At 41.0% G+C, this 115,343-nt stretch carries 102 protein-coding genes, 2 pseudogenes, 1 riboswitch and 1 other annotated feature (2 of these 106 running past the window's edge); of the genes and pseudogenes, 78 read left to right on the top strand and 26 right to left on the bottom strand.

The genetic code is table 11. The features are described 5' to 3' along the window. On the bottom strand, nt 1-498 hold the 5' portion of the coding sequence (locus EHS13_RS26535; RefSeq protein ID WP_162463267.1) for an AraC family transcriptional regulator. The gene continues 381 nt to the left of window position 1, outside the view; the window shows 498 of its 879 coding nt (coding positions 1-498); the start codon lies at nt 496-498; its stop codon lies beyond the left edge, outside the window. Between the two features lie 164 nt (nt 499-662). Here EHS13_RS26535 and EHS13_RS26530 point away from each other — a divergent pair, with 164 nt between their 5' ends. Continuing rightward, nucleotides 663-2,003, top strand: a complete 1,341-nt coding sequence (locus EHS13_RS26530) for a hypothetical protein (protein ID WP_155703274.1) — start codon at nt 663-665, stop codon at nt 2,001-2,003. On the opposite strand, the gene EHS13_RS26525 is transcribed toward EHS13_RS26530, so the two are convergent. Further along, a complete protein-coding gene (locus tag EHS13_RS26525) occupies nt 2,000-2,755 on the bottom strand; it encodes an AraC family transcriptional regulator (protein WP_155703273.1) in 756 nt (251 codons plus the stop codon). The two genes, EHS13_RS26530 and EHS13_RS26525, sit on opposite strands and share 4 nt — an antisense overlap. An 88-nt stretch (nt 2,756-2,843) precedes the next feature. Next, on the bottom strand, nt 2,844-3,740 hold the full coding sequence (locus tag EHS13_RS26520; RefSeq protein WP_155703272.1) for an AraC family transcriptional regulator: 897 nt from the start codon (nt 3,738-3,740) through the stop codon (nt 2,844-2,846). A gap of 112 nt (nt 3,741-3,852) precedes the next feature. On the opposite strand from EHS13_RS26520, the gene EHS13_RS26515 reads away from it, so the two are divergent. From EHS13_RS26515 to EHS13_RS26475, 9 genes are all read left to right on the top strand, one after another. Beyond that, a complete protein-coding gene (locus tag EHS13_RS26515; RefSeq protein ID WP_155703271.1) occupies nt 3,853-4,677 on the top strand; it encodes a phytanoyl-CoA dioxygenase family protein in 825 nt (274 codons plus the stop codon). Nucleotides 4,678-4,786: 109 nt separating this feature from the next. Beyond that, on the top strand, nt 4,787-5,635 hold the full coding sequence (locus EHS13_RS26510) for a phytanoyl-CoA dioxygenase family protein (protein WP_162463266.1): 849 nt from the start codon (nt 4,787-4,789) through the stop codon (nt 5,633-5,635). Next, entirely contained in the window at nt 5,636-5,911 is a 276-nt protein-coding gene (locus tag EHS13_RS26505) for a 2Fe-2S iron-sulfur cluster-binding protein (RefSeq protein ID WP_155703269.1), read from the top strand. Nucleotides 5,912-5,947: 36 nt separating this feature from the next. Next, complete coding sequence (locus EHS13_RS26500) at nt 5,948-6,886, top strand: nucleoside hydrolase (RefSeq protein WP_155703268.1); 939 nt, start codon at nt 5,948-5,950, stop codon at nt 6,884-6,886. A 25-nt stretch (nt 6,887-6,911) separates the two neighbouring features. Then, nucleotides 6,912-8,243, top strand: a complete 1,332-nt coding sequence (locus EHS13_RS26495) for a response regulator (protein WP_155703267.1) — start codon at nt 6,912-6,914, stop codon at nt 8,241-8,243. Between the two features lie 2 nt (nt 8,244-8,245). Next, complete coding sequence (locus EHS13_RS26490) at nt 8,246-11,053, top strand: sensor histidine kinase (protein WP_155703266.1); 2,808 nt, start codon at nt 8,246-8,248, stop codon at nt 11,051-11,053. A gap of 119 nt (nt 11,054-11,172) precedes the next feature. Continuing rightward, nucleotides 11,173-12,597, top strand: a complete 1,425-nt coding sequence (locus tag EHS13_RS26485) for an ABC transporter substrate-binding protein (protein ID WP_155703265.1) — start codon at nt 11,173-11,175, stop codon at nt 12,595-12,597. A 63-nt stretch (nt 12,598-12,660) separates the two neighbouring features. Continuing rightward, on the top strand, nt 12,661-13,566 hold the full coding sequence (locus EHS13_RS26480; protein ID WP_155703264.1) for a carbohydrate ABC transporter permease: 906 nt from the start codon (nt 12,661-12,663) through the stop codon (nt 13,564-13,566). Beyond that, nucleotides 13,566-14,414, top strand: coding sequence for a carbohydrate ABC transporter permease (locus EHS13_RS26475; protein WP_155703263.1), 849 nt, complete (start codon nt 13,566-13,568; stop codon nt 14,412-14,414). Before EHS13_RS26480 ends, EHS13_RS26475 begins: the two co-directional genes overlap by 1 nt. On the opposite strand, the gene EHS13_RS26470 is transcribed toward EHS13_RS26475, so the two are convergent. Further along, entirely contained in the window at nt 14,415-14,606 is a 192-nt protein-coding gene (locus EHS13_RS26470; RefSeq protein ID WP_155703262.1) for a hypothetical protein, read from the bottom strand. Between the two features lie 472 nt (nt 14,607-15,078). On the opposite strand from EHS13_RS26470, the gene EHS13_RS26465 reads away from it, so the two are divergent. Both EHS13_RS26465 and EHS13_RS26460 read left to right on the top strand, forming a co-directional pair. After that, on the top strand, nt 15,079-18,225 hold the full coding sequence (locus EHS13_RS26465) for a beta-xylosidase family glycoside hydrolase (protein ID WP_155703261.1): 3,147 nt from the start codon (nt 15,079-15,081) through the stop codon (nt 18,223-18,225). A 282-nt stretch (nt 18,226-18,507) separates the two neighbouring features. After that, on the top strand, nt 18,508-19,059 hold the full coding sequence (locus EHS13_RS26460; protein ID WP_155703260.1) for a sensor histidine kinase: 552 nt from the start codon (nt 18,508-18,510) through the stop codon (nt 19,057-19,059). Here the strand turns inward: EHS13_RS26460 and EHS13_RS26455 are convergent. Further along, nucleotides 19,041-20,168 (bottom strand): glycoside hydrolase family 88 protein, encoded by a 1,128-nt coding sequence (locus tag EHS13_RS26455; protein ID WP_155703259.1) that lies wholly within the window; start codon nt 20,166-20,168, stop codon nt 19,041-19,043. The two genes, EHS13_RS26460 and EHS13_RS26455, sit on opposite strands and share 19 nt — an antisense overlap. Before the next feature lie 118 nt (nt 20,169-20,286). Here EHS13_RS26455 and EHS13_RS26450 point away from each other — a divergent pair, with 118 nt between their 5' ends. Further along, on the top strand, nt 20,287-21,165 hold the full coding sequence (locus EHS13_RS26450; RefSeq protein WP_155703258.1) for a helix-turn-helix transcriptional regulator: 879 nt from the start codon (nt 20,287-20,289) through the stop codon (nt 21,163-21,165). Between the two features lie 174 nt (nt 21,166-21,339). Here EHS13_RS26450 and EHS13_RS37630 read toward each other — a convergent pair whose 3' ends face one another. The 3 genes and pseudogenes from EHS13_RS37630 to EHS13_RS37625 form a co-directional block, all read right to left on the bottom strand. Then, nucleotides 21,340-21,555 carry a DUF6171 family protein gene (locus EHS13_RS37630; RefSeq protein ID WP_227014063.1) on the bottom strand — a complete coding sequence of 72 codons (216 nt, stop codon included), beginning with the start codon at nt 21,553-21,555 and terminating at the stop codon, nt 21,340-21,342. 117 nt (nt 21,556-21,672) lie between these two features. Then, a complete protein-coding gene (locus tag EHS13_RS36925; RefSeq protein WP_155703257.1) occupies nt 21,673-21,819 on the bottom strand; it encodes a hypothetical protein in 147 nt (48 codons plus the stop codon). Between the two features lie 11 nt (nt 21,820-21,830). Beyond that, nucleotides 21,831-22,379 (bottom strand): annotated as a pseudogene (locus EHS13_RS37625) (substrate-binding domain-containing protein); the annotation flags it as partial. 857 nt (nt 22,380-23,236) lie between these two features. On the opposite strand from EHS13_RS37625, the gene EHS13_RS26435 reads away from it, so the two are divergent. Next, entirely contained in the window at nt 23,237-25,540 is a 2,304-nt protein-coding gene (locus EHS13_RS26435; RefSeq protein WP_155703255.1) for an NTTRR-F1 domain, read from the top strand. Nucleotides 25,541-26,198: 658 nt separating this feature from the next. Beyond that, nucleotides 26,199-26,348: a hypothetical protein gene (locus EHS13_RS26430; RefSeq protein ID WP_155703254.1), complete on the top strand. Its 150-nt coding sequence runs from the start codon at nt 26,199-26,201 to the stop codon at nt 26,346-26,348. Nucleotides 26,349-26,483: 135 nt separating this feature from the next. Here EHS13_RS26430 and EHS13_RS26425 read toward each other — a convergent pair whose 3' ends face one another. After that, nucleotides 26,484-26,804, bottom strand: coding sequence for a hypothetical protein (locus tag EHS13_RS26425; RefSeq protein WP_155703253.1), 321 nt, complete (start codon nt 26,802-26,804; stop codon nt 26,484-26,486). 409 nt (nt 26,805-27,213) lie between these two features. Here EHS13_RS26425 and EHS13_RS26420 point away from each other — a divergent pair. The 5 genes and pseudogenes from EHS13_RS26420 to EHS13_RS26400 form a co-directional block, all read left to right on the top strand. Next, nucleotides 27,214-29,112, top strand: a pseudogene (locus EHS13_RS26420) (collagen-like protein); the annotation flags it as partial. A 790-nt stretch (nt 29,113-29,902) separates the two neighbouring features. Continuing rightward, nucleotides 29,903-30,199, top strand: coding sequence for a hypothetical protein (locus EHS13_RS26415; RefSeq protein ID WP_227013524.1), 297 nt, complete (start codon nt 29,903-29,905; stop codon nt 30,197-30,199). Then, complete coding sequence (locus EHS13_RS26410; RefSeq protein ID WP_155703251.1) at nt 30,196-30,585, top strand: GNAT family N-acetyltransferase; 390 nt, start codon at nt 30,196-30,198, stop codon at nt 30,583-30,585. The genes EHS13_RS26415 and EHS13_RS26410 overlap by 4 nt, the downstream gene beginning before the upstream one ends. Nucleotides 30,586-30,794: 209 nt before the next feature. Beyond that, nucleotides 30,795-32,012, top strand: a complete 1,218-nt coding sequence (locus EHS13_RS26405) for a GNAT family N-acetyltransferase (protein ID WP_155703250.1) — start codon at nt 30,795-30,797, stop codon at nt 32,010-32,012. A gap of 90 nt (nt 32,013-32,102) precedes the next feature. Continuing rightward, the gene (locus EHS13_RS26400) at nt 32,103-32,816 is read left to right on the top strand and encodes a metal-dependent hydrolase (protein WP_155703249.1); all 714 of its coding nucleotides are present in this window, start codon (nt 32,103-32,105) and stop codon (nt 32,814-32,816) included. 40 nt (nt 32,817-32,856) lie between these two features. Here EHS13_RS26400 and EHS13_RS26395 read toward each other — a convergent pair whose 3' ends face one another. After that, complete coding sequence (locus EHS13_RS26395; RefSeq protein WP_155703248.1) at nt 32,857-33,036, bottom strand: H-type small acid-soluble spore protein; 180 nt, start codon at nt 33,034-33,036, stop codon at nt 32,857-32,859. A 153-nt stretch (nt 33,037-33,189) separates the two neighbouring features. Next, nucleotides 33,190-33,618 (bottom strand): VOC family protein, encoded by a 429-nt coding sequence (locus EHS13_RS26390; protein ID WP_155703247.1) that lies wholly within the window; start codon nt 33,616-33,618, stop codon nt 33,190-33,192. Between the two features lie 189 nt (nt 33,619-33,807). Between EHS13_RS26390 and EHS13_RS26385 the strand changes: the two genes are divergently transcribed. The 17 genes from EHS13_RS26385 (at nt 33,808) to EHS13_RS26305 (ending at nt 51,570) form a co-directional block, all read left to right on the top strand. After that, nucleotides 33,808-34,785: an ABC transporter ATP-binding protein gene (locus tag EHS13_RS26385; RefSeq protein WP_227013523.1), complete on the top strand. Its 978-nt coding sequence runs from the start codon at nt 33,808-33,810 to the stop codon at nt 34,783-34,785. Beyond that, a complete protein-coding gene (locus EHS13_RS26380; RefSeq protein WP_155703246.1) occupies nt 34,782-35,585 on the top strand; it encodes an ABC transporter permease in 804 nt (267 codons plus the stop codon). Before EHS13_RS26385 ends, EHS13_RS26380 begins: the two co-directional genes overlap by 4 nt. A gap of 7 nt (nt 35,586-35,592) precedes the next feature. Further along, complete coding sequence (locus tag EHS13_RS26375) at nt 35,593-36,375, top strand: ABC transporter permease (RefSeq protein ID WP_155703245.1); 783 nt, start codon at nt 35,593-35,595, stop codon at nt 36,373-36,375. 32 nt (nt 36,376-36,407) lie between these two features. Continuing rightward, nucleotides 36,408-36,713: a Dabb family protein gene (locus EHS13_RS26370; protein WP_155703244.1), complete on the top strand. Its 306-nt coding sequence runs from the start codon at nt 36,408-36,410 to the stop codon at nt 36,711-36,713. Between the two features lie 189 nt (nt 36,714-36,902). Next, a complete protein-coding gene (locus EHS13_RS26365; protein ID WP_155705511.1) occupies nt 36,903-38,381 on the top strand; it encodes an amidase family protein in 1,479 nt (492 codons plus the stop codon). Between the two features lie 103 nt (nt 38,382-38,484). Beyond that, complete coding sequence (locus tag EHS13_RS26360; protein WP_155703243.1) at nt 38,485-38,646, top strand: hypothetical protein; 162 nt, start codon at nt 38,485-38,487, stop codon at nt 38,644-38,646. A 24-nt stretch (nt 38,647-38,670) separates the two neighbouring features. Continuing rightward, nucleotides 38,671-39,792, top strand: a complete 1,122-nt coding sequence (locus EHS13_RS26355) for a carbon-nitrogen hydrolase family protein (protein WP_155703242.1) — start codon at nt 38,671-38,673, stop codon at nt 39,790-39,792. After that, nucleotides 39,782-41,137, top strand: a complete 1,356-nt coding sequence (locus tag EHS13_RS26350; protein WP_155703241.1) for a heparinase II/III family protein — start codon at nt 39,782-39,784, stop codon at nt 41,135-41,137. Before EHS13_RS26355 ends, EHS13_RS26350 begins: the two co-directional genes overlap by 11 nt. 36 nt (nt 41,138-41,173) lie before the next feature. After that, on the top strand, nt 41,174-41,656 hold the full coding sequence (locus tag EHS13_RS26345) for a hypothetical protein (RefSeq protein WP_155703240.1): 483 nt from the start codon (nt 41,174-41,176) through the stop codon (nt 41,654-41,656). Nucleotides 41,657-41,709: 53 nt separating this feature from the next. Continuing rightward, nucleotides 41,710-42,318 carry an SGNH/GDSL hydrolase family protein gene (locus EHS13_RS26340; protein ID WP_155703239.1) on the top strand — a complete coding sequence of 203 codons (609 nt, stop codon included), beginning with the start codon at nt 41,710-41,712 and terminating at the stop codon, nt 42,316-42,318. A 17-nt stretch (nt 42,319-42,335) separates the two neighbouring features. Next, nucleotides 42,336-43,727 carry a sialate O-acetylesterase gene (locus EHS13_RS26335; RefSeq protein WP_155703238.1) on the top strand — a complete coding sequence of 464 codons (1,392 nt, stop codon included), beginning with the start codon at nt 42,336-42,338 and terminating at the stop codon, nt 43,725-43,727. Nucleotides 43,728-43,817: 90 nt separating this feature from the next. Then, nucleotides 43,818-44,735: an aminoglycoside phosphotransferase family protein gene (locus EHS13_RS26330; protein WP_155703237.1), complete on the top strand. Its 918-nt coding sequence runs from the start codon at nt 43,818-43,820 to the stop codon at nt 44,733-44,735. A gap of 41 nt (nt 44,736-44,776) precedes the next feature. After that, the gene (locus tag EHS13_RS26325) at nt 44,777-45,943 is read left to right on the top strand and encodes an MFS transporter (protein ID WP_155703236.1); all 1,167 of its coding nucleotides are present in this window, start codon (nt 44,777-44,779) and stop codon (nt 45,941-45,943) included. 134 nt (nt 45,944-46,077) lie between these two features. After that, nucleotides 46,078-46,437 carry a Na-translocating system protein MpsC family protein gene (locus EHS13_RS26320; protein ID WP_155703235.1) on the top strand — a complete coding sequence of 120 codons (360 nt, stop codon included), beginning with the start codon at nt 46,078-46,080 and terminating at the stop codon, nt 46,435-46,437. A gap of 127 nt (nt 46,438-46,564) precedes the next feature. Further along, on the top strand, nt 46,565-48,916 hold the full coding sequence (locus EHS13_RS26315; protein ID WP_155703234.1) for an FdhF/YdeP family oxidoreductase: 2,352 nt from the start codon (nt 46,565-46,567) through the stop codon (nt 48,914-48,916). A 35-nt stretch (nt 48,917-48,951) separates the two neighbouring features. Then, nucleotides 48,952-49,713 carry a formate dehydrogenase accessory sulfurtransferase FdhD gene (gene fdhD / locus EHS13_RS26310; protein ID WP_227013522.1) on the top strand — a complete coding sequence of 254 codons (762 nt, stop codon included), beginning with the start codon at nt 48,952-48,954 and terminating at the stop codon, nt 49,711-49,713. A 141-nt stretch (nt 49,714-49,854) separates the two neighbouring features. Further along, nucleotides 49,855-51,570, top strand: coding sequence for a hypothetical protein (locus EHS13_RS26305; RefSeq protein ID WP_155703232.1), 1,716 nt, complete (start codon nt 49,855-49,857; stop codon nt 51,568-51,570). 73 nt (nt 51,571-51,643) lie between these two features. Here the strand turns inward: EHS13_RS26305 and EHS13_RS26300 are convergent, their stop codons facing one another. Then, nucleotides 51,644-52,066 carry an SRPBCC family protein gene (locus tag EHS13_RS26300; protein ID WP_155703231.1) on the bottom strand — a complete coding sequence of 141 codons (423 nt, stop codon included), beginning with the start codon at nt 52,064-52,066 and terminating at the stop codon, nt 51,644-51,646. A 165-nt stretch (nt 52,067-52,231) separates the two neighbouring features. On the opposite strand from EHS13_RS26300, the gene EHS13_RS26295 reads away from it, so the two are divergent. Beyond that, nucleotides 52,232-54,007, top strand: a complete 1,776-nt coding sequence (locus EHS13_RS26295; protein WP_155703230.1) for a B12-binding domain-containing radical SAM protein — start codon at nt 52,232-52,234, stop codon at nt 54,005-54,007. 38 nt (nt 54,008-54,045) lie between these two features. Here EHS13_RS26295 and EHS13_RS26290 read toward each other — a convergent pair whose 3' ends face one another. Then, nucleotides 54,046-54,624: a tRNA 5-(aminomethyl)-2-thiouridylate-methyltransferase MnmM gene (locus tag EHS13_RS26290; RefSeq protein ID WP_155703229.1), complete on the bottom strand. Its 579-nt coding sequence runs from the start codon at nt 54,622-54,624 to the stop codon at nt 54,046-54,048. Then, complete coding sequence (locus EHS13_RS26285; protein ID WP_155703228.1) at nt 54,615-55,607, bottom strand: tRNA modification radical SAM protein MnmL/YtqA; 993 nt, start codon at nt 55,605-55,607, stop codon at nt 54,615-54,617. The genes EHS13_RS26290 and EHS13_RS26285 overlap by 10 nt, the downstream gene beginning before the upstream one ends. Nucleotides 55,608-55,754: 147 nt before the next feature. On the opposite strand from EHS13_RS26285, the gene EHS13_RS26280 reads away from it, so the two are divergent. Continuing rightward, nucleotides 55,755-56,267: a WGxxGxxG family protein gene (locus tag EHS13_RS26280; protein WP_155703227.1), complete on the top strand. Its 513-nt coding sequence runs from the start codon at nt 55,755-55,757 to the stop codon at nt 56,265-56,267. Nucleotides 56,268-56,399: 132 nt separating this feature from the next. Next, nucleotides 56,400-57,146 (top strand): tRNA (guanosine(46)-N7)-methyltransferase TrmB, encoded by a 747-nt coding sequence (trmB, locus tag EHS13_RS26275; protein ID WP_155703226.1) that lies wholly within the window; start codon nt 56,400-56,402, stop codon nt 57,144-57,146. Here trmB and EHS13_RS26270 read toward each other — a convergent pair. Further along, nucleotides 57,074-57,598, bottom strand: coding sequence for a phosphatase PAP2 family protein (locus EHS13_RS26270; RefSeq protein WP_155703225.1), 525 nt, complete (start codon nt 57,596-57,598; stop codon nt 57,074-57,076). The genes trmB and EHS13_RS26270 overlap by 73 nt on opposite strands. A gap of 450 nt (nt 57,599-58,048) precedes the next feature. On the opposite strand from EHS13_RS26270, the gene EHS13_RS26265 reads away from it, so the two are divergent. From EHS13_RS26265 to EHS13_RS26225, 9 genes are all read left to right on the top strand, one after another. Continuing rightward, nucleotides 58,049-59,284 carry a glycosyltransferase family 2 protein gene (locus EHS13_RS26265; protein WP_155703224.1) on the top strand — a complete coding sequence of 412 codons (1,236 nt, stop codon included), beginning with the start codon at nt 58,049-58,051 and terminating at the stop codon, nt 59,282-59,284. Between the two features lie 50 nt (nt 59,285-59,334). Next, nucleotides 59,335-59,466, top strand: a sequence feature (ribosomal protein L20 leader region). Nucleotides 59,467-59,518: 52 nt separating this feature from the next. Continuing rightward, on the top strand, nt 59,519-60,016 hold the full coding sequence (gene infC / locus EHS13_RS26260) for a translation initiation factor IF-3 (protein ID WP_155703223.1): 498 nt from the start codon (nt 59,519-59,521) through the stop codon (nt 60,014-60,016). Nucleotides 60,017-60,040: 24 nt separating this feature from the next. Then, a complete protein-coding gene (gene rpmI / locus EHS13_RS26255; protein ID WP_155703222.1) occupies nt 60,041-60,241 on the top strand; it encodes a 50S ribosomal protein L35 in 201 nt (66 codons plus the stop codon). Nucleotides 60,242-60,279: 38 nt separating this feature from the next. Further along, complete coding sequence (gene rplT, locus EHS13_RS26250) at nt 60,280-60,639, top strand: 50S ribosomal protein L20 (protein ID WP_155703221.1); 360 nt, start codon at nt 60,280-60,282, stop codon at nt 60,637-60,639. Between the two features lie 430 nt (nt 60,640-61,069). Further along, a complete protein-coding gene (ilvB, locus tag EHS13_RS26245; protein WP_155703220.1) occupies nt 61,070-62,812 on the top strand; it encodes a biosynthetic-type acetolactate synthase large subunit in 1,743 nt (580 codons plus the stop codon). Next, entirely contained in the window at nt 62,809-63,300 is a 492-nt protein-coding gene (ilvN, locus tag EHS13_RS26240) for an acetolactate synthase small subunit (protein WP_155703219.1), read from the top strand. Before ilvB ends, ilvN begins: the two co-directional genes overlap by 4 nt. 116 nt (nt 63,301-63,416) lie before the next feature. Beyond that, nucleotides 63,417-64,409, top strand: a complete 993-nt coding sequence (ilvC, locus tag EHS13_RS26235; protein WP_155703218.1) for a ketol-acid reductoisomerase — start codon at nt 63,417-63,419, stop codon at nt 64,407-64,409. 158 nt (nt 64,410-64,567) lie between these two features. Next, entirely contained in the window at nt 64,568-66,118 is a 1,551-nt protein-coding gene (locus EHS13_RS26230; protein ID WP_155703217.1) for a 2-isopropylmalate synthase, read from the top strand. Nucleotides 66,119-66,352: 234 nt separating this feature from the next. Then, entirely contained in the window at nt 66,353-68,389 is a 2,037-nt protein-coding gene (locus EHS13_RS26225; RefSeq protein WP_155703216.1) for an S-layer homology domain-containing protein, read from the top strand. Nucleotides 68,390-68,496: 107 nt separating this feature from the next. On the opposite strand, the gene EHS13_RS26220 is transcribed toward EHS13_RS26225, so the two are convergent. Beyond that, a complete protein-coding gene (locus tag EHS13_RS26220) occupies nt 68,497-69,693 on the bottom strand; it encodes an aminotransferase-like domain-containing protein (RefSeq protein ID WP_155705510.1) in 1,197 nt (398 codons plus the stop codon). Nucleotides 69,694-69,898: 205 nt separating this feature from the next. Between EHS13_RS26220 and leuB the strand changes: the two genes are divergently transcribed. Together leuB and EHS13_RS26210 are read left to right on the top strand one after the other, a co-directional pair. Next, the gene (gene leuB / locus EHS13_RS26215) at nt 69,899-70,975 is read left to right on the top strand and encodes a 3-isopropylmalate dehydrogenase (RefSeq protein ID WP_155705509.1); all 1,077 of its coding nucleotides are present in this window, start codon (nt 69,899-69,901) and stop codon (nt 70,973-70,975) included. A 130-nt stretch (nt 70,976-71,105) separates the two neighbouring features. Next, a complete protein-coding gene (locus tag EHS13_RS26210; protein ID WP_155703215.1) occupies nt 71,106-71,645 on the top strand; it encodes a peroxiredoxin in 540 nt (179 codons plus the stop codon). A gap of 193 nt (nt 71,646-71,838) precedes the next feature. Here EHS13_RS26210 and EHS13_RS26205 read toward each other — a convergent pair whose 3' ends face one another. Next, the gene (locus tag EHS13_RS26205; RefSeq protein WP_155703214.1) at nt 71,839-72,153 is read right to left on the bottom strand and encodes a protein YxiS; all 315 of its coding nucleotides are present in this window, start codon (nt 72,151-72,153) and stop codon (nt 71,839-71,841) included. Between the two features lie 34 nt (nt 72,154-72,187). Continuing rightward, nucleotides 72,188-72,433, bottom strand: a complete 246-nt coding sequence (locus EHS13_RS26200; RefSeq protein ID WP_155703213.1) for a DUF2164 domain-containing protein — start codon at nt 72,431-72,433, stop codon at nt 72,188-72,190. Nucleotides 72,434-72,674: 241 nt separating this feature from the next. Between EHS13_RS26200 and EHS13_RS26195 the strand changes: the two genes are divergently transcribed. The 6 genes from EHS13_RS26195 (at nt 72,675) to EHS13_RS26170 (ending at nt 78,665) form a co-directional block, all read left to right on the top strand. After that, on the top strand, nt 72,675-73,103 hold the full coding sequence (locus EHS13_RS26195) for a hypothetical protein (protein WP_155703212.1): 429 nt from the start codon (nt 72,675-72,677) through the stop codon (nt 73,101-73,103). Nucleotides 73,104-73,146: 43 nt separating this feature from the next. Continuing rightward, on the top strand, nt 73,147-73,428 hold the full coding sequence (locus EHS13_RS26190) for a hypothetical protein (RefSeq protein WP_155703211.1): 282 nt from the start codon (nt 73,147-73,149) through the stop codon (nt 73,426-73,428). A gap of 60 nt (nt 73,429-73,488) precedes the next feature. Then, entirely contained in the window at nt 73,489-74,271 is a 783-nt protein-coding gene (sigI, locus tag EHS13_RS26185; RefSeq protein ID WP_319633392.1) for an RNA polymerase sigma factor SigI, read from the top strand. Nucleotides 74,272-74,289: 18 nt separating this feature from the next. After that, nucleotides 74,290-75,900: an anti-sigma factor domain-containing protein gene (locus EHS13_RS26180; RefSeq protein WP_155703209.1), complete on the top strand. Its 1,611-nt coding sequence runs from the start codon at nt 74,290-74,292 to the stop codon at nt 75,898-75,900. 217 nt (nt 75,901-76,117) lie between these two features. Continuing rightward, a complete protein-coding gene (locus EHS13_RS26175; protein WP_155703208.1) occupies nt 76,118-77,134 on the top strand; it encodes an aldo/keto reductase in 1,017 nt (338 codons plus the stop codon). 16 nt (nt 77,135-77,150) lie between these two features. Then, entirely contained in the window at nt 77,151-78,665 is a 1,515-nt protein-coding gene (locus tag EHS13_RS26170; RefSeq protein WP_155703207.1) for a leucyl aminopeptidase, read from the top strand. On the opposite strand, the gene EHS13_RS26165 is transcribed toward EHS13_RS26170, so the two are convergent. Further along, a complete protein-coding gene (locus EHS13_RS26165) occupies nt 78,662-79,228 on the bottom strand; it encodes a hypothetical protein (protein WP_155703206.1) in 567 nt (188 codons plus the stop codon). The two genes, EHS13_RS26170 and EHS13_RS26165, sit on opposite strands and share 4 nt — an antisense overlap. A 102-nt stretch (nt 79,229-79,330) precedes the next feature. Here EHS13_RS26165 and EHS13_RS26160 point away from each other — a divergent pair, with 102 nt between their 5' ends. Continuing rightward, entirely contained in the window at nt 79,331-80,263 is a 933-nt protein-coding gene (locus EHS13_RS26160) for a Gfo/Idh/MocA family protein (protein WP_155703205.1), read from the top strand. 154 nt (nt 80,264-80,417) lie between these two features. On the opposite strand, the gene EHS13_RS26155 is transcribed toward EHS13_RS26160, so the two are convergent. Together EHS13_RS26155 and EHS13_RS26150 are read right to left on the bottom strand one after the other, a co-directional pair. Further along, complete coding sequence (locus EHS13_RS26155) at nt 80,418-80,714, bottom strand: spore coat protein (RefSeq protein ID WP_155703204.1); 297 nt, start codon at nt 80,712-80,714, stop codon at nt 80,418-80,420. Between the two features lie 13 nt (nt 80,715-80,727). Further along, nucleotides 80,728-80,946 (bottom strand): spore coat protein, encoded by a 219-nt coding sequence (locus EHS13_RS26150; RefSeq protein ID WP_155703203.1) that lies wholly within the window; start codon nt 80,944-80,946, stop codon nt 80,728-80,730. A 164-nt stretch (nt 80,947-81,110) separates the two neighbouring features. On the opposite strand from EHS13_RS26150, the gene EHS13_RS26145 reads away from it, so the two are divergent. The 3 genes from EHS13_RS26145 to EHS13_RS26135 all read left to right on the top strand — a co-directional run bounded on the left by EHS13_RS26145 (nt 81,111) and on the right by EHS13_RS26135 (nt 83,629). Then, nucleotides 81,111-81,686 (top strand): sulfite oxidase-like oxidoreductase, encoded by a 576-nt coding sequence (locus EHS13_RS26145; protein ID WP_155703202.1) that lies wholly within the window; start codon nt 81,111-81,113, stop codon nt 81,684-81,686. Beyond that, nucleotides 81,673-82,539, top strand: a complete 867-nt coding sequence (locus EHS13_RS26140) for an AraC family transcriptional regulator (RefSeq protein ID WP_155703201.1) — start codon at nt 81,673-81,675, stop codon at nt 82,537-82,539. Before EHS13_RS26145 ends, EHS13_RS26140 begins: the two co-directional genes overlap by 14 nt. Nucleotides 82,540-82,636: 97 nt before the next feature. Further along, complete coding sequence (locus EHS13_RS26135; RefSeq protein ID WP_155703200.1) at nt 82,637-83,629, top strand: aldo/keto reductase; 993 nt, start codon at nt 82,637-82,639, stop codon at nt 83,627-83,629. A gap of 80 nt (nt 83,630-83,709) precedes the next feature. Here EHS13_RS26135 and EHS13_RS26130 read toward each other — a convergent pair whose 3' ends face one another. Next, nucleotides 83,710-84,879, bottom strand: coding sequence for a DUF3231 family protein (locus tag EHS13_RS26130; protein WP_155703199.1), 1,170 nt, complete (start codon nt 84,877-84,879; stop codon nt 83,710-83,712). A gap of 19 nt (nt 84,880-84,898) precedes the next feature. On the opposite strand from EHS13_RS26130, the gene EHS13_RS26125 reads away from it, so the two are divergent. From EHS13_RS26125 to EHS13_RS26115, 3 genes are all read left to right on the top strand, one after another. Beyond that, entirely contained in the window at nt 84,899-85,624 is a 726-nt protein-coding gene (locus EHS13_RS26125; protein ID WP_155703198.1) for a class I SAM-dependent methyltransferase, read from the top strand. 107 nt (nt 85,625-85,731) lie between these two features. After that, nucleotides 85,732-85,920, top strand: coding sequence for a hypothetical protein (locus EHS13_RS26120; protein WP_155703197.1), 189 nt, complete (start codon nt 85,732-85,734; stop codon nt 85,918-85,920). Nucleotides 85,921-86,019: 99 nt separating this feature from the next. Continuing rightward, a complete protein-coding gene (locus EHS13_RS26115) occupies nt 86,020-86,337 on the top strand; it encodes a hypothetical protein (protein WP_155703196.1) in 318 nt (105 codons plus the stop codon). Nucleotides 86,338-86,424: 87 nt separating this feature from the next. Here EHS13_RS26115 and EHS13_RS26110 read toward each other — a convergent pair whose 3' ends face one another. Continuing rightward, on the bottom strand, nt 86,425-87,345 hold the full coding sequence (locus tag EHS13_RS26110) for an NAD(P)/FAD-dependent oxidoreductase (protein WP_155703195.1): 921 nt from the start codon (nt 87,343-87,345) through the stop codon (nt 86,425-86,427). Between the two features lie 223 nt (nt 87,346-87,568). Here EHS13_RS26110 and EHS13_RS26105 point away from each other — a divergent pair, with 223 nt between their 5' ends. The 9 genes from EHS13_RS26105 to EHS13_RS26065 all read left to right on the top strand — a co-directional run bounded on the left by EHS13_RS26105 (nt 87,569) and on the right by EHS13_RS26065 (nt 105,604). Next, complete coding sequence (locus tag EHS13_RS26105) at nt 87,569-89,929, top strand: carbohydrate binding domain-containing protein (protein ID WP_155703194.1); 2,361 nt, start codon at nt 87,569-87,571, stop codon at nt 89,927-89,929. A 219-nt stretch (nt 89,930-90,148) separates the two neighbouring features. Beyond that, nucleotides 90,149-96,322, top strand: coding sequence for an S-layer homology domain-containing protein (locus EHS13_RS26100; RefSeq protein WP_155703193.1), 6,174 nt, complete (start codon nt 90,149-90,151; stop codon nt 96,320-96,322). Nucleotides 96,323-96,490: 168 nt separating this feature from the next. Next, entirely contained in the window at nt 96,491-98,101 is a 1,611-nt protein-coding gene (locus EHS13_RS26095) for a response regulator (RefSeq protein WP_155703192.1), read from the top strand. A 32-nt stretch (nt 98,102-98,133) separates the two neighbouring features. Then, the gene (locus EHS13_RS26090; RefSeq protein WP_162463260.1) at nt 98,134-99,879 is read left to right on the top strand and encodes a sensor histidine kinase; all 1,746 of its coding nucleotides are present in this window, start codon (nt 98,134-98,136) and stop codon (nt 99,877-99,879) included. Nucleotides 99,880-99,989: 110 nt separating this feature from the next. Further along, a complete protein-coding gene (locus tag EHS13_RS26085; RefSeq protein WP_155703190.1) occupies nt 99,990-101,381 on the top strand; it encodes a type 2 periplasmic-binding domain-containing protein in 1,392 nt (463 codons plus the stop codon). Between the two features lie 79 nt (nt 101,382-101,460). Then, nucleotides 101,461-102,396, top strand: a complete 936-nt coding sequence (locus EHS13_RS26080) for a carbohydrate ABC transporter permease (RefSeq protein WP_155703189.1) — start codon at nt 101,461-101,463, stop codon at nt 102,394-102,396. 104 nt (nt 102,397-102,500) lie between these two features. Then, entirely contained in the window at nt 102,501-103,220 is a 720-nt protein-coding gene (locus EHS13_RS26075) for a carbohydrate ABC transporter permease (protein WP_162463259.1), read from the top strand. Nucleotides 103,221-103,251: 31 nt separating this feature from the next. Beyond that, nucleotides 103,252-104,475, top strand: coding sequence for a response regulator transcription factor (locus tag EHS13_RS26070; RefSeq protein ID WP_155703187.1), 1,224 nt, complete (start codon nt 103,252-103,254; stop codon nt 104,473-104,475). 148 nt (nt 104,476-104,623) lie between these two features. Next, nucleotides 104,624-105,604, top strand: coding sequence for an aldo/keto reductase (locus EHS13_RS26065; protein WP_155703186.1), 981 nt, complete (start codon nt 104,624-104,626; stop codon nt 105,602-105,604). Nucleotides 105,605-105,679: 75 nt separating this feature from the next. On the opposite strand, the gene EHS13_RS26060 is transcribed toward EHS13_RS26065, so the two are convergent. The 3 genes from EHS13_RS26060 to EHS13_RS26050 form a co-directional block, all read right to left on the bottom strand. Further along, nucleotides 105,680-106,765: a threonine aldolase family protein gene (locus tag EHS13_RS26060; protein WP_155703185.1), complete on the bottom strand. Its 1,086-nt coding sequence runs from the start codon at nt 106,763-106,765 to the stop codon at nt 105,680-105,682. Next, nucleotides 106,752-107,945 (bottom strand): MFS transporter, encoded by a 1,194-nt coding sequence (locus EHS13_RS26055; protein ID WP_155703184.1) that lies wholly within the window; start codon nt 107,943-107,945, stop codon nt 106,752-106,754. The genes EHS13_RS26060 and EHS13_RS26055 overlap by 14 nt, the downstream gene beginning before the upstream one ends. A 125-nt stretch (nt 107,946-108,070) precedes the next feature. Then, on the bottom strand, nt 108,071-108,829 hold the full coding sequence (locus tag EHS13_RS26050) for a sugar phosphate isomerase/epimerase family protein (protein ID WP_155703183.1): 759 nt from the start codon (nt 108,827-108,829) through the stop codon (nt 108,071-108,073). 210 nt (nt 108,830-109,039) lie between these two features. On the opposite strand from EHS13_RS26050, the gene EHS13_RS26045 reads away from it, so the two are divergent. The 5 genes from EHS13_RS26045 to uca all read left to right on the top strand — a co-directional run. Continuing rightward, on the top strand, nt 109,040-110,068 hold the full coding sequence (locus EHS13_RS26045; RefSeq protein WP_405083521.1) for a Gfo/Idh/MocA family protein: 1,029 nt from the start codon (nt 109,040-109,042) through the stop codon (nt 110,066-110,068). Between the two features lie 68 nt (nt 110,069-110,136). Continuing rightward, entirely contained in the window at nt 110,137-111,333 is a 1,197-nt protein-coding gene (locus tag EHS13_RS26040) for an ROK family transcriptional regulator (protein WP_227013521.1), read from the top strand. 123 nt (nt 111,334-111,456) lie between these two features. Then, nucleotides 111,457-111,588: riboswitch (guanidine-I (ykkC/yxkD leader) on the top strand. 47 nt (nt 111,589-111,635) lie between these two features. Next, a complete protein-coding gene (locus EHS13_RS26035; protein WP_155703180.1) occupies nt 111,636-112,367 on the top strand; it encodes an urea amidolyase associated protein UAAP1 in 732 nt (243 codons plus the stop codon). Continuing rightward, entirely contained in the window at nt 112,360-113,010 is a 651-nt protein-coding gene (locus tag EHS13_RS26030) for an urea amidolyase associated protein UAAP2 (protein ID WP_155703179.1), read from the top strand. Before EHS13_RS26035 ends, EHS13_RS26030 begins: the two co-directional genes overlap by 8 nt. A gap of 66 nt (nt 113,011-113,076) precedes the next feature. Further along, nucleotides 113,077-115,343, top strand: the 5' portion of a protein-coding gene (gene uca / locus EHS13_RS26025) for an urea carboxylase (protein WP_155703178.1). The gene runs 1,354 nt beyond the window's last position; only the first 2,267 of its 3,621 coding nucleotides appear in the window; its start codon is at nt 113,077-113,079; its stop codon lies off the right edge, out of view.

Genomic DNA, 115,343 nt, shown 5'->3' with positions numbered 1-115,343 from the left:
GTGCTGAACCTCCAGCAGCTTAAGCGGGTCCTGACTTTGCCAATGCCGAATTAATCGTAAAAGTGTCTCGAGCAGCTGGGAAGAGTCGGTGGAGTGAAACTTTACTGGGATGTGAACATCTGCGAAATCATTAAGCTGAGGCTGAAGCCACTGCCGATAAGGAGTTAAATCAACAAGGCCTGGTGAGGATAGAAAGCTGCCTTCGCGATCAGGATTGAAGAAAAAATCGAGATGCACAAACGGAGTAACTGTATCGGTTACACCTTTTAAAGTGTGATATTGGTCAGGTTGAATGAGGCAGAAATCTCCCTTTTCCAGAACATAATCTGTACCCTCTACATGCGAAATGCATCTTCCCTCCTCGACATAAATCAGTAAATAATCGAGGTTTTTACGGCCGTGAATAAGCCATGGTTTACGAACGGCATAATCAGCCTCACGAATATAAGGGACAATAAGCTGTTCTGAGAGATCAAGTTTGGCTGATTGAACGGACATGGGATTTCCTGCTTTCATCGTCTATTGCAGCTCATTATAAGTCTATTATTATCATCTGGCAATCGTTTTAGATAAAAATAATAAGCTAAACAGACAAAGAAATATAAATAAAAATCCTTTAGACTATGTATTAATGATACATACTGAAGGAGCTGAATTGTGAAATGCCAGTACAAATTGATAATTTAGGGATTCTGCCACTAGCGGGGATTTGCAGCTATGAGGAGGCAAGCAGGCAAGGCTATGATATCGAGACGAATGTGAATTTGTTGAAACGTTATAATTATGTTAAAACCCAGCTCCATCTAATACTTGCTGCTCATTTAGCGAAAACCCCGGAGTGGGAGGTGAAGTGTGCTTTCAGTCTGCATCTATGGTTAGAGGCAGAGCATTCCGCAGCACTACGCAAAAGAATAGCTGAAATGCGTGAACCACCTTTACACTTGGACAAAGTGCCGGATAAACGTTTAAAGCTGGTTTTTGATGAACTGATTCGTTCAGAGAATACAGTGGAGTTATTGATAGGGATCTACAATGTCATTAAACCAGAAATGATTAGAGCCTTAAAGCAGCATATCTCTATAACGAATCCGCTAGCCGATTTTGCGACCTTGCGGATGCTAAAGCAAATGTTGGTTGAGGAAGAGGAAATGGCAGTATGGGGACAACATGCTTCAAGAGCATTGCAGCAAGATCAGGAATTAATTGAGCTTGCCCAGCGCTGGAATAATCATATTACCTTTTATCTAACAGCAGCTGGTGGTGTGGCAAATGATCTAATTGTTCCAGACAGTCAGGATTCACAGGATCTGCCTACCCCTCGTTCGGATGGTACTGTGTATTTAATGGATGCTACACCTCAACGAGATGCTAGATTTATAGATCGGTTTAATCAAGCAGCTAAGATAGATGATTATTATCAGGACGAACAGTTAAGCCCAGAGGAACGTACCTATGCATTGTTATTTAAGCGTGTTCGTGAAATGGATGTACCAGAGTGGATGGCACCGATCCTATATAAAACTAAGGGGAAGAGTTGGGACTATTATCTGGATATGAGCAGGCAGCTATGGGATGAGGCTAGACACGCGATGATGGGTGAAGTTGCGCTAAATAAGCTTGGAGTCCCGTTCTACAAATACCCTATAAGCATTAATGCTTCAACTTTATTGAATGAGAACTTTACACCTATACAGTCGCATTTAATTCTGTGGGGGATTGAGCAAGATCTGATGAAAAAGGATACAGGTAAGCGGTGGGAATGGTTGATTGCCAAATCTTCTAATAATGCATTAGCAGGGATGTATCAGGATTATGACTGGGCCGATGAAGTGCTGCATGCACAAATTGGCCGAAAATGGCTTGCTCCGGAATTTAGTGGATTGGAAGAAATGTTGAGTTTGTCAAAAACATTAATTGCAAGCTGGCATAGCCTGGGACCAACGCTTGCGGGACGCTCCAAGCAAGTAAATTGGTGGTCAGCTTTAATAGCGGACTTGGCTTAATCCTTACTGCCTTTGAGCCGAAACTGAAGTGGAGTTTTAAGGCAAATGCGTTTAAACATTTCAATAAATTGCGAGGTTGTTGAGAACCCGCAGTCCATACCTATTTCACTTACACTGGCGGTTGAGTTGAGCAGCGATCTCTTCGCCGCATCTATTCTTTTGTTTAGGATATAGTTTAGTGGAGATAAGCCGGTTTGTTTCTTGAACAAATGACGGAAATGGTCGTTGCTGTACCCGGAAATTTCAGCAAGCGTATGGAGCTGAATGGATTGGGTATAATTCTCATCTATAAATCTTCTTGCGTAGAACAATTTTTCAGGAAGGTTATCTGAGGCAGGAGCATGACTTTGCCTACCTATAAGGAGAATGATTTCGTTTAACAATAAATTAACTCTAGTTGTATAATGTTGTTTCTGGCCAAGGATTTCCTCCTTCATACAGAGCATAAGTGCGAGGATTTCTTTCTCCGGAGTATCGAGGATGACTGCGTTGGTTAAATGAACAGGGAAGTCGTCATAAAGAAAACCGAAGAAGATGACCTCGGTCGCTTCCTCATGCCGTTCATCATGCATATAATTGGGTCGCGTTAAAGTTACGCTATGTGGCGAATAACGCAGGAGCTCACCATTTAGATTCATCGTTCCTTTGCCTGTAGTATAATAAACCAATTCAAAGCATTCATGTTTATGGAAATCGACATAGGAGCCGGTTTCGTGAGTGCGGTAAGAAAAAAACTCGAGACTGCCGTTCATCTTATGATCCCCTCCACCAAATCCTGTTATTTCCTTATTAGCTTAAGCTAACTTTGTCAACTTGTCATCTTTATTATGCTGAAATATTTTAGAGCTGTGAAAACCTGCGATACTGGAAAGCAGTCATGCTTTCTCTTTGGCGGAATACACGGCTAAAATAATGGATATCTTCGTATCCGACCATCCGGGCTATAGCTTCGATTTGCTCATCTGTTTCACGCAAAAGTAGTTTGGCTGCGGCATGGCGATTACTATTCAAGTACTTAACGGGGCTAATGCCCATCCTATCTTTGAAAAGCTTGGTCATATAATCTTCATGGACATTTAAGTAATTCGCCATTCGGGTAGTTGTCCATTTTTCAGCGTAGCCAATATCCAGAGCTTGCACCAGCTGTATTAAATTTGCTTCGTATTTGGGATGAAGAATGCGCTTATTCTCCGTTTGCAGCCTTATTAGCTGTGCGAATAAATGGAGCAGCAGCCCGCGGCAAGCAAGCTGAAAGCCAAGCTTCTGTTGAGTCCATTCATGAATTATTGCTTCCATAAGGATAAGGCCGGTGGGAGGAAGGGGAAGTGTTTGAAATGTAAACAAGGGCTGAGCGTCGATAATAGGCATGGTGCAAAAGTCATGCTCTAAAGGCTGCTTCTCGTCCACAATAATATCCTCATCCCGTGAAGCTTTAAGCTCACCAAAAAAATCAAAATGAATGCCTAGCATGCTGGCATTGGGCTTGGATATAATTTCAATCTCATGCTGAATACCCGCTGGAAGCAATATAATGATTCCAGCAGATACCACTAAGGACTCTCCACCTAAATTTACTTTTATCACACCTTGACGAACGTATAGCAGCTCATAATCATAAATCCGCCGCTTCCATTCAAATTGAGGAGCACGTTGATGGGACTGAGCCCAATGCACCGATGGTGTGAGATCTTGCCAGGATGCCGCTTGCTGTGATAAGAACGACAATGAAACGGGCATTAGCAGCTACCTCCTTTACGGAAAAGTCCAAATTATGTTCGGTTTTATTGAAATCTATTTTATTTATCCCATGATATCATGAGGAAAGAACCAACTACAAGGAGATGAGGAAATGCAAGGAAATATTCAAATTTCAGAATTAAATCAACCTTACAGCCTGGATAAAGATCAGATCACTCGCTATGGAGATGACGGTCATATCTTGCTTCGTGGTTTAGCAAGTCAATCATTAATTGAGCATTATCGTCCACAAATTGTCGATGAAGTTAAGCGCTTGAATCAAGAAACACGACCCTTGGAGAAGCGGGATACGTATGGCAAGGCTTTCTTGCAAATCATGAATCTTTGGGAGCAAAGCAAGCTGATTGAGCCATTCGTTTTCGCCAAAAGGTTCGCAAAAGTAGCAGCAGAGCTGATGAATGTGACTGGTGTAAGAATTTATCATGACCAAGCTTTGTTCAAAGAACCGGGCGGGGGCTACACTCCTTGGCATCAGGATCAAATTTATTGGCCGGTGGATACGGACAAAGTTATTACATTGTGGATGCCGCTAGTTGATGTTCCAGATGAGGTGGGCTCGATGACCTTTGTCTCCGGCTCACATAAGCATGGTTATATAAGTAAAATGGAAATTTCGGATATGTCGCATCAGACACTCAAATCCTATATAGAGTCTGAGAAGTTGCCACAAGCAAATTATGGGGCTCTTCAAGCAGGAGATGCCACGTTTCACGCTGGCTGGACGCTGCATAGTGCGCCAGGCAACCCTACTGCCCATACACGAGAGGTTATGACAATTATTTATATAGCAGATGAAACCCGTGTATTAGAACCTGATAGTAATGCACGAAAATCTGATTTAGAGAGATGGATGCCAGGACTTAAAGCAGGTGATCCAATCAACAGTCGATTAAATCCGCTGCTTTATCGGATTTGAGTAATCACCGAATCGTGTTATTTTACCCCTAGTTGATTATATCTGGAAGCGGTTTATTGGCTTTATGATAAGAGAGCAAGGTAAACCGAAAATTAGGGGGAGAGTTAACATGCATAATGAGCAGGTAGTGGGTCTAACGGATAGTGAAATTCAAGAATATTGGCAGGATGGTTTTCTCGTGTTTAACGATATAATTTCTCAAGAAGAAGTGGAAGAATTAAGACAAGCTTGTGAAAAACCGCAAATCCTCGCCTTAAGATCGCAACAGGATTATGAGACGAAAACTGTGCATGCCCTAGGGATAACCTCGCTGCACCCGATTTTTCTAAAGCTTGCCAAGCATCCTGCAATTGTTGAGAAGATTAAGCCTTTGTTAGGGCCAGATATTCAGCTGCAGCATTCCAAGCTCGCAACGAAGCCACCTTCACGGGGTGTAGGTGTTTTTCCTTGGCATCAGGATTATGCCTTCTACCCGCACACTAATACGGATCTACTATCCGTGATGATTATGTTGGATGATGCTACGCCAGAAAACGGCTGTATGTCGATGACCAAAGGCAGCCATAAGCTGGGGATTCTGAATCATGAGGTAAATGGACGTTTTGTTGCGGCTTGTCAGGAGAGCAAATATTGGACGAATCCTGCTTATGAGGTTGTCGATATTACTCCGAGGGCTGGGGGAATCAGTATTCATCACGCGTTGACGCTGCATGGCTCTGAAGCTAACTTATCTGGTAAACCAAGAAGAGGCATTGTGTTCTCTTACCGCTCCGATGATGCACAGCAATTAGCAGATAATACGTTTGATGATACTGGATTACTTATATGCGGCAGTAACCACGGTGTTGTGCGCTGTGATGTGGGTCTGGTTAAGCTGCCTAATCGTGGAGGCGATACCCCATTTGGCTCGATCTGGAATCAAATCGGTTCATTTGCTGCTGTTGAGAATAAGAAGTAAATGTCTGGCTATCAAATCAAGCTGCTTCCATCCAACCAAACATTCGAAATTAAAAAGGACGAAATTATCCTAGATGCAGCCATCCGCCAAGGTGTTTATATATCTTATAGCTGTCGCAATGGGACCTGTAGAACGTGTCTCTTCGAAATAAAAGAAGGTGCTATTCAACAGGAATATGCAGATTATTGCCTGATTTCTGATCAGGAGTTAGCTGTCGGAAAGCGGCTGATTTGTATGAGCACCTGTCAAAGTGACGTTATTATGGAGAAGGCATAGCAGAATAGGAAATTAAATTAGAGGAGAAGGCGGCTAATGAATCGCGAGAATATTATTATCGATACAGACATTGGTGACGATATTGATGATGCCTTGGCTCTTGCATTTGCCTTGCATTCCCCAGAGATTCATATACTTGGCGTGACCACTGTACTTGGTAATACGCAGGCAAGGGCGAGAATTGCAGTGAATTTGCTGCAAACTGCTGGCTTTGGACAGATACCGGTTTATGCAGGCTGTGGCCAGCCTATGAATCAGCCTGTAGATGAAACAATTATTCCCTGTCAATATAGCGAGGAAACGATGGGGACGCTTGAAATCAGCTCCGTTCATGCAGTTGATTATCTGATTGATTGTATTATGAATGCGCCCGAAGCGGTTACTTTAGTCACGATCGGTCCATTAACCAACGTAGCTGTTGCCTTGTTGAAGGAACCACGATTAAAACAGAAATTAAAACGAATAGTCATGATGGGCGGCGCCTATTATTTTCATTATGTAGAGTGGAATATTTATTGCGATCCGGAAGCGGCGAACATAGTATTTCAATCGGGGATTCCAATCGACGCTGTGGGTCTGGATGTTACTAAGCAGTGTCTAATGAATGGGGAGCAGCTAGAGCGGCTAAAAACAGAATTGAACTCTCCGCTTATCCGTTTGCTATGGCAGCTAATCGAGCAATGGCAAATAAATAATAAGGGGCGAAAATACCCGATTTTGCATGATGCTTTAGCTGTTTATGGTATTTTTGGTCGCGAGCTTTTACAATTTGAGCGTGAGGCTGTATCGATTGAACTGGCCGGAACAGCTACACGAGGCCTGACCTTCAATCGAACAGATCGAAATCGCGAAGACCAATTAATTGCGGGTGCGGAGATGCAAGCAGAACGCTCTGTTATACAGGTGGCTAAAGCTGTAGACAGCCAATCTTTTATAGATTTCTTCCTCAATAGACTGCTTTCTGTTAAGCTATAATTAGGCTATTAGTGAGGTGAAAGCTATGTATAAAGTACTCATTGTCGATGATGAGAAAGAAATCCGTGATGGATTAATCGCTTGGCCGTGGGAGTCTTTAAGTTTACAGGTTGTCGGGTGCTGTGCACATGGATTGGAAGCGCTTCAGTTTGTTGCTGAGCAGCCTGTAGATATTATTATGACGGATATTCGCATGCCGTTTATGAGCGGAATTGAATTGATTGAAATATTGAAACGACAGTATCCGTTCATCCATGTGATCATTCTATCTGGTCATAGCGATTTTGAATTTGCTCAGAAAGCCATTCAATATGGGGCAACGGATTATTTGCTGAAGCCTGTTCATTTCCCTTCACTTTCCCAGTCATTGGGATTATTAGTTAACAAGCTAGATGAGAAGAAACAAGTTGAATATCGGACAGCCGTGCTGAAGCGCAAGGAAGAGCAGCTGACCCAAGTGCTGCGCGATGACTTTATCCGCCAGCTTATTCATGCTGAGGTTTCAGCTTATGATATGGAACAAATGAGTTCAGAAGCCGAGGTATTGCTTGATAGTAATTGTTATACAGTAGCCCTATTTCGCTTAGACCGCCTTTCCTTGCAAGAACAGAGGATCTCGGAACGTGAATTAAGGCTTTTGGTATTTTCACTGGATAATATACTCCATGATATCTGGGATAGCTCAGGGCTGGGATACCATTTAGTTAATAAAGCTACCGCTGAATTTTACCTTCTTTCTACAAAGCATGATTCACATGATAATTTTAGAAACACACTCTCTCAGTGGCTTAAATATATGGGTTTGTTCAAATCTACCTTTTCTATAGGAATTGGACGCACCGTGGAGCAGCCGACAGATATTCGTTTATCTGCGCGATCGGCTGAACGTACCTTGAACGGCAATAAACAGGAGTCTTCCATCTGTTATTTCCAGTCAGATGACGATTCCGCGTTAAATCAGAAAACACCAAATACAATAATCAAACAGAATATCCAGCCGCTTAATGAAATGGGTATTGAGCAGAATAGCATGATTTTGGTACTAGCTAAGCAATTTATAGTCGACCACTATCATCGCAGTATTACTCTTAAGGAAGTCGCGGAGCATGTTTATATATCACAAAGTCATCTATCTGCGTTATTTAAAGAGACTGGGGTGACTTATTTAAAGTTTCTAACCTCTCTGCGTATGAGCAAAGCTGTTGATTTATTAAAAGAAGCCAATGTGAAGGTTTATGAAATCGTAGAGATGGTTGGTTATTCCGACCCGGCATATTTCTCAGAAGTATTCAAAAAATTCACCGGAAAAACGCCAAATGAATACAGGGGCAAATTTAAACAGATTCAGGGGGGCTAGCATTGAAGAAAAAGCTAAGCAAGCTTAGTCCAACTCTGAATCGAATTGTTATGCTATCTGTTATGCTGACCCTTGTCGCGCAGATTGTTCTAGTTTATATCGGTATATCTTATGCTAGCTCTATTGATAACAGTATGAATAAGAAACGAGCAGCTGAGGTGCTGAATCAATTTCAGCAAAGCCTGCTTTATCAATTAAATGACGTTAACAATTTATTGCTGCTGCTGCAAACACCTGAATTCAGTGATTTCTTTAAAGATCTGATGAACCTGCGTGAAGATGAGATAGTAAATCAGGAAAAACAAAAGCTCTTGAGGAAACTCGATACATTAAATTTGTCTACAGAAATCATTAGCTCCATCTATTTTATCGGCAAAGATGTTAATCAGAAGTCGTTTCGCAAAGTGACCGAATCCTCGCAGTTTGAGGAATTGACTGACATTCAAATGGACGTCCTCGGCTATTCAAAGCTGGACAGTCTTTTTATCGCAGATCATGATCAATTTACATACTATCAGGAAGATGACTTCACAAAGCTTTATCGAACAGATTACCCGCTGCTGAACAAAGCCAACTTGGATCAACTGAATTCATTCATTTCCAACTTGAAGAACCATTTAATACTAACTAACGGTAATGAAAACGGAGTTTTTATTGTCATTGTTTTGAAAGATAATTTTTTTCAACAGGCTATGCCACATTCTAAAAACGATAGTGAATCGCTTTTTTCTGTCGTCAATGCTCAGAACAATATTCTATGGTCAAACATCAAGGATGAAGCCATTCTTCAGGATATTGGCAAAGAAAGCAGCAGCACAGCCGCTTCTAATCTTTTGTACACTAACACGGTTAAAGAGCTTTCGCCGTTTCAGCTTAGAGCCATTCATACAGAGGTGCAAAACTCATCCTATCTAGTTCGCTATACCCTGCTGTTCAAAATGGTGGGGTTATCTTTGTTAACCCTGTTAGTAACCTTATTTATCAGCTTGTTCTATCTAAGAAAGGTATTTAAACCGTTCAGGATTATTTCTAAAAAACTTAAAAATCAGTCGATTACTAATGAAATGGTGCTGCGTTCGTTACCTGAGAATTTGATCAAAAAGGGCTTTCATTCTATCTCCATGCGTAATAAATTAATTCTGGTTTTATTGACTGCGGTAAGTATACCTGCGATTTCAGATGGAATTCTCTATTCCCGCTTTCTGACACAGGATGTGCAAAAAGAGATGAAAAATTCAATGGAAACAATCGGTCAATATACAGTAGCAAGCATTCAAAATGGAGTAAGATCTATGGAGAATATCTTGAACGGAATTTCAGTAAGCAAGCAGTTTCAGAATTATATAACCGATATGAATTCCTATCAGCCAGGCTCGAATGCTCCGAAAGCGATCAACCTTTCGATATTCCCCGGACTAAATGATGTCTCTTATTTTGTGCTGCTGGATGAAAGGGGAATTTGTATTTACTCCTCTATCTTTTCGAATAATAAGGACATTTTTAATACGAACCCCGGATACCTGCAAAATAGGGAAGACTCCTACTGGGTCTCGAATTATAAAGATATATTCAACCATACTTCAGCAGCGCTCGTGAAACGGATAGAGCCTAATAGTGATACCAATGTAGTAACCTATTTGCTGTTAGTTCCAAAACAATCGATTTTTCAGAATGTTGAGTCAGGGCTGATCAACGCTTCCTATTATATTTCTGACACTACCGGTAAAATAATTTATCAGTCGCGGGTTTTAACTGAATCAAATCCGGCGAAGCAGTATCGATTTACGCAAGTCATTCCAAACACAAATTGGCGAATTTCGATCAGTTATATTAACAATGAAATCATTGAAAAAAATCGGGTTTATCAAGAGCAGTTTCTGTTAATCATGTTCATCGTATTTCTGTTATCCATGGCGGCTGCATTCATAATCGCGGAAATTCTAGTAAAGCCGGTAAAGCAATTGAAGGATACGATGCTGGCGGTAGGAGCGGGTGACTTCGCACAAAGGGTCGCTTACAACGAGGATAATGAGATAGGCGGCATTATTAAAAGCTATAACGGCATGATCGAACAGCTCGATCAAACCATCCGGCAGAACATGAGCATCATGGAGGAAAACGCTAATAACAAAATGAGGGAAAACGATTTGATTTCAATGAAAACGCGAGCCGAGCTGCAGATGCTGCAAGCGCAGATTAATCCACACTTTCTATACAATACCTTGGAAGCTATTAACATGCGAAGTATGAAGAGTGGCAATCACGAAATCAGTACACTTGTCAGCGCACTAGCAGATTTATTCCGTTACAGCATTTCCAAAGGTTCTAATGTGGTTGAATTGGACAAGGAATTGATGCATGCCATAAACTATATCACGATTCAACAAATTCGTTTCGGCAATAGCTTCCTTGCGGAAATTAACGTTCCACAGGAATTAAGAGGAATTCCAACCTTGAAGTTTATTATTCAGCCGATTATCGAAAATTCAATTAAACATGGTTTTGTTGGATGGGAGTCAGGTGGAATTATTCGTATTTCAGCTGCTATTCAGGGCGATCGGATTCAAATTCTATTGAGTGATAATGGAATTGGGATGAACGACGAGACCTTACAAAGATTGAGAGCCGAGATGGAACGAGAGCTTGGCGACTTAAGCGGGGAAGACAGCGGAATAGGCTTGAAAAATGTCTATCATCGTTTGAAGTTATTCTATAAAGATCAAATGTCGATGGTGGTGAGCAGCCAATTAATGAAAGGGACCGTAATTAAATTGGAATTTCCGCTAGCTATCGAAAAGGAATCCTTCTAGATAAACACCGTAGAAATACCATACAAATTAGAGCTTTACCCCATACAAACGCTTACATATTGGCTGTATTCTTAAAGACAGGAAGTGATTGGCTTCTAATTATTTGAGGGGGAAAAAGAATGAAAAAAACAGTTTCTTTAATGACAATTACAGCTTTAGTGTTCGTCTTGCTGGCAGGCTGCGGAGGTAATTCCAATTCTTCAAGCTCGGCTGCACCTGAGACTGCTGCTGCAACAGCTGCGGCAACTACAGCAGCAACCGCCGAACCAACTGCGACTGAAGCTCCAACAGCAGAGCCAGCAGCTCCCGCTGAGATCGTTACAATCAAGACCAGTATTACAAACGGGGAATTGTCCAAGGATCAAATCGCAGAATTTGAGCAGGCAAACCCTAATATAAAAATAGAAATTGTAGAGCTGGATGCGACGAAATTAGCTGCCCAATTAGCAACTGGCGACGCGCCGGATGTCTTACGGATTTCAGGGGCTTTCGAAACGGGAGGCTACGTAATTAAGGGAATCGCAATGGATCTTACAGAACAAATTAACGCAAGCACGGTTATCAATAAAGATGATTTAATGGATATAGATAATGTATTCCGTTTTGATGGCCAAACCATTGGAAAAGGCCCGATCTATGGGTTACCCAAGGATTGGAGCAGCGATTACACCATCTGGTATAACAAAAAAGTATTCGAAGCAGCAGGAGTTGCGCTTCCAGATCCGACAATTCCTTTAACATGGCCAGAGATCATGGCATTAGCTAAGAAATTGACGATTAAAGGCAAGCAATATGGGCTGGCTGCTACCGAGTGGGGTAAAACAGAGCCTAACTTTAATATCATGCTGGATTATTTAGCAAGTGCAGGTGTTGCGATTAACGCACCAGATAATTCTTCTATGGATTTTAACAATCAAGCAGTCAAAGATTTTATCGCCATGTGGGTGGATGCGGTTAAAAGCAATATTGGTCCAAACTCAGTAAACGGAGATAAAATTTCAGGCGGCGATCTCTTTACACAGAATAAATTAGGGATGTTGATTAATGGTTATTGGTATAGTGGTGCGCTTCGTTCTAATGATAACTCCAAAACACATTTAAGTGATTTCGGGATGATGCCTGCTCCATTGGCACCAGGAGGCAAAAGGGTTTCTCCAACAGGAGGGGCAACTGGAGCCATCATTAACAAAGCATCTAAACATCCTAAAGAAGCATGGACATTCTTTGAATGGTTTTTCGCAGGGAAGCCTGCAGATGATCGGGCTAAAACAGGTTGGGGTTTGCCAGCATTCACAAGCAAGATGAGCCTATTGCCGCAAGAAACCGATTTTGATAAAGCAGTATACGCGGTGCTTCAAGATGAGCTTAAATATTCAGGTGATTTCTTACCCGTTAATCCTTATCTTTCAGGCGGTGGCTGGGGAATATTCGATAAATATGTCAACCCGCTCTATTTTGGAAAATCAAACATTGATGATGCTGTCAAAGGAATGACCAAAGACGCTAATGTTGCCATTACAGAAGCTAAAAATGCAATGAATTAATTAAATAGATGATGGGGGAGAGTTTATCATAGAACTCTCCCCTTTACTTAAGGAGTGGCCTGCATGAAAGAAAAAACTCGCAAAATAATTGCCTTTTATCTGATGATTTCCCCTTGGTTTATTGTATTTATCCTATTAAGTTTGATCCCGCTGCTTTATGGACTGTATCTTAGCTTTACGAATTATTACGGTTTCAATATGAACAATTTGAAATTCATGGGCTGGCATAATTACAAGCTGGTGTTTACCGATTCCGATGCCTTACATGCGATGGGAAGAACACTTAAGATTACCGCAATTGGTGTTCCTTTAGGTACAGCAATCGCGTTTCTGCTAGCTTTACTATTAAATCGAAAGCTCCGTGGAGGCGGAATCTATCGGACGATTTTTTATCTTCCTTCCGTTGTTCCTGCTATATCCACTGTATTAATGTTTAAGTTTATTTTTGCAGGGAACGATGGGATCTTGAATTCCATTTTCACGAGCTTGCATATCCCGACGATCAATTGGTTGGATTATGACCATGCGACGTTCACCTTAATCGTTTTGCTGCTCTGGGGATGCGGGAATGGAATCATAATTAATTTGGCAGGTCTAAAAGGAATTCCAAACGAAATGTATGAGGCCGCTTCGATCGATGGAGCATCTGCCTTTCAGCGCCTAACTCGCATTACCGTTCCGTTAATGACACCGGTTATATTCTTCAATATAATTACAGGAATTATTGGCTCTTTACAGGTCTTTATACAACCTATTCTCTTAACTAGCGACCAGCTGCTGGTTCGCCCTATTGAGCCGCTATATCTGTATGCGGTTCATGCTGTTCAGGTTATTATGGCAACACAACGGTATGCCTATGGAATGGCATTATTATGGGTGATGTTTGTCGTTATCTTAGTTTTATCGATTATTGTATTTACTACGAGCCGATATTGGGTTCACTATGAAACCGATCAGGAGGGCAAGTGATGAGAGCAACAACAGCGAACAAAGCTCCTTCTGGATTCATTTACTTGATAGTCATTTTCTGTGCTCTGCTTTTTATATTTCCGGTTTACCTATCTTTAATAAATTCATTAAATTCTTGGAATGCGATACCGGGACTTATACCGAGAGGCTTCAACTGGGAAAACTATAAATTTGCAACTACGATGATCGATTTTTGGTTGTATACTAAAAATTCTATTATTTTATGCGCTATTGTAGTCTTCACCGCAACGTTTACCAGTGGGTTGGTAGGATATGCTTTTGCTAGAATTCAAGTACCTGGGCGAAATTTCTTGTTCCTATTGGTTTTATCTACATTAATGGTACCTGGTATTATTACGCAGATCCCAACCTATATCTTATTTCATAAATTACATTTATTAAATAGCTTTTTGCCTTGGCTGATTTGGGGAATTGGCGGCGGGGTTGGTAATGGTTCGGCATACTTTGTCTTCTTCTATCGGCAATTTTTTTCTACTATTCCCAAGGAGCTGGAGGAAGCTGCTCGAATCGATGGCTGCTCGATATTTCGTACGTATTGGAGTATCTTTTTGCCGCTTTCATTACCTGTTGTTGCTACCGTTGCGATCATTACCTTCCAATGGAATTGGAGCGATAATTTCACTCCCTTCTTATTTATGAGTCAGGAGCACTATAATCTCGCGACAGCCCTAGGTTCAATTGGTTACTTTGTAGCTGATACCAAGCTTATCATTCAGCCTGTTTCTGTAGCAGCAGGACTAATGTTTATTCTTCCGGTTTTGCTTACATTCTTTATTGGACAACGCTTTATAGTGGAGGGGATTGTAACGACGGGTATAAAAGGGTGATCATGAGGTAGAAGTATGCCATTGCTGCGTCAGGAATATCTGATTAAACTTTCTCGCATAGAAGAGCCTCTCCAGTCGATTTTCTGCGACTGGAGCTTCACCCTGCCGACGCAGCCAAAGAATGATTTCATTTAACATTAAATTAGCTCTAACCGGATAGTGTTGTTTTTGGCCAAGAATTTCCTCCTTCATACCTAGTATGAGTGTGAGGATTTTTAGATTTGCAGAATCGTGAAAAACGAAATTAGTTAGGCACTTAATGCAAGGTCCCGCCGTTTAAATTCATCATTCCGTTGCCAAATATGAGATAAACCAATTCATAGCATTTGTGCTTGTGATAGTCAATATAGGAACCGGTCTCATGAGATCTGTAATAGAAAAACTCCAGTTTTCCGTTCTTTGGCATACTCCATCCGCCGAATCCTGATATTTATTCTCTAGTTTATTATATCTGTAACCGATTATCATCCTTATTATAAAGGAGTGAGCTTCACGGTGAAGCATAATGAAACCATCTATGCTCATTAGGAGATATGTATTCTCAGGTGTCAGGGTGATTTTGTATTAACTAGAGGAAAGGGGGCAAAAAGACTTATTTATTGAATAAAATGTACACGCTTTCAAAAAAGCCGAATAAACCAACTATCCAAAGGAGGCATTATTAATGAAATCTAAAAGAAAGCAATATCTATCCATTGTTTTGTCATTCATTATGGCTTTTTCCGTTTTGACCTTCAGCTTTGTTCCGGGCTCGATAACCTCTGCAACAGGGCATACAGATGATTTTACTACCGGCAGCCTAGATTCCGGCTGGAGCTGGACCAGACAGGATAGTACGAATTGGAGCTTGTCTGCAAGAAGCGGATATATGAGGCTTAATACGCAAGGTCAGGATTTATACGGGGCATCTAATAATACCGAGAATATCCTCACCCGACCTGCACCTTCGGCAGATTGGACAATCAAGACGAAGATGGAATTTAACCCAAGCGCTCAATATCAGATGGGCGGGCTTGTCGTCTATAAGGATGATGATAATTATCTGCGGCTGGTCAACTATTACAACGGAGCTGGTGATATCAATGTTTCTTTTGATAAGGAAATTGCCCAGACCTTTGATTTTCATCCGATAGACACCTCTAATGCCACAACCTATTATCTGAAAATAGTGAAGTCCGGCACAACCTACACAGGTTACTACAGCACAGATGACAGCAGCTATACACAGGTATATGAATTCACGAGCCTAAGTCTCGGTTCTGGAGTTAGGGTCGGGCTTATCACACAGGGCACCTCGGGTGTGAGTGCGGATTATGACTGGTATGACGAAATATCAGCCAGTGCAACGCCAACTCCGACACCAACCCCGACACCATCTGGCTTCATCGATGATTTCAGTACAAGCACGCTTAATGCAGCCTGGAGCTGGATTCGGCAGGATAGCGCAAACTGGAGCCTGACGGCAAGAAGTGGTTATATGCGCTTAAATCTGCAAGGACAGGATTTGTATGGAGGCTCTAATAATACGGAGAACATTCTGTTGAAAACTCCCTCGACATCGGATTGGACAATCAAAACCAAGCTTGATTTTAATCCCAATACGACCTACCAGATGGCTGGTTTGGTTGTTTATAAAGATGATGATAATTATTTAAGATTTATTAAATATTACAATGGTCCGGGTGATGTCAATATCTCTTTTGATAAGGAAATAGCAGGTTCATTGGAGTTCCATCCAACGGATACGGTCGGCTCCACCGTTGGTTATCTTAAAATCGTCAAGGTTGGGACTACGTATACGGGATGCTATAGCACGGATGATATTACCTATACTCGAATATGGCAGTATACAAGCTTGACATTATCAAGCTTGAAGGTTGGCCTTATTGCTCAAAGCACAGCAGGAGTCAGTGCAGATTTCGATTATTTCAATGAGAATACATCGACTTCAACTCCGCCGCCAACAACGCTGCCAACTTTAACACCAACGCCGACAGCATCTTTGCCGCCTACACCAACGCCAACGGCTACACCAACACCAACGGCAACACCAACACCGACGGCAACTCCATCCGGCTCGCCAAGTCCTACTCCGACCCCGCCGCCAGGCACTCATACAGATGAATTCACAAGCAGCACCCTTAATGGGGCATGGAGCTGGATCAGGCAGGATAGCGCGAACTGGAGCCTGACAGAAAGATCCGGGTACATGCGTATCAAGGTACAGGATCAGGATTTATATGGAGCCTATAACAGCACCGAGAACATTCTGCTCAGGACGCCACCTTCTTCGGACTGGACGATGAAAACAAAGCTTAGCTTTAATCCCAACGGAGGCAATCAGATGGCAGGGCTAGTAGTCTACAAGGATGATGACAATTACCTCAGGCTTCTGGAATACTATAACGGGCCTGGAGATTTCAATGCTTCCTTTGACAAGGAAATCAATCAAGCCTTTGAGTTTCATCCTAACGATACGCCAAACGGGACAACAATTTATTTTAAAATGACCAAGGTGGGTCTTAATTACCGCGGTTATTACAGTACAGACGATGTGAATTATGTCTTTATTAATGAATATACCAATCTCGATTTGGGTTCAAGCTTAAAGGTTGGTTTAATCGGCCAGAACTGGGGCGGAGTGAATGCGGATTTTGATTGGTTTGATATCGGCAGTCCGGTTGCGGAATCTATCATTAAGGTATCTTCACCCGCTTACCGAGCTAATGTATCAGGTACGACGACAATAAATTTCAGTGCGCCTGGGATAACAGGGGTAACAGCAAGCAGCTGGCATGCACCGGATATCGCACATCCTGCAGCGCAGGGATATGAAGATACTTTTGCAACGGTATCTATAGTCGGTGGTGCAGGCTCGGTTTCATTTCCGGCGAATAATTATCCGCATGGGCCAATAACAGTTGTATTAAAATCGACTGGCGGTGCCTCCGATATCTGTTATCTGCAGCTGTTCAATACAGGGGGGACGGCTTGGAATCAGGGAATGCCATCTGCTCCTGCTCAGGCCTCCGGCATGTCGGTTGTTTTCTCGGATGATTTTACCGCTTCCAGCCTATCTGTCTCACGCACGGGGATTGGTCAGACTTATGGATCGCAGAAGCCAGATGGGCAGCAATTCGGTATGGCTTATTATGCGGATGCAGAATCTGCATATAATCCGTTTGCGCTTATTGACAGCAATTATTTGCGTATTCGCTTATCTAAAGCTCCGGCAGGATTTACAGATCCATTCGGCTGGGGCCGGACCTACACCAGTGGAATCCTGACTAATGGACATTCTGACGGTACCGTAACGGGAGCGGCTACCTTGGGATATTTTGAAGCACGAATTGCCACTGCTGCCGGACATGTTGTTTGGCCGGGCTTCTGGACTTTATCACAGCCGGGTATTACGGCTCATAACACCTACGGTACTGGTGAAATTGATATAATGGAAGGCTATGGTGTTTACCCGGATGGACCTAAGTACATCCATGAAGTAAATCATGATTGGGCACCTCCTGGACAAACGGACGCCGTGCACAACGACCACATGACCAAGTATAGCGATTTTGGCATCAATGCCGATATGTCCCAAGCCTTTCATGTCTATGGAGCGAAAGTCACCAATAGCGATACCATTTATTACATGGACAATATTGAAGTATGGCGAACACCTACAACAGAGAGAAATAAGTCGCCCCTATACTTTCTGCTGCAGCTCAGTATCTCGCCTGCTTGGCCAAGCGATCTTGCGCGTTATAATGATGGCGGAGACTTTTATGTGGATTACGTAAGAGTGTTTCAATAATTATCAAGGATTCAATAAAAGACAGCTTATCCCCATCACGGGATAGGTTGTCTTTCCTTTAACAAAAACCACTGAAAGCTTCCGGTTCAGGACGAGCCTTTCCTTAACTGGGGGCTTTTTTTGCATTGGTTTAAGGCAGTAGGATTTCCGTCTTTGATAATAGGATTACTCCTTATTTAAGCCTATGTATGGTCTGCAGATTGCATTCAAGGATTACAGCATCTGGCAGGGAATTCAAGGCAGCAAGTGGGCAGGGCTGGGTAATTTTGGGGCGATAACGATATGTCGGTGAGGTTTGAGAGTACATATAAGGATGAGGTAGCTCAGGTGGGAGACCACTTCAATACAATGCTTGAAAAAATAGAAGTATTAATTCTCAATGTAAGGGCAGCGGAGCATCAAAAAAGGCTATCGGAGATGAAAGCTCTACAGTCACAAATTAATCCGCATTTTCTGTATAATACGCTGAATACAATTCTCTGGAAGACAGAATCCCGCAAGCAGGAGGATGTAAAAGAGATGATAGTTTCGCTTTCTCTACTGTTTCGCCTTGGGCTCAATAATGGTCATGAGCTGACAACAGTTCGAAAGGAAATCGAGCATGTAACTCAATACTTGATTCTTCAGCAGCAATGTTATGAAGAGCTGTTCGAATTCCGCATTGATGCTGATGAAATCTATCTGCTGAATCATGCCAGCTTGAAGCTGCTGCAGCCCCTGGTGGAGAATTCTATTCTCCATGGCTTTATGAATGGGGATTTTGCAATTAAACCTGCCAGGAGATCTGGCAGGTTTTTAGGATTGGGTGGGTTAGCTTATCTTTCATACCAATAGCCGGGTATATTTTTCTCAAGTCGCATTAAAGCCTCGAGATAGAAATAATCACCCCAAATCATATAATCATCTGGAGAAAAGTTTCCTCGTACAGAATAAGAGCCCCGGTTAAGGAATCCTTCTGCATCCTCCTCCGCAGCTGTGGAATAGTTATGCGACAATGAGACCATTGATCTTGTTACTGCGTCAAGAAAATAAGCGCGCTCGGGATCTTGCTCATCTAGAAAGCCGATTAATTCTAAGATGCCAGCTGCAGCAATAGCTGAGGCTGAGCTGTCGCGCTTGGTTTCTGCGGTTTGCGGAGCGCTAAAATCCCAAAAAACAACGTCATCGCTAGGGAAATGCTCGATAAAATAACGTGCCAGACGTTTTGATGTTTCCAGCAGCTCCGGTTTTTTCAGATATCTATAAGCAAGTGCAAAGCCATAAATCCCCCATGCTTGTCCGCGAGTCCAGGTAGAGCCGTCTTGATAGCCCTGTGCAGTTCCACCTCTTAGTGCATCACCCGTTTCTTGATTAAAGTAAAACGTATGATAGGAGGAATCATCGCCTCGAACCAGAAATCTTCTACTCTGCTCGGTATGAATAGCGGCGACCTCTGCATAGAAGTCATCTCCGGTTTGTTGACAAGCCCAATGCAGCAAGGGAAGATTCATCAGGCAATCGATGATAATTCGTCCGCCATTTTCTAGGTCGTCTTTGGCTCCCCATGCTTGGAGTATCTGCGATTTCTCTCGCCAACGCAGCATTAATACATCGGCAGCTTCAAGTGCAGTTGTTTTGGCTAAGCTATCCTTCTCGAGAATCCATTGGGCCATTGCTGAAGGCGTGTAGAGAAATCCGATATCATGATGATCTAAATTAATATTCTCTGCTAATCGTTGACGAAAGCTTTCCACCGTACGGTTTGCTGCTTCACGAAACACCGCTTCTCCGGAATACTCGTAGCTTAACCAGAGAATGCCTGACCAGAAGCCTTCGGTCCAGTCTGTATTATTCATTAATTGATATTTGCGATCACCACGGCTTACGTGAGGGAATTGCTCTCCAACTCTTTCAATATTGGCTTTCGTGATGCGTAGAGTATCTTCGATTGCTTTTTTCCACATCTCTTATTTCCTCCTAAAAATTAATTTCCTAGTCTCTATTATATATCCTGTTTCCTATTGTTTGATTGTGATAAAATGTAGCTGTGTTGCGAATTATCGTTAAGGAGCTGAGCATGAAATGAATCTGATCGAGCAGATGAATCTAGGTCCGAATTCATTTGCAATGAGCTACCAAAATGAGACTAAAGATACGTATTGGAGAATGCTGCATGCTCATCAGGGCATTGAGTTACTATACATTCACGAGGGCTTTGGCAGTGTTACTTTGGAGCATGAAACTTTTCCATTACGCGCGGGAACGCTTTTCTGCTTTCAGCCTTATCAGCTCCATAAAGTAGAGGTTCCCGTTCAGTCGGGAGCCTCTTATATACGCAGCAATATTACGTTTGACCCTCGTATTATGGATCCTTATTTGTCGCCATTTCCGAATCTGCAAGCTTTTCTGCGACTATTATGGAAGGGGAGTTTACCTCAGCAGGTTTTTACACTCGCACCCAGTCACTTGTATACAGACATCCTTCACGGCTATTCATTAAATCACATTGAGGATTCTGCTCAGCAAGCAGAAGATCACACGCTTTTTCTAATTTCGGTGCTTCATTATTTACAAACTCATGTATTTCCCAAAAATAAATTTCCCGCAAAAGGAAGCGAAAGAACCTACCAGCACATTGAAGGAATGATGGATTGGGTGGAAGGCAATTACAGCAAATATTTTGACTTGAGTAAGATGGCATCCGAGCTGCATCTATCGCCTTATCACATTTCACATATGTTCAAAACCTACACAGGTACTACATTGTCCGACTACATCACAGCGCGCCGTATCCGCGAGGCATGCACCTTGCTTGCCAATACAGCAAAATCGATTCAAGATATCGGCCTTGAGATTGGAGGGTTCGGCACCCCGTATTTCTGCCAGCTATTCAAAAAACATAAAGGGATGACACCCAAAGCCTTCCGTAATGTAGTGAGAGAAGTTTATTTAAAATCCTAAATAAAAAAAGCAGACCTGGTTACAGGATCTGCTTTTTTGCTGTTTAAATGCTTCAAAATAGGAAAAGGTGTTTATTAGTAAGTAACAGCTTCAAAACAGAAAACAGAGGAGGAGCCCATATGCAAAAAATGCAGAAGGAATTTCCATTAACAGCGTATTTATCATTTTTGATCCTTATGTTTGCTTTGGTAGTCTTGTTTCTAGAGCTACAATCGTAGGCCATTTAGGTTCGTAAGGAAATGGACATTTAGAAGCTCGTACTTTAGCTTTTAAGTGCACCAAGCACCCGCAATATTGGCAGGTTGATCCAGATTGCAGTGCAGGACAAGCCATGCATGCCTCGATGCGGAGCGCATACTCCGCTTCCGTAACGACCTTTACAGATTTAATTCTCAGATTATGATTAAACAGGGCTGCTATTTCTTCTGGTGAGATTTGTACACTAGCGAGCAGCCCTTGCTGTTGTTGTCAGGTTCTACATTTTCATTCATGATAACACCTCGTGGTTTATTCCAGAGTTAGTACGACTACAGATGTGGGATGTAATGTTAAACTAAGCAAGCCATCCGCAAATGTTGAGCCTGTAAATGCAATGGGTTGAATAGGATTAGCCTGCTCAAAAGTATTATGTGCATTAAGAATGGTATCGCTCAAAATCGTACTTGATGATGTGAATCTGCAAAACAACCTCCTGGCCATCTCAATACAGGGCTTTGCTGCTCCTTCAATGCCGATTGGACATCATTGCGCATGCCATCGGTATTGGGAATGTGTGAATCCTCGCCTACCCAAATCCCTTCATAAATACATCTGCCTAATGATTCGCGGGGAATAAAGGTTGCGGGCAGCAGGATTTTTTTGTTGGAATGAGAACTTTGATTTAACACCGCTAGCAGTTCTGAAATTAGCAGCTTTATATCCAAATTAAAGGTAGATGATGTAGGTGAGAACTCAGCTGCAAGCGGAATAGGGATGCTTATTCCACGTTCTTTTAACTTCTGAATCATACCGATTGCCATCCAATCATTGGCGACAAAAATAGCGGTTGGCGGAGAATCCTCTTGGAGGAATTCCATTAGGGTATCGCCTGCTTGATAACCTCCCAACCAGTTCATTTTGTCAGTGTGAATTTTCAGCTTGATCTTTGTGTCTTTTAGAGCATCAACAAAACCTTTTTTGCGATTAAAAGCAGATGGGTATTTGTGTGGTGTCATAATTAATGAGAAAGTTTTCAGAATTATTGAGACTGGATTTTCAGAATTTATGAGAGATGTATAATCATGCATTAATTTACAAGTAAACCAGCTCGGTGAATCTAGGTTTCAAGTCGATGAATTACATTTTTTTGATTAAATTAAGATTATGATGCCTTATGGTATAAGGAGTTTCACGAAAATGTATCTCGCTTTACATTGATTTGCTACCAAACATGGAGATGTTCAACTCATCTTAGACTATCTCGCTTTTGTCGCGACGTAACGCGGAAAAGTTTGGTGAGGCTGATGAGTCGAGGATAACTCGAAAGTGAAAAAGAGTAAAGTATACAATTTTATATCATTTTTTACTTGCCAGTGTGGAGGAATGGAAGACGCGTTCGACTCAAAATCTAAAGTGAAACCGTGGGGGTTCAAGTCCCTTCACCTGCATCAAAATATAGCAAAAGTCCTTGAAATCATTGATTTATTGGACTTTTTTATTTTCAAAATAATAAAGATATGCATTCTAATCGCGCTAGAGTAATGAAAAATCTGAGACAGCCGTTGAAGGATTTGCACAAATGCTTCAGAATCCGTTTTTAGTCCATCAAATGTAGGAACATTCAAAAAATCGCTTCATCCCATGACTTCATTTCACCACAATCAGTTATTATAATAACTTTAAAAGTAAGACACTAAATCTGCAGATTTTTCTGCTTGTTTGGTGTCTTTTTTTGTTTTTGGGTGAATTTAAGAGATTCGGATTTTTATTATTAAAATTAATATAACGGACCAGAACGATTTATTTTGAGATACATAGAATAGAGAGACTTTACTATAAAAGGTCGACTTAGTAAGAAAGGAGAAAAAATGATATGAGCATTCAAAATTTAATCGTTAATGGTGGTTTTGAAACAGGTACCCTAGCACCTTGGATTCCAGCTAATACAACAATTACCAGTCTATTTTCACATTCAGGTACATTTTCAGCAAGGCTACAAGGTGGTCCAGTAACCTCATATATTGGGCAATTTGTTCCGGTAACTCAAGGAGATAGTTTTGAAATTCTTATTTCGTTAGCCAAAGTAGGATTTCTGCCAGCTGCGCCTGTCATAATACAAGTTTTTTATTTTGATAGTATATTTAATTTGTTGGGACAAGGACTTTTTACAAATGTTCCAATTGATCGGATTCCTACTGCTGATAATCACACATGGCTTGAAATCTACCAAACTACTACTCCAGCTCCTTTAGGAAGCACACAAGCATTTGTTTTAATAGACAATCTTCCGCAAGCAGGAACGGCAGACATTTTAGTTGATGATGTAGCTTTATTAGCAGCAGGAGGATCTGGATCAACAGGACCGACTGGAGCCACTGGCGCTACTGGAGATACTGGAGCTATGGGTGTGACTGGAGCCACTGGAGCTATGGGTGTGGCTGGAGCCACTGGAGCTATGGGTGTGACTGGAGTCACTGGAGCTATGGGTGTGACTGGAGTCACTGGAGTTACAGGTGCGACTGGCGATACTGGCGCTACTGGAACTACGGGAGCCACTGGAGCTATGGGTGTGACTGGAGTCACTGGAGCTATGGGTGTGACTGGAGTCACTGGAGTTACAGGTGCGACTGGCGATACTGGCGCTACTGGAACTACGGGAGCCACTGGCGCTATGGGTGTGACTGGCGTTACTGGAGCTATGGGTGTGACTGGCGTTACTGGAGTTACAGGTGCGACTGGCGATACTGGAGCTACTGGCGATACTGGAGATACTGGAGCTATGGGTGCGACTGGCGTTACTGGAGTTACAGGTGCGACTGGCGCTACTGGAGTTACAGGTGCGACTGGCGATACTGGAGTTACAGGTGCGACTGGCGATACTGGAGTTACAGGTGCGACTGGCGATACTGGAGCTACTGGCGCTACTGGAGATACTGGAGCTATGGGTGCGACTGGCGTTACTGGAGTTACAGGTGCGACTGGCGATACTGGAGTTACAGGTGCGACTGGCGATACTGGAGTTACAGGTGCGACTGGCGATACTGGAGTTACAGGTGCGACTGGCGATACTGGAGTTACAGGTGCGACTGGCGCTACTGGAGATACTGGAGCTATGGGCGTGACTGGAGCCACTGGAGCTATGGGCGTGACTGGAGCCACTGGAGCTATTGGAGTGACTGGAGCTACTGGAACTACGGGAGCCACTGGAGTTGCTGGCGATATTGGAGCTACGGGTGCGACTGGCGACACTGGAGCTACTGGAGCTACTGGATCCATTGGCGCTACTGGAGTTACTGGCGTTACTGGAACTACTGGAACTACGGGAGCCACTGGAATTACTGGTGCGACTGGCGTTAATGGAGTTACAGGTGCGATTGGCGACACTGGAGCTACTGGCGATACTGGAGCTACTGGCGCTACTGGAACTACGGGAGCCACTGGCGCTACTGGAGCTATGGGTGTGACTGGTGCTACTGGAGTTACAGGTGCGACTGGCGACACTGGAGTTACGGGAGCTACTGGAGCTACTGGAGCTACTGGCGTTACTGGAACTACTGGAACTACTGGTGTTACTGGTGTTACGGGAGCAACTGGTGTTACGGGAGCAACTGGCGCTACTGGAACTACGGGTACGACTGGTGCAACTGGTGTTACTGGTGTTACGGGTGCTACTGGAGCTACTGGAGCCACGGGTACCACAGGAGCAACAGGAGTAACTGGAATTAGGGGGGTAACAGGCCCAACAGGCCCAGCACCTACGTTTGTAGACGCATTCTTTAACGGTAATATTCAACCTCAGACAATTGCTTCGGGATTAAATATTTTAAATATTACTCCAAACCAATTTACTGCAGTTACTTATAACGCAGTAACAAGTGTTTTCACAATACAAAATGCGGGTTTGTACAACATTACTGTTGTAATAAATCTTGCAGCTGCCACACTACCAGGAGCAACAATCGGGTTATCGCTAAATAATTCTACAGCATTTCTCGCTCCTGCTGTAACCACATCAACAAGTGGTCAATTGGTTTTAGTTCAAGTTGAGGCCTTAGCTGTTGGAGATACACTTCAATTTAGGAATATATCTGGGTTTCCTATTTCCATTGCTAATTCACTAGTAATTGCTAACAGCGCAGGTCATGTAGCTATTTCAAGATTCTCAGCATTCTTCTAAACTGTACTTAATATAGTTGACAAGGCGCAGCTCAAATTCAAGAGATCTGGTTGAAAATGCCATTCAGCATGAAAAGCCAATCGTCTTCATGGGTGGAAGAGGCAAGGCGTACAATTGCTAACGGTGCCTGGGGTTAAATGCAGAATCGCTTAGTCCCAGTGGGCAAGTAGAAGTTTGGAGAAAATCTAATAGATGCATAAATAGAGAGATTAAAGAAGTAAGCGCCAAACACCCCTCAACTTGATTACAAGGTGGGGGCTTTATTTCGAAGATTTTATTATCCCGATATTTTTAAAGTCGATGTTAAGAATCCTATAAGTTACCCTCAAAAATATCGGGATAATATTCTTTTGAAAATTAGGGTTTTAAGCCAGCAGATGCACTTCGTACCCCTTTTATCAATGCTACCTTATTTTTCGCTTTCTATATGCTCACCGATCCTCCTACTTCATTAGCGAAGGTGAAGATCCAAATCGTTTTTGGCACCCTCACTGCAATCGTTGGAGCTTCCGTTTATGTACTCTTTGGAGGACTAATGTACTTGTTTATAGGCTTACTTATCGGGAAGCTGTATCAATTAATCTCTATACTATTTTCTTAATGCTGTTAGTAATAGACTTAGTGCAAGTAGATAATAGATAAGAAGGAGTTGTTGAGAATGCAAGCTGTTTTTTATGAAGGAAACAAATCACTACGTGTTGGTGAATGCAAACCGCTGTTACCCTTAAAAGGGGAAGTCCAGATCGCTGTATCAAATGCTGGAATTTGTGTTACTGATTCTGCATATGTACAACGCTCATATGGATAAACGGATCTCCTTTGCGTCTTTGAACAACTGCTTGAACTCATCCTTATAAGTGATTGCCTTGTCACTAACATTCCTTACATTGCATTTTAATGAATAAATACACCATACAGTATTTGGTCGGTTCTGCCAGTAGAATTACATCTCGTGCTTAAATTCGAATAGTATTTTTGCTGCGTGCTTGCCTATCAGATAATCGTCAAAATACAGCAAGGTTGCAGCATTAGAAGTGAATTCTTCCTGAAATGTGATGATGGTGGAATACAAAGTGGTGAGTCTGTCGAATAACTTGTGCTCCAGCAAACCAATTACAATAAGCGGAGCTTGCTCATGTGGAGCAGTCAATTGATCAGAACAGAGGATGTGCAGAGAGTGCACGACCATTCTCGGTGTAATAAAGGTACCTCTTCCCTGTTCCTGAGAAAGCAAGCCTTCCTTTGCTAAAGGTGTGCCTTTCATAAACTTAATCCTTCCTTGTTAGAATCAATTTAATACCATATATATCGAGTAAAAGGATAGAGTAGGCAGTTGTTACTGAAAATCAAAAAAAGAATAGGACAAATTTTAAAACCCTGTTTATTAGCCGTTCCGACATTTTTTTCTTGTTCATATTGTACAAGAAAAGGAGGAACAAATGATGCAGAAAACAATAGTCAATGAGTCAGAATGTCCGGAAAAAGTAGGGAGACTACCTAAAAAAAAGCGTCGTAAATGTTCCACTCACAAGCATTGCCATAAGGCAAAGAAGCATTGTCACAAGGCTAAAAAGCCTTGCCAGAAAAGAAAGAAACGATGTGGTAAATGTAAGCGGAGAACATGTAAGTGTGTTTCAAAACAAAAAGTAGTAGTCAATGTGAAAGCAGAACGAGGACGAAAAGGATCTAAGGGTTCAAAAGGATCTAAGGGTTCTTCAGGATCTAAAGGATCTAAAGGATCTAAAGGATCTAAAGGATCGAGAGGTTCGAGAGGGCCACGAGGACATGAAGGACCACAAGGAGACGAAGGACAACAAGGAGATCAGGGACCTCAAGGGAATCAAGGACCTCGAGGAGAGCAAGGACCACAAGGATTACGAGGACCAGCGGGTCCTCAAGGGATTCAAGGTGTTACTGGAACTTCGGGCACAACTGGAGCTACGGGAGTAGGAACTACTGGTGCGACAGGAGTAACGGGTACAACAGGTGTAACCGGAGTAACTGGAGTAGGAACTACCGGGGCAACGGGAGCAAGCGGTGTAGCAGGAGCAACAGGAGCAACAGGTGTGGGAGTTACCGGTGCAACAGGAGTGGGAACTACCGGTGCAACGGGAGCAAGCGGTGTAGCAGGAGCAACTGGAGCAACAGGTGTAGGAGTTACGGGTGCAACAGGAGTGGGAACTACCGGTGCAACGGGAGCAAGCGGTGTAGCAGGAGCAACAGGAGCAACAGGTGTGGGAGTTACCGGTGCAACAGGAGTGGGAACTACCGGTGCAACGGGAGCAAGCGGTGTAGCAGGAGCAACTGGAGCAACAGGTGTAGGAGTTACTGGTGCAACGGGAGTAGGAACTACCGGTGCAACGGGAGCAAGCGGTGTAGCAGGAGCAACTGGAGCAACAGGTGTAGGAGTTACTGGTGCAACAGGAGCAGGAACTACCGGTGCAACAGGTGCAAGTGGTGAGACGGGAGCAACAGGAGCAACAGGTGTAGGAGTTACGGGTGCAACGGGAGTAGGAACTACCGGTGCAACGGGAGCAAGCGGTGTAGCAGGAGCAACTGGAGCAACAGGTGTAGGTGTTACTGGTGCAACAGGAGCAGGAACTACCGGTGCAACAGGTGCAAGTGGTGAGACGGGAGCAACAGGAGCAACAGGTATAGGAGTTACGGGTGCAACGGGAGTAGGAACTACCGGTGCAACGGGAGCAAGCGGTGTAGCAGGAGCAACTGGAGCAACAGGTGTAGGAGTTACTGGTGCAACAGGAGCAGGAACTACCGGTGCAACAGGTGCAAGTGGTGAGACGGGAGCAACAGGAGCAACAGGTATAGGAGTTACGGGTGCAACGGGAGTAGGAACTACCGGTGCAACGGGAGCAAGCGGTGTAGCAGGAGCAACTGGAGCAACAGGTGTAGGAGTTACGGGTGCAACAGGAGCAGGTACAACGGGAGCAACAGGAGCAACTGGCGATACAGGTGCTGCTGGAGCAACGGGTGCCGCAGGAGCAACAGGTGCAACTGGCGCACCAGGGAATGGAGGATTAATTCCATTTTGTACGGGTGTTATCATCAGTGGTGCTACAGTAGTATCAGCTGCTCCAATATTAATGGGTATGGGTAACCACACGGTTGAAGTTATTGATGGTTCTGGAGAATCGACTATGCCACCAGAAGCAGGTGGGTTTGCTTTCCCAATTCCTTTTGCCGGAACAGTTCAAAATTTGCAAATAAGCGCAGATTTATTGGTTGCTTCAGTTGTTTCTATAAATACTCTAGGTCTACAATATGATTTTACAGTTTTCGTCGCACCTTCAGTTCCTAATAATGGCATTGATCATCTTGCTTCATCTTATGTGACAACTCCGCTGACTAGTTCGCTTAGATTCGGATTCCCAAATAATACAATTACTGCCGGCACTTTCCGTGCTGCAACGAATCTTAATGTGGCCGTATCATTAATAGTCGCTGCGGGTGATCGTGTTGGAATTCGTATAAGGACACTTGCGTTGACCGATCCATCAGCAGCCGATATCACTCAACTATCATTTAGCGCTAGTCTGTCTTATACTCCTTCTTAAGAATAGCGTGCCCCCCAAAAAAAAGGGCTCTTTAATCATCAACCTCTAAAGAAACCGTTTATTATATGAGCATCTGAGAAGGATCTGTCGTGGCAGATCCTTTTTTTGTATTTACTACTCCTCAACAAGTATTTCTCGAGGCGCTATTCACCTTTTCAAGGGATAGCATGAAAACTCAAACATTATTTGATTTCGAAATATATTTTCACCAATATCTTCTATGCGGAGAGCTCTTTTTTTGCAGTCAGCTCCCTCTACAAAATCAATATGTTACATTATAGTATAACTGGTACAGTTAAATGTTAATGGTACACTGTGGCGGTGGGGTGGGAAAGTTGGAGTCACATACGGCTAAACAAGTGACTGAAATTCTGCAAAAGGAAGACCCGCACATCAATTTAAGTTGGAAATAAGCGGGTATATACAGATACTCATATTCATTATTTTCGAGCGATTCTTACTCTTTCCTAGAGTGGGAAACCTTATCTTTCATCCAAGAGAAATTAAATTCACTTACCATTGAGGAGATTATCAAAATCGGCGACAGTCTTCATCTCTACCAATCCAAACAAATAATTAGCAATGAAAACTACGTTATCAACGAAGATGTAATTATTTCGATGAGTCCGCGAAAATCAACCGAACTCCGTGGAAAAATGATTGAAACAATATCCCAAATGATGAAGGGAGAAACAAATCCATGATGAGAATGAAGCTAATGAAATTCAGATTCCAGATCCGTCAATTGTAAATGATATTATCTTTGAATTATTTACACGTTGAACTGGTTATGATTGGGGGAAAAACGATTATCATCACTATAACTTATCGCGAAAACAGCGGTAAATTTAATCGAATAGAGCATTTTATTCCATTGCAGATTTTGCCTGAAGCTGAATTGAAAGATATGCAGGTGGACGAAGCTGTGTTACAAAAAGTAAAAGAGCTTAAACAGAAACAAATTATTGAACAGGATAGGGAGTTCTTGGTCTATTCACCGACTAATATACTGAGAATTGATCCAAATAAGTTATCCGATTTAGAGAAAAAGTACCGTATTGATTTTAATAAGGAGAAAATCATATGACTCAAAATATCATACGCTGGGCGCAGATGGATGATATCCACGATCTTGCCTATGTCTATTCAGAATCATATCGCAAAGCATATGTAGGGATAATTCCAGATGAATTTTTAGATCAGGTTTCTTTGAATGAAAGAGATCAATATTTTCGAAAATCCTTAAGTGAAGATAAGCAAAAAATAGCGATTATGTCATTGGATGAGAAGGCTATCGGTCTATTGATATTCGATTTCCAAGGAGAAGCGGATTTACCTGAAAATAGCGCTGAAATCTTAGCGATTTATTTGATGAAGGATTACTGGGGGAGTGGGTTTGGTAAGCTCTTTCTGAATTGGGGTATGGACAGAATTAATGAGCTTGGTTATGCCAATGTATTTCTAGGGTTCTGAAAGAAAATGTAAAAGCAATAAAATTTTATAAAAACGAAGGTTTTATTTTTGATGGCACAGAAAGAGAAATCATTAGGGGCAAGAGCTTAGCTCAATTGAAATTTCAAAAGCCGCTATAAAAGATGTCGTAATAATTTTTTACTATAACTGATGTTGGAATATTATTACATAGGTAAGTCTGAAATGATTTCGGTTGGAGGCTGATAAAAATGACTGAAATCGTCAGGAAATTAACCAAGCAAGATTTAAATGACTTTTGGGAGATTGTTGTAACTGCGTCTGGTGAGGGCCATTCGAGAGATTATAAAGCAGGCAGAGTTCAATGGTTTGAAACAATCTTGGATGAATATAACGATTTTGGTTATTATGGTCTTTTTAGAGATGAGATTCTTCTAGGTGGCATGGCTATTATCGATTTTCGAATGAACCTATTGTGCTCATCTCTCATTGAAGTAGGCGGAGTAGGGATGATCCATGTCGATTTGCTCCACAAGAAGGAAAAGGTTTGTAGAAATATGATGCTTTATTTCATGGAGCTGATCTTGGGGAAAGGCAAGAATATGGTCGTTTTATCTCCCTTTAACGTTGATTTTTATAAGAAAATGGGCTTTGGTTATGGTACTAAAATACATGAATTTAGAGTATTGCCTGCAAGCTTTCCAAAAGGTTCTTCAAGAGAGAATTTGGTCCATCTAAATGTGGAGGATAAACAGCTATTCATAGATTGTTATAAGAGATTTCAAGCGAAAACACATGGTTTTCTGAATCAAACGTGGTTTGGATTGCAAGATATATTCGGCTCACAGAAACGGATTGTAGCATACAAAAAAGACGACGTAATTCATGGATATATCGTTTTTGATTTCCAAGCGAAGGACCTGATCGTTGAGGAGATTATCTTTGAAACAAGAGAGGCGCTCTCAGAATTGTGCACCTTTCTAAATGCTCAGTCCGATCAAATCAATCGAATAATCTTTCGAAGCCATTTGGAGCAAGCTCATTTTTTATTTACAGACCCGACCAACGGATTGAACTCCCTCCCACTTGAAACCAATGTAGATGGAATTGGCATGATGTACAGAATCATTAATGTTCAAGGTATTTTTGAGGATCTCAGCAACCATAACTTTAATGATCAAAGCTGTATAGTAAAGATATCGATTAGAGATACGCTTCTACCTTCTAACAATGGAAGCACGATTATACAGTTTCAGAATGGTCGAAGTACTCGCGCAGAATATGATAGTTTCCAGGTCGAGATTAATTTAGATATCTCCGACGGATTTCTGAAAATATATATAAGATCGCATTCCATAAGCCATTTTGGCCAAGTGGAGTGCGATTTTTTTATGATGAGTCAGTATCTTCAGTCACAAAAAGTTCATTTGGGGGTGGTTGATTTTGCAGATTTTATCCGAGTTAAATAAACGACATTAGAACATTATGATATAGTGGAAGACCAAAAGAAAGAGATACAGAATAATATCCCCACTACATCAAGATAGGAGTTGGCCACTATGATGGGGAAAACACATTTGATAATTAGCACGGGAATTACACTGAGTGTTGTAAGCTTGGCTGATGAAAAGATTACACTACCGATAGTTGCTATTACGGCTATTAGTGCGCTACTTCCAGATATTGACGAGCCCAATGCTCTGCTTTTATCCCGTACTCTTCCGACTCGCATCCTTCGATTACTCCAGCTTGCCCTTTTTTGTCTAGGTGTGCTTTTGTACTTCTTCGTTCAAGCGATCGCCCCTTGGAATACGGTGCTTGCAGTGCTTGTAGGTGTTGTATCATTCATGCCAACACGTTCTCTTCGTAAATTGGTGATGGTGCTAATCGGTGTAGGTCTTATAATTTTTGGCGACACTTTCACTCCGTGGAATTACATTATTGGAAGTTTGTTAATCATTTGTGCGGTACTGCCACACCGTGGGTTGACCCATACGTTATACGGAGTTATTGGTTGGTCTGGATTACTTTACTTCTCAACTTCAGGCTACGAAAGTACTCTATGGATTGCCGGAGGCCTTTCTTATTTACTTCATCTGCTTGCAGATTCGCTAACAAATCGAGGGATTCGACCGCTTCCTCCGTTCAAATGGCGTTTAAAGTTAAATCTTATGAGTACGGGGACTTGGATGGGTTCTATCGTTGAAGGTGGGTTTATTTTGCTTACTTTCGTCCTTGTTTTTTATGTATTCATTCGTCACTTCTTGATCTAGATGTAAAAAAGGCTACCTAAAAGGCAGCCAATGTGTGTTTTTAATCTTCACTTAAGCTGTCTAAAGAAACCTGATGTTCATTCTGTGGTTGATCAATTGGATAGATTCTAGCTGTTTCTTGCATTTCATCTACATGCTGGATGTAGACGGGGATTCCATTGTAGGTCACATTAATCATAACGGGAGAGTTTGTAATTTCTATAGCTCGTTGTTTATTCATTTTCAATAACCTCCATGTTTTATGTATTCGCTCTAATATTTCCTTTTACAATCTAAATTATTAGTTTCTGCAGTCAAAAAAAAGATATAGAGTCTTTTCTTTAATAAGAAAAGTTCTATATCCTTTTATATTTTAGAAAGTTTTTAAGAGAAATTACATTACCGTTGAACCATCATCGTAACTAAACTGCCAAATAATCCCAAACTTATCTGTTAAGCTACCGTAGCATTTGGACCAAAAGGTTTCTTGAAGCTCCATGACTACAGTGCCGCCTTCTTTAAGTTTATCGAATGCAGCTTTCATTCCATCCATGTCAGCATTAACTATGGAAAGGCTTATATTATTTCCGGCAATAAATGGCGAACCAGGAAAAACATCAGAGAACATTACATTGCTTCCATCAATATTAAGTCTTGTGTGCATAACTAAATTTTTGGCTTCCTCTGGTAGTGCGTAATCTGGATGGGGTGGCGCTTCTCCAAAGGTCATAAAATTGGTTTTTTCTGCCCCAAAAACCTCTGCGTAAAACTCAACGGCTTCACGAGTATTTCCATTAAAATTAAGATAAACATCTACTGACATGAGTTTCACTCCTTAGATTTTTATATAGAATTTATTGAAAATGACGCTAATTAATATTGTATCATTTTACTATAATTAATCAATACAAGCCCTTTGGGTTTACAATAATCGCGAAATCTCTTGACTGGAATAGTTTGGATATGATACATTATTTCTCCTGCAATTCGATTGATAATGGGAGGGTAACAATTGATATCATTGAACAGTATTAGTAAAAGCTTCAAGGTGGCTAAGCGATCGGCAGGCATGGGGCAAGCAATGAAAGCGCTTTTTCGTCGGGAGTACACACATGTGGAGGCACTTCAGGATATTTCGTTTCATATCAACGAAGGAGAGATTGTCGGTTATATTGGTCCCAACGGGGCTGGCAAATCGACCACGATTAAAGTAATGAGCGGGATATTGGTTCCGGATCATGGAAGCTGCTTGATAATGGGGTTTAATCCTTGGAAAGAAAGAGTGGAGTACGTTAAGAACATTGGGGTGGTTTTTGGCCAAAGATCTCAGCTATGGTGGGATGTTCCAGTAATGGATTCGTTCGAGTTACTGCGGGATATTTATAACATTCCAAACGCGCAGTATAAAGCCAATCTTAGTTTACTTGTAGAAACCCTCGATTTAAACAGTATCATTTACACACCTGTTCGCCAGCTGAGCTTGGGGCAGCGGATGCGCTGTGAGATTGCAGCATCTCTCTTGCACGATCCCAAGATTCTCTTTTTGGATGAACCGACGATTGGATTGGATGCTGTCAGTAAAATAGCTGTTCGTCAATTCATTAAAACGATTAATAAAGAAAAAGGCGTCACTGTTATTCTCACCACGCATGATATGAATGATATAGAGGCATTAGCTAACCGAATTCTCTTAATCGGTAATGGTAGATTGCTCTATCAGGGAAATCTAAACGAGCTTCGCAACCGCTTTGGCACCTCACGAACCATCACCGCTGATTACCGCGAACATCTACATCCCTTTGAAATACCAGGCGCATCCATGCTATCTTGGTCACCAGAACGAGCCATTTTAAGTGTTAATACCGAGCAAATAACAATATCTGATGTGATTGCTAGTTTGTCAGCTGAGGTTGAATTAATAGATCTTTCCATTGAAGCAAGAGCGATAGAAGAAGTGATTGTGCAATTATACAAGGAGTATCAAATATGAAAGCCTATCTCTCCGTTGGGAAACTACAGTTCACGATTGGTTTGCAGTATAGGGTAGCCGCATTAGCAGGTTTATCTACACAGTTTTTCTTTGGGTTTGTTTATATCATGATTTTTGTAGCCTTTTATAGTCAGAGCAGTGATGCTCAACCGATTTCCTTGCAGAACTTGGTTGCCTACATGTGGATGCAGCAGGCTTTTCTCTCCTTTATCGCTTTGTGGTTTCGAGATAACACTATTTTTCAAATGATAACAACCGGCAATATCGCCTATGAGATGTGCAGACCGTGCAACATTTATGAATTATGGTATGCCAAGCTGCTAGCTCAACGGGTATCAAGCGCATTATTGCGTTGCTTCCCGATTATCATTGTTGCCTTTTTCCTTCCCCAGCCGTTTCGCTTGATTCTACCGCCCTCCCCAGTAAATTTTCTGCTCTTTCTTGTAACAATGACGCTTGGAGTATTTGTTATTGTTAGTATCTCCATGCTGATCTACATTTCCGTGTTCTGGACAATGTCACCGATTGGATCGATATTAATGATTGCAGTTGCTGGAGAGTTTTTCTCTGGAATGATTATACCGATACCGCTAATGCCAACATGGCTGCAAAATATAGTGTACATACTTCCTTTCCGACTGACAGCTGATTTTCCATTTCGTGTCTACTCTGGACAAATACCAGTAGATAAAGCTTTATGGGGAATTCTCATTCAGCTCGTTTGGCTCGCTGCTCTCCTAGTGATCGGTAAGCTGAGTATGCGTAAAGCTTTGCAGCAAGTTGTTGTACAAGGAGGGTAAACGATAAATGAAACTTTACTTCAAATATATTTTGATTATTTTCAAATCCCAGCTGCAGTATCGAACTTCTTTTTTCTTGATGATGTTTGGTCAGTTCTTTATCCCGTTTTTTGTCTTTGCAGGCTTGTATTTCATGTTCGAGCGGTTCGGCCAAATTCAAGGCTGGAGTTTTTTTGAGGTAGCGCTTTGTTTTGGCATTACTCATATGGCTTTCTCTTTTAGCGAATGCTTTGCGCGCGGATTTGATGCCTTTTCCACGTTAGTCGCTGGAGGTGATTTTGATCGGTTGTTAGTACGGCCAAGAAGTACAGTTATCCAAGTCCTAGGCTCTAAATTCGAGTTTTCGCGGTTCGGACGGTTAGCTCAGAGCTTGCTTGTATTGACTTGGGCTTTGTATAATCTAGATATAACTTGGAGCGCTGTAAAAGTGATTACCATTTTACTGATGATTGGTGGAGGCGTAATGATTTTCACAGGGATTTTTATCCTATTTGCCACCATGAGCTTTTGGACGATTCAAGGGCTTGAAGTAGCTAATGTTTTTACCGATGGGGGCAGGGAAATGGCACAGTACCCGCTCAATATCTATCAAAAAGGGGTACGGATTTTCTTCACGTTTATCATCCCATTTGGTTGTGTAAACTATCTGCCGCTGCTATTTATATTGGACAAAGCACATGGGAATCCGATTGGATACATGCTGACTCCGCTCGCAGGCGTATTGTTCTTCCTGCCTTGCTTGTTGGTTTGGCAATTCGGTGTTAGGCATTATCGCTCTACAGGTTCTTAAATAATTTTAAATAGTGGGAGGAAAGTTTAGCTATGTATGAGCATTTGGTTTCTTTTAAATTTAATGAAAAGATGAATCCGCAAAAAGCAAAGGAACTGATTGAAGTCCTATTAGACTTCAAAACGCAAATTCCCGGCATTATTGAATTGACGGCAGGTATAAATGAGACAGCTGAAGTTGACAATATCCATGGTTATTCATTGGGATTGCGAGTAACATTTCAAGATAAAGCGGCATTGTTGCAATACGGTCCGCATCCGGCACACCAGCAATTTGTAAAATTATTGGATGGACTTGTTGAGAATGTTGTGGTTATCGATTATCCGATTGGAAAATGAATAGACTGTTCTCACAAAATAAAGGCAGAGTGGACTTAATAGTAAAGTTCCAGTTTGCCTTTATTTTTTGTTGCAATAGTATTCCCTTAAATACAACTATAGTTAAACTCTCCATGTCCTTCTGTTAGGAAGTTGTGTTAAGTTGATTGGATAGTAAAACTACGATTTTCTGTAAGGGGAGTACTCATGATGAGAGTTAAATTGGAAGAATGGATTATAGAAGCAGATATAATAAGTATGCAAGCTGCGATGGAAGCTGGCACTATAACCTCGGAAGATCTGGTTCAGGTTTATTTGGAGCGAATAAGCAAGTATGATTCAATAACTAATTCGATTTTGGAGATAAATCCCGACGCTCTTGAGATAGCACGGGCTTTGGATAGAGAGCGCAAAGAGACAGGAAGTAGGGGGGAGCTGCACGGCATTCCCATCCTATTAAAGGATAATATAGATACAGGGGATCGAATGCATACAAGTGCCGGTTCGGTTGCTTTAGCTAATTCGTTCGCAGCAGCTGACTCGTTCGTGGCAGCAAAGCTTCGATTGGCAGGAGCAGTTTTACTGGGCAAAACGAATATGTCAGAGTGGTCTAATTTTATCTCTAGCTCGATGCCAGCGGGATATAGCTCAAGAGGTGGACTTGTGCTGAATCCATATGGACCGGGAGAATTTTTCATCAGTGGCTCCAGTTCCGGTTCGGCAGCTGCGATAGCCGCGAATCTGGGAGCAGCAGCGATTGGGACGGAAACAGCTGGATCGATTGTGGGGCCAGCTTGTCAGAATCTCCTTGTAGGGATCAAGCCGACTGTAGGCTTAATTAGTCGAGCTGGGATTATTCCGATTTCTAGCAGTCAAGATACTCCAGGGCCAATTGCTAGAACGGTTTCAGATGCAGCAATCATTCTTGGGGCTTTAACGGGTATTGACGATAAAGATTCAGCTACATTAACGAGCGGAAATCGTTTTTCAACAGACTACACGCCATTTCTAGATGAGAGCTTTTTAGCTCAAGCAAGATTAGGTATTCCTAGACATTATTATCAGAATTTAGACGAAGGTAGACTAGCGATTATGGAGGCAGCTATTGCAACTCTAAGAAATAAAGGCGTTACGATCATAGATCCTGTTGAGCTTCATATAGAGAGCAATAATTGGAATAATGATGTCATTACCTACGAATTTAAAAAAGGACTCGATGCTTATTTGTCGCAGCTTGCTGATACTGTCCCGATTCATTCCTTGCAAGAATTAATTGAATATAATGAAATTCATGCTGAGGTTGCTTTAAAATATGGACAGGATACTCTGCTAAGATCCGCAGCAACAACACTAAACGAACAAACTTACCTTCAAAAGAAGCAAGAATACTCTGAATTAGCACTAAGTCAGGGAATTGATTATGTTCTGGATCAGCATAATTTAGACGCATTAATGCTGCCGGGAGACGTGGATGGCTTGTATATTGCGGCAAGACTGGGATACCCATTGATTACAGTTCCAGCTGGATATTCGGTAAAAGAAGTTAAGGATTCTAATGGTGACAGTACTGCAGGACCTTTTGGAGTTGTTTTCTCAGGTAGAGCATTTAGTGAACCTACCTTGATCAAAATAGCTTACGGCTTTGAACAAGCAACTCATTACCGCTTCGCCCCTCAATTGGATGAATAAAGCTATGAAAAGGCAATTAAAAGCGAAATTTTCCTATTTAATTGTTCACTTCTATCCTGCATAATTAATCTAGGAAATTATGTAGGATAGGAGACTTGAGAACATGCTGCCTGAAAATAACCTAGTTCCGCATTTCTTAGAGGATGATTGGATAATGTGGACACCACGGGAAGAGCTTCGGCCCCTATTCGCTAAAGTGCAAGCGGAGGACGAGGTTTATTTGCAGATTAAATCTAATGGAAATGTTCATACCTATGGGAGTTAGGCGTGTGAAATTCCAATCCAAGCAATGAACGTTACTTATCACATGAGTGTCGATTATTTGCCTGAGCGTGTGAAGAGCGAGACGGTTAGCATAAGCGTAATTTATACATGGATCGATACCCAGGGGAATTGGCTAAATAGGGGATATGTCGATGAGCTTAAAGAAATTGCGCACGACTGGAGAAAATTAGGCTTACAGATGGATGCACCAGAAGCAGCAGTTAAGCTGAAAATAGAGCTTGAATTTCGTTGGTCGGAGAATGGTTTGGTGCAGTGGAGGAATCCAAGGCTCGTAATCACAAATCGAGCTGTATCACGAAAAGTGAAGCTGGCCACGACCTACTATATGCCTGAAAGAGGCACGGCTGACGCATTGGCTCATAATTTATGCGAAATTTTATTAAGAATAGATGCTGCTGGGCAAGCTGGTGCCGATCTAATCTGCATCTCGGAAGCACAATGCAGCCGTTGTACGGATTTTAATGATTTATTCAGAGATACCCCTGAAGTGATCCCAGGTCATTTATCAGCAGCTATTTCCTCAAAAGCCAAAGAATATGGCACTTATATTGTTTTTAACCTGGATGAACGCGATGGAGTTTGCGTATATAATACGAGCTTGTTGTTTGATCGCCAAGGTCAAATAGCTGGCAAATATCGCAAGGTGCACCTGCCAATGGCAGAGGCTCAGTTAGGATTTACACCAGGAAATGACTATCCTGTCTTCGATACAGATTTCGGTAGAGTCGGCATGCTGATTTGCTGGGATCAAGTATTCTCTGAGCCAGCTCGAATCATGCGGCTGCAGGGTGCCGAGATTCTCTGCATCTCAACGGCTGGTGAAGCTCCCATTCAGACAGCGGCACGAGCAGTCGATAATGGTGTTTATGTTGTTGTCGCAGGCACGAATGGTGAGCAGCCAAGCCGGATTATTAATCCGCTGGGGGAAATTCTCTGCGAATTTGGCAGAGAAAACACATTGGGGATGAGCTGTGTGGAGATAGATTTAAATGAGAAATTTAATCGTTACTGGGAATCTGTAGGTCCTGCTTATGGAGAAATGAGAAGCTTATATATAAAGGAACGACGACCTGATACCTATAAGACATTTAAATATGAACTAAAGGGTGATAGCCATGCTTATTGACCAATATGGACATCTGGATTTAAATGAACTGCTCCTCCCGCTAGCCGAGCTAGATCTATTCCCTTCAGCAGAAGAACGAGTAGAATGGGCTGGAGCATCAGATGCTTTAAGCCCACAGTGGGTAGCTCAAGCAGAACAGTATTTGTCGTTTACTTGGCCAGCTTTAACGGTTGAGCGTTACTTGAACTATAATCGCAAGGGTGATAATTTAAGCTTTCTTTTTCCATTCTTTGAGCGCCGAAGTGTACTCGGTGCTTTTGTTTTGGCTGAGTGTATAGAAGGAAAAGGGCGATTTCTCGATCAAATTCTCAACGGGATTTTCTGTATTTGTGAAGAAACAACATGGATGACTCCCTTTGATCTAGCTAATTTTAAAGAAGTGGTGCCTTCGCCAACAGATCGTATCGTAGATTTGAGCTGCTCGGAAACAGGAGCACTGCTGGCTTGGGTCCATAATTTGTTGAAAAAGCAGCTGGATGCAATTTCTCCCCGTGTTTGTGCACGGATAGAAACTGAAATTAGCCAGCGTTTAATGGAGCCTTACATGGAGCATGACGATTATTGGTGGATGGGATTCGTCGAAACACCTGTCGTCAATAATTGGAATCCTTGGTGCAACAGCAATATGCTAGTTTGTTTCTTGCTGCTGGAGAGCAACAGCGAAGCTCGTTGTGCTGCAATCCTCAAAATCATGCGCAGTCTGGATGTATTCATTCGCAAATACCCGCCTGATGGATGCTGTCAGGAGGGACCGATGTATTGGGGAGCAGCAGGTGGTGGATTACATACATGCTTGTGGCTTTTGAAAGAGGCTTCAGCAGGTGAAATCGACATCTTCTCAGAGCCAGTTGTACAGCTTATAGGCCAATACATTTATAAGGTTCATATACATGATGATTATTTTGTTGATTTTGCTGATGGAGATGCACGTGTAGCGATTGGGATGCAAGCTTATAATTATGGATTAAGTATTGGCGATCAGCGTTTGGTTCAACTGGGGGCAAATGTCGAGAAAACAATACCACGTAAATTAAACTGGTTCAACATGTATAATTGCCTGCAGGATTTATTCATAGAGTGTGAATCGACGGAATTCAAAGCGCCTTACATTCGTGAGGCTTGGATGGAGCATTCGCAGGTAATGACAGCAAGGGAAAGCGAAGGAAGTGAGCAGGGTCTTTATCTAGCTGCAAAAGGTGGGACGAATAACGAGCCGCACAATCATAATGATGTTGGTAATTTTATTGTGTATGCTGATGGACTCCCTGTTTTTATAGACTTGGGAACCGAGGAATATACAGCAAAAACCTTCAGCGCTGAGCGTTACGAAATATGGTATTTGTAATCTCAATATCACAATTGTCCGACTATTAACGGTATTTTGCAGAAAAATGGTCCAGCCTATTATGCGGCAAAAGCAGAATGCCAGTTGAGTGAAAGCTGTGCAGAGCTGCTGCTTAATATTGAGGATGCTTATCCGTCAGAAGCAGGAGTTGTTTTCTGGCAGCGGACTTGCAGACTGAATAGGGGAGCTGACGCTTCGATTCAAATAATAGACGATTATGTGTTGGACTCGGAGGCTTCAGCATCCGTTTCATTTAGCTTGATGACCCTATGCGAGCCGCTTAATATTGCACCCGGAATGTTTGAACTAGAATATGCAATGGGAAAACGTGTAACGGTCAGCTATGATTCCGAGCAGCTTTTAATAAACTTTGAGAGAATTGAACTAACCGAAAGCCGATTGCGCAAAAATTGGGGTGATACGGTTTATCGGGTATTACTTACAACAATTAGATCAGAACAAATAGGGACTCGAAAGCTTTTAATAAAGCAATCTTTTATAGAAGAAATGTCTGGTTAAAGCAGCTATTATTAATTATAATATTAAATGAGTTAGTAAAGGGAGGTTACATATTGGTACAGCTTGAGCAGTATGAATGGTGTGATTTTTGGTGGCAGGAAGCACCACAGCAAGGTATTAAAAGAGTGCTGCTAGTTGGAGATTCGATTTCGCGAGCTTATCGTCCTTATGTGAATGAACAGCTCAAAGGTGAGATTTATGCAGACCAGTTGTCATCCTCACGAGCGTTAGACAATCCTATCTTCATCATTGAATTGGATCATATGCTTAAGCTTAATAATGCGAAGTACGATGCGATTCATTTTAACAATGGGCTGCATGGCTTTCATTTGACCACAGAGCAATATGAGCTTCATTTGGAAAAAACAATTCTACATATTTTAGATTATTTGGACGCTTCTAAAGTTATTTTAGCTCTATCGACACCTGTAACTAAACAAAACCTTCCGACAGAATTGCTAGACGAAGTGAATAATCAGGTGTTGAATCGGAACGAGGTTATGGAGCGTTTAGCACTTAAATACAAGATTAAGGTAAACGATCTATATACAGAAATGCTTGGTAAAAGCGAGTATCGCGTAGATGACGGCTTTCATTATAATGCAATGGGCGAACAAGCGCAGGCTGTAATTGTTGCGAAAATTATTCAAACTACTATATAAAAGGTTGTGAAATCCAGATGCGTCAAGTTGGAGCTATTATTCAAAAAGGTCCTCAGCATTGGGCAATAATTCAGCAAGAAAATGGTTTTGGCAGTGTAACGTTATCGGGTAATTGGTCTGCCGACGGTTTGGGTATTTTCAAAAGTGCACAGGTATATGCGCGGGTAGTTAGCGAAGAGGATGCAAGGGAGATAGTATCTTGGCACCCAGCTAGTATGTTGGCTGAGCAAGCATGGGAAATCACGCTCGATTCTATACCTGCGGGAGGTCTCTATCGTTTAGAAACCTGCTTGCAGCTGGATGATAATCCGGCAATGGAATGGGCAAATCGCGGAGATATGATCAATCATATCGGGATTGGAGATCTTTGGGTAATTGCAGGGCAGAGCAACGCTGCAGGTTACGGCAAAGGTCCTTTTCAGGATTCTCCACAATTAGGTATCCACCTTCTTCGCAATAGCGGACAATGGGATCTCGCTACGCATCCCTTTAATGAATCAACGGCTTCGATTCACTTTGAAAATCGTGAAGCTGCTAATCCAGGTCATTCTCCCTTTCTAGCATTTGGCAAAATGATTCAAAAAGCAGCGGGTATCCCTATTGGTTTAGTGCAAACCTCATTGGGTGGATCTCCTCTTAAGGCTTGGAATCCAGATGAGGATGGCGTACTGCATCGCAATATGATCAATATTATTCAATCTGTGGGTGGCAAGGTGCGGGGAATTCTCTGGTATCAGGGCTGCTCCGACTGCTCACCGGCTGATTCAGTTAGTTACTTGGAACGCTTTAGTAACACCGTTCAGCATTGGCGTCGTGAATTGAAGGATGCTAGCCTGCCTATTTTGACTGTTCAGCTCAATCGTTGCACAGATGTTGCTTCAATAGAAGCCAATCATTCATGGGGGCGAGTGCGTGAAGCACAACGCCAAGCTGCGCTAACAATCCCTGAGGTATATGTGATCCCGGCATTGGACTGTTCATTATCAGACGGGATCCATAATAGCCCTGCGGGGAATATGATTATTGGTGAACGTATGGGCAAGGTAGCTTTAGCTCATGTTTATAAGCGAGAGGGGATATATGCAGAAGCACCTTGTCTCACATCCGCTGCTTTAATTGAAGAGGATGCACTTCCGAGCATTCGTTTGGAATTTGCCAACGTAAATGGTTATCTCTTGGCGATTGGACCTATCTCAAAGGTATTCACAGTTGAGGATGCGAGAGGCGAAGTTGAAATTAGCAGCTGGCAAATCACCGCGCGCAACGAGATTACTTTGAAGCTAGCTAGAGCAGTAGAAGGAGATGCTTTCGTACATGGTGCATATGAAATGAATCCTTCGAGCTTTCTGCCATTGGATTCGGGATCGTATATGCCGACGTTAGCATTCTATGGTCAACAAGTTATTTAAATGTTTGCAATATAAATGACACTTCAAACTGACATCCGTTTGGAGTGTTATTTTAAATTGTGATGTGAAGAATCGAGGTAAATCCAAAGGATGAACAAATCTTACCGTTTCACGGAAAATGAAATTGAAAATATAATTAATCGGTTTGGTAGGTCATTTTATGGAAAAGTACTGAGGGATATTGAAGTATTTGCGGATAAGTGGACTTTAACCTCTCTTCAATTTATTCCTTCCTATTCCGCAAACTTAGTTTTTAGATGCCATTCAGAGAATTATGGAAGCGCAGTTCTAAAAATAGGTAATTCTTCTTCCGGTGAAACATTTAAAGAATTTAATACTTTGTCCGAATATAACGGCAGACGATTTTGCAGAGTTTTTGACGCTGATATTGAAAACGGGGTGATGCTTGAAGAGTGTGTGCAGCCGGGGAATCCTTTAAGGGATGAGAGTTCGCTTGATATAAGACTATCTGTTTTTTGTTCCCTATTTAATGGGTTGCATATAATGCCCACTAAAGCAGAAATATATCCGACGTACATAGAGTGGGTCGGTAGGATAACAGAATACATGAGCAAGCGGCAAGATTGTAAAGAATTATATTTGTATATGAAAAAGGCAAAAGATATATGTTTATCGGTTTCTGCTTTGTATTCACAAAAAATGCTGCTTCATGGCGACTTTCATCACGATAATATCTTACTTGGTAAGGATGGAGAGTATATAATTATCGACCCTAAAGGCGTAATAGGCGATCCTGTGTTTGATGTTCCACGTTTTATATTAAATGAATTTGGTGATGAAATAACTCCTGAATTATATAAGAAAATAAACTATATTATAGGCATCTTAGAACAAAACCTTACTATTCCAAACACTATATTAAGGCAATGCCTCTATGTGGAAACTGCAATGGGAATTTGCTGGAGTGTAGAAGATGGAGCAACCCCTGAAGCATATCAGAGTCTATTAAAAGAAGTAGCTTTCGCAGATGCAATTTTGAATACTTGATTGCTCAATAATTTTATTTACCAACGAGAGAAGGTCTGAAAGTGAAAGTTAGCCAAGAAGTTCGTGGGATACTACTCATGAATGCATCCTCTAACATCATCTTTAACTTTATTGGAATTTTCGTCAATTTATATATTTGGGAGCATGGGAGAAGCATCTTCGATGTTACTTGGTTTAATTTGATTCTATTCTGTACGTGGAGCTTTAGCTTTGCTTTTGGAGCTAAATTATTGACGCGCTATTCTACGAAGCTATTGATTCGTATCATTGCCATTTGCGGAGCAATTACTTTCCTGCTGCTGACTTTTCTGCAGCTGGATAATCGACTGCTGTGGATCGCCATTATTGCCATTCCCATTGGAATCATGTGGGGCTTCTATGCCATTGCGCAGAATACGTCCTTGTCCTATTTGGGCAAAGGTGAGGATTTTGCTGCTTATTTCTCTTTAGCAAGTCTTATCGGACAAGCCGTTTCAATCCTCAATCCGATCTTTTTTGCTGTGGTAATTAAATTAATTGGCTATTCAGGGTCGTTTTTACTGATGTTTTTGTTTGTGACGCTTTTGATGATTGTCTCATTCTACATTCCCAACATAACCATATCCGGAGAGAAAGAGCCTTTGTTTACTAAGTTCAGGATTGGACAGGTGTTCACCTATTCACAAATCCGCTGGATTCTGCCCTCTTGTCTAGCCGCAGGAATATTTCTCCAATTTCAAGGTTTATTTGCCTTATTGTTTACTTTCTCTGTGTCTGAGAACAAATTGATAATTGCTTTGTTGAATGTAGGATATGCTTGCGTCACGATTTGTGCCATGCTGCTGAAACGGAAATTACAGGCATCTGACAGCAAGGTGCTGACATATGGAATGATTTTTATTTCGGTCGGTTTTTTGATTACTTTATATCCCATTGCACCTATTCTGGTGTTCTCCAATTTATTGACGACGATTGGCATGTATTATTTTGCTACGATTTGGAATACAAGACAATTTAGCCTGATTGTTAAACATACGAAGATGGAGCAAGTACGGATTCTGATCTGGCGTGAGTGGTTTTTGAACATTGCCCGTATTGCTATGCTGCTCTTAATTCTCACGGTAAAAGATTTCCATGGCGTGATATTTATTATTCTGATGGCCTTTGCTTTATTCTGTGCGCTGATCATTCCTTATTTCTCCAATCGCAGTGAGACTCGTGTGGAATAAGGTGGATCATATTAAATCTATTAGAAATCAGATATAAGTTACCTTGAAATGTTACCGCTTTCTTGTTAAGATGAACTTACCTTGATAAGGATCAGCGTTCCTGTTACCTGTTAAGCGAAGTGAGGTTGCATTCTTTGAATAAAGTAGAAGCAGAATTCAGCAATTTAGTTAAAGCCTTTCGAAAACGGCATATGGGCAAAGGTCCTCGCGAAGTGAAAACAACCTTCTGCAAATGCTGGGCAATCTGCGAAATGAGTGGGAATCTGTCTCCAGTGGAGAAGTTTATTGCTCAAGCAGCAGATGGCAGACATTTATTGCGTGACGCACGAACTCAAATGGTCAAGGAGCTATATCGGACACATCGTCCAATTGAGATGGAAGCTTTACTTGGGGCCAATTATTTGGATTTATTCGTAGATATTGATATTGAGAAAGATTTAGGCATGTCGATCTTTGTCTTCGACCAAGATATTGAACATAAATTTTCAAGCTAATTAATCATCCTATATTCAGCATTTGGTGCTAGGCAGCGTTCCTGCTACAGACTATCGCTGTGGACCTACTCTTCTTCGAATGAGAAAGAGCAGGTTCACAGCCTTTTTATTTAAAGGGGGAGTAAAAATGGGGAAAACCAAGCATACAGGGCCAATTAAGCTATCGCAAAAGCCTGATCCAAAGCTATGGGTCAGCAAGATTCCATTCGGCTTAGGCAAAGTAAAGCCGCATCATATTATAGATACGATGAAGGTGGCGTGGGACAATCGTGACAATTTACCCTATGCCTATCGGATATTGACCCAAGGGGTTTGCGATGGCTGTGCGCTTGGGGTTTCAGGCCTTTATGACCAAACCTTGCAGGGACCTCATCTATGTACGACGAGGCTGAACGTTCTGCGTTTGAATACCATGTCAGCAATCCCTGAACGGATATTGCTGCAGGATATTGATGAACTGAGAAAGCTGGATAGTACGGCTTTACGCAAGCTTGGACGAATTCCATACCCGCTAATTAGGGAAAAAGGCGAGCGCAGCTTTCGACGCCTTTCATGGGACGAAGCAATGAACAAGATTGTTGCTAAAATTCAAGAGATTGATCCCAAGCAGCTTGCTTTTTATATGACAGCACGCGGCATTACCAATGAATCCTATTACGTTGGATCCAAGGTTGCTCGTTTTCTCGGCACCAACAATATTGACAATGCCTCACGAATTTGTCATTCACCATCGAAAACTGCGCTTAAGCGCTCATTAGGCATCGGCTGCTCTAGCTGCAGCTACAAAGATTGGATAGGGACGGATGTATTGGTTTTCTGGGGCAGTGTAGCAGCGAATAATCAGCCTGTTTCCACTAAGTATATGTATGCTGCTAAACGTAAAGGCACGAAAATTATAGTGATCAACCCTTATCATGAACCCGCAATGGATCATTATTGGGTACCATCCATTCCCGAATCAGCCTTGTTTGGTACGAAAATTGCCGATGATTTCTATAAAGTTAATATTGGTGGAGATATCGCCTTAATGAATGGAATCATGAAGGTTTGGTTTGAGATGGAGCGGATGCTGCCTGGCTCAGCGCTTGATCATGATTTTATTCAACAACACACACACGGACTTGAACAATTAATACCGCATATGGAGCAATGTGAATGGCCGCTTATAGAGAAATCCTCCGGCTTATCCGAAGCAAGAATACGTGAGCTAGCGGAGCTATTAGCTGGCGCCAAGTCGGCTGTATTCATCTGGAGCATGGGACTGACTCAGCATCGCTTTGGTACCGACAATATATCGCAGGTGGCAAATTTGGCTATGCTGCGAGGTTTTATTGGACGCGAGTTCTGCGGTGTTATGCCCATTCGAGGCCATAGTGGTGTTCAAGGGTCTGGTGAAATGGGAGCAGATCCGTTCAGCATGCCAGGTGGCGATTTCAAATCGGATGATATTAATCGGGTAGAGAAAGTATGGAACTTTCCAATCCCAGATTGGCAAGGTGATATTGTCGGCGTAACACTCGAGAATGCGATGCTCCCAGCTGAACATGAACGTAAGCTAAAGCTTTTCTATACCTCAGGTGGAAATTTTATCGAAACGATGCCTGAGCCTGATTTTGTGCGCCAATGCTTAGAAAGTATAGATTTAAGAGTTCATCAAGATATCATTCTTAATACCTCGACCTTAGTTGATGCCGCAGAAACCGTGATTGTTTTACCGGCTATGACCAGATATGAGCAACCAGGCGGAGGGACTTCGACTTCTACAGAGCGAATGGTTTATTTTTCACCAGAAATTCAAGGCCCTCGTATCGAAGAAGCGCGTGCAGAGTGGCAAATTTACTGTGATTTAGCTGCAAGAGTTTTCCCAGAACGCAAAGCACAAATCCATTTCAATAATGCTCAGGAGATTCGTGATGAAATTGCATTAGCAGCCCCGATGTATGACGGCATTCAGCATTTGAAACAAAAAGGTGATGTCTTTCAATATGGCGGTGCATGGCTTTGTGAGGATGGAATATGTCCGACTAAAGATGGTAAAGGTACTTTATTGCCAATTGAGCTGCCAGAGCGGCGAAAGCCTGAAGGTCATTATTATATTACAACAAGACGCGGCAAGCAGTTCAACTCGATGATTTATAGTGATAAAGATCCATTTAATGCAGCCAATCGGTTCGCTGTCTTAATGAATGCAGATGATGCAAAAGGCAATCAAATTAAGGATGGAGAATCCGTCGTAGTTCATAATGGTGTAGGCATTTTTTATGGTCATGCTCAATTTGTGAATATCCGACGCGGTAATATTGAGCTTTACTGGCCAGAGGCTAATGTGTTGATGCCGAAAGGCGTTTATGAGCCATTTGCTGGAATACCGGAATATAATACGACCGTCGCTATAGAGAAAGCCGAGACTTATCTAGCTCATAAGGATATAGGATATTTGGAAAAGCGGGTCGAAGATCTGGAAGTTGGAATGGAGTGAATGAAGTGGAGCATTCAATCACAACCCCTTGGCAAATGATAAAATTCGATGGTTCTACTTTTAATGAGCAAGAGGATGAAATAGTAACGGAGACCCCATTAACCATCCGAGTTAATGGCGAGGAGCTGGCTACTGTTGTTTGCAGTCCAGATGCATTGGAGGATTTAACAGTTGGATTTCTTGCGGCAGAAGGTTTGATTCGATCCATTACTGATATTGAGCAGCTTAATGTCAATGAAGACCGTGGCTTTGCAGATGTGGAGCTTAAGGTTAAGAAGTCAATTAGTCATGATTATTACGCAAAGCGATTCATCAGCTCCTGCTGCGGTAAAAGTCGGCAGTTTTATTTTCATAATGATATGAGGACCGCTAAAACGATCATGAGTCAAACGCGGATTACTCCGGAGCAATGCATCCATCTAATGAAGGAGCTTTTTCAAAGCTCAACGGAATTCCAGAAAACAGGCGGCGTGCATAATGCAGCATTATGTACTACAGATGGCATCCTCGTTAGTAGAGCGGACATTGGCAGACATAATGCCTTAGATAAAATCTATGGACATTGCTTACGCGAGAAGCTTAATATGTCCGATAAAATTATAGCCTTTAGTGGTCGGATGTCCTCGGAAATTGTCTTGAAAGCTGCGAAAATGGGAGTAGGTATTCTATTATCTAAGTCAGCACCCTCTGATTTAGCGTTAAAGCTGGCGAATGACTTAAAGATCACGGCTGTCGGCTTTATCCGTGGAGGGCAGATGAATATATATACTCATCCGGAACGATTAATTATGCAATAGAAAGCAACGTGCAAACGACAAAAAATGATATACTTCACTAAAGAAAGGACTAAAGGTTCCCTCTTTTTATTTTATTTGGTAAATTAGACAGAGGGTTTTCTGGATAATAAGCCCAATAAGTAAAAAAGAAGGGATAACGCAATGAACATAGAAACGGATCATTCTGAAATAGAAGCTATTAATCACAGAGGAACTCTGGGCGATTATTTTCGTCGTATTTGGAAATATAAGTTTCACTATGTTTTAATTATTCCGGCGATGCTACTGATTTTCGTTTTCAAGCTGTTTCCATTTATAAAAGCTATTTATTTACCGTTTGTGGATTTTAAAATTTTCCAAGGAGTTTTTGAGAGTGATTGGGTAGGGTTAGCTAATTTTAAAGCATTATTTGCAGATCCCAATTTTCGCAATGCGCTTACCAACACTCTCGTTATTAAAATCGAATATATTTTAGTATGCGGGATTCTAGCATTAATTCTAGCACTTGCATTAAGCAGTATTAAATCTCTTAAACTGCGAGGTTTGTTTTCAACGTTATTTTTAATTCCTTATTTCATACCATCGGTTATTGTCGCGTATTTGGTCATGCTGCTTTTGTCCCAGAATAATAATCCTTTTTTTCAAATCGATGAGTTGGTATTAGCTAACCCGGATTTGTTCCAACCTTTATTGGTTGGATTAGAGGTTGTCAAAACCTGTGGAATTCCTATAATGATGGCTTTGGCTGCTATAGGTTTTAAACAGAAGGGTCATACAGACTTTTATAAAATGAATTTGATTCCAGCTATGAGGGCGATAGCTGCTTTTATGCTCCTGCAATTATCCACAATCCTAACTACGGATTTTGAGCTTGTGCGAACATTACTCAACCCTATTGTTACTCAAACAGGAGAAACAATGGATACCTATAGCTATAGAACCGTCTTTATAAGTGCAAGCTATAATACTGCAGGAGCATTGTGGATTTTTCAATTTATGGTTCAGCTCATGTTCACAATATTAGCTTATCTATTAATTAGGGGGATTTTTACTAGAGATATTTTTGGACAATCAGAGGCCACTGTAATTAAAACAACGGGTAAAGGGACCAATGGCATAATGGGTTGGATAATAACTCTCCTCTATTCTATAGCTGTCCTTATACCGATATTTTTATTGTTTATTTATCCTTTTTTTGCTCATAGTGAATCCGCATCAAGTTTAAGTGATTTATTTTCAACTAGCCGATTCTTTACTTATGTATGTATTAACATTGCTGCAGTTGTTATTTTTCTCTTAATCACTCTAACGCTCGCCTATTCACTAACAGTGAAAGATTTGCCGGGTCGCAATCTATATAAAGTCCTTTTGATAATTGTGATGGGGATGGGTGGGGTCTCTTTACATGAATATTTGTTTGCTAAAGATCTAGGGATGGTTACTACAATATTTCCACAAATGTTCTATGGCTTCTTCTCCATAATAAGTGTGTTGGTACTGAAGAGTATTTTTAATAGCAAGTATTCTGTACTTAAGTTAAAGGCCAGTTCTGAGGGGAAAGGGGAACTACACAGCTTTTTCTATCTCTTCATTCCAAAAATCTGGAAGCCTTTGCTAGCATTAGGTGTCCTGCAGTTTGTGGCTTTGTGGAATTCCTATTATCCTTCTCTCTTGTACATTTCAGGGCAAGAGCATTATTCTCCGATTATGCACTTCTATGCATTTACAATGGGGATGCAAGGAATGGGTGGAGAATTCTCTGATCTTATTGTTTTGCAATATGGTGCACTGATAAGCTTGCCTCCAGTTCTATTGCTTCTGATATTTAGAAAATGGATTACGTCTGAGGTATTGCTCGGTCAAATTAGAAAGTTGTAGTGTGTTTATGAAAACAGCTCGTCTCGTATAAATCGAGATGAGCTGTGTTTAATTAAACAAGATTTAGTTTCAATCAAGCGAACAAAGAAACCAGCTTAGCTTCTAAACCAACCCAGCCTCCGCTCATCATTTTACGAACTTCCTCATGAGATTGTCCGAATTCAGTAACTTTATTAGCATCCCAGCCTGAATGTGTAAGTGTAAATTCAGTTTTATTGTCTATGTCTTTTAGTTCAAATGTAAGCATCCAATCTTTTCCCCACTCAAAAGAAAGCTTATTAGGCGGGTCAATTGTTGTTACTTTACAAGGTGACATTCCAAATGGACCTGCATTTATTTCAAATTGATGGCCAACTTCAGCTTTGAAGTTATTCGGCATAAACCATGAAGCAATACCTTCTGAGGTTGATACTACATCCCATACTTTTTCTATTGGTGCATTTAGCATAAAAGTATTCCTTATTGCGGGTAAAGTGTCTTGAGTGTTGTTGTCCATTAAAATGCCTCCATAATTGTTATTGGATAAACGAAACCAAATGGTTTCATGAATAATATACGATACCATTTGGTTACATGTCAATCCTAATTCTCAGGTCATCTTTTTATTTGAACCTCTTTAAGATAGAATAGGAGGACAAACTAAAGTGAGAAGGTTCTAACTATGAATGTTGTATTGTCTACCTTGAATGCCAAATATATTCATACCTCATTAGCTTTGCGCTATTTGAAATCCTTTTGCGAGAAAGACTTTCCAATCGACATAGCTGAATATACCATCAAAGATCCTGTAATGAACATTGTGGGGGATTTGTATAATCGCAAGCCTACTGTTTTGGGATTCTCTTGCTACATCTGGAACATTGAAGAGACGATTCAAGTGATCAGTATGATCAAAAAAATTATGCCTGAGCTGATAATTCTTCTAGGTGGACCTGAGGTTTCGTATGATACGGAATACTGGATGAAGCGAATTCCAGAGATTGATTTTATTGTCATGGGTGAAGGCGAAGAAACCTTTCACCATCTTTTACAGGAGATTGAAGGGACTCGTAAGTATCATTTTGTTTATGGAGTTGCTTATCGCAAGGGCGAGGAAATTATTCTCAATCCGGGTCGTCCTAAATTGAATTTAAATGATATTCCAACCCCTTACCGTTTCGCTGAAGATGTGCCTCACTTGGCGAATCGTGTAGTTTATTTTGAAACAAGCCGTGGCTGTCCGTTTAGCTGTCAATTCTGTTTGTCGAGTATTGAAGTGGGGGTGCGATACTTCGATATGGAGCGGACGAAGTCGGAAATCCTCTATTTGATTGCTTCCGGTGCTAAATTAATTAAATTTGTCGATCGTACCTTTAATATTAAGCGCGAGTATGCAATGGAGGTTTTTGAATTTCTGATTGCCAACCATCAGGGCTGCGTCTTCCAATTTGAAATTACAGCGGATATTATGCGGCCTGAAGTACTGGATTATTTATCAGAAAATGCGCCTCCAGGTGTATTCCGCTTCGAGATCGGCGTGCAATCGACAAACGATAAAACCAATGAACTGGTACAGAGACGCCAAAATTTCAGTAAACTATCACGGACCGTGGAGAAGATCAAAAGCAGCGGCAAAATTGCTCAGCATTTGGACTTGATCGCTGGCTTGCCTGAAGAGAATTACGATTCCTTCCGCAAAACCTTTAATGATGTTTTTGCATTGGGGCCTGAGGAGCTGCAATTGGGCTTTTTGAAAATGCTGCGCGGTACAGGTATGCGGAATGATGCGGATAAATATGGCTACATCTATATGGATCATGCCCCTTATGAGATATTGGGCAATGACATTCTGCCATTCTCGGATTTGATCAAAATTAAACGGGTAGAGGATGTTTTAGAGAAGTATTGGAATGCCCATCGCATGGATCATACAGTCAAATATTTAATTAAATATGAATTTGCCTCACCGTTTGATTTCTTCCAGCAGTTTGGAGATTATTGGGAAGAGCGAGGCTGGCAAAAAATTGGGCATCAGCTCGAAGATTTATTCAGTCGGCTGCAGCAATTTCTAGAGCATCGCGGTACAGGCGAGAAGTCATTAATTGAAGGTTTAATGAAGCTGGACTACTTCCTCAACCATAAATATAAGCCGCGTAAAATCTGGTGGGAATTTACATTGGAGAAGAAGCAGCTTAACAGTTATATGAAGCGGTTAGCGGATTATCCGCAGGAGATATCTCTTGCTTTTGCAGAGCTACAGTTGAATGAAAAGGATATGCATAAGCATGTGCTTGTTGAGGAGCTGCCTTTTCATCTAGAGAGCTATTTGAGTGAAGGTGTCATTGATTACAACCAGATAACCCGCTTAATTGTATATTTCAATCCTGAAGCGGGCTTAATGAAACCGCAATTTTATCTGCAGACCCTGCAACAAGAAAAAGAAGCACTCTTTTTATAGAGTAGCTTCTTTTTTTTGTTAACATAATGATTGCTCGACTAAGTTCTTTTCTCCACAACGAGTAAATACGGAGGATGGTTAGCTTGGTTAATAAATTTATAGGTTAATACATTAAATTGCTTCTGTGGTAGCTGTGCAGCCCATTTTTCAATGGCATCCGCTTCTTCTTGGGCACCTTCATGACCGGTATATGCGACAATGGTTATCACCCCGCCAGTTTGCAAAAGCTGAACTGCAGCGTCTAGACCCGCTAAAGTCGATTTATAATTAGTTGTAATCTTATGATCATACCCCGGCAAATAACCAAGATTAAACATAACAGCACTTACTTGGCCTTGCCATTCCGCAGGAAGATCCTGCAGCATGAATTCGTGTGAGCCATGTACCCAGTTTACAGAGTGGTTTGAGCCTAATTTAGCATGGATGCGATCACGAGCAATCGCTATTGCCGCCTCTTGGATATCAAAGCCAAACACTTTCCCATCGTCACCAACTAACTCAGCTAGTAGAAGCGTGTCATGCCCTTGTCCTACAGTTGCATCAATCGCTAAATCTCCTGCTTTTACCTTAGTCTCAACAACATGACGTGCAAATTCCAAAACGGATGCTAAACCCATACAGAAGACTCCGTTGCTGAATCAGAAAGTACCCCGCGCCACAGCTTGCCCTGCCAGCTATTTCTACTTTTCAGCTCATCATCTAAAGCATTCAGCACTTCCCATTTCTTCTGACTCCACATCGGACCGATCAATAAGTCGCGTGGAGCATCGCCAGTCAGTCGATGGATGATCATTTCAGGTGGCAGCAGCTCAAGAGTATCAATAACAAGCTTCACATACTGATCCATTTCGAGGAATTGTAACAGCCCAGCCTCATATTGCTTAACCATCGGTGTTTTCTTCATTAGATGAAGCAAGTGAATTTTGATCCCTTGTACATCCATGGCGCCAACGGCACGGCCTGTCTCCAGCATCATCTCATTAGTCTCTCCGGGTAGTCCATAAATAATGTGTGCACAGGTCCGTATTTTATGTTTACGCAGCTTTGCAACCCCATCCAGAAAGCATTGGGTATCATGCGCGCGATTTATTAATTGCGATGTGGTTTCATGAACTGTTTGTAGTCCCATTTCCACCCAAAGATACGTTCGTTCATTCAACTCAGCTAAATATTCAACAACATCATCCGGCAAACAATCTGGACGCGTTGCAATTGACAAACCAACTACACCAGGCTGCTGCAAAACAAGCTCAAAGTACTCGCGCAGCTCAGAAACAGGTGCATAAGTATTTGTATAAGCTTGAAAATAACCAATGTAGCTAGCTTCTGGCCATTTTTTATGCTGCAGATCTCGAATGGTGTTGAATTGGGTAACTAAATCATCTCGACGACTACCTGCAAAATCACCTGAACCACGAGCGCTGCAAAATGTACATCCGCCTGCTGCTATAGAGCCATCACGGTTTGGGCAAGTGAAGCCTGCATCTAACATAACTTTAAACACTTTACAATTGAATTGCTCCCGCATCTCATAATTCCATGTATGAAATCGCTTGTTCGCCCATAGTAAAGGGGATTGTTGCGATATATGTTGTTCCATTTAACTAAAACCTCCGCTACAATGATTCCTTTATTTTATCCCATTCCGTTGGTAAATGCACTCCCATTAAAATCTAGGCTAAATTTCTTAGAAATTGCGGAAAATATAATTGTACCAGATCACCAATACAAAGAAGGAGGTTATGAATTGAAGAAGCTTACAATAGCCATGGTCGTGCTCGTATTTTCACTGGTATTCGCAGCGCAAGGTTTTGCGGCAGGAATGCTTGGTGCAAACAACGGGATGGGAGTGAGCTCAACCACTTCAACGGATAATACCGGGAGTGGCAGCATATTAGGCGGCAACAGAGGCGTAGGAGCAGGAAACATGGGAACAACAGGCGTTTCTGGGACAGGTATGACCGGTACTGGAGTATACGGAATCACACCGACCACTTCGCCAACGTATGGAAGTTATGGCAGTTATGGCACCAACGGAACAACGTCACGAATTATGTCGACACCAGGATATGGTGGCACTAGCTCGACAAGCTACAATACCAACGGCACTATGAGAGGCTACAACTATCGGGCTACTGCAGCAACAGACAACGACAATAACAATTGGGGTTGGATGGGACTGCTTGGGCTGTTAGGATTAATTGGTTTACGTAACAATAACAGCAATAGGGATCGCGAGCATTCCGATGGCAAGCATTAAACAATAATAAACTGCAAAGCTTCCTTTGATGGGAGTTTTGCGGTTTTTTGTATACATAGCTAAGCCGTTTAATCTTGATTTCTCGCCAGCAATCGACTATCATTTTGTAAAAAGCTTGTTGGGGGAAAAGAAATGCGATTGCGTGGGGTAAAAGGAATTCGAGAAGCATTGGAGCAGCAGCCAGAGTTGGTTGTACTAAATCCAAAAGATTATAAAGGAAGCTGGGCTTCTAAATTTTTTAAGAATAATAATCCGATTCATGTCGAATTAGGGATGGGTAAAGGCCAGTTTATTAGTGAGCTTAGTTTATTGAATCCGGAAATTAATTATATAGGCGTAGACATGTATGATGAATTAATTCGCAAGGCGAGCATTAAAGCAAGACGCTCGCGTGAGACTAATGATCAGATAAGCTTAGCTAATTTAGCTCTTGTGCTTTTAAATATTGAACAGATCAGCGAGGCATTTGCTGAAGGTGAAATTGCAGTCATTTATTTAAATTTCAGTGATCCATGGCCGAAAGCTCGTCATGCACGCAGGAGATTAACGCATGCAGGATTTGTGAATCAATATACAAAACTGTTACACAAAGATGGCCAAATTCAACTTAAAACCGATTCGATGTCTTTATTTGAGTTTTCACTAAATTCATTCGCTGATTTAGGTTTGCGAATGCGTAATATTTCGCTCAATTTACACGGAGAAGGGTTGCGCACAGATTTAGTCATGACTGAATATGAAACCAAGTTTTCAGGTCAAGGGATGCCGATCTACCGTTGTGAGGTTATTCTGGGTGAGCAGAAGCTTCAAACGAATACGGAAGCTAGTATTGCTGAAGAAGTGCCTAGCATAGCACCAACTGCACAATCAGAAGGGTAATGCAGCCCTAAGTACACGCGTGAATAAGCGACAGTAAATGCCACAGGAAGAAGTGCTAAAGCTAGAAATGGTGAATGCAGGGCAAAAGGGACAATACTTGCGAAAATCGCAGTGGTATGACCGGAGGGAAAAGAGTGGTCTGCCAACGGGTTTTTGCATGTTCTTGTTTGTGGCAATACTAGATAAGGACGCAAACGTGGATACTTCTTCTTGAAAATGGCAACAGGGATATGACTAACTGCAAGTGCAATTAGTGCTTGTATGGCAAGCATTCGCCAAAAATCGTGAGCAAACAGGGATAAACATAAAGTAACGGCTATTGTGGCGGATGCTCCGCCAAGATGTGTAATGCGCTGCATAAAGATATCGATGAAAGTGATCTGTTTGCGTTGATTGACCCACAGAAAAACCTGATTTTCATGCTGCTGTAACCAATCCATGACTCGAGCCATGCAACTCACCCTCTCCAAGCTTTTCTTCCGTACTCCCTCTATAGTAATCCCTTCATGTTAACTGAGTATTAAAACAATCGTGTAATCATTGTAAATATCTTAAGAGATGAATAGAAAAAGTCAAAGCTGGGAAATCTGATTGAAGGTGTTATGTTACAGTTATATTACAGAAAAGTTACAATATTGTTACGGAAATGTGGCTGGAAAACCGTAAATGGCTGTAAACGGGACCTTTCGGGATGGATTTGGAGAACATCACCTGCTACGGGGACAGTTTCCCGTATTTGGCATCTATCTGACTTATAAGGGCTATTAGAGCCTTTTGACAAAAAGTTTGAATCAGAGGAAAATCTTATACAGGAACAAATATGGAAACTCACCTGATTCAATGCTAGTTAAAAAGTTTAAACACAGAGAGAAAATTAAAACCTTAAAAGGGGGACGTTAGGAATGTTTGACCATTTGTTATTTGGCTTGCAGATTATCCTTGCAATAGTGGGAGGGTATCAATTATTTCTCAGTATTTTTGGATGGTATCGCAACAAGAAGAAAGAGCAATTCACACCACAGAAAACCTTCGCTATATTCGTTGCCGCTCATAATGAAGAGCAGGTCGTTGGAGCGTTAATTGAAAACTTGAAGAACTTAAATTACCCAAAAGATATGTACGATATTATGGTGATTTGTGATAACTGTACCGATAAAACAGCAGAGATTGTTAGGCAACATGGTGTATATGCATTTGAAAGACATAACGCTAAACTTCGTGGCAAAGGCTTTGCAATTGAATGGATGCTTAAAGAATTATGGAAGCAGCCGAAAGCTTACGATGCGATTGTTATGTTCGATGCTGACAATTTAGTTAGTCCTGATTATTTAATTCATATGAATAATGATTTGTGTTCAGGCTCCAAAGTGATCCAAGCTTACTTGGATACTAAGAATCCACATGATTCTTGGGTTACAGCAGCCTATGCCATTACTTACTGGTATTGCAACCGTTTGTGGCAGCTTCCGCGTCAAAATCTAAAGATGGCTAACTTCTTAGGTGGTACAGGAATGTGCTTTGACACAGCTTTAATTAAAGAAATGGGCTGGGGAGCAACAAGCTTGGTAGAGGATCTTGAATTCACCATGCGTTGTGTACAAAGAGGAATTAACCCGACATTTAATTATGATGCCAAAGTATATGATGAGAAACCACTTACCTATAAAGCTTCAGCTACACAACGTTTGAGATGGATGCAAGGTCATTTTGATGTGGCACGTAGATATTCGCTTCCACTTCTTTGGCAGGGCTTGAAAGAAGCCAATTGGGCTAAAATAGATACTGCGGTTTATGCGATGAACGTGTATACGTTAATGATAAGCTCTATATTGACCGTCTTCCTATGGGCAGATAAATTACTGCCAGGGCATGCGCATTTCACATCGACCTATGATATTTCACCGTTTTGGTTTACTTTACTCACAGTTGGTGCGTATATACAGTTCCCACTTGCTCTAATTTTGGAAAAAGCACCATTACGCATGTTCAAGATGTTCCCAGGATTTATCGTGTTCTTGATTTCATGGTGGCCAATCACTATCCATGCATTCTTTACACAAAACAACAAGCAATGGAGCCACACCTTGCACACTCGTGTTATTCGTTTGGAAGAAGTTCGTAAAAAACAAGCAAGCTAATAGATTGACAACTATATGTTTATCAAGTATATTATAGATATTGTGTTTATAACCCAAAGCAGAAGCGCCCGCTTCTCACCTGACCGACATACGTTGGCTGGTTCATGCTAAAGTATTTTTCCTACTTATGAGTGGATCGTTTAAGATGTGGGCTGCGTATGCCTACATCTTTTTTTATGTTTGGTGAGTAAACGTTATTAATGGAGGTGGCCGATTATTAGTAAAGATCATCAAGTGAACGACGAGATTCGTACCAAAGAGGTTCGTCTAATTGGTGCTGAAGGCGAGCAATTAGGCATTAAGCCTTTTCGTGAAGCAATGCAAATGGCAACAGATGCTAACCTAGATCTAGTCAATGTAGCGCCTACTGCTAAACCGCCTGTATGTCGCATTATGGATTACGGGAAATATCGTTACGAATTGCAGAAGAAAGACAAGGAAGCTCGTAAGAACCAAAAAATCATCGATATCAAGGAAGTTCGCTTTAGCGCGACGATTGAAGAACATGATTTTCAAACGAAGCTTCGCAACGTAAGTAAATTTTTAACAGATGGAGATAAAGTGAAATGCTCCGTTCGTTTTCGCGGTCGGGAAATCACACATGCTCAAATCGGTAAAAAAGTACTGGATCGCGTTGCAGTGGAAGTAGAGCTATTATCGACCATTGAGCGTCATCCTAAGCTTGAAGGCCGCAGCATGATTATGATCTTGCAGCCCAAGCAGCAATCTTAAAAACTCCAAGGAGGATATCATCCCATGCCAAAAATGAAAACACACCGTGGCGCAGCAAAGCGGTTTAGAAAAACAGGTACAGGTAAAATCGTCAGAATGCACTCCGGCGCGCGTCATATGCTTGAAGGAAAATCACCGAAACAAAAAGCACGCTTAGGCAAGTCAGCTATCATGGCTAAGGGCGATGTTAAACGTATTAAATCACTACTTGTTTACATGAAATAATCAGAATTCTTTTCGATAAAACTTAGGAGGTCTACACTATGGCAAGAGTCAAAGGCGGATTTGTAACCCGTCGTCGTCATAAAAAAGTATTGAAATTAGCAAGAGGATATTTTGGTTCAAAGCATAGATTATTTAGAACAGCTAACCAGCAGGTTATGAAGTCCCTGCTTTATGCATATCGTGACCGTCGTCGTAAAAAACGTGATTTCCGTAGACTATGGGTTACGCGTATTAACGCAGCAGCTCGTATCAATGGTTTGAGTTATAGCAAGTTCATGTTTGGTTTGAAATTAGCAGGTATTGATGTTAACCGTAAAATGTTGGCTGATCTTGCTGTTACCGATGCTAAAGCCTTTTCTGATTTGGCCCTAGCCGCCAAACAAAAAATTACTGTATAGAGATTGACTATTGCTACGGCAATGTCCTATAATTAATTAACAAAGTAATCGGCCATGAAGAGGACGAAGTGATAAGGGCTCTTATGTAACAGAGAGCAGAGGATTAGCTGGAACCAATGCCTTAATCCCTTATTGACGAGCTCACCTCGGAGCTGTTTTCCTGAAAAGTAAGCAAGATTGCTGCTTAGCTATTAGGGAAAATCGGAATCAGCACACGTTACTGTGCTTACGGTGTCTATAGCAACAGTTATTTGTTTATACTGTTATTATGATTCCTTCAAAGGTTATGTATCGCAAGATACATAGCAAATTTGGGTGGTACCACGGAAGAACTTACCCCTTTCGTCCCGTCAAATGCTTATTAGCGTTTGGGATGAAAGGGTTTTTTGTATTCTTTTGCAGCTTGAATTAAAATCGGGGAGGGTTAAGGATGAGTATTCAAAGTCCAACCAAAGTGTTAAAAGAAGATTTGAAGGCGAAGCTATTGCAGCCGGATTACATTTCCGGTTCTGATATTTTGCTGCGCTGTCTGCTTTTGGAGGGTGTGGATTGCGTGTTTGGCTACCCCGGCGGAGCTGTTCTAAACATTTATAACGCGATGCACGGTAATCCGGATTTTAATCATTTATTAACAAGGCATGAACAAGGTGCGATTCACGCGGCTGATGGTTATGCGCGTACTACAGGTAAAGTCGGAATATGTTTAGCAACCTCAGGTCCTGGAGCAACAAATTTAGTCACAGGAATTGCTACTGCCTATATGGACTCTGTTCCCTTAGTTGTAATCACTGGGAATGTCGCTTCGAATTTTATTGGGACAGACGCCTTCCAAGAAGCGGATATTACGGGGATTACGATGCCAATTACCAAGCATAGCTACTTAGTGCGTAATGTTGAAGATTTACCCCGCATTATTCATGAAGCTTTCCATATAGCGAATACAGGTCGCAAAGGTCCTGTGCTTATCGATATACCCAAGGATATATCCGCTGATAAAACGATATTCAAGTACGTAGATACCGTTAATATTCGTGGTTATCATCCGACAATGGATCCGAATAAGCTGCAGGTTGATAAAATTGTTAAAGCGATTATTGCAGCTGAGCGTCCTGTGATCTTAGCAGGCGGCGGGGTGGTTTATGCCAATGCTTCCAAAGAGTTAATTGAGTTTGTTAATCTAACCCAAATTCCGATTACTACTACTTTGCTTGGATTGAGTGGTTTTCCAAGCTCACACGAGTTATGGATGGGAATGCCGGGGATGCATGGAACCTACACTGCTAATATGGCCATTCAGAATGCGGATTTATTGATTTCCATTGGAGCGCGCTTTGATGATCGTGTGACGATGAAATTGGACGGATTTGCCCCTAAGGCCAAGATCATTCATATTGATGTAGACCCTGCGGAAATTGGCAAAAACGTTAAAACAGAAATCCCATGTGTTGGAGATGTTAAGGTTGTTCTGGAGTATGCGAATACTAAGGTGAAGTCAGCTAATTCAGCAGATTGGATCGCAAAAATCAAGCAGATGAAACTAGATTTTCCACTTAAGTACATTGATTCAGAAACAGAATTGAAGCCGCAATTTGTTATTGAGGTAATTAACGAAACAACCAAGGGCGAAGCTATTATCACTACAGACGTTGGGCAGCATCAAATGTGGACTGCGCAATATTATAAATTTAATCACCCGCGTTCATGGGTAACTTCAGGTGGATTAGGCACGATGGGCTTTGGTTTTCCATCCGCTATCGGCGCTCAAATGGGTAATCCGGGTCGCCTTGTTGTTTCAATCAATGGAGATGGCGGTATGCAAATGTGCTCGCAAGAGTTAGCCATTTGTTCCATTAACAAAATTCCGGTTAAGATTGTCGTCATTAACAACCAAGTGTTGGGAATGGTTCGCCAATGGCAGGAAATTCTTTATAATAATCGCGAAAGTCATATAGATCTAGCGGGAAGCCCAGACTTCGTCAAATTGGCGGAAGCTTATGGGGTTAAGGGTTTAAGAGCAACCAATAAGGCGGAAGCTCGCCAGGTTTGGCAAGAAGCGTTGGATCATGATGGTCCTGTATTGATCGACTTTGTTGTTCGCAAGGAAGAGAACGTTTATCCTATGGTTACAGCAGGCAGTACGATCAGTGAAATGTTAATGGGGGATTCCGAATGAGCATAACCAAACATACGATTTCTGTACTAGTCAATAATCAGCCTGGTGTTCTGCAACGTGTTTCTGGCTTGTTCGGACGTCGCGGTTTTAATATCGAGAGCATTACGATAGCCGAGTCCGAGGAAAGTGGATTATCACGGATGGTTATAGTAACAAGCGGTGATGACAAAACCTTAGAGCAGGTTCAGAAGCAATTATATAAGATTATAGATGTTATTAAAGTCATCGATCTAAGCTCTAACCCAATGGTAGCACGCGAGCTTGCTTTAATTAAGATAAGCTCGGAGCCGTCAGTTAGACACGAGATTATCGGAATTGTCGAAACATTCCGTGCTGGAGTAGTCGATATTGGCCCAAGCTCGTTGATCGTGCAAGTTGTCGGAGATAGTGATAAAATTGATGCAATGACAGAATTGCTGAGACCTTATGGGATTCGTGAGATCTCCCGCACAGGTGTAACGGCCATGATTCGCGGTTCGGTAAAATAAGCTGATCTAACTCGTTTTGAGTGGGGGTTTAAGCGGATAAGCTATCTAAAGCCTATAAGTCTATCCGTTCAAACACCCACTCAAAAGGGTTTTAAATTAAAGGAGGATATTATTCAATGGCAGTTAAATTGTATCATGAAAAAGACGCAGACATCAGTTTCTTACAAGGTAAAACAATCGCGGTAATCGGTTACGGTTCCCAAGGACATGCTCAAGCTCAGAACTTACGCGACAGCGGTCTTAAAGTTATTATTGGTCTACGCGAAGGTAAATCATTCGACAAAGCGAAGAATGATGGCTTTGAAGTATTCTCCGTTGCTGAAGCAGCTAAACAAGCAGATGTTGTTCAAATCCTTATGCCTGATGAAACTCAAGCAAGAGTTTATAACGAAGATATCGCAGCTAACTTGAAAAAAGGCGCAGCTTTATTATTCTCCCATGGCTTTAACGTTCATTTCGGTCAAATCGTGGCTTCCAAAGATACAGATGTTCTTCTAGTAGCTCCAAAATCACCTGGACATATGGTACGTCGTACATATGTAGAAGGCTTTGGTGTTCCTGGACTAATCGCAGTTGAGCAAGATGCTACTGGTAATGCACATGCAATCGGTATGGCTTATGCTAAAGGCATTGGTTGTACACGCGCTGGCGTTATTGAAACTACTTTCAAAGAAGAAACCGAAACAGATCTATTCGGGGAGCAAGCTGTATTATGCGGCGGGACTACTGCCCTTGTTAAAGCAGGCTTTGAAACTTTGGTTGAAGCTGGTTATGCTCCAGAAATGGCATACTTCGAATGTTTGCATGAATTGAAGCTTATCGTTGATATGATGTATGAAGGTGGAATTTCCTCCATGCGTGATTCCATCTCGAATACAGCTGAATATGGTGACTATGTAACTGGTCCTCGTATCATTACGGATGTAGTTAAAAAAGCAATGAAAGACGTGCTTACCGATATCCAACAAGGTAAATTTGCTCGTGATTTCATTCTTGAAAACCAATCAGGCCGTGCTTTCTTGACATCAATTCGTCGTATTGAGTCCGAGCACCCAATCGAAGTTGTAGGTAAAGAGCTTCGTGGCTTGATGCACTGGATCAAAAAGTAATTATTATTCTTGAGTTCAATTAATAATATAAGCATTAACAGGGAATGTGCCCAGTTCGAATAACTGCTGGTACATTCCCTGCTAGGCATTTGGGGTTAGAGTTTTGCTGATGCTTACGAAGATAGTTTTCTTACGAAAACTTTAGGGAGGTGCCTACTGTGAGAAAAATTTATATTTTTGATACGACGTTGCGGGATGGCGAGCAATCACCAGGGGTCAATCTCAACACACAGGAAAAAGTCGAAATCGCCTTGCAATTAGAGAAGCTGAATGTCGATCGGATGGAGGCTGGGTTTCCAGCAGCATCACCAGGCGACTTAGCAGCGGTTAACGCAGTTGCTAAGGCTGTGCGGAATGCGACTGTTATTGGTCTCGCTCGCTCAAGAGAGCAAGACATTGATGCGGTTCGCCAAGCATTAATCGGTGCTCAGGATCCATGTTTGCATCTTTTCTTGGCAACATCACCAATTCATCGCAAGCATAAGCTGCGAATGGAGAAGCAACAGGTTTTGGAAACAGCAGAAGCTGCAATCAAGTACGCTAAGAAATATTTTAGCAAAGTTGAATTCTCGCCTGAGGATGCAGGACGGACCGAGCTGGATTTTCTATGTGAGGTTGTAGCAATGGCTATTCGTGCAGGAGCTACTGTCGTGAATATTCCGGATACCGTTGGTTATATGAATCCTAGCGAGTTCGGGAATATTTTCAAAGTATTGCGTGAGAATGTACCAGGTATCGAGAAAATTCAATTAAGCGCGCATTGTCATGATGATTTAGGGATGGCAACCGCTAATGCATTGGCAGCTGTATTAAACGGTGCTGATCAAATTGAAGGCACGATTAATGGGATTGGCGAGCGTGCAGGCAATACTTCATTAGAAGAAGTTGTTATGGCGTTGGAAACACGCAAGGAATTCTTCCAAGCGAAAACCGATATCGTTCTTAGCGAAATTTATCGCACCAGCCGTTTAGTTAGCAAGCTCACAGGTATGGTCGTCCCAGGAAACAAGGCGATTGTTGGTGCAAATGCATTCGCACATGAATCGGGTATTCATCAGGATGGAATGCTTAAAGAGAAAACCACCTATGAAATCATGTCACCTGAAACAATAGGATTAAAAGATAGTAAGCTTGTATTAGGCAAACATTCAGGACGCCATGCTTTCCGTGAAAAGCTGATTGACTTGGGTTATACGTTAAACGATGATCAAGTTAATGCTGCTTTTGCTAAGTTTAAGGATTTAGCGGATAAGAAAAAAGATGTATCTGACGAGGATATTCGCGCGTTAATTGAAGAGAAGCTGATTGTTACAACTGAGCATTTTGCATTGGAAACGATGCAGCTGTCTTATAGTAATCAATCCGTACCAACAGCTACCGTAAGAATTCGGACGATTGCAGGAGAAGTCTTAGACGAAGTAGCTTTAGGTAATGGCTCAGTAGACGCTATCTACAAGGCGATTGATAAGGTTACTAAGGAAGAAGTCGAGCTTGCGGATTATTCGATTAAGTCTGTTACACAAGGGAAAGACGCATTAGGAGAAGTGCATGTCGTGCTTAGGCAGAACGACTCAAACGCTCAAGGCCGCGGAGTTAGTACAGATATTCTGGAAGCTAGCGCTAAAGCTTACATTGATGCGATTAATCGACTTATCGACAAACGCAGTGTGCCAGGTCCAGCTAATCGCGGAAATATGTCTTTGATTTAACTGAAAAATTACATTAATTATCTTAAGCACTCTTTGGCAATTTAAATTGCTAAAGGGTGTTTTTTGTTGGTTTATATCAAATGCTGCAACAAAATGGTGATTCAATCCGTTAATAAATGGGTATCTAGTAAGATGTTCACATTAGAATGTTCCAATTGTAAGCTACATAGAAAGAGGTGAAGCGTGTTTAATCTATTGTGTGAACTAGATAAATATATAAAATGGAGGCATACTATGAAGAATAAATTTATAAAGTTAATCGTTTCAAAGTTATTAATTGCATGTTTGGTATTTTCATCTGTAGGCATGGCTTTTGCAGCTACAGCAGCAACAACGACAGATATTAAAGGGCATTGGGCTGAACCACAAATTACATCATGGATTGAAAAAGGATTTATCAAAGGCTATGAGGATAATAGCTTCAAGCCAAACAATTCTATTACTAGAGCCGAATTCGTAGCTTTGGTCAACCGTTCGTTCGCATTCACGGAGCAAGCAACAATTTCATTTAAAGATGTGAAAGCTAGCAACTGGGCTTACATCGAAATTGCAAAAGGCGTTAAAGCTGGATACATTAAGGGTTATGCCGATGGAACCATTGGTGCTAGTAAGACAATTAGTAGACAAGAGGTTGCCGTTATCGTAGATAGATTGCTAGATTTATCTGCAGCAGCTTCACCTTCCGCTTTTAAAGATGGAAGTAAAATTGGTACATGGGCTATAGACGCAGTTGATTCTGCGGTTGCTGCTGGTATCCTTAAAGGATATGCAGAGGACAATACATTTAAGCCCGCTAATCCAATCACTCGCGCAGAAGCAGTAGTTACATTGGATCGTGCAATCGCACCAAGTAATGTAGTATATAATACGGCTGGAACTTATGGACCGGCTACAGGAAACGAAGTCGTTAATAAAGATGTTGTGATTAATACAACAGGCGTTATTTTACAGAATATGACTTTAAACGGTAAATTAACTTTTGCGTCAGGGATTGCTCAAGGTGATGCAACCTTGAAGAATGTAACAGTTAAAGGCGATACTACCGTGCAAGGCGGCGGTGTAAACAGTATTCATTTAGCAGATTCTGTTCTTGCAACAATTATCGTCGATAAAGATCCTTCACAAGGAGCTGTTCGTATTGTAGCAGAAGGTACAACTACAGTCGGACAAGTTAACGTGAACTCTCCAGTGACACTTCAAGAAACCAATTTAACAGGTACTGGATTTGGTAATGTTACATTAACTGATAAATTACCTGCTGGATCAGAGGTTATTTTGAAAGGTTCTTTCGATTCAGTTGTTGTGTTAGCAGACGGAATTAAACTGTCTCTTGCAGAAGGTAGTATTAAATCATTAACAGTAAGTGCTACTGCAACAGGTACGACATTAGATGTTGCTGCTGGAACAACTATTACTGCCTTGAATTTAGATGCAGTAACAACAGTAACAGGTAAAGGTACAATTACAATGGCAACATTGAGTGCAGCAGTAAATGCAACTGGTTTGCAAAAGTTTGAAACAGCACCTGGAACAATTGTAGTTGGAACAGCTACACCAGTGCCAACAGCAACTCCAACACCAGGAAATGGTGGCGGTGATCCAGGTAATGGTGGTGGTGGCTGTACTAGCAACTGTGGTACGACTCCACAGAATGGTACAGTTACAGGATTTGTATATGATAGCAATGACACAGCTCAAAGTGGTGCAGTAGTCAGTGCTACAATTACAGGTGCAACTTATTACAGCGCTACTACCGGAAATGACGGATCTTTTCTGATTAGTGGAATACCTGTTGGTTCAATATCCTCATTAACTGTTACACAAAACGCGTATCAATCAGTGACTTATAATACTTATTCAGTAGCTGCTGGCACAAATACTCCAATTGGGATCGTTCGTTTAATACCGAATATGACACTCGCAGCAGCCTCTGTAACAAGTAATACTTATTTAGATATTACTGTTAATCAAGGTGTTTATGGAACTAGTGCGCATAATTCACCAGTGACAGTGAACTCTTTTAAATTAACATTATCTGATGGGACTGCTTCAATACCAATTATTCAATCTGTTACCAAGGTTGACGGCACACCGTTAGCTGTAACTGGTGGAGATACAACTATTCGTGTATATTTTACGGTTACAGGAACACCAGGCAATGCTCAAAAACTTACGGTTACACCTTCTAGTAGTACATCTATTTATAACAGTTCAGGAAGTCCCACATCAGTCAAAGAGACTCTTATCACAAATATAGTACCATCTAACTGACTTGTTTATCATTAGTTAGTTATTAATCAAAAAACAGTCAAAGCTAGTAGTAAATTAGCTTCGACTGTTTTTTGCATTCACATAGTACTCTGAAAAATAACTTAAAATTACAGCCGAGCCTCACACTGCTCCAAAGCTTTAGCAAAATATTGCATGCCCAATTCAATTTGTTTTTCGTTGGAATGGGTAAAGTTTAGTCGAAGGGTATTCAGCTTTGGAGATTCTGCGTAAAAACTAGCGCCGGGAACGAAGGCAACTCCTTCTTGCACAGCAGCTTTTAAAAGCTCTTCAGCTACCAAACCTTCGGGTAATTCCAACCAGAGGAACATACCGCCTTTTGGCTCACTCCACTTGATATCGCTGCGGTTTAAACCAGTCAACAGAGTCGCCATTTTTTTCATCCGCCGTTCGTACTCGGATCGAATTGTGTCAACATGCTTGTCCAAGTCAAAGTGGCAGAGCAATTGATACAAAGCCATTTGGTCCATAGTACTAGAATGTAAGTCAGCGGCTTGCTTAGCACGGGTCATATTCGTAATGATTTGCGGATCGCCTACAATCCAGCCTGTCCGCAGTGCCGGAGCTACTGTTTTGGAGAAGGTGCTGGTATAAACGACTGCCGAACCATGTGGATGCTGGTCCAAGGAAAAAATCGAAGGGAAATGCTCACTGCCACCATACTGCAGCTCCCCGTAAGGATCATCCTCGAGAATAAGCACATGATGCTGACGACAAACCTGAAGAATTCCAAGACGTCTTTCTAAGCTCCATACATAGCCAGTTGGATTTGAGAAGGTAGGGTTGATATAGACTAGCTTAGGCTTATGAATAAGGATGAGGCGCTCAGCGTCCTCCAGATCCATTCCTAGCTCATCCCCCTTAACTGAGATAATACGTGCACCACGCGATTGAAACACCTGTAAAGCAGCCAGATAGGTCGGCTCTTGGACAAGCACAACATCACCTGGATCTATATAGACACGGGACATAAGATCAATAGCTTGCTGAGAGCCTGTAGTTAGTAGCATTTCATCTTTAGTAACATGAATATTGCGTTTGCTTAGTCTCTCTGCAAGTGCTTCCCGCAAGAGGGTGTATCCTTCGGTTAATCCATATTGGAGCGCGCTATTATCGTGAGTGAAAACACGATCAAAGGCTGAGCGTATGGCTTCAACGGGGAATAATTCTTCAGCTGGCAAGCCGCCGGCAAAGGAGATTATTGATTTCCCTTGGGTAAGCTTGAGGATGTCACGTACTGCACTGGATTTAAAATGCTGCATAGAGCTTGAAAAGGTATATTCCACGACTAGATCCCCTAACGAAAAAAACATATTTTAATCTATTTTATGCCATATGAGATGTGCTTTCAATCTATTTTTCAAATCCTACTTATAGTTGTAGCCTATGAAGTCCATAGCTTTTATATCTTTGTAAAATGAGGCGATTTATGTTACAACAAGGGTAGTTCAATTGAACGAAAATGAGTCTAGAATTAGGAGTGAATGAATGATGGCAGAAGTCAAAAAAATAGCGGTAATTGCTGGGGATGGAATCGGTCCAGAGGTAGTTGCTGAGGCAGAAAAAGTACTAAAGAGAACGGAAGAGGTTTTTGGGCTGCGCTTTGAATTGGAGCATGGGCTTTTTGGCGGGATTGCTATTGATCAAAAAGGCACTCCATTGCCACAGGAAACTTTGGAAATTTGTCAAAAAGCAGATGCAGTATTGCTTGGAGCCGTTGGCGGTCCTAAATGGGATAATAACTCTGCAGCACTTCGTCCTGAAACGGGATTGTTGGGGATACGTAAGGCGTTAGGGTTATTTTCAAATATTCGTCCAGCTACTGTGTTTGATTGCTTGAAGGATGCATCTACTCTGAAACCTGAGGTTTTGGATGGTACGGATCTTATTGTGGTTCGTGAATTAACGGGCGGTATCTATTTCGGTGAGAAATTCCGTCGTGAAACCGAAAATGGAACAGAAGCTGTCGATACATGCGTATATAATGTAAAAGAAATTGAGCGCATTGCTCGTCAAGGCTTTGAAATTGCAATGACGCGGAGCAAAAGATTGGCTTCCGTAGATAAGGCAAATGTGCTTGAAACCTCCCGTCTATGGCGCGAAACGGTTATTAAGCTTCACGCTGAATATCCTGAAGTAGAACTAGAACACATCTTGGTAGATAACTGCGCTATGCAATTGCTGCGTCGTCCGTCTAGCTTTGATGTTATTGTTACTGAAAATATGTTTGGTGATATTCTAAGTGATGAGGCAGCAATGCTAACTGGATCAATTGGAATGCTTTCATCCGCATCATTGGGCGAAGGTGCTTTTGGTTTATATGAACCGGTACATGGTTCAGCTCCTGATATTGCAGGGCAAGGCATTTCCAATCCAATTGCTACCATTCTTTCTGTAGCATTGATGTTCCGTCTTACTTTTGGATATCATAAAGAAGCTGAAGCGATCGAGCGTGCGGTTAAAGAAGTTTTGGATGCTGGCCACCGTACAGGCGATATAGCCGTAGATAAATCAAAAGCTATTGGGACTACAGCAATGGGCGATTTAATTGTTGCTGCGATTCGCTAATTAGACACTTAATTAGAATAATTATTATTAAGTATTGATTGTTATCTTGACTTTCCTAGTACTGAATGATAGGATCTAAATGAGAACCGTTATCGGTATTGATAGATAAACAAACATAGGAGGAATTAAAATGGCAGAACGTTTAGTTGGTAAACAAGCGCCTGATTTTACTTTAGAAACAGCGCTAGGTAATGGTGTTGATTTTGGAACTACTTCATTGTCTGATTACAAAGGAAAATGGTTAGTATTATTCTTCTATCCACTTGATTTCACATTTGTATGTCCGACAGAAATTACATCTTTAAGTGCTGCAACAGTTGAATTTTCAAAGCTTAACACTGAGGTTCTTGGTGTGAGCACAGATAGCAAGTTCTCTCACCGTGCATGGATCAACACAGCCATCAATGATGGTGGCCTTGGTAAATTGCAATTCCCATTGGGAGCAGATTTGACTCAAAGCGTTTCTCGCAATTATGGCGTTCTTATTGAAGAAGAAGGTATCGCGCTTCGCGGTTTGTTCATCATCAGCCCAGACGGCGAATTGAAATATTCCGTAGTTAACCACAATGATATCGGTCGCAGCGTTGACGAAACACTTCGTGTGCTTCAAGCTTTGCAATCAGGTGGATTGTGCGCAGCTAACTGGAAACCAGGCGACAAAAACCTATAAGATGCTCAAATAATGGACAAGCCCTTTCTGGACTGCCTTTTGGCGGTCTGGAGAGGGCTTTTTGCTGTAGCTAGACTCAAATTTACTGAAACCCTGAAAAACCGTCTAACAGCAGGTTACACTAACAAACTAAGTCACGATACGCTGAAATTCAGCGTATGGAAGCCCAATTCTGAGCTCCATCCAAATATGCTTACTTAGCTTCCTTGCCCATCCGGTCAATTTCTTGGCTGATTACATAAGCTAGCTCATCATTGTCAAACATAGAGAGGACGCCCAGCAAGGTGGAATCGTCGATATCTCCAGCTTCTTCCTTAGAAACGGTGAGGTCTAAAGTTTGCTGCAAAACGGCATTGTTGATTTGATCCGGATATGCTTTGCGATAAAGCACAAGCGGGTCTAGATCATGATTGACACACCACTGGGCGAAAACGAGGATCATCATTTGCTCATCGCGCTGATAGTTCTGAATAACCTGCTGCTCAATATTTTGCTCATCTTCATCCATGGAAAGCTGCCTCCGATTTTGGTGTTAGAATTTATTAAAGCTTCAAAGGCTTCTCTAAAGTATAAAGCTCGTCCTCAAGGGAAAGGATCCGTTCGTTAACGACAGACCGCGCATCCTGTAAGGCTTCATTATAAACCAAGGGACCGAGGGTTTGCAGCATAAAGTTAATTATATTTTCAGTTGCAATGTCACCTAAAGTTTTACCAACCTCATCTTCAAAATAGTCCTGAATCTTTGCAATTAAAATCTTTTTTTGATCAAAGGGAAGTTTTTTTAGCATAAGGGTCACCTTTCACTGGGATTAGCCTTTTCAGATACATCGGCTTGGCATTTACCGTAAGTCTTAGTATAATTACAGTATACCTTTTGTGGCTAAGATTAATTGTGAATTTTTGTTTGGAAAAAAGGGATTTTTGATACAAAGAGAGAATAAGTTAAAACAGACTACACTGGAAAAAACGTTATTTTATATTCGTATAATTTCGTTTGGTCTGTAATTTGACCTTATGGGGGCGATGTCCATGAGCTTTTGCTGCGGAGCAAGTATGATCGGCACGAAAGGAACATTGAAGTATATTCGAACGCATATTCACAATGTACCGATTCTATTCTGCCCGGTATGTCATCGCGTTGAAGTACACCATTTGGCACAAAATGAATATGAGATTTTGGCTGAGTATGCGCATGGTGATGGTGCTTATGAAGTTGATTTTATTGAATATGTGGATGCCAAGAAGAATGCTGAGCTTTTCGAGAATTGTGTGAATCATGAAGGTGAAGAGCCTTTGGATGTAGTATTAAATCAAATTGACATGGCGCTGGATTTACTTACTTTCTCGAAGCAGTTGGGTGATGCGGAGTGGGAAGGGCAATTGAAAACCAGGCTGCTTACATTGAGTCGACGTCGGAATAAGCTAAGGCAAAAAAATGCAACGGGCGGTACCAAATAACGTCTCCTCGGAGACGTTTTATTATTTTCTGGGAGGGCTTAACATGCCGATTGTATTGAAACAGAAGCTAACAGAAGAAATCTTAAGCTGTGCGCTAATCAACAATTATGATTTTAAATATCATGGGGTTAAAGCCTGGAATAGCCGCGCTACAGCTGAAGCGGAATATGCTTCTTTTATATTAGAGCAAGGGATGGACGAGCTGTGGAATTGGGAATTGTTTGAACTAGACGAGAATCAGGTTAAGATAGGTAATGTGAAGCTAAATAACAATCCAAACAAACATTTATTCTTAACTCCTGAGGGAAAGTTACAATCGCGATAAGTACCCCCTTATCCAGATGAGCATCAACGAAACCTATTGTGTGAGGTGGAGATTTTGGTATTGGTTCTTTTTAAACGCTTTTTAGGCAAGGACCGTTCTAATCAACCCAATCAAACGAAATCTGAAACTCCTGAGCAATGGGTATCTCACATTCAGCAGGGTGATTTACGCATGCGCAATCAGTTCATTACAGATTATCAGCCGTATGTGGCTAAGGTGGTTAGTCGATTCTGCAAAAGATATATTGATCCTGCGGTAGATGATGAATTCAGCATTGGATTGTCAGCTTTTAATGAGGCAATTAGCCAATTCTCTACAACTGGAGGAAGCTCTTTTCTTGGTTTTGCTGAAACGGTTATGCGTCGGCGCTTGATTGATCATGTGCGCAAAGAGCAGCGACATAACCAACAGGTACCACTGAGTTCTTTTGATTCGGAAGATGATGAACAGAATATAATAAATCCGGTAGAAACCCAGCAGGCTATTGATGTTTATGAGAAGCAAGCGGGAATTGTAGAGCGCCAGAGTGAAATTAAGGAATTGAATCAAGCATTAAGCGAATATGGGATTCGATTCATGGATTTGGTTGAAGCCTCGCCTAGTCATGCAGATTCAAGAGAAGCTTTATTCAAAATCGGTAAGCTTTTAACAGAAAATGATGAATGGATGCAGGTGCTGTTGAGTAAACGCACTCTGCCCATTAAAGAGCTTTTAAGCGAAGTCCAGGTATCGCGGAAAACGTTAGAACGCAACCGGAAGTTCATTATTGCAGTAGCACTCATCCATTATGGTACCTATCCGTTTTTACGTGAATATTTACATAGCACCAATATCCCTAGTTAGAAAGGAGAAGTGGCAAACATGAACAGAGGCATCGTTATGGAAATTGAGAATTCCGAAATTATTTTAATGACAGCTGAAGGCAGATTTACAAAAATTCCATTAGCTCAACGTAGCTGTCAAATTGGCGAAGAGATTTATTTTACAGAAGTAAAGCCTTATCGACGTAAGCCTTGGATCATTGCTAGCTCATTTATTGCTGTGGCTGCAGCAGTGCTACTTCTTCTTTTTAACTTGAGTCCAGGGTCAGTTGTGGTAGCTAATAAACAAATCGTGGCTTATGTATCTATTGATATCAATCCAAGTGTCGAAATGGGCATAGACGAGAATAATATTGTCTTGGAAATTCGTGGTGTAAACGCCGATGGGGCGGAACTAATCAAGAATATTGCTTATGCTGGCAAAGATATAGATACACTCACGGAGGATTTGCTTCAGGAGGCAGAGAAGAAATACCTGAGCAAAGGTGAAGGCGATATAATTATTTCAAGCACTATGCAGGAGAATGGAAACGATAAGAGTCAAGTCAATGATGTTGCAGTCATTACTAAGCTTAAAAAGGTCGTTGTTCAGCATATTGAAAAATCTCACCCTGAGCAAGCGGCAAATTATCAGGTGACGGCATTTGCAGCCGATAAGGAAGTTCGAAAAGCCGCAGAAAGCAAAGGCTTATCTGCTGGTAAATACACGATATACTTAAATGCTAAGGATAAAGGGCAGGCAACATCCATTGATGATTTGAAAAAAGAGTCTGTACATGCGATTGTCAAAAAATCCGGTGGATTGGGTAAGATAGTGCCACCTGATAATCTATCTAAAGAAAAAACCAAGCAGCTGCTAAAAGATGACGAAAGTGGTGCTCTTGACCGTAAGCTGAAGAATTGGAGAGAGACTCAAAAAGAGGAAAACAAGAAGGCAGAAGATGCCAAGAAGCAGGCAGAAAAACAGAATAATAAAAATGATGATAGGAAAAACAGTGGGAAAGATAACAGTAAAAACAATGAGGAAAACGATAGTAAAAACAATGGCAAAAACGATGGGAAAAACAATGATAAAAACAATGATAAAAACAATGATAAAAACAATAATAACAGTGGAAGAAACAATAGTAAAAACGATGGTAAAAACAATGGTGACAAACAAGGTTCTTCTCCAGCAGTAAGTCCAGCATATTTCAGAGCAACAGAGAAGCCAAATGGTTTTAGTAATGATGGGAATAATTCAATAAATAAAGGCAGCCCTTGGGGCAAATTTAGTGATAAGTGGAGCAATAAGCAAGGAAACAACAAAACTGACAACAAGAGTGACAACAACAAAAGCGATAATAAAACGATAAGAGAAACGCCATCACCAACTGATAAACCAACAGAGAAGCCAACTACTAAACCAACTAAGAAACCAAGTAGGTCAGAGCGAGAGAGAAGAACAAGTAAACCAACCCCAAAAACAACACCGTATTTTGAACTAAAGGCAGGTTCTGAAGAGAAGCATAAAGCGGAGCTTGAAGAAAAATTAAAGGAGAAACTCCAAGAAAAAGAGAAAGAAAAAGAAAAAGAAAAAGAAAAAACTTCAAAAAACCGCAACGGAAAAAAGCAGGATGATCAGGATAATAACAAGTTAAGAGAAGGTTAGGTATAGTGTTACAAACGGTTGGCGGGTACAGCGCTAGCTTTATTCTGGATTTGAATGGTTTACTCTAATACTGTCAACGACTTTAAGTTTCGTAGTCGTTGGCAGTATTTTTGTTTGGATTTTTATTCTGAGTTATGGACAAAGGGACATAGTATTCAACTGCTCATCTAAATAAGCTATACTAATAACTAGACTTATGGTTTGGAAAGGAGAATACATGCGTTATAAAACATTTGGTAAGATAGATTTTGAGGTTTCATCGTTGGGATTTGGTGCAATGAATTTGCCTGGTGTACCTTTTGAGCAAGCTAAAGATGCTTTGAATTATGCTTTGGATCAAGGTATTAATTATATAGATACTGCAGCCGCATATCGCAATAGTGAGGAAATTATTGGTGATTCTATCTCACATCGTAGAGATGAATTTTTCTTAGCGACCAAAACAGGGCAACGCAGCTATGCTGGCGCTAAGGAAGAAATTGAGCGAAGCTTAGTAAGAATGAAGACGGACCATATCGATCTTCTCCAGCTGCATTATGTGAATTATGTTCATGAATTTAAACAAATTGTCGGCGAAGACGGAGCTTATATTGCTGCTCTAGAAGCCCAACAAGCGGGTAAGGTTCGACATATTGGTATTACTGGACACAGACCTGAATTATTAGCCAAGTGGGTACGGAAATATAAATTTGATCAGGTTTTATTTCATTTGAATTTGGCGCAGCCCTTTGCCTTAGATGAGCTTATTCCGACTATGGCTGAGCTCAATATGGGCAGGGTGTCGATGAAGCCATTATCTGGCGGGTTTATTCAACCTGTAGAAAAAGCCATTCGTTATCCTTACAGCCAAGACGTGCATGTCATTATCTCAGGTATGGTCAGTGTAGCTGAGGTAAAAGAGAATATAGCTGCTATGGAGCAAGAGGTTGGTGGTGCGGAACGCTTAGAGCTGGAAAATCTGGCAATCGAGCTTGGTGAGCATAACTGCCGTCGTTGTAATTATTGTGAGTGTCCGATAGGAATTAATATTCCCGAAATTATGATTTCAAGTAAAATTCGAGAAAAATTGGGGCTTTTGCCTAAAGGCGATGGATTTTATCAGAAGCAAAAGGAAAAGCTATTCTCCTGTGCGGATTATGAGCCTTGCAAAGTAACCCCATTATGTGAGCAAAAATGTCCTTATCATTTACCCATGCAGCAGGTTGTCCAAGAATCCGTTTCTTATTTCTCTTAGGTGGTGCGAAATTCTCATGAAGCATAATGAAACTATATTTTCAGTTAAACAAACTGACCTCAGCGGATATGACGGCTGGGTTTTATTCTTACGGCAACAGGAATTGGAGCATTTAGTTTGGCTAGAGCCTAAGCTTGGTGAGACCATTCGGCGCCTAAAGGAACGCAAGCTGTTTACCGGAGCTTTGCACCAAGTGGAGGTAATTCCCACACATGGCCTGTTTCCAACACCTTATTTATTATTGATTGGCCTTGGAGATAGTTCCCCTACTCCGTTACAGGCTTGGCGAGAAGCAGCGGCTGCTGCTGCCAAAGCAGCCTTGAAATCACATCTATCACGACTTGCAGTAAGACTTATTGGAGTTAATGCAGGGGATGATCTGAATATTTCGACTAAAACACAAATTGCTGGCGCATTAACGGAAGGTTTTCTGCTCGGCAGCTATCGGATTAAATCTTATCAACGTGATCCTGAGTTAAGTGCTTCGCTGCTCGAGGTTGCTTATTATGATGATAGTGAACGAGTTGGAACGGAAGAGCTTAAGCTAGAAGCTGCGATCACAAAAGCAAAGATTTATGCGAAAGCTACTAATTATGCAAGAGATTTAACTAACCTCCCAAGTAATTTGCTTGTGCCCGAGAATATGGCCGTTGAGGCTCAGAAGCTCGCAGCAATATTCGGTTTTGAATGTATCGTTCATGATGAATTAGAGATTGAAAAGCTTGGAATGAGCGGCTTACACCATGTAGGTAAAGGAAGTATTCATCCACCTAGGATGATTGTCTTGAAGTACCAAGGCACGGAGCAGTGGACGAATGTGCTGGGATTAGTGGGTAAAGGGATTACTTTTGATACGGGAGGAATTTCTCTAAAAGATCCTGAGGGTATGGAAGAAATGATTAGTGACATGGGTGGAGCAGCTGTTTTATTAGGAGTCATGCAAGCCATTGGTACATTAAAACCTAAAATGAATATAGTTGTAGTCATCCCAGCAGCAGAGAATATGCCATCAGGCAGTGCTTTTAAGCCAGGAGATGTTATTCCGACCCTGAGTGGTAGAACGGTTGAAGTTCTGAATACAGATGCAGAAGGCAGAATTGTTCTGGCCGACGGTGTAACTTATGCTAAACAGCTAGGTGCTGCAAGAATCGTCGATATAGCGACTTTAACTGGAGCGGTATTAGTCGCTTTAGGGGATGTAGCTACTGCGGCTATAACCAATGATGAAAGCTTCTTAAAGCAAATGTTAAAAGCTGCGGAGCAAAGTGGAGAGAAAATATGGCAGCTTCCTGTCTATCCAGAATATAAAGAGATGCTGAAAAGCGAAATCGCGGATGTGAAGAATTCGACTACAAATCGTTGGGCAGGAGCTATTACAGGCGGATTATTTGTTGGAATTTTTGCTGAGGAAACACCGTGGATTCATTTGGATACAGGCGGTACTGCGTGGCTCTGGCATGAACGCGGTCTTGATCCCAAGGGCGGGACAGGTGCAATGGTTCGCACCCTTGTCTCGATGATAGTGGGTTAGGCTTGCAATTGCTTACTTTTTTTAATGCTTCTTTTATGAGCTGGGGATGCTTCTTTGAACAATTCTTTAATATCCTGAATGGAGACAACCAAGCGATTGACTTGTTTTAGCTTAAAAGAAAATTTGCTGGAGCGTTCTGTCATCCCTTTGAGTTTAATGCCAACCCACCGATGCTTGCCTTTTTTGATTATTAAATCGCTTTTGTAGATGGGCAACGCAATTGCATTAGATTTAAGACTAGAAGTTGGAGCCATAGCTACATGATCTGCAGAAAAATAAAGCGCGTGTTTACTCCAAATTATTCTGCCAGGCTTGAATTCGATGACTACATAACTGGCTTGATTCTCACCTGAAGTAATTCCGTATACTTGTATGGATTTATTTTTGGACAACGGGTTAATTTCTTGATTGGTACGAATATCAGGCATGTAAGGCAGAATAAGTAACGGCAGCACACAGGCTGCAAACAATAGATAAGCCGATTGCAGAACATAAGCAAGGACTAAACATATCACAATGCCCAATAAACCGATGGCGAAAAATTTAAAGCTTGTTTTTTTCATGATAAAACAGTTCCTCCAATTATAGTGATCGTTTTATTCTATCATAGTTGCTGCTTTGTTAGAAGGTGTCGAAATATGGGGATTATGAAGGGATAGAGAACTATGAGAAAGCGGATTGGGATTATTGGACTAGGCGATATTGCCCAGAAAGTGTATTTGCCGATATTATCCAAGCATGAGCAAGTTGAAATTGTCGGCTTAATGAGCCGTTCTGAGACTACCGTTCAAAGGTTTTCCAGCCTTTATAGAATTGAAAATGCCTTTACAGAGCTTAATGACTTATTCAACCAAGAACCGCAAGCAGTTTTCGTACATACCCCCACGGAAACCCACGCAGAAATTGTCAAACAATGCTTGCAGCAAGGAATCGATGTTTATGTGGATAAACCACTCTCCTATGAAATTAGCGAGTCTGTAGATATGGTTGAGACCGCAGAGCGATATGGCCGCCTGCTAGCAGTGGGCTTTAATCGGCGGTTTGCTCCACGCTATGTGGAGGCGAAGGCTTGGCTGGAGGAGGCTGGGGGCTTTAACAGCTGTGTGGTGCAGAAACATCGAACAAAGCTGCAAAAGCATAGCTCCAAACATACGTTATACGATGATTTAATTCATATGTTGGATTTGCAGGTATATCTCAATAATGGGATATTCGATGTGGAGACCTATAAACAGAAATCAGATGAGCAAGATAGATTGCTTCATGCTTCTGGAGTTTTGAGCTTGGGTGAAGCAAGTGGGTTTTTCAGTATGGATCGTAATGCGGGGGGAGATCTGGAAAAGCTTGAGCTTCATGGTAACGGTCGTACTATTGAAGTGACGAATATGGAACATGCGGTGCTTTATGATAAAATCCAAGGTGAGCGCGTGATTAGTTTTGGCAGCTGGGATGATATTCTTTATCGGCGTGGTTTTGTAGGTGTTGTTGAGCACTTTTTGCAAGCGATAGAAGATCCTTCCGGGTGCCAAATTCGGGCAGATCAAGTGCTTTCTTCTCATGATTTGGTAGAACAATTGTTGCTGCGTGTTAATGGATAAGGAATATTTTCAACTTTATTTAGAAGTAATCCACAGCTAGGCAGCTAGTTGGATTACTTCTTTTTGTATATTTCGAAGCTTGGCTTGAGCTGCATAATAGAAATAATAAATGGATAAAATTATTTTGAGGATGTGTGGGCATGAATAATCAAGATCATTCGATAGCTAATGCATCTTTAGCATTATCCATATCGAGTTGTAATTGTTCGTTGATGTCAAATGGTTTATACCAACATTTTTCGATCATGAATTTGCTTATATTTTCGTGTGCACATATGGCAACCTTCAACTGATCTTTCAGTAATGATCTTATTTCTTCTGTTGTTGATTCCGTTAAAGCAGCAGCACACATTTTAACCGCTGTTTTTGCTGAATTTAGTAAATCAACTGCCATAATTTGATCGGTAAGAATATTCTTTTTCCCTGTAGCATTTTCGATAATTATATTCATCCTGAACGCTCCTTTATTGTTGTTCTTCTTCGGAAAATAAATTTTGGATATCTTTGATGGCCTTTGTTGATTGTTTAATATCTTCTTTAAATATCTCACTTAGTTCAGAATCTGAAACCAATGCATGCATAATTTTCGATTTAGATAGACAAAGCGTTTTAAACGAGATAATTTCATGCAATTCTAATGTTTCGTGTACGGCATATCCTTGATCTTGGTCTTGTTGTTCCACCCCAACACCTCCTGTCGATTGCTTCTTCTATTTTTCACATAGTAAATCAGAAATATTCTAAGCACCTTTTAAGCAGCTGTTGCGTTTCTAATCAAAGTGATCTATAAGGTGATACTGTGGTAATATAAGTATGGCTATAATAAAAAAATAAGGTGGTATAAATTATGAGTTCTATTAAAAATAGAGTACCCGCTGGCCAAAAAGTGACAGAAAGCTTCCCAGTTCTTCATCATGGAGAGGTACCTTATTATATTAATATGGGCAATTGGGATTTGAAAATTTTTGGTCTTGTTGATGAAGAATATACTTTTACATATAAAGAATTTATGCAATTACCAAGAACACAGTTCGGAAATGACATCCATTGTGTAACAACGTGGTCTAAATTGGATAATGTTTGGGAAGGAATCGCAATAAGTGATCTATTAAAGTTCTTTCATATAAAAGAAACAGCGAAATTCGTCATGCTACACGCCGAACACGGTTGGTCAACGAATTTACCGATTGAAGATTTCTTGAAAGAAACCTCCTTTTTAGCAATTAAGCATAATGGAGAATTACTATCACCTGATCATGGATATCCAGTACGCATGGTTGTACCACACTTGTATTTTTGGAAAAGCGCTAAATGGCTTCGAGGAATTGAGTTTTTAGAGAAAGACAAGCCTGGTTTCTGGGAGAAAAATGGCTATCATATGTACGGTGATCCTTGGAAAGAGCAAAGATATGATTGGGATTGATACGCCAGTAACGTTAAGACAATTAGTTCAATATAACCCAGAGCGACCTTACCGTGAGGCAAACGATCTCTATGTTTCTTATTGGGGCAAAGAGGATTGTAATCCAGGGCATGCTGTTGGACCGGGGATTCGTGAATTCTATAAAGTGCATTTTATTCATAAAGGCAAAGGGATAGTCCGGATCGGGAAGGAAACATTTTCTTTGCGGGCTGGCCAAGCTTTTATGATCTATCCTCAGGTCATTACTTATTATGAAGCAGATGCGGAGGAGCCATGGTCCTATTCGTGGATTGCTTTTCAAGGCAGTCAAATCGCACATGCCCTTAGTCGGACTAGTGTGACGCCAGAGCATCCTGTTTTCCCGATGGATATGCGAATTATGCCCCGTATTTACGAGCAATTATCTGAAGCAGTGGCATTTATTCCTAGCGCAAATCTGCGTTTATCAGCCATTTTAATGCAGTTCTTAGCTGAACTCACAGATGTTGCTCCTGCTGCATCTCTTGAAACTATTCATCCTCAGAAACACGATGTATATGTACATAAGTGTATCGAGTTTTTCAAAACGCATTACAGTGAGAAAATATCCGTGGAGCAGGTTGCAGCATCCTTACAGCTGGATCGTAAATATTTGTCAGCGCTGTTCAAAAAGGCGCTTGGCCTGCCGCCTCAGCAGTATTTGCTCCAATATCGCATGGAACGGGCAGAAGAGCTGCTCATAAAAGGGATTTATTCAATTGGCGAGGTAGCAAGGTCAGTGGGTTATCAAGATGCTTTGCTCTTCTCCAAAATGTTTAAGAAAGTAAAAGGCTCTGCGCCTAAGCACTTTTTGCTTAATTCCCCTGGTGACTAAACAGACATTAATCCATAAATGACATCCATTCTGATATAGGCGGTTTTAGGTGGATCTGATACTATTAACATAGTGTTTAATTATGGGAGGTTATCAAATGGGCTATCAAGCAGCAACAGAAAGATATGATACTATGCTATACAACCGTTCTGGGAAGAGTGGGTTGAAATTGCCGGCTATTTCCTTGGGACTCTGGCATAACTTTGGAGGCATTAACGTTCTTGAGAATGATAGGGCGATGCTGCATAGAGCTTTTGATTTAGGGATTACCCATTTTGATTTGGCTAACAATTATGGACCGCCTGCTGGATCTGCGGAAGAGACCTTTGGCCAAATTATGAAAAAGGATTTGCTCGCCTATCGCGATGAAATGATTATCTCGACTAAGGCGGGTTATTACATGTGGCCCGGACCTTATGGTGAGTGGGGTTCTAAGAAAAACCTGATCGCAAGCTTAGATCAGAGCTTGAAGCGACTACAAATGGATTATGTAGATATTTATTATCACCATCGTCCAGATCCGAACACGCCTTTGGAAGAGACGATGGCTGCGCTTGATCTAATCGTCCGTCAAGGTAAGGCGCTTTATGTCGGTTTATCCAATTATAAGCCAGCAGAAACACGCGATGCTTCAAAAATCCTTAAGCGCTTAGGTACTCCTTGCTTGATTCATCAGCCGAATTATTCCATGATGTCTCGTTGGATTGAGGATGGGCTTCAGGATGTGCTGGAGGAAGAAGGAATCGGCTCGATTGTATTCAGCCCACTTCAAGGCGGTATTCTGACAGATCGTTATTTGAATGGCATAACAGCAGATTCCCGTGCTGGAGGACCAAGCCATTTTCTCAATCCGGATCAAATTACAGAAGAGAAACTGAACAAGGTCAAGCAATTGAATCAAATGGCTGCGGATCGCGGGCAAAAGCTTTCCCAAATGGCGTTAGCCTGGGTGCTTCGTGGTGGGAAAGTGACTTCGGCATTGATTGGCGCAAGCAAGGTAAGCCAAATTGAAGATGCCGTTAATTCGCTTAAGAAGCTTTCGTTTACTGAAGAGGAATTATCGCGAATTGATACCATTCTTAATGGATAAATAAGTTTTAATTGGAATAACCGCTCCCCAAAAAGGAGCGGTTATTTTAGTTTTTTTGGATTGAATCACAGAGGGGGAGCCTAAACCCTTGCTAGTTCCTTGCGATTGTCTGCGAGTGGCGGTTGCTCCATCCATTCGTTTTCAATCATGATGTTCGATCCATCGTCTCCAAAAAGCCCAAATTCCATGGTTAGACGGGCATACATGACCGTAATATCATGCCTACTGCTTGCTGCGATACTTGTTCCATAATTGGCTATACTGGCTAAACTCAATACTCGGGTATGATACATCATTAATTTATCGGAAAATGGAGAAACTGTAGAATTCGTTACCTCTGAATCCCATGTCGCAGGTGAGGAAAGATTGTCCTTTTGCAGAAGCGAACCAAAAACCTCGATGTGCTTTTGGGCAATTCTTGTCCCTCTATACATAAATTCTCTAACTTCTTTTAACTTTGCAACCTGGCTAAAACCAGTTAGCAAAATCTTACCTAAAACATTGGTCATAGTGCACACAAATATCGCGGTTATTTCAATCACGTCTAGCGGTCGAGTGTCCCCAAACTTAAAAAAACCTTCTAAATAATTTTGTTTCTTAATAAATTCGACTTTATCTGGGATTGAAGTATATGGAGCCCTAGAATAAATTCCCTTGGACAACATAACTTTACTTGCGTTGATGTTAAGTTCCATTGACGAAGTCAGACATGCGGAGTAAAAATCAAGCACATCTGAACGAGCCATTAAGGGTACAGCCAAACTGTACGCAATTAAACCGGCTCTGGACATATTTTGGAGATAAATAAGGTAAAAAGTATCCGAATATAAAGGAGGAGCCGTTACATTCACATCTTCCTCTTTGAAACCTTCGGGGATAGGAAAGTTTTCTTTGTTAAAGATTTTTGTAACCCTTTCAACGTGGTTAGTAGATAATTTAAGGGCATATTCAATTATAGGACGAACCTCAGTATCTTGAACCTTTGCCAAAAAATATTTAAGAACGCATATCGCCATGCTGTCATTCGAATAGGACAGCCAAAGGTTAGTTATTTCTACCGATGTAAGTCTAATGTTGTGTTCATTTTCGTTAGGCATTGGATTGTTTAATCCTCCTTTAAAGTAATTTAATTTATTATGCACAAATATGGGTATGTTATTACTAAGATCGATAATAGGCCTGATTCTATCCAAAATAATCTGGGTAACTAAAAAGAAGACTATATTTCCTATCGCAGCAATCGCAATCATATTAGAGGAGGAAATGGATATGAATTCAAATCAATTAAACTATATCCGTACGGAAGAAAAGAAGTATCATGAGCAATACTTTGAGGAAAACAGTTTATTTGAGAAAGGTACTTGGTTGGAAAAACCCTCACCTATTGTGCTTGATTTCTTATCGATTCTAAATAGCCTGAAGCCTTTGCAAATACTGGATTTAGGCTGTGGAGTAGGCAGGAACAGCATTCCAATAGCTAGAAAAGTAAAGGACAGTGGAGGTCACGTAGTATGTGTGGATTTGCTTGAAAAGGCTTTGGAAAAACTTGCGGTATATGCGGAAGAATATAAGGTGGATTCTGCTATTACAGTTCAATGTGCGGATATAAGTGATTATACTATTGAAGCTGCGACTTTTGATTACATCGTAGCGGCCTCCAGCCTTGAACATGTAAAGTCCAAGTCGAATCTAAATAAAGTGTTGAGAGCTTTGGTCAAAGGTACTAAAGCCTCTGGCATTAATCTCATATGCATGAATACTAATATTAAGGAATTCACCCTACCCTCTGGAGATGAACGCCAACCACTGTTTGAAATCCTTATTGCTAAGGATGATATGCTTTCGATTCTTCGCGATGCTTATCGGGGATGGGAGGAGCTTCATGTGGGCGAAGGACTGCTTAACCTGGAAGTCAATAGGAATGAAATACCCGTAATGCTGAAGGCAGATCACCTTATATATGTTGCTCGTAAACCATCCGGTTCCTTTTTGTAGTTCTATAAGCTAGTTCAATAGAACATTAAATTTGTTTCAAAAAACATATAAGAGGGTAAAAAAGAAAGGTTAACATAATTAAATAGAAAGCAAAAGGAGGAAGTCGAATGAAAAAACATCTACTAATTCTAGTCTTTATTATTGCGTTATTTTCCATGTTGGCTGCTTGTAATGACAAAGATGATGATCCAGTAATGTCTTCAGATCCAGCAGCATCCTTGTCACCAAGCATGTCATCGTCCATGGCGCCATCGATAGCTCCATCTATGACACCTGAAGCAACTGTAGCACCTTAATTTTACAATTTAGATTAGAAGGCTTTGTTCCTTTGAACAGAGCCTTTTGTAACAGCTATTAAGGTAATAATAGAATCATAAACTGAAAGGATGATTACGATGAATAAAACAACCGATTTACATAAAACAAATGAAGCTGTTGAGGAAGCTGGTAAATATATTTGTGCTTCTGGAGAGACTAAAGATTTTCAAAAGGGTGAGAAGTTCCCGAATTGCCCTATAACAAACGAGAGCACTACTTGGAGACATGCCGAGCATGTTCATAAATCGGGAGAGAAAGTGACTGAGCAAGGACATTACGAAGACATTGATGGAGAGCATAGGGATTTTAATGAAGGAGACACGTTTCCGAATTGTCCCAAATCAGATCAACCCACAACATGGAAACATACAGGGAAGCTAAAAACGGAGCACTAAAACTGTTAGTTATTGATATGAAGACAGACCTTACAGAAAAAGCACGATGCAGCTTCTATTAAAGAAGTGCATCGTGCTTTTTATTTATTATAGGCTTAAATTTTCCATTTCCTGCAAGGCTTTGTGTATCCAGATGGCCGACTGTGAGCCTTCACCCATAGCAACGCTTACTAGTTCGGAATGAACCGCATTATCTCCCGCAGCCCAAACATTCCTTACAGAAGTCATTTTACTGCGGGGATCCGTGACAATATGTTTATTTTCCAAGCGTTCTATGCCTAGCTGTTTCGCAAGGGCGGTGTTCACTTGATTTCCGCCAAAAGCTATAAAAGCCCGCTCTCCATGAATTTCTTGTCCAGTGATTAACGTAACGCCTATAAATTGACCTTCTCCTGCTGTTAGTAGAGTTTCAATGGGCTCTGCAATATAAATAATGCCTTTGGCCAGCAGTTTATCCATAGTTTTCGGTTGTAGTGGTCGCTTGTCATGGTTAATATATGTAATTGCGTCCGTACGACTCAATAACGTTATCGCCATTGCTGCTCCCACCTCACCTGAGCCCATAACGATTGTTTTTCGATTAATTATTTCAAAACTATCGCAATCGGGGCATGTATATACGGTTAATCCCAAGCATGGTACCAAGCCAGAAAAGGGAGGGAATTGCTCCATCACCCCAGTAGCCAGCAATAGCGTTCGGCAAGTATGTTCCTGGGATATATCCTGCATGACTTTAACGACAAAACCATTTGCTGTTTTTTCAACTATGTCAACTTCAGCTTCTACAAAATTAACACCATATTTAGCTGCATGCTCCCTGCCTAATCTTCGCAGCTCCATACCTGATATTCCATCTGGCCAGCCCAATAAATTATGATAGCATTGACAAACTGTGGACCGTCCATAACCTTTATCAATAATTAGAACATGATGCTCATATCTCCCTAGCTGAATAGCTGCCTGTAAGCCCGCAATCCCTCCGCCGATAATGATACATTCATAATCCAAGTGGGATCAGCTCCATTCCATTTATTTTGTAGAGTTTGTTCACCTTACCTTCTTAACCTTTTATATTAGAAATGAACCAATTACTAGATAGCAATGCTGTTTAACTGGATTAAAATACCATCAATTTCGTATTGGTGTCAGATTGTGAGCTTAGTTTTGCCAAGGTATAATTTAACATGTAATCAGGATTGGATACTCGAAATTATTTTGGGAGGAAATTATTATGAAAAAGCGTGGTCTGAATTTTTTGGTAACGGTTACATTATGTGTGTTAATGATTTTTTCATCTTTACAGATTCATACACAGTCGGCTAGCGCAGCAGATACATTGGTCACTTATACAGCACCTGCTGGAGTTGTCGCAAACCCTGATTTTACTGTGAAAGCTCGTACACCGGGAGGAGCATGGGTTGATTTATTTGAGTACAATACAAAAGTTGACATGACTACAAATTCGAATGCATCCATGGTTAATTTCTCAATGAGTGGTACTGTAGAAGTCTCCGTAACTTATAACGGTGGAACCGTTAATTCACGGCAGGTTCGTCCAGTCAGTTATGGCATAGCTCCAACGGCAAGCGGCAACACAACAACATTTACTCTTAACCAACCGCGAAATCTATCCTTTGAAGTGAACGGAGATCGATTACACAACCTGCATATTTTTGCGAATCCTCTTGAAACGAATGTACCTATTCAAGGGGCAGCCGGAGTCATTTGGTTTGGGCCAGGAATCACAAATCTGCCAGGTGGCATTCTTAATGTTGCAAGCAACCAAAAGGTATATCTTGCAGGCGGCGCAGTTGTCCGCGGAAAGCTTGTTTTTACAGATGTCAGCAACTCTAGTGTTTCAGGTCGGGGGATTCTGGATTTCTCCACATTTAATCAAGCTGATAAGCAATGGCGAGGTATTGATCTCATGAGAACATCGAATATTAGCATAGAAGGGATCACTATTCTTGATGCGACCAGTTATGGAGTTTTTGGCGGTAAAGCGTATGGATTAACAGTCAATAATCTTAAAGTAATCAACCGAAGCCAATGGGGGGATGGCATTGATTGTATGGCTTGCGTAAACGTAACCATCGATAATTCATTTCTTCGCACATCTGACGACAGCATTGCAGTCTATGCAACACGGTGGGAATTTGCAGGAGGCAGCCGCTATTTTACCGTGCAAAACTCGACTTTATGGGCAGATGTAGCCCATCCAATCAATATTGGTACGCATGCACAACCCAATGGAACAGATATCATCGAAGATTTAACATTTAAGAATATTGACGTATTGGAGCATGATGAGCAATCTACACAGTATCAAGGAGTCATGTCAATTATGGCTGGCGATAGTGCAACTGTAAGGAACTCTTTATTTGAAAATATAAGGGTAGAGCATTTTACAAAAGGTAAATTATTCTATATCAAAACGGTTTATAACACGGACTATAATCTAGCTCCAGGGAAGAAAATAGAGAATATCACATTTAGAAACATCACTTATAACGGCACAGGGGCAAATCCTTCGGAAATTGCCGGATATAGTGCCACCAATAATGTGGACGGAATTAAATTTGATAATGTCAGAATAAACGGTATCTTAGTTACGAATGCCAGCAGCGGGAATATCACTGTAGGGGCAAATGTACTTAATGTACAATATCTAAATACGGGAACAACGGCAACGCCGACACCTGTGCCAACACCAAGTCCGACACCTCCACCACCAACACCGACACCTGGAGTCATGAATGGGGGCTTGGAAACAGGAGTATTAACGCCATGGACCAATTGGCAAACAGCAAGTGTGGTTAATAATAATGCAAGAACTGGAACTTATGCAATACAACTGACAGGTGGGCCTGGTTCGGCTGAGCAGATCGTTACCGGTTTGCAAGCTAATAAAACTTACACTTTAAGCGGATATGCGAAGACACCAAACGGCGAAGCGGTAAGAATTGGTGTGAAAAACTATAATGCTACGATGGACATTTTTACAGCTATTACCTCATCTGCCTATACACTTGGCAATTTGGCATTTACAACAGGTGCAACGAATACAGCAGCCACTATTTACTTTTATAAACCATCAGGTTCAGGATTGACATATGGCGATGATTTCGCAATTGTTCCAGGTACGCCTGCACCGACTGCGACACCAACACCGACACCTGTTCCTACTCCAGGTCCAAATAAGGTAGTAAATCCTGGCTTTGAATCGGGTGCATTAACGCCATGGGCTAATTGGCAAACAGCAAGCGTAGTAGCCAGTAATGCGAGAACGGGTACGAAGGCTGTGCAATTAAATGGGGGACCTGGTTCAGCAGAACAAATAATCACAGGCTTGCAAGCCAATACAACCTATACACTAACCGGATATTTAAAAACGCCTACTGGCCAAGAAGTGAGATTAGGTGTGAAAAACTATAATGGCGTGATGGATTTATCTACACCTATCACCGCAATTGCCTATACATTAAGCACGCTGACTTTTACCACAGGGGGATCGAATACGTCAGCAACCATTTACGTTTACAAACCGTCAGGCACGGGATTGGCATATGGAGATGATTTCTCTGTGAATTGAAAAGATCAATTAATTTTTATACAAAAGGATACGGCCCGGAAAGTAGATGCGAGATCTACTTTCCGGGCTGTTTATATGCTCGGATTCTCAAATTAATTAAGCGAATAATTACAAAAAAGTAAAAAGTATAAATTTTGAATAATAAATGAATTTTAGATGGTCTTGCTATTAAATATACTTGTTAAGTAAAGCTGAGATATAAAAAATGGAGGTTACAAGATGTCTATTAAAAGCTTTAAACGATTAAATATTTATTTGCTAATTTTAGTAATGGTTTTTCCTGCTGTCTCATTCTTAAATCTCAAAACTACAATTGCTGCAGAAGCACATTCAATTGTGGATGATATGAACGATTTTTCTAAAATGTATCAATATACTACATCTCCCCCTCTACCGGCACCTGTTTCAACAACGGTAGCTATAGCAAATGCCGGTTTTGAATCAGGCGAATTAACACCATGGAGCAATTGGAATACAGCGAGCGTGGTTAACAATAATGCTAGAACTGGAACGTATGCGCTTCAATTGGCAAGCGGACAAGGAGCAGCAGAGCAATCAATTACCGTACAGCCCAATACAACCTATGTGGTAAGCGGATTTATAAAGACGGAAAATGATGAAACAGTAACAATGGGGGTGAAGAATCATAATGGTGTCATGGATCAATCGATCCCTTTTACCTCAGCAGATTATACGGAGGGCGCGATTACATTTACTACAGGTTCCTCCAATACTTCAGCGACGATTTATGTATATAAAGCATCAGGGTCTGGTTTAGCTTTTGGAGACGATTTTACAATTACAACCTTAACATCTCCACCCCCTGCAATAGATCAAGGTGAGAACTTAGTTATAAACCCTGATTTTGAATCAGGTGATCTCCATCCATGGAGCAATTGGAATGCAGCAAGTGTGGTAAACAATAACGCCAGAACCGGAACTCATGCGTTGCAATTAGCCAGTGGCCCTGTTGCAGTTGAACAAACAATAGCCGTCCTACCAAATACAACATATACGTTAAGCGGATATGTCAAAACCGCCAATAACGAAGGTGTCACGATTAATGTTAAAAATTACAATGGTGAAGTGCCGGATATATCATCAGCATCCTTAACTTCATCTTCGTATACACAGGGTACAATTACATTTACAACAGGTCTTTCAAATGCAACAGCAACTATATATATGCTTAAAGGAGAAGGCACAAATTCTGCTTATCTGGATGATGTTAAATTGACTACCAACTTTATGAGAAACGATGCCAATGTGTTTGGCAATGATTCTTCAAGACTTGTAAATACAGACCTAGGATCATTTAATGCCATTTATCATACTCCAAAGAACATGACTTACTTCAAGCTAGATTCGTATGAGAAGAAAAACCAAGCTTCAGATACGTTGAAGTTTTATACATCTATGGATGGGTTAACATATGAGGATATCATAACTACCAAATCAGGAGGGACATCATGCATTTCCTGTAAATATAGTTTTGAAAACGGTATAGCGGGCTGGGATACCTGGTTTCAGATTGGTAATGGCCAGCAAGTGGCTAGCTCATCTAGTGAGGCTCAAGATGGATCGAAATCGGTTCAGCTAAATAACAGCGTTCAAGGCCAAATATCAATGTGGCATGATATATTAACGACCGGTGCCAACAACCCGGCTCCAAATGATCATGTTAAGCTAACAGGATGGATCAAGCTCGCTGCTGGAGCAAGTGTACAAGCGGGGCAAAATCTCAGAATAATAATGGATTACTTTGATGCAGACAATGTGAAGCATCAAGCATTTATTACGACACCCCCCCTTTCACAACAAACTCAAAGCGAACAATGGATCAAGCTCGAGTCGAATACAGATCAGCTTCCGGCTGACACGACTAAAATTACTATTGCTGTTGAAAGTACTATTCTCGGTAGTGTGTTTTTAGACAATATTGAATTAACTTCAGTCAGCAGTCTTGATGATGTTGATTTGGAATGGAAGCAAGAATTATACAGCTCAGGACCGATTCCCGCGAATACGAAGTTTCTCAAAGTGCAGCTCACTAAATCGCATGGGTCTGAACCAGGTATCCAAATAGGACGAATAGAAACAGGTTATTTAGTTGAGCCGCCTGTAGCAAAAGATGCTAATAAGAACACGTTTATCAACGTACCCGTGGAAGGAACCATAAATGCCACAGACCCCAATGAGCAGCTTTTAAGCTTCTATGTAAGTAAAGCACCTGAGCATGGAACTGTGAATGTAGCTGCAAGTTCAGGCCATTGGTCCTATACGCCTGAAACCGATTATTTGGGAGAGGATAGCTTTCAAGTAAGAGTTACTAATGAAGACGGATTTGAAACGACAGCAAAGATAAAGATTGATGTGTTAGATGCCTTCACGTTTCAAAGCATAGATTTTACAGATTCGTCGGGAAATTCTGTCTCTGAATTAAAGCCATCTTCCTCCATCCATGCCAGTATGGAGCTGAAAAACAATACCAGCAGTCCCAAAAACGCCATTTTGGTCCTTGCGCTTTTTGCTGCTAATCATTCGGTAGAAAAACATGTTTATATGGACGTTACGCTTCAAGCAGATGAGGTGAAAATGTTTAACGGCGGATTTGATTTGCCTGCAAATGTAGATGGCTATTATGTAAAAGCTTTTGTGCTAAACGATACGCCATCCGACATCCAAAACAGTTCAGAATTGAAGTATTTATCTAATATTTACAGATTTCCTTTTGATATGGATTTTGAATCAGGGATTCCAGAGAACTTTATTGCAAAAAATGGATTCTCTTTTACAGAGGCTGCAGATTACGTTATCGATGGGGAAAGCTCAATGCTGGGAGATACAACAGAGAGTTTAATTGAATGGAATGAATACTTTCATTCGGCTAAAGGTGTATTAAAGCCCAATACGAACTATAATATCTCCTTCGATTATAAAATATTGGACAAGCCTGCAAATACAGAAATTTATTATCTATTTCGTTCCAAAAGCTTGCAGGATGCTATCAAGTTTACCTTGATGACGGCAGAACCAGGAGTAGTCAAGCATATTGATCAAAAGGTTTCGATCGGGGATAAAACCGACTATTCCTTATTATTCGGTATCCACAATAAGGGGATAGTTGCCGTCGACAATATCCACATCATGGAAACCAATCAGGCGGGCTACACTGCCGCTGCGATTGGAGCCTCTTCGGTACAAAAAAATCTAACATTACCTGAAGGTCCAGGAGAAATCATCATAGATTCACCCCATGTAACTAATGGAATCGTCGTCAATGCCTCGGAGTTTGGAGTTAGTGAAGCTAACAATGACAATTATCAAGCATTTACCGATGCAATAACTTACAGTAAGGAGCATAATGCTTCCAAAATGATTGTGCCTAAAGGCATTTATCATATTCGTACGAATACCTTAGATTTTGGTGACTTGACAGATTTTGAGTTCGACGGACAAGGCTCCGAGTTGATATTTGGTAAATTTACTAATCCTACAACCCGATTAATCTATGTGCATGATTCATTGAGAGTCGTTTTTAAAAACGTATTCGTAGATTGGAATGAAGATGAGGATCCCACTTCTAGCCGAGCTCAGGTTGTTGCAGTTGAGCCATCGGGAGAATATGTCGATTTTAAGTTTCCAAATTACAATACAGCTGTAAGAACGTCCAATTTCCGGGATTTTCTTCCCCTTGATCCTCAGAGATTAACGATAGGCGTTGATGGAGCTAAAGAGCTTCCGATTTCCTTATTTGCATCCGAAAGAGAATGGATTGCTGAAGATACGGTCCGCTTAAGAGTGAATAATCCAGAGGCTATATTGGATTTTGCAAAGGTGGGGAATGAATACGTTCTGCGGCATTACACTTATGATATGCACGGTATTGTGATGAATAACAATGCTCATCTAATGTTAGACAACGTTGTGCTTTACTCCATTCCTGGACAGGGCTTCCTGGTGGAAAACGGACAGCATCACTGGCAACTGCTTAATTGCAAAGTGACTCGCAGGCCCGGCACTAATCGAATGATGTCATCGACTGCTGACCACTATCTTGCCTATAATACAAAAGGTTATTTTATCATTCAAGGCTGTGATTTCGGATTTGGCGGAGACGATGGGATTAATACTCATGACAATATAAGTATGGGTATAACTGTAATCAATGATCACAAATTTATCGTTAATAATGAAAAGTGGAGAACGCCTTACAAGGCGGGGGATTTGCTTGAATTCAGGAACTCCGATCTGTCTCCCACTGGATTTACTTCGGAGATTGTAACAGCGGTTTGGAATGGAGCCGAGAATCAAGGCACCATCACGATAGCGGATGCACTTTCTACAGATTTGCAGGAATCCAGCAATGGCATAATTTTATTTAACAGAGCTTACGATAGTGGGAATTATATCATTCGAAATAACTATATTCATGATAACCGGGCAAGATCAATTCTAGTTCAGACACCAAATGGTCTGATCGAGAATAATCATTTTTACAGGAATGAGCAGCCCGGCATGCAGATTGAAACCGGTTATGATTCGGCAACCTGGGCAGAAGGGTTTGGAGTGAATAACGTAATTATTAGAAATAATATATTTGATTCTACTAATGTGAATACCAGCTTCAGAGAGAAAAAGCCTGCTCTTTATATGAGTGTTTACTTGCCTAGCGGGCGAAGCGCTTATCCGATTTTTAATAATATCTTGATCGAGAACAATACGTTTAAGAATTTCCCAGGTGTATCGATGTTTATATCCTCAGGCAAAGATATTATCGTAAAGGGTAATTCATTCATAAATGACGCGAGGCCAGAAGCGGTGGATAAAATTCGCGGTGGAATATATACCGAACAAAGCTCGGACTTAACCATTATTAATAACAAATGGATTCAATCCGATCAAATGAAAAGCTATGGTTTATATTATGATAAGGAAACAACCAGTAATATTGTTTTTGAAGGAAACAGCATAATTTCGAATAGCAATAGTGAAGATTCGGGAGCACATCCCGTAGAACCTACACCAATACCAGCTCCAATTTCTACATTGAAACCTTCGCCAATACCTACACTAGAACCCAACAAGGCAGCTGAAATACTAAAAAAGGTTGAGGCTGAGCTAATAGATTTATTTGCGAAAAAACCAACAAATGAGGATTCGCAAACAACGAGCAGGAGAGCGACTAAAGCTATTCAAAGTGCAATTGAAAAACAATCTGAGCTAAACGTATCAAATTCAGTTAAGGTGACTGGGGAAGTAGCTACTCTTAATATTGAGCTAAGTCAGTTTACGGATTTGTTTAAAACAATTCAGGAAAATGCCAGAATACTCAATGATAAATTAAAAGCTATGGATGAAAGTGCTGAAGCAGCAAAAGTAACCGTCACATTCGATTTGGGTGAGCAAGCATCGAAAGAATTTAAGATTCCAATTAATTTCAGTTTAATTCAAAAAGCAAAAGAAGCTGGGATTGATGTCGTCTCGATAAAAGTAAATGGTGTTTCTTTATCGGTTGATGTGGATCAATTACAAGGTGATACAACATTAAATATAGCCAAGCAGCCTTCGTCTATTGCAATGAATGCTACAGAATTAAAGCTTGCTTCAGACGTTTATGAATTTGAATTCTTAGATAGCGGCAAAAATCAGATTGTGTTTACCAAGCCCGTCTTGATTAAATTGCCGATTGCAGATATAACAAGTCTTAATACGGATATTCTGACACTTGCCAAAATAGTTGATGGTAGCCTAGAATTTTATGGAGGTCAATACAACGAGGAAAATCATTATTTTGAAGGTACTCGTAAATCATTCTCAACCTATGTCATTGTAGAAAACAAGGTCGTATTTAACGATATTTCAGGCGTGCAGGCTTGGGCAGGCAGAGATATTGAGATCGCTGCTGCCAAAGGTATTCTGCAAGGACGTACAGCTGGGATATATGCTCCCAATGATTCCGTCACCCGGGCTGAATTTGCTGCAATGCTGGTGAGGGCATTCAACTTGGAAGATAGCACTGCCGTTTCCACATTCTCAGACGTCAATGACAATGATTGGTTTAAATCATCCGTAGCCGCAGCAGCAAAAGCTGGATTACTAAATGGGCGTTCATCGGATTTGTTTGCACCAAACGAGAAGATTAGTCGAGCAGAAATGGCTGCTATTGCGGCAAGAGCGCTCAAAGCTGTGAAAGGCTTTAAGAATGTAGACTCTGAAAAGGCGCTTGCTAAGTTTCAAGATGCCCTGTCGATTCCAATGTCTTTAAGAGATGAGGTTGCCTTAGCAGCAAGTTTGGGAATTGTTGTCGGTACGGATCACCAATTTAGTCCACTTGGTTTATCTACACGTGCTCAAGCTGCCGTTGTGATTTCAAGACTATTAAACCAATAGCTCAACTCCATTTTTATATAAAACAAGCTGGAAATGGTGTATAGTTATGTCAATAATATCTCCTGTTATTAGGGGCTGGCTAGGATTTTCCTGCTACCCTAATTACGGAGATTTTTATTGTATATTTGATGATCATGCATCTTAGGAACATTCTTGGAGGGTGAATTTATGTATAAAGTACTACTTGTAGATGATGAAATGCTGGCAAGAGTGGGGATTAAGCTGATTATTCCTTGGGAAGAGTATGGGTTCGAGATTATTGCAGAGGCTGAGAATGGGCAAAAAGCAATCGAGGCATATCAACAAGTAAAACCTGATTTAATTCTAACGGATATCAAGATGCCCGTATCGGATGGAATCGACTTGATTAAAAGGCTTAAAGGTGAAGGTGAAATTTTTAAATTTGTCGTGTTAAGCTCTTATGAGGATTTTTCTTATGTTAAGGAAATGTTAAGGCTGGGAGCAGAGGACTATATCTTGAAATTAGAATTGAACCCGGATGCAATTATTGAAATCTTAAAAGTAATTAAACAGAAATTAGACCAGGAAAAAAAGGAGGTTGAAGAGCGGATAGGCAGTGAGAAACAAATTTATTCCAATCGTTCTGTGATGAAAGAAAAATTCTTAAAGGATTTAATTTTGGGTTGGATGTATGACGACAGAGAAATTGCCGAGAAGCTGAAGTTCTTAAATTTAAAGCTGTCTCCAAAACACTTAATGTGTATTATTCTCAATATCGATAATTTGGAGGTTTATAACAAATACAAAGGAAATGATGTGTATTTGCTTAATTTCTCGGTTGTTAACATTGTCGAGGAGATTTTGCACAATTTCACTTGGGGATATATCTTTTGTATGAATTCCAATGAATTTGTGATTATTTATTCTTCGCAATCCACAATAAGCAGGCTGGAAGAGCAAGAGAAAATCCTCCAGTTGACTGATCGAATTAAGGGGACACTAATCAAGTTTCTGGGAACATCCGTTACTATTGGGATCAGCAACCCGCATGCCCATTTTAATAATCTTAATAAATGTTATATAGAAGCTCAGAAAGCGATTAAATCTAGCTTCAATTCCAGACACGGCTCAACGATCTTCTATCATGAGCTGACTGAAGCTCAATACTTAAAGAATCTAGCTTCTGAAGACCTGTCTATTAAAATACAAGAAGAATTAAGAAGCCTTCAAGATGCTATAGATAATTTGGATGCAATAAAAGTAAATCTTTTCTTTGATGGAATGGACCGAATTACTCAGGGGAGTCAGATACCGAAAGAAATGATTAAAGGAGTTTGTTTAACTCTGATTATCGTTCTAAAACCATCCTTTCCTGACTTATGGGAAAATGATCCCTATGAACAAATTGATCAATTCTCTTTAAAGCTGCAATTTATCACATGGCTGCAAAATCTAAGAAAAGCTTTAATGCATTATCTAAGCGCTGATGTGATAGAAACGAGGCTTATTAGAAGAGCCAAGCAATACATTAGAGATCATTATCGAGATGTGGTTTCCTTAGAGATTGTGGCTGAACAGCTAACTATCACGGCAAATTATCTAAGTGTTTTATTTAAGAAACAGACAGGTAAGAATTTTATATATTATGTATCTCATGTAAGAATTGAAAAAGCGAAAGAGCTCTTAAAATCAAACCAGCTGAAAAACAGTGAAATTGCTAGATTGATTGGATATGAGAATGAGTTTTATTTCAGCCGTGTATTTAAGAAGATTACGGGAAGTACTCCTCAAGACTTTAAAAACAACGCTAAATATTAATAAATATGTTTGTACGGACAGGGGAGAGCCAAATGAGAGGACTATCCAAATTAAATATCAAAAGAAGCATTCATGCAAAGCTGCTAATCTCTTTTATTGTTGTTATTATTTTTTCGACGTTGGCCACCAGTCTGTGGTTTTACAATATTTCAGTGAATGTTGTGGAAGAAAAAGTGAGTACCTCCTTTGTTGATAATCTTACTTTTGTCGGTGGTGGGGTTGAGGATCAATTGACCAGTATTTATGAATTGTCTGAATATATCTATGTGAATCATGATGTTAATAAGGTTTTGACATCCAGCTATAGCAATGATTTCGATTATTTCAGCGATGCCTCTAGAGTGCAGCAAGTCTTGCAAGACTATTCTTTACACCGCCATATTTTTTCGCAGCTATCTTCGATTATTATTACAGGGAATAACGGGAAAAATATTAATTTTGGTGAAAATTCTGGCAGAATAGATCTTGAAAAATTGAGGAGTAAACCCTGGTTTGAAGCGACTAAGAAACTAGATGGCAAGGTTTTATCCTTAGGATTAACTGAAAATGATGCAGGATATGCAACTTTTGGTAATAAATATGTCTTTTCAATTGCAAGATTGCTAAAGAACAGTGAATTGGAGAAATCGGGAATCGTATATATAAGCTTTTATGCGTCTTTCTTGGGTGACTTATTAAAAACATCAAGTATTAACTCCAAATCAGCCATTACAATCGTTGATAATAACGGAAAGGTTGCCTACGATACTCAATCCCTTATACCAATGAACTCCGAATATCCAGCTTTGAGTCAAATTAAACAAGAAAAAGGCTCGTACATATCTACTATTTCTGGAAAAAAATATTTAACCGCTTATTTTCATATTGCTAAGTTTAATTGGTGGGCTTTTCAAACAATTCCTTATAAAGAGCTTACTATTGATAATAATGCCATTTTCACAGTGGTGGCTATGATCTTTTTTATATCCATTATCTTCACAAGCTTAATTTGGTTCTTCATTTCCTCTAGTATAGTTAGACCAATTAAAAACCTGACATCGGTCATCAAGCAGTATAGTACACATAATACCTTAACTAAAATAAAAGTATCTACTTATGATGAAATCGGCTTGCTTGGCGCAAATTTTAATCATATGATCGATCGAATTCAAACTTTATTCGAGGATTGGACAGATGAGCATACCAAAAAGAAAGAAGCAGAGTTTCAAGCACTGCAAGCTCAAATAAATCCTCATTTTATTTATAACACTTTAAATACAATCCGTTGGATTGCCATTATTCAAAAATCGGATAGCATCAAAGAAATAGTAGATAGGTTAGGCAGCATATTGCGTAACACCTTTAAGAATACGAACCCAACCGTAACGATTGGCGAAGAAATCGATTTTATACAAGATTATATTACCATTCAAAAGTTTAGGTATAATGATAAGTTTGATATGGTTGTAAAGGTTGATAGCGAAATATTGGATTATCAATGTCTTAAATTCATTCTGCAGCCATTTATTGAAAATGCGATTTTTCATGGTATTGAACCCAAGGATGGTTATGGGCGAATAGTGTTAAGTATTCAGTATCAAGAGGATGATCTGGTCATTTTCATTGAAGATAATGGAGTGGGGATGAATGTGGAGGAAACTCAAAAAGCCAGGGGTATCGGTATGCGAAATGTGCATCAAAGAATTCAATTAACGTACGGACTAAATTATGGCGTTCAGATTGAAAGTGTAATTAATGAATATACACAGATAAAAATTACCTTTCCTGCGCTGAAATAACTAAGCATAAGTAAAAAGTATAAAGGATGAATAATAAGTGAATTTTAGGTGGTTTATGTATTAGATATACTAGATTTGTAAGCAACTATATATTAGAGGAGTTCAGAAAAATGAAAAATTATTTATCACGCAGCTTCATACTTTTTACGGTTTTTGCTTTAGTTCTTGTGGCATCGGGCTGCGGTACAAAGAAAACACCAGAAGCGTCAACTGCCGCAACGAATGCATCGACTGCTACTAATGCTCCAGCAGCTGAGGCAACACCTGAGGCAACTCCTGAGGCTTCCAAAGAACCAGTAACGATCAAAATTTATACAGGTGCAGCTGATTGGGCAAAAGAAACGAATATAGCGCAAGTTGCAGCATTCACTGCAGCTACAGGTATCAAAGTGGAGCCTGAGATTGTTCCTGGAGATGGAATAGATATTTATAAGAAAATCGATCTGGATATGTCTTCAGGTGGCACAGCAGATGTAATTCCTCTGGCAAATCCATTGATACTTGATAAATATGTAATGAATGATTTCCTCTTGCCATTAAATGACATGATGAAAGCAGATAATTATGATGCGGATAAAATCTATGGCAAGTATTTGACGAAATACAAGGGAGACCAAATTTATTCGTTGCCTATAACCGCATCGATGTGGGCTGTCTTTTATAATAAGAAGATTTTTGATGATGCCAAAGTTCCTTATCCTCCAGCTTCTTGGACATGGGATCAATATATTGAAACAGCCAAGAAATTAACGGACAAAGATAAGGGCATTTATGGATCTTATATGCTGGATTATGATATCTATATGTTCATGCTTTCCAGACAAAATAATATTTCAGGATATAAAGCTGATGGCACCTCGAATTATGATGATCCAATCTTCAAAAGAAGCTTGCAGCTATTTGGTGACTTGGGATCCGTACACAAGGTTCAACCGAATTGGATTGATTTTAAAACGAAAAAACTGCCTTGGGATGGATTTATGTCAGGCAAATACGGCATGCATTTAATTGGAACTTGGTATTCAGGTTTGCTAACCAACAAGAAGGATTATCCGATTGACTGGAAATGGGGCGTCACGCAGATTCCAACTGACGGTACCGCAGGAACAAACAATTTTGGTGTAACGTTTACCAATGGCGTTAATAAAAAATCATTGCATCCTAAGGAAGCATTGGAATATGTGAAATATATGGGAGAAAACAATGCCAAAATGTCAGGTAATGTTCCTGCTTTAGCGGATGCAAATCTTCAAAAAGATTCACTTAAGAAAATTGCAGATGATTCAGAAGGCAACGTAACTGTTGATGATTTATCTAAAGCTTACTTTGATAACAACCTAGGTTATGTACAGGAGAAAATTATTGGACCAGCTGCAACGGAGTATAGCAATATTATCCTGCAGGAAGCTGAACTTTACCTGATTGGTAAAAGATCGTTAGATGATACAGTTAAAGCGATTAAGGAAAAAGCAGATGCTGCAATTGCCAATGAGAAGAAATAACTAACATGAAACATGGTTTGCTAAAAGGGGTCAATTTGACCCCTTTTACAATAAATAGATATTGAGAAGGTGATTTCACATGGAGATGATAGATGTCAAAAGCGTTCAGGCTGTTGTTAAAAAGAAGCGGGCATTTGGTTTGGCAAAACAAGAAAAAAAAGCGGCTTTTTGGTTCATTCTACCATTTGTAACTGGATTTCTGGGTTTTAACTTGTTTCCAATAGTGTATGCTTTTTTAATCAGTTTAATGGATTATCGGAGTTTTAAAGATCTGGGAACTTATCAATTTACAGGCTTCAAAAACTATCTGGATATTATGACAGATATAAACTCGATTAATGCGTATTTAACAAGCTTATACTACATTCTAATGTACGTTCCTGGGATTATGATTGTGTCTTTACTCTTTGCTCTCCTGTTAAATCGCACTTTTTATTTGCGTTTTTTAACCAGAAGTATGGTATTGATGCCGTATGTTTCTAATATTGTAGCAATCGCAATGGTATGGTCAATTCTCTTGGATCCAACAGACGGACCCATCAATAAACTGCTAATTTGGAGCGGATTAAAGCCTTCAATGTGGCTTATGGGCACGGAATCAGCACTTGCTACAGTGGTTTTAATCAATATTTGGCAGGGCTTGGCTTTTCATGCAATCGTCTATCTAGCTGCTCTTCAAGCTGTTCCCCAAGATTTATATGAAGCTGCCGAAATAGATGGCGCGAGCCGATTTCAGAAATTGCGCCGCATTACGTTACCTTTAGTCTCACCGACCTCATTCTTCTTAGTCATTATTAGCATTATTACTTCCTTGCAAAATTATGCTTCGATTAAATCAATGACCAATGGTGGCCCAGGAATTTCCACTAAGGTAATTTCTTTTAATATTTATGAGGAGGCATTTACGTATAACCGTTTTAGTTACGCATCTGCTCAAGCGATTATCCTATTCTTGATAATTCTAATCGTAACCATCATTCAATGGAAAGGACAAAAAAGATGGGTACATTACTAAATAATAGCGCTAAATTTAAAAAAATAATTTACTCTGTTTTTATGCTCATCTTAGGATTAACTATGGTAGTTCCATTCGTTTTTATGATTTCAGCATCTCTAAAAATGAATAATCAGGTATTTATAGATCCATTGCGTATTATTCCAGAGAAAATATTCACCGGTAATTATAAAACGCTATTTCATCATCGATTTTATTTTCATTGGTATTGGAATTCAATCCGTATCGTCTTGATCACCATCCTGTTAAGAGGTTTTTTTGTAACCTTGGCAGCTTATGCATTTGCTAAATTGAGATTTCGCTTTAGGGAAATGCTTCTCTTACTATTATTAGCCTTTACCTTAATACCCTCAGACACGACAGTGATTGCCAGGTACTTGATGTATAAACAAATTAGCTTGATTGATTCGCAATGGGTGATTATTCTGCCGGCAACCTTTGATGTATTTTTCCTGTTCTTATTGCGTCAATTTTTTATGGGTGTGCCCGATGAGCTCTCCGAATCAGCGATTGTGGATGGCTGCTCACATTTCAAAATCTATTATAAAATTGTACTTCCGCTTTGTGTTCCTGCTTTAATTACGATGTCTTTATTTACATTTATTTGGCTCTGGAATGATTTTGTAAGCCCATTTTTGTTTATTAGCAGTATGAAAAAACAAATGTTAACCGTAGGCTTGCAATATTTTCAAGGAGAAGCTGGAGCAAATTATGGGCTTCAAATGGCGGGGGCATCATTGTGTATCCTTATTCCGGTGATAATGTTTTCTTTTGCTCAAAAATATTTTATTCAGGGGATAGCCTTGACTGGAATTAAAGGATAAAATGCCAAATGGGTATTAGCGAGGTGATCTGATGTATAATTTGCTTATTGTTGATGACGAAAGTAAAATGCGTGAAGATTTATCGGCGATTCCTTGGCATATGATGGGAGTACAATTAATCGGATGTGCTATACATGGTCTGGATGCTTTACAATTTATTTCAGAGCACCAAATCGATATTGTTTTGACAGACATTCGGATGCCATTTATGGATGGAATTGAATTAATTCATATTTTGCAGCAAAAGCATCCTTTTATTCGAGTCATCATTTTATCTGGCTGCAATAACTTCAATTATGCGCAAAAAGCATTGGGGAATGGAGCTGTTGATTACTTATTAAAACCACTTCAAAAGGATGAACTGGTTAAGTCATTCGCGAAATTGGTTTCAAAATTAGATGTTATGAAAGAGGCGCAGCTTAGAAATGCCGTTCTCATTCAAAAAGAAGGGTTATACTCTAAGCTGCTTCGAGAAGAGTTTTTGACGAAGTTGTTTCATGTTAAGCTTGCAGCTGATGAAATTGAACTAGGCTGCTCTGAATGTGGGATTTTACTGGATGGAAATGAATATACGATAGCGATTATTCGACTTGATCCTATATCCTTCAACATACATGGTTTAACTGACCGAGAATTAAAGTTAATCACTTTTTCATTAGATAATATTCTGGATGACATTTGGGACCGCAAAGGGCTAGGTTATCATTCTGTAAACAAAAAGAATGCAGAGTGTTGTTTGCTTTCGAAGAAGCCATCACCTAGAAAAGATCTGATTCAAGTTAAACTTCAATTAATGAAATTTAGCGGGCTATTTAGCTCTACACTATCATTAGGAGTGGGAAAAACAGTACAGGAAGCAACAGAGATTTGGCATTCAACAAAAATGGCTAAGCAATTCTTAGGGAAATCAGGTAATGAAGATAGTATTGTAGAATCAGATAATATTGTTGTTCAGGCTGCAAAAAGCTATATAATGAAAAATTTCCATCGCAGTATTACTTTAAAAGAAGTTTCCAACCACGTTTATGTGACTCCAGGTCATTTAAGCTTGCTTTTTCGCGGAACTGGTGAGAGTTATATCCAATACCTAACTTTATTGCGCATAAACAAAGCGATCGAATTATTATCAGATGTTCGATATAAAATATATGAGGTTGCTGAAATGGTTGGTTATTCAGATCAGACTTATTTTGCTGAAATAATCAGAAAGCACACTGGGAAAGCTCCAATGGAATTTAGAGGGATTTCCAAGTAATTCTAAATGTAGTCATAGAGCTAGCACTTACTTAAAGGTGAGCAGCTAACGTAAGCTGAACCTTGTATAAAGAAAGTGCGTACTTATGTTCTTTTTGAGGTTAGGTTACAATGAGAATGTATTAAAATGGGATTGAGGAGGATTTGTGATGAAATATAGTTATTTGGGACGGTCCGGTTTAAAAGTAAGCAAGCTTTGCCTGGGCACGATGAACTTCGGTGTAGACACAGATGAGAAAGAAGCATTCCGGATTATGGATGCTGCGATAGATGCAGGAATTAACTTTTTTGATACCGCTAATATTTATGGCTGGGGTGAGAACTCTGGACGTACAGAAGAGATTATTGGCAAATGGTTTGCGCAAGGTGGCGGTCGTCGTGAGAAGGTTGTTCTAGCAACTAAAGTGTACGGAGATATGCATGAAGCCAGCGACGGCCCCAACAGAGATGGGGGTTTATCCGCTTACAAAATAAAACGTCATCTTGAAAGCTCTTTGCGTCGACTTCAAACCGATCATATCGAGCTTTATCAGATGCATCACGTGGATCGTAATGTCTCTTGGGATGAGCTTTGGGAAGCTTTCCAGGTTGCGATTTATCAGGGAAAAATTGGTTATGTCGGTTCAAGCAATTTTGCCGGCCGTGATTTGGTTAAAGCCCAATATGAAGCGAAATCAAAGCATATTCTTGGCTTGATATCGGAGCAGCACAAATACAGCTTGCTTTGCAGATTGCCTGAACTTGAGGTGCTGCCTGCAGCTGAAGAGCTTGGTATTGGTGTGATTGCTTGGAGTCCTTTAGATGGAGGATTGTTGAGCGGAAATGCCTTAGTTCCTGTTGCGGGTTCCAAGCGAGCTAGTGATCAGACACGTGTAGAAAAGTTTCGTCCACAGCTTGAGGCATTTTCGGCCTTATGCAAGGAGCTTGGCGAGAGTGAAGCCAATGTGGCATTAGCCTGGACATTGGTTCAGCCTTCCATGACAGCACCAATCATTGGACCACGTACAATTGAGCAATTTGAGAAATCACTTCGTGTAGTTGAGATTAAATTCGAGGAAGCTACTTTAAATAGGCTGGATGAGATTTTTCCAGGTCCTGGCGGCGACGCTCCACGCGCTTACGCTTGGTAGAGTATTGCATGTAAATAGATTCTTCAACAACTTGCCGCCCTTAATAGGGCGGTTTATTTTAATTCTTAAGTCTGCCTATCTTATTCTCTCATCAAGCATTTGAAAAACTTGCTTTATTCCTGCTTTAGGCACATTGGCATACCGCTCACCGATATGAACTTCGAAATAACAGCTTGACTCGCTTAATTCTCTGATACTAGGAGTTAAACCGATACTAGTCTCTTCATAAATGGCTAACAAAATTGCTTCAAGCTTAGCTTTTGTCACATCGAGATGGACATGGAACATATTAGAAACAGGTACTAATGGCTTCGTTATAATGGCATGACATTGATTATAAAACCCAGCCAGCTCTCTAGCCTCTTCGTAATACTGCCCCATTTTAGGCAATCTTTGTTTGAAATAATAATCTGCGCTGATGATATAAGGATACAGGCTAATTAGGTCGCCCCCATGGCGCCTTTTCCAAACTTTTGATTCCTTTGTAAAAGCTTCATCGCCAGCAAGAATTGCACCTGCAATCCCACCAATACCTTTGTAAAATGAAACATAAACACTATCAAAAAGCTTGCAAATTTCAGCGGCTGACTTTTGAAAATAGGGTAATATTTCAAAAAGTCTTGCACCATCTAGGTGCAGCATGATCCCTTTTTCACGGCAATAGGCGGAGATGGCTTCAAGATCTGCATAATCAGGCAACTGTCCACCAATCTCGCGTTGAGGCAATTCCAGTAATAAGCATGAGACGTCTTCGTTCATGCTCAGTACATCCTCTAATTGAACCGTTCTACTATGATCCGCTAATAAAATGGACTCAATGTGATGCAGTTCTTTGAGCCCATCTTCTTCATGAATTTCTAGATGACATAAGGGATGATAGGCAACTTTTTTTAGCCCCTTTTTATCACACCATATTCTTAAAGCAATTTGCTGAGCCATGGTCCCACTAGGGAAAAATACCGCGGATTCTTTACCTAAATACTCTGCCATATTATTTTGAAAATCCTCTATCAGCTTGCCTTTACCGTAAACATCACTATCCATGCTCTCATCTGAATCGTTTAATGCTTCTTTTAATATTTGAATATTTCTTTTGCTGTGGCCAATTAATGGAAAGGTGGTTTGATTATAGGCTTCTAATAATGAATTATCTACGCTCATCTTGGATGTTGCTCCTTTCGGAAAAAAATGCCCATAAAAAGTAAACAAAGAACAGACCACAAATGAATGCAATGAACCCATATCCACCAAAAATATTAAATCTGGAAGAGAAGAAGCCAAAGCCGAGACCTGTTAGCATCGTCACTGCATTCAGTCCTAGTGATTGGAACGAATCCATTGTTGCCCTCATGGATGAATCAATCCGATGGTGCAGATATCCACTGGCAAGGGGGTCCGTTACACCGGAAACCAAGAATATCAGGCAAATCGCTGCTAAGCTTGAGAAGTCATGGACGATGGATAAGTAGAAGAATCCTCCAGCGAAAACAGCTGTCACACCTAATAATAAGGATCTGTAACTAAATTTATTTTTCAATACTTCTACAAGCATGTTACCCGGAACTCTCAAGAGCATAAACAACGCTGAGAATAATCCGAAATAAATAACTGGAATTTCAAGCTCGCTCAAGTAAAGCTGCCAGAACTCATCGATAAAATTGATCGCAGCACCCGTGACCATGCCTGTTAACACAACAAGACAAACAGCTTGATTATTCTTAAAAAATGAGAGCGATGCTCTAACATATTCTTGAATAGCAATGGGTTCATCGAGCTCGCTTTTAACGGTGGGTTCAGCTAACCAGAAGGATACAACTAAAGCAGTACATGAACTGGCAAAAGAGAGCCAATAAGTCAGCTCAAAGCCATATCGACTTGCCAAAAAACTTCCGCACAAAGCCGCGGCCATAGCAGAGGTGAAGCCAAAGATGTTCAAGCGTCCTAGATATTTTTCAAACGAATCTTCCTGATCACAAAGCAGCAAGGAATCATATAACAAGGCATTCTCGGACCCGCTGCTTACAGATTGAGCGACCCCAGCCAGAAAAACCACAACAGCAAAGTGCCAAAATTCCGTAGCAAATAGTAAGATAAGAAACTCGAAGTATCCCAAAATGGCGCTTATCACCATCATTTTTTTGCGACTCCACATATCGGCGATAATTCCAGTTGGAATCTCCAGTAAAACAATAGTTACTGCATAAATGATCTCGGTATAGACAACCAACTGAATGGTCATGCCTCTTTGTTCCCAGAACAATCTTTCAATTACATATGCAGGTACCAGGTTTTGCAAGATCCGATAGGCATATAATTTCCAAATGTTATTTTTAAAATTCATAGCGAAGCTCCTCTCCGTATATGGTTGCAGCGTACACAACTCATATAGGGTGGAGCTCGTGAGCTACTTAATACTAAAGCTTAGCAGGGAGGTCTTGCGTTTGTCATATAGATATCTCCTTTCTATTAGACTAGATTCTGCAAATAGTTGAAGCTGATGGCCAAGCTTTCAAAAGGATCACGCAAGCAAGTATCTTGCTCCACCACATACCATTCCACTTCGCTATCACGACAGGCTTGCAGGATGGCAGGCCAATTGAGATTGCCCTCGCCAATCTCTGCGAATACCGGATTGTTCTCGACGATCGCCATATCTTTCAGATGAACAACCTGCATTCTGCCGCTGACTTTATTGATCCAATCCACGGGATTTGCGCCACCGGCTTGGACCCAATATAGATCCAATTCAAATCCGAAGCTTGGACTGGCTGTTTGGAATAGCAAATCCATTCCTGTTATCCCCTCGAACTTGGTGAATTCAAAATGATGGTTGTGATAAATAAATTGCAGACCGGCAGAAGCCAGCTTATCACTAATTATATTGAACTCTTCAGCAAAGGCAATATAGCCAGCTTTGCTCGTGCGATAGCTATCAGGTAAAGAACCTATGCCGACATATTTGCAGTTCCAAGATAAGTGTTCTTGGATGACAGCTTCCAAATCATTGACTAATCGATCATAAGAAATATGAGTAGCGCAGATCGTAAGTCCGATTCTTTCTGTGATTTCTTTTACAAGCTCTGGTGCGATTGGACCAATTCCTGAGACTTGAACGGCCGAATAACCTAGCTGTTTAATTTTATTAAGTGATGCTTCTAGCTCCTCGGCCGTTTTGCAGAAATCCCTTACCGTGTATAATTGGGCCGCAATTTGCGTTTTTTTCATGAAAAGACACCTCATCCTTTGTTTTATTTTATTGTATCATGAGTCACTTAAGTAGGCTTGACTAATGTCATTTAAACTGCCTGACAATTTAACTCTCATTGTGATTTAGTTTTATTATAATAAACGATACTTTTAACATTGAAAGTTAAAAGTATTACGAGTATAATCAAAAGTATGATTCTTATTCATTTGGATGGAGCGTGACTGATTATGTTGAAGGTTGGAGTTATTGGATGTGGGGCTATTGCACAGAGACGCCATTTACCGGAATATTTGCAACGAAATGATGTAGAAATTATTGCTGTTTGCGATTTTAACCTGCAAAGGGCTCAAGAGGTTGCCAAGCAATTTGGCGCCAAATATGCTTTTCAAACTCACGAGGAATTACTAGCGTGTGAAGAGATTGAGGCTGTTTCAGTGTGCGCTCCCAATAATCTGCATGCATCGATCTCAATTGAAGCGCTTAATGCCGGTAAACATGTACTCTGTGAAAAACCAATGGCTACCAATTTAGCTGAAGCTAAAAGTATGATTGAAGCTGCTCAAATAAACAAAGTTAAATTAATGATCGGACATAGCCAAAGATTCATGGCCGTGCATACGAAGGCTAAGGAAATTATAGAGCAGGGCAAGCTTGGCAAGGTGCTCAGCTTTCAGTCGAATTTCAGCCATTCTGGACCGGAAAACTGGAGTGTGGATGGTTCGAAAAGCTGGTTTTTTAATAAAGATGAGGCTTTTGCAGGAGTTTTAGGAGATTTGGGAATTCATAAAGCCGATTTAATCCGCTGGTTGCTTGATGATGAAGTCAGTGAATTAACCTCGATGTATGGAACTCAGCACAAGAATACAAATGTAGATGATCATGCTGTGATCTTAATGAAAACACGCAAGGGTGCAATTGGCACGATAACAGCTAGCTGGGTTTCTTATCCGAATGAAATCAATTCAACGGTTATTTTTTGCGAGAAGGGTACGATTAGTATTGGTGTGGATCCCAGCTACGGTTTAATTGTCGATCATAGCAATAAACAGCGTGAGCTGCATGAGTTGGGGAAAATTCAGTCTAATGAAGTAGGCGAGCAATTTACTTCAGGGGTCATTGATCATTTTGTTGATGGAATTGTTAATGGCACTGGACACTTGATTACAGGCGAAGAGGGCTATAAATCACTAGAAATAGTACTTGCCGGCATAAACTCAGCGAATAGTAAAACAACTGTTATTTTTGAAAAGGCTTGAGTAATCTTAGGTCGGAGTATATAATTTTGAGTGAAATGAGATGAAAGTGGTGATATTCAATGCTTCCAATGACAGCAAATGTTCTCCAAATGATTAGGAGGGCCAAATCTCCACTGTCTAAAGCGGATATAGCCAATGAATCCGGTAGCTCGTTATCTGCTGCTTCCGACCATGTAGAACGGCTGATTGCTGAACAGCTTATCGAAGTCAATGCGATTGGGGCTTCAAGCGGCGGTAGAAAGCCCAAGCAGTATTCTTTGAATAGCAGATATGGACATATTTTATCTATTGAACTAAGCACCACAAGTGTACAAATTGCGATTACTAATTTTGATTGTGAAATTCTAAGTACCCAAACTTCAACTATTCAAATAAATGAAGGTCCTGATAAAGTTTTAACCTATGTCCAGCAGCTAGTTGAGCAATTAATTGTAGAGATTGGTATAGAAAATTCTTCAATTAAGGGTATCGGAATCGGGATTCCTGGGCCTGTTGATTATTCCATGGGGCAGCCGATTACTCCACCGCTAATGCAGGGGTGGGATAATTATCTCATTCCTCAGTTTTGGTCGAAGTTTTATGATTGTCCTTGTTATGTAGATAATGATGTGAATATCATGGCACTCGGAGAACAGGCGAAGGGGTATAAGTTTGAAATTGACAATTTGATTTATATTAAACTTGGATCTGGTATTGGATCCGGTGTCATTTATGATGGCAAGCTTTATCGCGGATCAGCAGGAAGTGCTGGCGATATTGGCCATTTTGATATCGGCAATAATGTGCTCTGCTGGTGCGGGAATAGAGGCTGTCTGGAAGCCTCAGCCGGAGGCAAAGCGATTGTTGCAAAAGGAAAAGCAGCAGCCTTATCTGAAAAAAGTGATTTTTTACTAAAGCGGCTTGAGGAGCATGGGGAAATTACACTTGCAGATATTAGCGCAGGAGTGCTAAATCTGGATCCGATTTCAGTTGATATCATTCGTGAAAGTGGAGCCATATTAGGACGTGTGCTTGCTTCGATCGTTAATTTTTCAAATCCAGACTTAGTGGTTATAGGCAGTGAATATTCGGATTATGGGGATATTCTCTTAGCTTCGATCAGACAAAGCGTTTATCAAAGATCACTTCCATTAGCTACTCGTAAATTATTGATTAATAAATCTATTCTCGGAAATACAGCTGGCTTAATTGGTGGGGCGTTTATGACGATTGACCAGTTAATCATTCAAGCAACAAATGATAAAGTAGATACTTTTCTTAATTGATCTTCGATTAATGTTATGAAACCTCACATTACTATTGACACTACTGCCTTAAGCCCCTATACTACTGATAATGAAAGCTTTTTAAAAACTGAATAAAGGTTCTCGTTGAACGAGTAATGAGAACAATAAGCTATCTAGGGTTCCGTTGATGTTGTGATTTGGCATCAAGTCTGGCCCGAGAGATAGGTATATGGAAGATACATGTTAGATAATGTGATCTCTCGTATAACACGGAAGGACAAAAGCCTGGGAGATCATTCTCTCTGGCTTTTTTTTATTTTCATCACTAAGGAGGAAAATTTATGAAAAGCTTATGGAGCAAGACGCTACTTCCCGGAGATAAATGGTCGGGTTTAATCGGCAGAGAAAAGCTGATACAGTTTACCGCGCTAGAGGCAGGAGCAAATGTCTCCTTGCTGATGTACAACGCCAAGGATTTAACAGAGCGTTATAATATGCCTGATACACTGAAGGCACAGTATACTGCACATTTAACTAAAGGAAATATCCTGATGAGCGATAATGGCAGAGCATTGGCAAGCTTTGTGGAAGATAGCTTAGGCTGGCATGATACCTTAAGCGGATATACAACACGTGAAGCAACGGATCTTAAATATGGCAAGACACAATACCAAGAATTGCGTAATGATTGGCTGCGTTCGGGCCAGGAAAATTTTGCTGTGGAGTTAGTTAGAAGCGGGCTGGGATTGCGAGATCTAGTTCCCGCAGTAAATCTTTTCTCCAAAGTATATTGTGCAGATAATGGAGACATGAATTTCAGTGAACAGCATTGCCCGGCAGGTGCCACGATTACCTTGCGTACGGAGATGGATGTTCTGTTAATTTTATCGAATACGCCTAATCCAATGGATCCCAAAACCACATATCCATCAGTGCCTGTGAATATAGAGATAATCCCAAGCTTACCTGTTGAGGATGCTGATTATTGCCTAAACTATCGCCCAGAGAATCGTCGAGCTTTTGAGAATACATGGGAATATTACACATTGCTTGGAGGGAACCAACATGGCTGAATTCAATCGAGTGGAAAGCCCGCGTATTGCGGACGATGCTGTATATGAAATAGTTGTTCCTGCTGGAGACGGTTGGATGCATGAGCTTTTACCAGGTCAGGTGCTGAGAATCGTCGACATTGCCGGGAATCAAGCGGCGGATACGATATTCTATGATGCAGATCAGCTGGAGGATCATTATAGCGCTATAGCTACAATAGTCGGGCAAGGCAATTTATATTTGACGACTGGAACTACTTTACGTACGGAGTCAGGCAATGCTTTGTTAACGATTGTTGCCGATACCTGTGGTCGTCATGATACCATTGGCGGCTCTTGCTCTGCACAAAGTAATACGGTTCGCTACTCACATGACAAGTTATCTATGCACAACTGCCGAGATACTTTTATGCTGCAATTGGCTCAATTTGATAATCAATATTCTAAAAGGGATCTAGCACCTAATATTAACTTTTTTATGAACGTACCGGTTTCTCCCGAAGGTGGGCTCAAGTTTGCAGATGGGGTTTCAGCACCAGGATGTTATGTAGAAATGCAGGCAATCCGTCGTACCATGGTCTTGATTAGCAACTGTCCACAGCTGAACAACCCTTGTAATGCCTATAACCCAACGCCAATCCAATTGCTGATTTGGGACCATTAAGCTACGAAAACTCTGCCTATGCTTACGAAGATAGTTTTCTTAAGAAAACTCTAAGGAGATGACAACATGTTCACAAAAATACTGATTGCTAACCGAGGTGCAATTGCTGTTCGGATTGAACGGACTCTGCGCAAGCTGGGAATTGCTTCGGTTGCCGTATATACCCAAGCCGATCAAGACAGCCTCCATGTCGATCAAGCGGATGAAGCAATTCTGATTGGAGAAGGCGCAGCCAAAGAAAGTTATCTCAATGCAGAATTAATTCTGCAAACTGCGATTGCTACAGGCGCCCAAGCGATTCACCCAGGCTATGGTTTCTTGAGCGAGAATGCGGATTTTGCCCGAGCTTGTCGTGAGCATGGAATTGTTTTCATCGGTCCCACGCCGGAGCAGATGGAGATGTTTGGTCTTAAGCATTCGGCAAGAGAGATTGCCGAAAGGGCAGGCGTACCTATGCTGCCGGGAACTCCACTTATCATAGAACTAAACGCGGCATTGATTCATGCAGCAGCGATTGGCTATCCCGTGATTCTGAAAAGTACGGCTGGTGGTGGCGGCATCGGGATGCGAGTTTGCGCAGATGAAGCGGCATTACGAGCAGCCTATGATGGGGTGCGCCATCTCGCGGAAACTAATTTTAAAAACGGTGGACTCTTTCTAGAAAAATTTATTGCCAAAGCTCGCCACGTAGAGGTTCAAATTTTTGGTAATAAGTTTGGCGAAGTTGTAACTTTAGGTGAGCGTGATTGTTCGATTCAACGCCGTAATCAAAAGGTAATTGAAGAAAGCCCAGCACCTAACCTTTCGCAAGAAGTGCGTGAAGCTATGTTGAACTCAGCACAACGGCTTGCGGCAGAAGTGGGATATCGCAGTGCTGGAACAGTAGAGTTTCTATATGATCCTGAGTCTTGCGAGTTCTATTTTCTGGAAGTAAATACGCGCCTGCAAGTTGAGCACGGCGTAACGGAAGAGGTACTGGGAATTGATTTAGTGGAGTGGATGGTTCGAGAGGCTGCGGATGAGCTTACGGATTTAATTTCTCTAGTGCCGCCAACAGTTGGACACAGCATTCAAGCTCGTATTTATGCAGAGGATTGTCTACGTGATTTCCGTCCTAGTGCGGGGCAGCTGGATCAGGCTATTTTCTCGGAGCATGCACGAATTGAAACATGGGTAAGGGATGGGATGACCATCACTCCGCTTTATGATCCGATGCTTGCCAAAATTATTGTTCACGGTGAGAACCGACTTGATGCGATAAATAAGCTGATCCGTGCTTTAGGAGAAACACGATTATATGGGATAACAACTAATTTGCAATACTTACATGCCTTGCTGCAAGAAAAGGAATGTCTCGAAGGAAATGTATATACGCAATTTTTGAATGGTTTTGCGCCTACGGAGCATGCTCTGGAAGTATTGGATGGCGGCGTGCAGACCACTGTACAAGATTGGCCTGGAAGAATTGGTTATTGGAATGTTGGGGTACCACCTTGTGGACCTATGGATCCATTATCTTTTCGAATCGGCAATAAGCTGTTGGGCAATGAGGAATATGCAAGCGGACTTGAATTAACTTTACGCGGCGGTTCTTATTGTTTTCGCAATCAAATGTGGTTTTGTCTAACCGGTGCCGATATGCAAGCTACTTTAGATGAAGTGCCAGTTCCTTTGTATAAACCAATTCTTGCTAATAAAGATCAGGTTTTAAGCTTTGGAGAAGCTATCGCGGGAATGCGTACCTATTTGCTTATTTCAGGTGGATTTGATATGCCATTAATTCTGGGCAGCTCAGCCACTTTTACGTTAGGCAGCTTTGGTGGTCATGGTGGCAGAGCATTACGGACAGGTGATGTATTGGCTGTGAATAAAACCACGAAAACACCAAACGAAACCAATGTACTCGCCGAAGCTTATCGGCCAGCTATGACTCGGGAATGGACGATTGGTGTTATCCCAGGTCCACATTGTACGGAAGAATTTCTTCAACCGGATTATTTAACTCAGCTGACGGAAACGAAATGGGAGGTGCATTTCAACAGCTCACGCACCGGAGTTCGGCTGATTGGACCTGCTCCTCATTGGACTCGCGAAGATGGTGGCGAAGCAGGATTGCACCCATCGAATATTCATGATAATGCTTATGCAATCGGTGCGCTTGATCTTACTGGCGATATGCCGATATTACTTGGACCGGATGGTCCTAGCTTAGGGGGATTTGTTTGTCCAGTTACAACCGCATCAGCGGAATTCTGGAAAATTGGCCAGCTGCATGCTGGAGATACAATTAGCTTTCGTTTGCTTACTCTGCGAGATGCAGATAGGCTGCGCAG

Origin of the sequence: Paenibacillus psychroresistens, from assembly GCF_009728935.1 — a bacterium.
In the GTDB taxonomy this organism is placed as follows: Bacteria; Bacillota; Bacilli; order Paenibacillales; family NBRC-103111; genus Paenibacillus_AC; species Paenibacillus_AC psychroresistens.
The sequence above is the reverse complement of the archived record's forward strand: the minus strand, read 5'-3'. Positions and strand labels throughout refer to the sequence as shown.

Coding starts and splice junctions, on each gene's coding strand:
- EHS13_RS26505 (WP_155703269.1), top strand. CDS start 5,636: ATGTCTGGCTATCAAATCAAGCTGCTTCCATCCAACCAAACATTCGAA.
- rplT (WP_155703221.1), top strand. CDS start 60,280: ATGGCAAGAGTCAAAGGCGGATTTGTAACCCGTCGTCGTCATAAAAAA.
- EHS13_RS26090 (WP_162463260.1), top strand. CDS start 98,134: ATGAGAGGACTATCCAAATTAAATATCAAAAGAAGCATTCATGCAAAG.
- EHS13_RS26140 (WP_155703201.1), top strand. CDS start 81,673: ATGATTGGGATTGATACGCCAGTAACGTTAAGACAATTAGTTCAATAT.
- EHS13_RS26205 (WP_155703214.1), bottom strand. CDS start 72,153: ATGGATGAAGATGAGCAAAATATTGAGCAGCAGGTTATTCAGAACTAT.
- EHS13_RS26315 (WP_155703234.1), top strand. CDS start 46,565: ATGGGGAAAACCAAGCATACAGGGCCAATTAAGCTATCGCAAAAGCCT.
- EHS13_RS26115 (WP_155703196.1), top strand. CDS start 86,020: ATGAATAAAACAACCGATTTACATAAAACAAATGAAGCTGTTGAGGAA.
- rpmI (WP_155703222.1), top strand. CDS start 60,041: ATGCCAAAAATGAAAACACACCGTGGCGCAGCAAAGCGGTTTAGAAAA.
- EHS13_RS26430 (WP_155703254.1), top strand. CDS start 26,199: ATGCAAGCTGTTTTTTATGAAGGAAACAAATCACTACGTGTTGGTGAA.
- EHS13_RS26285 (WP_155703228.1), bottom strand. CDS start 55,607: ATGGAACAACATATATCGCAACAATCCCCTTTACTATGGGCGAACAAG.
- EHS13_RS26405 (WP_155703250.1), top strand. CDS start 30,795: ATGACTGAAATCGTCAGGAAATTAACCAAGCAAGATTTAAATGACTTT.
- EHS13_RS26520 (WP_155703272.1), bottom strand. CDS start 3,740: ATGCCCGTTTCATTGTCGTTCTTATCACAGCAAGCGGCATCCTGGCAA.
- EHS13_RS26200 (WP_155703213.1), bottom strand. CDS start 72,433: ATGCTAAAAAAACTTCCCTTTGATCAAAAAAAGATTTTAATTGCAAAG.
- EHS13_RS26470 (WP_155703262.1), bottom strand. CDS start 14,606: ATGAAGGAGGAAATTCTTGGCCAAAAACAACACTATCCGGTTAGAGCT.
- ilvN (WP_155703219.1), top strand. CDS start 62,809: ATGAGCATAACCAAACATACGATTTCTGTACTAGTCAATAATCAGCCT.
- EHS13_RS26375 (WP_155703245.1), top strand. CDS start 35,593: ATGAAACTTTACTTCAAATATATTTTGATTATTTTCAAATCCCAGCTG.
- EHS13_RS26380 (WP_155703246.1), top strand. CDS start 34,782: ATGAAAGCCTATCTCTCCGTTGGGAAACTACAGTTCACGATTGGTTTG.
- EHS13_RS26460 (WP_155703260.1), top strand. CDS start 18,508: ATGTCGGTGAGGTTTGAGAGTACATATAAGGATGAGGTAGCTCAGGTG.
- EHS13_RS26525 (WP_155703273.1), bottom strand. CDS start 2,755: ATGAACGGCAGTCTCGAGTTTTTTTCTTACCGCACTCACGAAACCGGC.
- EHS13_RS26170 (WP_155703207.1), top strand. CDS start 77,151: ATGAAGCATAATGAAACTATATTTTCAGTTAAACAAACTGACCTCAGC.
- EHS13_RS26160 (WP_155703205.1), top strand. CDS start 79,331: ATGAGAAAGCGGATTGGGATTATTGGACTAGGCGATATTGCCCAGAAA.
- EHS13_RS26390 (WP_155703247.1), bottom strand. CDS start 33,618: ATGTCAGTAGATGTTTATCTTAATTTTAATGGAAATACTCGTGAAGCC.
- EHS13_RS26030 (WP_155703179.1), top strand. CDS start 112,360: ATGGCTGAATTCAATCGAGTGGAAAGCCCGCGTATTGCGGACGATGCT.
- ilvB (WP_155703220.1), top strand. CDS start 61,070: ATGAGTATTCAAAGTCCAACCAAAGTGTTAAAAGAAGATTTGAAGGCG.
- EHS13_RS26075 (WP_162463259.1), top strand. CDS start 102,501: ATGAATAATCAGGTATTTATAGATCCATTGCGTATTATTCCAGAGAAA.
- EHS13_RS26055 (WP_155703184.1), bottom strand. CDS start 107,945: ATGAATTTTAAAAATAACATTTGGAAATTATATGCCTATCGGATCTTG.
- EHS13_RS26495 (WP_155703267.1), top strand. CDS start 6,912: ATGTATAAAGTACTCATTGTCGATGATGAGAAAGAAATCCGTGATGGA.
- EHS13_RS26400 (WP_155703249.1), top strand. CDS start 32,103: ATGATGGGGAAAACACATTTGATAATTAGCACGGGAATTACACTGAGT.
- EHS13_RS26355 (WP_155703242.1), top strand. CDS start 38,671: ATGAACGTTACTTATCACATGAGTGTCGATTATTTGCCTGAGCGTGTG.
- EHS13_RS26335 (WP_155703238.1), top strand. CDS start 42,336: ATGCGTCAAGTTGGAGCTATTATTCAAAAAGGTCCTCAGCATTGGGCA.
- EHS13_RS26365 (WP_155705511.1), top strand. CDS start 36,903: ATGAGAGTTAAATTGGAAGAATGGATTATAGAAGCAGATATAATAAGT.
- EHS13_RS26100 (WP_155703193.1), top strand. CDS start 90,149: ATGTCTATTAAAAGCTTTAAACGATTAAATATTTATTTGCTAATTTTA.
- EHS13_RS26105 (WP_155703194.1), top strand. CDS start 87,569: ATGAAAAAGCGTGGTCTGAATTTTTTGGTAACGGTTACATTATGTGTG.
- ilvC (WP_155703218.1), top strand. CDS start 63,417: ATGGCAGTTAAATTGTATCATGAAAAAGACGCAGACATCAGTTTCTTA.
- EHS13_RS26475 (WP_155703263.1), top strand. CDS start 13,566: ATGAGAGCAACAACAGCGAACAAAGCTCCTTCTGGATTCATTTACTTG.
- EHS13_RS26065 (WP_155703186.1), top strand. CDS start 104,624: ATGAAATATAGTTATTTGGGACGGTCCGGTTTAAAAGTAAGCAAGCTT.
- EHS13_RS26125 (WP_155703198.1), top strand. CDS start 84,899: ATGAATTCAAATCAATTAAACTATATCCGTACGGAAGAAAAGAAGTAT.
- EHS13_RS26465 (WP_155703261.1), top strand. CDS start 15,079: ATGAAATCTAAAAGAAAGCAATATCTATCCATTGTTTTGTCATTCATT.
- EHS13_RS26290 (WP_155703229.1), bottom strand. CDS start 54,624: ATGGGTTTAGCATCCGTTTTGGAATTTGCACGTCATGTTGTTGAGACT.
- fdhD (WP_227013522.1), top strand. CDS start 48,952: ATGATAAAATTCGATGGTTCTACTTTTAATGAGCAAGAGGATGAAATA.
- EHS13_RS26165 (WP_155703206.1), bottom strand. CDS start 79,228: ATGAAAAAAACAAGCTTTAAATTTTTCGCCATCGGTTTATTGGGCATT.
- EHS13_RS26500 (WP_155703268.1), top strand. CDS start 5,948: ATGAATCGCGAGAATATTATTATCGATACAGACATTGGTGACGATATT.
- EHS13_RS26265 (WP_155703224.1), top strand. CDS start 58,049: ATGTTTGACCATTTGTTATTTGGCTTGCAGATTATCCTTGCAATAGTG.
- EHS13_RS26300 (WP_155703231.1), bottom strand. CDS start 52,066: ATGGACAACAACACTCAAGACACTTTACCCGCAATAAGGAATACTTTT.
- EHS13_RS26415 (WP_227013524.1), top strand. CDS start 29,903: ATGATTGGGGGAAAAACGATTATCATCACTATAACTTATCGCGAAAAC.
- EHS13_RS26270 (WP_155703225.1), bottom strand. CDS start 57,598: ATGGCTCGAGTCATGGATTGGTTACAGCAGCATGAAAATCAGGTTTTT.
- EHS13_RS26145 (WP_155703202.1), top strand. CDS start 81,111: ATGAGTTCTATTAAAAATAGAGTACCCGCTGGCCAAAAAGTGACAGAA.
- EHS13_RS26050 (WP_155703183.1), bottom strand. CDS start 108,829: ATGAAAAAAACGCAAATTGCGGCCCAATTATACACGGTAAGGGATTTC.
- EHS13_RS26485 (WP_155703265.1), top strand. CDS start 11,173: ATGAAAAAAACAGTTTCTTTAATGACAATTACAGCTTTAGTGTTCGTC.
- EHS13_RS26040 (WP_227013521.1), top strand. CDS start 110,137: ATGACAGCAAATGTTCTCCAAATGATTAGGAGGGCCAAATCTCCACTG.
- EHS13_RS26350 (WP_155703241.1), top strand. CDS start 39,782: ATGCTTATTGACCAATATGGACATCTGGATTTAAATGAACTGCTCCTC.
- EHS13_RS26450 (WP_155703258.1), top strand. CDS start 20,287: ATGAATCTGATCGAGCAGATGAATCTAGGTCCGAATTCATTTGCAATG.
- EHS13_RS26330 (WP_155703237.1), top strand. CDS start 43,818: ATGAACAAATCTTACCGTTTCACGGAAAATGAAATTGAAAATATAATT.
- EHS13_RS26480 (WP_155703264.1), top strand. CDS start 12,661: ATGAAAGAAAAAACTCGCAAAATAATTGCCTTTTATCTGATGATTTCC.
- EHS13_RS26080 (WP_155703189.1), top strand. CDS start 101,461: ATGGAGATGATAGATGTCAAAAGCGTTCAGGCTGTTGTTAAAAAGAAG.
- EHS13_RS26070 (WP_155703187.1), top strand. CDS start 103,252: ATGTATAATTTGCTTATTGTTGATGACGAAAGTAAAATGCGTGAAGAT.
- EHS13_RS26095 (WP_155703192.1), top strand. CDS start 96,491: ATGTATAAAGTACTACTTGTAGATGATGAAATGCTGGCAAGAGTGGGG.
- EHS13_RS26130 (WP_155703199.1), bottom strand. CDS start 84,879: ATGATTGCGATTGCTGCGATAGGAAATATAGTCTTCTTTTTAGTTACC.
- EHS13_RS26515 (WP_155703271.1), top strand. CDS start 3,853: ATGCAAGGAAATATTCAAATTTCAGAATTAAATCAACCTTACAGCCTG.
- EHS13_RS26035 (WP_155703180.1), top strand. CDS start 111,636: ATGAAAAGCTTATGGAGCAAGACGCTACTTCCCGGAGATAAATGGTCG.
- EHS13_RS26510 (WP_162463266.1), top strand. CDS start 4,787: ATGCATAATGAGCAGGTAGTGGGTCTAACGGATAGTGAAATTCAAGAA.
- EHS13_RS26370 (WP_155703244.1), top strand. CDS start 36,408: ATGTATGAGCATTTGGTTTCTTTTAAATTTAATGAAAAGATGAATCCG.
- EHS13_RS26530 (WP_155703274.1), top strand. CDS start 663: ATGCCAGTACAAATTGATAATTTAGGGATTCTGCCACTAGCGGGGATT.
- EHS13_RS26455 (WP_155703259.1), bottom strand. CDS start 20,168: ATGTGGAAAAAAGCAATCGAAGATACTCTACGCATCACGAAAGCCAAT.
- EHS13_RS26425 (WP_155703253.1), bottom strand. CDS start 26,804: ATGAAAGGCACACCTTTAGCAAAGGAAGGCTTGCTTTCTCAGGAACAG.
- EHS13_RS26085 (WP_155703190.1), top strand. CDS start 99,990: ATGAAAAATTATTTATCACGCAGCTTCATACTTTTTACGGTTTTTGCT.
- EHS13_RS26410 (WP_155703251.1), top strand. CDS start 30,196: ATGACTCAAAATATCATACGCTGGGCGCAGATGGATGATATCCACGAT.
- EHS13_RS26360 (WP_155703243.1), top strand. CDS start 38,485: ATGCTGCCTGAAAATAACCTAGTTCCGCATTTCTTAGAGGATGATTGG.
- EHS13_RS26045 (WP_405083521.1), top strand. CDS start 109,040: ATGTTGAAGGTTGGAGTTATTGGATGTGGGGCTATTGCACAGAGACGC.
- EHS13_RS26060 (WP_155703185.1), bottom strand. CDS start 106,765: ATGAGCGTAGATAATTCATTATTAGAAGCCTATAATCAAACCACCTTT.
- EHS13_RS26180 (WP_155703209.1), top strand. CDS start 74,290: ATGAACAGAGGCATCGTTATGGAAATTGAGAATTCCGAAATTATTTTA.
- EHS13_RS26225 (WP_155703216.1), top strand. CDS start 66,353: ATGAAGAATAAATTTATAAAGTTAATCGTTTCAAAGTTATTAATTGCA.
- EHS13_RS26195 (WP_155703212.1), top strand. CDS start 72,675: ATGAGCTTTTGCTGCGGAGCAAGTATGATCGGCACGAAAGGAACATTG.
- EHS13_RS26295 (WP_155703230.1), top strand. CDS start 52,232: ATGAATGTTGTATTGTCTACCTTGAATGCCAAATATATTCATACCTCA.
- EHS13_RS26305 (WP_155703232.1), top strand. CDS start 49,855: ATGAACATAGAAACGGATCATTCTGAAATAGAAGCTATTAATCACAGA.
- EHS13_RS26210 (WP_155703215.1), top strand. CDS start 71,106: ATGGCAGAACGTTTAGTTGGTAAACAAGCGCCTGATTTTACTTTAGAA.
- EHS13_RS26175 (WP_155703208.1), top strand. CDS start 76,118: ATGCGTTATAAAACATTTGGTAAGATAGATTTTGAGGTTTCATCGTTG.
- EHS13_RS26190 (WP_155703211.1), top strand. CDS start 73,147: ATGCCGATTGTATTGAAACAGAAGCTAACAGAAGAAATCTTAAGCTGT.
- EHS13_RS26395 (WP_155703248.1), bottom strand. CDS start 33,036: ATGAATAAACAACGAGCTATAGAAATTACAAACTCTCCCGTTATGATT.
- EHS13_RS26435 (WP_155703255.1), top strand. CDS start 23,237: ATGAGCATTCAAAATTTAATCGTTAATGGTGGTTTTGAAACAGGTACC.
- EHS13_RS26155 (WP_155703204.1), bottom strand. CDS start 80,714: ATGAATATAATTATCGAAAATGCTACAGGGAAAAAGAATATTCTTACC.
- EHS13_RS26135 (WP_155703200.1), top strand. CDS start 82,637: ATGGGCTATCAAGCAGCAACAGAAAGATATGATACTATGCTATACAAC.
- EHS13_RS26120 (WP_155703197.1), top strand. CDS start 85,732: ATGAAAAAACATCTACTAATTCTAGTCTTTATTATTGCGTTATTTTCC.
- leuB (WP_155705509.1), top strand. CDS start 69,899: ATGGCAGAAGTCAAAAAAATAGCGGTAATTGCTGGGGATGGAATCGGT.
- trmB (WP_155703226.1), top strand. CDS start 56,400: ATGCGATTGCGTGGGGTAAAAGGAATTCGAGAAGCATTGGAGCAGCAG.